Source organism: Providencia rettgeri (assembly GCF_013702265.1).
GTDB lineage: Bacteria > Pseudomonadota > Gammaproteobacteria > Enterobacterales > Enterobacteriaceae > Providencia > Providencia zhijiangensis.
On sequence record NZ_CP059348.1, the window covers coordinates 3,573,327 to 3,688,669 of the forward strand.

A 115,343-nucleotide genomic window follows, 5' to 3' on the forward strand; every position below is an offset into this window, starting at 1 on the left:
AATATGGTGATTTCGATTTTAGATCGCCTGAAAACCCCTCTGCATCTGATTGATGAGCAAAAATGCCAGCAAATCGTCCAAGAGTGGATCGCGGATTTGGATATTAAAGTGACCGACCCAAACAATGCTCTCTCCACCCTATCGGGGGGAAATCAGCAGAAAGTGGTGCTCGCCAAGTGGATCCTGACACGCCCTAAAGTGCTGATCCTCGATGCCCCTACTGTAGGGGTCGATATCGGTGCTAAAGACAGTATTTACAAGCTGATCCATCGCCTTTCTGGTGTTGGGATCGCCATTTTATTGATCACCGATGAAGCCTCTGAAGCTTTCTACAACTGCGATCGCATTTTACATATGAAACAAGGATCTATCGTCAAAGAAATTGTGACGGATTCCATGACTGAGCAACAATTGGAGGAAATCATCAATGGCTAATTGGCAAAAACTTCGTCCGCAGTCTGTTGAAGGCTGGCTTATTTGGGTGATCCTCATCATGGTGGTGTTTTTCACCCTCATGAGCCCACAATTTCTCACGATTCAAAACTTGCTCGACTTAAGCGAAAGCTATGCGGTCACCGGTATTTTTGCACTGGGGTTATTCGTGGTGCTAGTCACGGGTGGTATTGATATCTCTTTCGCCGCCGTAGCCTCGGTTGTCCAATACGTCATTGCCACTTTCTTACTGCAAGGATTACTCGAAAGCCCGACCCTCAGTATCGCCCTTGCGATTGTCATCGGGATCACCTTTGGGTTGATCAACGCGATTTTGATTTACTCCCTTAATGTGGTGTCGATCATTATCACCATTAGTATGCAATCTTTGCTGTTCGGCATGCTGATGTGGCTAACCAACGGACACAGTATCTACGACTTACCAGATTGGTGGGTAGATCCTGTCACCATCCTGCCTTTTGAAGTGGATGGTGAATATTATCAAATTGGTTTGCCATTGATCGTGATGTTAGGGATCGCGTTTTTAACGTGGATCTTAATGAACAAAACCCACATTGGTCGCCAACTGTATGCGGTGGGCGGCAGCCAAGAATCAGCTTCACGTATTGGTATTCGTGTTTGGGTTATCTACCTATTCGCTTACGGCTATCTCGGTGCCATGGCGGCAATCGGCGGTATGTTGCAGACCTACCGAATGAGTGAAGTGGTGCCTAGCGCTCTAGTTGGTGGTGAGCTCGATGTTCTCGCAGCTGCAGTCTTAGGTGGTGCCAGCTTATCCGGTGGGCGCGGTAGCGTTATCGGCACACTGATGGGCGTTTTCCTTATCGGTATCTTGAAAAACGGTCTGAACTTAATCGGGGTTTCCAACTACTTCGTCAATATCGTCATCGGTATGGTCATTCTTATCGCCATTTGTATTACTCACTACAAAAAGCGTAAAGAAACGGACGTAGGCTTTGTTTAACAGGAATATCACCATGAAAAAACAAGATTTTTTTAAAATTGATGGCTCTGTTATCGGACTGCTTTCAATCTTTTTGGTCGCCATTGCGGCTTTCAGTATCGCCATGCCAGGGCACTTTTTTACCCAAAATACCTTTTTAAGTATTACGTTTCAGTTACCAGAGCTGGGTCTTCTGACCTTCGCCATGTTTGTTCCGATGTTAAGTGGCGGGTTAAACCTCGCCATTATCAGTACCGCTAACTTAACCGGCCTATTTATGGCTTGGGTATTTATCAATTACTTACCTGTTGATGCCGGAACGGGCACGCAGCTAATGTGGTTGGTCTTTGCGTTAATCGGTGCCACTGTTATCGCCGTTATTATTGGCTGCTTAACGGGGCTGATGATTTCCCATATTGGTGCTCACCCGATTCTAGTTACCCTCGGTTCCATGACCATTATCAGCGGTATTGGCGTTTACCTAACCAAAGGCGCCGCACTCAGTGGGATGCCGCCAGTGGTTCGCGCCATTGGCTCTGACACCGTTTTCGGTATGCCAATTGCCATGATTATCTTTATTGTGACCGCAATTATTTTGGCACTATTTTTAGGTCGCACCCGCCTTGGCAAAAATATCTATATGAGCGGCAGCAACATCAATGCCACATGGTTTAGCGGCGTGCGTACCGACCGTGTGATGATCGCGATTTACACCATTTCCAGTCTGCTGTGTGTGTTAGCAGGGCTGATCATGATGGCGCGTTTTAACTCAGCCCGCATGGGATACGGAGATTCTTACTTACTACTGACCATTTTAGCCATCGTATTGGGAGGCACAAACCCATTCGGCGGTGTCGGTAAAGTCAGCCGCGTCTTCTGCGCCTTGCTAGTTCTGCAAGTCATCGCCACTGGACTTAGCCTGTTGGGCGTCAGTCTCCACTTCAATCTCGCGGTTTGGGGAATTACGTTGATCCTTGCTCTGGCCTTCAAATTCTTTAAAGAAAAATGGAGCGCTAAGCGTGCAATGACACGCAATCAACGCCTCAATAAAGCATCCGTACAAAATTAACTTACAGGGAATAAAGATGACTATTTCACGAAAAAATCCGATTGGTATCTATGAAAAAGCCCTTCCAAAGCACAGTAGCTGGAGCGAAAAATTAGCTATTGCAAAGGCGGCGGGATTTGATTTTGTCGAGATGTCGGTTGATGAAACGGACGAGCGTTTAGCCCGTTTAGATTGGAGTTTGGAGCAACGCTTAGAGTTAGTGACTGCCATCCAAAAAACGCAGGTACGCATTCCAACGATGTGCCTATCAGGTCACCGCCGTTTTCCATTTGGAAGCCATGATGAAGATACCCGTCAAAAAGCCCGTGAACTCATGACAAAAGCCATCAAATTGGCTCAAGATCTGGGTATTCGTACCATTCAATTGGCTGGCTATGATGTGTATTACGAAGAGCAAGATGAAGGTACCATTGCCCGCTTTGAAGAAGGCATGAAATGGGTCGCTGAAATTGCCGCCGCGTCTCAGGTGATGTGCGCCGTCGAAATCATGGATACGCCATTTATGAATTCGATCACTAAATGGCAGGCGCTTGCCGATAAAATTCGCTCACCGTGGTTCCAAGTTTATCCTGATGTCGGTAACTTAACCGCTTGGGGTAGTGATGTGGCTGCCGAGTTAACCAAAGGCATCGAAAATATTGTTGCTCTGCATCTGAAAGATACCTACGCCGTAACAGACAGTTGCAAAGGTCAATTCCGTGATGTGCCATTTGGCGAAGGTTGTGTGGATTTCGTGGCACTATTCAAACAGCTTAAGCAGCTCAATTATCGCGGCACCTTCTTAATTGAAATGTGGACGGAAAAAGCCGATGAACCGCTGATTGAAATCATCAAGGCGCGCCATTGGATTGAAGATAAAATGCAGCAAGCGGGTTGGGAAAACTAAGGAGCCGACAATGAGCACATTTTTCATGGGTGTCGACCTTGGGGGCACCGTGATCAAAGCGGGGATCTACAGCCCTGAAGGCCAAGAGCTGGTGGTTGCTGAGCACCCTTTTCCCACTGAAAGTCCGCAAGCTGGGTTTAGCGAACGTAATATGGAAACCCTGTGGCAAGTCACCTGTAGCGTGATCCGTGAAGCCATCGCCAAAAGCCAACTGTCCGCCGCGCAAATCGCGGGCGTCAGTTTTTCCTCTCATGGTAAAGGGCTCTATTTACTGGATAAACACGGGAAACCTGTCAGAAATGGCATTGTTTCTTCAGATTCTCGCGCACAAGCGATTGTTGATCAATGGCACCAAAATGGTACCGCAGAACAAGCCTATCCGCTGAGTTTGCAGCAACTTTGGGCATCGCATCCCGTTGCCCTGCTAAATTGGTTAAAGCAACATGAGCCAGACAGCTATCGAGATGGTCGTTATGTTTTGATGGTTCACGACTATATTCGTTATCGATTAACTGACCAGCTCACTTGCGAAGAGACCAATATTTCTGGCAGCCAACTCTATAACCCAACCACGTCCAGCTATGATCCTAAACTCTGTGAATTGTTTGGTATTGAAGAGGCTAACGACAAACTCGCACCTGTGATTAATTCTGCACAGTCAACAGGCTGCGTCACGACTCATGCCGCAAATGAGTGTGGTCTTCAAGAAGGTACGCCGGTATTTGGCGGGTTCTTCGATGTGGTGGGGGCTGCGCTTTCATCGGGTGTCAGCCAAAAAGACAAGCTAAGTGCAGTCGCTGGAACTTGGACTATCTCCACGCGAGTTTTCGATAAAATCATGCCTTCGGATTACCCATATGTGTGGGGAAAATACTGTATTCCGGGCACCTATTTTGTTCATGAAGGTAGCCCAACCTCAGCCAGTAACCTCGCTTGGTTCACTCGACACTTTTTCGACCAACGTTTGCAAGATTACAAAGTGCTCAATGCTTGCGTTGCCGAAGGGGCAACACGGCAAAACGATATTCTATTTTTCCCTTGGTTATATGGCTCTAACTATCACAGTAACCTGCATGGCGGGCTACTCGGGTTAAGCTCCCATCATACTGAAGGGGATATTGCCTACGCCATTTATCAGGGAATTGTATTTTCTCATTTGCTGCATCAAGACCGTATTGTGGGCATTGATGACTGCACTCAAGCTATCCGCTTTACCGGTGGCCCAACCAATTCAGCGTTGTGGATGCAGATGTTCTGTGATGCCAGTAATTTGCCTCTTGAAGTGGTTGATGTTCAGCAGTCAGGCTGCCAAGCCGCCGCGCTGTGCGCCGCTGTCGGTTCTGGGTATTATTCGGGGTTTGATACCGCGATTGCATCCAGCACACCAAAAATCACTGCCTATCAACCGAACCCTATTGCTCATCAACAGCTACGGGATAAGTTCGCTCGCTTTAAAGCAGTGGCAGATGCATTGAGTTGCTAACTATAAATTGCCTCCCTTAACGTTCATCGAAAGGGAGGCATAACCCATTTTCCTAACCAATTATCCCTCTCATTGTATATATATTTATCTGATAGCCAGACTTTAATATTTAATTTAACATTTCATTAACCATTCTTCATTAGCTTAAAAATACATCAAATGTTAAATACTAAAATAAATGAAATTTTTCCAAATTAATTAATTTGAACAAATTATCAGCAAGATAAAAAAATAAATTTGCTCTTAATGTGAAAAATGAAAATGCAAAAAATCAGCATAAATAAAATCATTACATTTAGTGATGTTAATAACTGCATTTAAATATGAGCAATTAACAACCGAATACTCTCAAGAAGGGTGTGGGATTTATTTAGATTAAGGGTTGGAAGCAAAAAAATCATCAAATAAATAATTAACCTATTATGTTAATAAAATCACAGTAAAAATAAAAAATCATACTTTTCATATTGATATAAACAAAAATTCGCATAGATCAGAAAATAATCATCTATAACACCCTCAATAAATATACGGTACGACTAAACGGAAATTAATTGAATGCAAATCCATCAAGTGATTATAAAATAGCTAAAAAATTTAACTTAATCTTTATTTTTTGAAGTAAAAAACAAAATCAAACTTAATCTAAATTCAGCATAATCAACTGATATTAATTATTTAGCCTTGCTTCAATTTAACCACTAAAATATTTACCTTATCTGAAATTTAGATATTTACACCTGTACACTTTTTCTGACATTAACAATTAAAATTATCAATTTCTGCTATTGATAAAATAATCCAAATTGCGACAAACCCCCAACAACACTGACCAGATCAAATAACCCACTCAAACTTTTCACTCAATTTTATTAACAAATCCTTTCGATACTTAACAATTTCAAAATATATGATAAGATCATCATCTCAATTTGAAATTATTTACTATATAAAAAACAAGATTGTTATTGAGGTTATAGATGAAAATCTCGAGAAGAAAACTATTATTAGGGGTTGGTGCTGCTGGTGTTATTGCTGGGGGCGCAGCTGTTGTCCCTATGATCCGCAGAGAAGGTCGTTTTGAAGCTACGCCATCACGCGTACCTGCAGTCGCGGGTACCGAAGGTAAATTACCAGCATCTGCTGATGCGGTCGTTATCGGTGCTGGTCTGCAAGGTATCATGACTGCGATTAACCTGAAAGAGCGCGGCTTAAACGTTGTTATCTGTGAAAAAGGCGTTGTCGGCGGCGAGCAATCTGGTCGCGCATACAGCCAGATCATCAGCTATAAAACCTCCCCAGCTATTTTCCCATTACACCACTACGGAAAAATTCAATGGCTCGGCATGAACGAAAAAATCGGTGCTGATACTAGCTACCGTGTTCAAGGCCGTGTTGAAGTTCCTTCAAGCGAAGAAGATCTGGAAGTTGCAAGAGCGTGGATCAAATCTGCGTCTGAAAACCCAGGTTTCGATACCCCGCTGAGAACCCGTATGATCGAAGGCCAAGAACTGGCTAATCGTCTGGTTGGTGCTCAATCTCCATGGAAAATTGGTGGTTTTGAAGAAGATTCTGGTAGCCTTGACCCAGAAACTGTTACCCCAGCAATGGCTAACTACGCAAAATCAATTGGTATTCCAATCTACCTGAATTGCGCAGTTCGTGGCTTAGAAACTGCAGGCGGTAAAATTTCTGACGTTGTCACTGAAAAAGGTGCAATCAAAACCTCTCAAGTCGTTCTGACTGGTGGTATTTGGTCACGTCTGTTCATGGGTAACTTAGGTGTTGATGTCCCTACTCTGAACGTTTACCTGTCTCAACAGCGTATTACTGGCGTTCCAGGCGCACCAAAAGGTAACGTCCACCTGCCAAACGGTATCCACTTCCGTGAACAAGCAGACGGTACTTACGCGGTTGCACCACGTATCTTCACCAGCTCTATCGTGAAAGATAGCTTCCTGTTAGGGCCACGCTTCCTGCACGTATTAGGCGGCGGCGAATTACCATTAGAATTCTCTATCGGTAAAGACCTGTTCAACTCATTCACTATGGCAACTTCTTGGAACTTAGACGAGAAGACTCCATTCGAAGAGTTCCGTACAGCAACTAACACGCCAAACAACGACCACTTAGATGGCGTTCTTGAGCGTCTGAGAAAAGAATTCCCAGTATTTAAAGAATCTAAAGTTGTTGAACGTTGGGGCGGTACCGTTTCTCCAACTGATGACGAGATTCCAATCATTTCTAAAGTTGAACAGTACCCAGGTCTGGTTATCAATACCGCGACTGGTTGGGGTATGACTGAAAGCCCGGCGGCTGGTCGATTAACTGCTGAATTGTTAATGGACGAGAAGACATTTATCGATCCAACGCCTTATAAACTGTCTCGTTTTAACTAATTAAAACGAAACACAATTAGATGGAACCTATCGAGCCCCTTACGGTCTTAATAGGTTCCTACTTTCATATATAAAGGAGTTATTATGCGCTACAAAACTTTACTGCTTTCCTTACCTTTAGTTTTAGGTGTAGCAACTGCAAACGCAGCAGACGATGTGAAACGTGTTCCAGTTAAAGGTTTCCCAATCGCTGAATCAGTAGAAATCAGCGCGAACAACAGCCTCATCTTCCTGAGCGGGAAAGTTCCTTCTAAAATCTCTAAAGATGCTCCAGAAGGCGTTTTAGAGTCTTACGGTAACACTGAAGTACAAACAATCAACGTTCTGAAACAAATTCAAGCGACTCTGGGTGAAATGGGTCTGACTATGAATGACGTTGTTAAAATGCAAGTTTTCTTAGTTGGTGGTGATGAAACTAAAGGAACTATGGACTTCGCTGGCTTCATGGCTGGCTACAACAAGTTCTATGAAACTGAAAAAGTAACCAATCTGCCAGCTCGTTCTACCTTCCAAGTCGCTAAACTGGCTAACCCAGCTTGGAGAGTGGAAATTGAAGTAACCGCAGTTCGCCCAGCAGCTAAAAAATAATTTTTAACTGACAACGAACGCTTAAAACGGCCGACTATTTATTTCCGCTTTGGCTTGGAAGTAAACATTAGCGGCCGTTTTTGTTTTCCTTCTCTCTGTCTCCCTTCTCTTTTATTGCCATCCACATTACTATTGTTCTTCCTTGATAAATACTTGCATCGTATTCATCCCATATTTGAATACGCTGAAACACCGGTAGGAAGGCCATGATTAAAGAATCTCTGAAAATCCACGGTAAAAAGCAGTTTGAAATCAAACAGCAAGTCTTTTTTCCTCGGAAATCAAAAGAGATCCGCTACCAAGTTGAAACCTTCTTTTTTCTTCCGGCATCGATGCAAGTTAACCCGGATCTCTACACCCCTTCAAATCTTCAGCGCAGCTTAAAAAACTATATTCGACTGCGAGCACCTACTGTGCAACTCGCTTCTATTCCTGCAGAAGGTGGGCTAGTTGATGAATTAAAAAGCTGGTTGGAACGGTTAGATCCTGAATTACCCCCAACATTAGATGAATATGAAAACCATCTAAAACGCTTTGCACTCACCTTTAAGCGCAGCGTACGGCTAACCCTGAAGATGGTCACCCAAAACGCTCAACGGCAAACTGAGGAGTATATAACGGGGATGCTGGCAGACATTGAGCATGGGCTCAAACGCTATCGAGAACTCAGCGCCTATACTGCCCCCATTGAGAGCGTGATTCAATCCAACGCTTTCGCCTATTGCGATGAGTTTATGTCCCATTACACCCTGTTTTACTTACAGGATTTATTAAAAGACAAACAGCTTCCTCTGCGCGATGAAATTCGCCATCTGTGGTATCAAGAAATGCGTTACTTGAAAAAGCTAGCACCAGATAGCTTTCCGCATGATGAAAACGATGCGGAAATGGTCACTTACCGCCGCAATTTGCTGAAAAAATATATTAATCGCTACCTCTACTTAGAGATCCGCCACAAACGAGGTCTTCCGTTACTTTTGCACTCCATTTATGGGATTGCAGCTGCAATTTCGATGATTTTCGCCACATTTATCGCCTTTATGTGGCAAGGTAAATACGGTGCGCTCAGCGCCAATTTATTCTTAGCGATGGTGATTGGTTATATCTTTAAAGATCGTTTAAAAGAGATTGGACGAGAACAGCTATACCGTCTGTTTCAACGCTGGATCCCCGACCGCCAATTGCGTATTTATCGGGAAGGAGTCAAAGAGCCGGTTGGGGTTTGTAAGGAATCATTCCGCTTTCTGAAAGAAAGCACCCTATCCCCAGATATTCATGAAATGCGACAAAAATCCCACTGGGTAAATTTGGTCAATGTGCAGCGTGTGGAAGATATTCTGTATTATCGCAAGGATGTCACCTTGCACAGCCATTCTGCGGCCTTTATGCAGACTCAATCGTCCATTGTGGATATTACGCGGGTTAATATTTCAGACTTTTTGAAATATCTCGATATTAGCTATGAAGAGTTGATGGTGAATGATGATGAACCCGTGATTATAGGCGAAAAGGTTTATCATATTTACCTGTGCCGCCGCGTCATCATGAATAAGAAAGCCTACAATGAATTAGCACGTTTAGTGGTGAATGCTGATGGTATCAAACGCCTTGAAATTCTTCAGCCGCTGGATGAGCTCGACAGCGACGAAGATATTACGATCCCGCCGCAATAATACACCGCTCCAATATCATCTATTGGAGCGGATAAAATCAGTAATACAGCGCGATCCGTTGTCCATCCAGCTCTTTAACTTCAAGCGGCGTATCGAAAATTTCCTCTAAAATCTCGGACTTCATGATCTCTTGAGGCTCGCCGTGGTAAGACAAACGTCCATTTCGCAGCGCCACGATATAGTCTGAATACACTGAAGCAAAGTTAATATCGTGGATCACCAGAATGATGGTTTTACCTAGCTCATCCGCCGCACGGCGCAGTAATTTCATCATGATCACCGCGTGCTTCATATCCAAGTTATTCAGTGGTTCATCCAGCAGCACATATTCGGTATCTTGGCATAGCACCATCGCCACATACGCACGCTGACGCTGACCGCCAGAAAGTTCATCAAGATAACGATGGCGAAACTCAGTTAAGTTCAAAAATGCCAAAGACTCGTCGATTTTCTGCTTGTCATCCAGTGTTAAGCGCCCTTTGGTATAAGGATAACGCCCGAAACCAACCAGCTCTTCCACCGTTAAACGGCTAGCAAATTGGTTTTCTTGGCGAAGTACCGATAAGCAGGTTGCGAGCTGGTCGCTTGGTGTCGTCGAGACATCCAAGTTATTCACTTTGACATAACCGTGATCCGCCGATAGTAAGCGACCAATAATCGACAACAGCGTTGATTTCCCTGCACCATTTGGACCGATGATTGAAGTGACACCGCTATTTTTAATATTGGCTGTAACGTTATCTAAGACCTTAGTATCTTGATAACTTTTCGATACCTGATGAATTTCAATCATACTAAAACCTTCTTAACACCATATAAATAAAGAATATTCCACCGACAAACTCGAGTACCACAGACAAGGTACCCGCTTTATTCAATCCATATTCAAGAACCAACTGTCCGCCCACTAATGCAATCACACCGAGTAGGAAAGAAACTGGCAATAAATAGCGATGCTGGCTGCTTCCTGCGATGTAGTAAGCCAAGTTAGCCACCATCAAGCCGAGGAACGTGAGCGGGCCCACCAGCGCCGTGGAAATTGCCACTAAGACAGAAATCAGTAATAAGATTACGGTGACTTGCTGACGGTAGTTAATCCCTAAGTTCACCGCATTAGCTTGTCCCAGTGCGAGCACGTCAAAGCAGTAACGCATACGCCAAAGCAGAATGCCCACAATCACGGTGATCACCAACGTGAATAGAATCAGCTCCGGCGTTCCTTTGGTAAAAGTCGCGAACATCCGGCTTTGCAAAATGGAAAACTCATTCGGATCCATCAATCTTTGCAATAAGGTCGCCACACTGCGAAACAAGGTTCCGAGGATAATCCCCACCATCAACACTAAGTTGATATTCATTTTGACGGAGATAAACAGCCAGCGGTACAGCAGTACAGAGAAAATCACCAGTAGAGATGATTCCAGTAAAAACTTACCAATATTCAACAGCCATGATGCGGGAAAACTATCGGTATAAAACACAAAGATAGTTTGCAGCAGGATGAACAATGCCTCTAACCCCATAATGGATGGCGTCAGAATTTTGTTATTGGCGATAGTTTGAAACAGAACCGTCGACACCCCAGAACCAAACGCCACAATGATCATTGTTAGAACGATATAACCACGATGGGGCAGGATATACGCAAGATTACTGCCCAAATTAATGGTCATGTATAAAATGATCGACAGCACTGACAGCGCAGCCAACAAACCGATGCGCTGGATTGGCGTGAACGTTCTTTTCACTGGCAAACTTAATGAATTAACTTTTTCCATAACGCTGATGCTTTAACAAGAGATAAAGGAAAATAACCGCGCCGACGACACCTAAAATCACACTCGCAGGAATTTCAAACGGATAGCGAATTAGGCGACCAATAATGTCACACAGCAGCACTAAGCCGCCACCTGCCAAACAAATCCACGGGATAGTTTTACGAATATTGTCCCCCATCATCAAGCTAATCAGGTTCGGGACAATCAATCCTAAGAATGGCAACGCACCGACAACGACCACGACCACACCGCTGATTAAGGCGATAATAGATAACCCGATGGTCATCACTTTCTGGTAATTCAAACCGACGTTAACGGAAAACTCACGCCCCATCCCTGCCACTGTAAAGCTATCGGCAATTAAACAGGCAGCCAGTGTTAAGCCACCCACCAGCCAAAGCAGCTCATAGCGACCTTGTAAAATACTGGAGAAATCGCCGCTCATCCAAGCACCTAGGGATTGAAGCAGGTCGAAATAGTAGGCAGTAAAAATGGTAAGCGCGCTGATCACGGCCCCTAGCATGATACCGACTAACGGCACTATCAGGGCGGACTTCAAAATGATCCGGCGCAAAATCAGCATAAACAGTGCGGTGCCTAGCAGTGCAAATCCGCTCGCTACCACCATTTTGGTCATGATAGAAGCTGTTGGATACAGGATCATCACGAACAGTAAACCAAGGCTCGCTGATTGCGTGGTACCCGCAAGGGAAGGTTCGATGAAACGGTTTTGGGTGAGTAGCTGCATAATCAGCCCCGCGACGCTCATGGCGCTTCCTGCGAGGATCAGGGCGGCGGTGCGAGGGATACGGCTCACGAAAAAGATATCTTGCATCTCGGGGTCGGTGAAAAGCGAAACGGGTGACACGTCACCCGCTCCAATAAACAAGCTTAATACCGCTAATACCAATAACGCGAGAATACCAAAAGAGAGATAAAGCGTTTTCATTGATTAATTCGTTTTTTTCTTCTCTAAAGCTTTGTTTACATCATCCATTAATTGGGAATAAGTTTGGATACCACCAGCGATATAAACCGCTGAAGAATCTAAATAAGCCACTTGGCCTTTTTCCCATGCAGAGGTTTTTCTAACTAATGCATTGTCTAACACGTCTGCCGCAGGTTGTGCATCTTTCGCACCAATCGCACCATCACGGTCGATAACAAATAACCAGTCTGGGTTCAGTTTTAATAACAGTTCTGAGTTCACGATATTACCGTGACGGCCAGTATCTTCAGTGAAGACATAAGCCGGTTCGAAACCTAATACATCAAAGATAAAGCCAAAACGGGAACCTGGGCCGTAAGCAGAAATTTTACCGCCGCTCACTAAGATCACCATCGCCTTGCCCGCTTCAGGGGTTTTGCCTTTGATATCATTAATTTTGTTTTTGAAGTCAGAAACGAGTTTATTCGCTTGTTCTTCTTTACCAAATAAAGAACCTAACAGCGCAGTACGCTCCATCAGGCTATCAATAAAACGTTTGTTATCAATATCCAGAGAAATCGTTGGTGCGATACCGCTTAATTTGTCATAAGCGTCGCGAGCACGGCTACCACCTAAAATCACATCAGGTTTTGCACTGCTGATAGTTTCATAAGCCGGCTCAAATAAGCTCCCGCCATTAACATATTCTGAGGTGCTATATTTCTCTAAAAACTGTGGAAAATGGGCGTTAGTTTGTGGAACACCAATCACCGGAATACCCAGCGCATCGATGATGTCTAAGGTTTCCATGTTCATCACAAACGCACGTTGTGGATGGCTAGGAATTTCAGTTTTACCTTGAGCATGTTCAACGACAATCGTTTGTTTTTCAGCTGGTTTTTCTGCTGCTGGCTGCTCGGTCGTTGGCGCTGCTGTTTGTGTTTGCTTAGCGTCATCACAACCCGCTAACGCAACAACGGATAATAGGGCAAACCCTGAAACTAATGATTTTGCGAACATCTAAATTCCTCCACCTTTCAATGTGATTATCGTTAGTCACGTCATTCATGACCCGAAGATGGCGGTCATCTTACATGAAACATAGCGCTAATGATATTAGTTTGCATTTGCATTTCGCAAAATAATGATACATCGCACAAAAACACACATTACCTATATTTAAAGCAACTTACTCACATCTTATTTTGATTAAGGAGAAAACAAATGGCTCAAGCCTGGTGGAAATCCGCGGTGGTATATCAAATCTACCCCAAAAGCTTCTATGACCATAATGGCGACGGTATTGGCGATCTTGCTGGTATCACCGCCAAGCTAGACTATATCCAATCTTTAGGCGTAAACGTGATTTGGCTATGTCCAATTTTTGAATCACCGATGAAAGATAATGGCTATGACATTGCCAACTATGACAGCGTGGATCCGGTTTTTGGCAGCAATGATGACCTTGATATTTTAATCAGCCAAGCTTCGCAGCGTGGCATTAAAATTCTGCTGGACTTGGTGCTTAATCACAGCTCAAACCAGCACCCTTGGTTCGAAGCTGCCCTTGCTGATCCCAATAGCCCTTACGCCGACTATTACCAATTTATTGAATGGGATAAACCCACTCCACCGAACAATTTACGTACCTATTTTGACTGCCCAGTCTGGACTCGAGTTCCCGATAGCAATCGCTGGTACTTCAACTCTTTCGGCCCCGAGCAACCTGATCTTAATTGGGAAAATCCACAGTTGCGCCAAGAAATTATCCAAATGATCAATCGTTGGATAGCTAAAGGGGTTGCAGGATTCCGCATTGATGCCATCGGCAATATAAAAAAATCCCCTGAAGCCCTCTCGCCTTACCAATTCCCTCCTGATCGGGAAGACGGCACGGCGTCTTTAGTTCCTTGGGTGGTTAACCAACCGGGCATCCATGAATTTTTAAAGGAGCTCGCGAGCCAAACCTTCCATCCTGCGAACTCAATGACGGTGGCTGAAATCGATGTTCCACCGCAAGATCTTGCGAATTATATTGGTGAGGACGGCTCATTCTCTATGGTGTTTGATTTCAGTATTGCGGATCTCGACATTGCCAAGCAGCCCCCGTTTTCCATTGCTCCAATCACTGGTGAACGTTTGAAACCTGTTTTTCTAAAAAGCCAGCTCACAACCCAGCAAGTTGGTTGGGGCGCGCCTTATTTAGAAAATCATGACCAACCGCGCTCACTGAACAAATTCTTACCGAAAGGCGCCATCTCCCCTGTCGCCGAAAAAATGTTGGCGATGTTCTTACTGACTCAGCGCGGCACGCCATTTATTTATCAAGGACAAGAAATTGGCATGACGAACTGCCCAATGACGCTCAACGAGCACCACGATCTGCATCTCTTTAAACTCTACCTATGGGGTCAAACGCACGGATACTCTCACACCACCATGATGAACTATTTTACCCAACGCAGCCGCGACAATGCACGAACACCATTTCAATGGAATAACCAACATCATGGCGGATTTACCACAGGCATCCCATGGTTGAAGGTTAATCCCAATTACCGCGAGATCAATGCAACGACTCAACAGCAGCACCCCGATTCACTTTTCGCGTTTTACCAGCAATTAATTACCCTACGCCGCCATTCGCCAATTAGCGATATCTTGGTTGAAGGCGAATTCTCAGAAATCAGCGCCCCTGAACCTGTTATTGCTTATCGCCGAACATTAGGCTCACGCGCCATCGATATTTACTGTAATTTCAGCGATAAACCGCAGGCTATTCACCAACATTATCGCCAAGTGCATTTAAGCAATATCGCAAGTGCCCATAATGACAATACCCATAACGACAAGCAGCAAATTATCCTACAGCCTTATCAATCAATAATTTTTGAAGTAGAGAAAAGTGAATAATTAAACAAATCACTCTGAATAGGTGTAAATAAAGATAAATAATCACCCGATATTTCGATATCAATCATAATCGGGTGATAGTTATTAAATTAAGCATTTAATTACGTTGAGTATTATTAATTGATAACTTAATAATACTATTCAAAAACAAATCAACTCATTGTTAAATAACGAATTTAATAACTTTTAAAGCTAAATATGTGAAGCCTATCAAATACAAATTAAATAATTTAAGTAAAGTTTAAATTGCTCATTTCACTTTTCTTGAGGTTATTTATTTGCCAACTAATAATCGCGAAGTTATTTCTCAAATAACTTCAGGGCGTCGTTCTGCTGAAATACCTTCCGCAGAAACCCAAGCAATTAAAAAGCACACTGATGGCTTTGGCACTCTCATTCGTGACATAGATGGCTGGCTACTGGCAGAAGGCACCCATCTACGTCCCTATGAATGTCTTGGTGCCCACCCCGTCAACTTCGACGGTGTTGATGGGGTGATTTTTTCTTTATGGGCGCCCAATGCTCAACGGGTCTCAGTTGTTGGCGAATTTAATCAGTGGGATGGGCGTATTCACCCAATGACATTGCGCCATGAGGTGGGTATTTGGGAACGGTTTATTCCTGAAGCCAAACTCGGACAGGCGTATAAATATGAATTACAAGATAACCGAGGCTATATACGGGTCAAAGCCGACCCTTACGCACTGAAAAGTGTGCTATTTCCCCATGTAGAATCAGTGATAACGGCCTTGCCAGACAAACAAACACCGCCCCACTCCACTACTGCAAGTTCGCCACTTTCCGCGCCAATCTCAATTTACGAAGTGCATTTAGGCTCTTGGCGCCGTCACCCGCACAACAATGGCTGGCTAAGCTACCGACAACTGGGGGAGCAACTTATTCCTTATGTGGCGGAAATGGGGTTTACCCATCTGGAGCTGCTGCCCATCAACGAACACCCGTTTGATGGCTCTTGGGGCTACCAACCTATCGGACTCTATTCCCCAACCTACCGTTTTGGTGGCGTTGAGGATTTTCTCTACTTGATTCAAACCGCCCACCAGCATCACCTTAAAGTGATCCTCGATTGGGTACCTGCCCATTTTCCCAATGATGAATATGGGTTAATCCAATTTGATGGTACCGCGCTGTATGAATATGCGGATCCGCGCGAAGGCGTCCACCAAAACTGGCATACCTTGATTTATAACTACAGCCGCTATGAAGTGGCTAACTTTTTGGCAGGCAATGCCCTCTATTGGCTAGAGCGTTTTGGTGTCGATGGGCTGCGTGTCGATGCGGTTAGCTCAATGATCTACCGCGATTACAGCCGCGAAGAAGGAGAATGGGTACCCAACAAATGGGGTGGCAAAGAGAACCTCGAAGCTCTCGATTTTCTACGTTATACCAACCAAATTGTTCAACAGAACTGCCCCCATGCGTTAATGATAGCCGAAGAGTCAACCGCCTTTCCCAATGTCACAGGCTCTGTTGAAAATCACGGTTTAGGTTTTGATTTCAAATGGGATTTAGGCTGGATGCACGACACTCTGCGCTATATGTCCCTTGACCCGATTTACCGCCAATATCATCACCAACAAATGACCTTTGGTATGTTTTACGCCCACAAAGAACACTTCGTTTTACCTCTTTCCCACGATGAAGTGGTACATGGCAAAGGGTCACTTCTCAGCAAAATGTCGGGCGATACATGGCAAAAATTTGCCAATTTACGAGCTTATTATGGATTTATGTGGGGTCATCCCGGTAAAAAATTGTTGTTTATGGGAGGAGAATTCGCCCAAGGGCGAGAGTGGGATCACGACACGGGGCTAGATTGGCATTTACTGAACCCTGAATATGATGGCTGGCATACCGGTGTACAGCACCTTGTACGCGATTTAAATCACTGTTATCAGCAGCATCCACCTCTGTACCAGCTCGACGATTCCCCACAAGGCTTCGAATGGTTGGTCGTTGATGACCATCAAAATTCAGTATTCGCCTTTGTACGGCGCGATGCTAACAATCATGAAATTCTGGTGGTCGCCAACTTCACCCCCGTTCCCCGCGAAAACTACCGCATTGGCGTTCACCAATCGGCTTGCTACCAAGAAATTATCAATACCGATTCTCACTATTATCGTGGCAGTAATGTGGGCAATCAGGGGGCAATATCCACCCAGCAAATAGCGGCTCACGGTAAAAATCACTCCCTAAATATTACGCTTCCCCCTTTGGCTACCCTGTATTTGAAACGGGCGGATTTGGAAACGGGAGGCACCGAATGACACATTTTAATTTTCGGCAAGGTCACGCTTCCCCCCTTGGCAGCCACATGGACGAACACGGCGTCAATTTTGCGGTCTATAGCGAACATGCAGAACACATTGACCTGTGCGTGTTGGACTCACTTGGTGATGAAACTCGTTACTCGCTCTATCGGGGGAATAACCATATTTGGCATGGTTATTTAATGGGGGCAAAAGCGGGTCTGCATTATGGTTATCGCGCCAGCGGGAAATGGGAACCGCAAGCAGGATTATTTTTTGATGAGGCCCACTTACTGATTGACCCTTACAGCCGCGAACTCAGTGGTAAACAGCATCCTTACTCCGTCATCAGCCATGACCCGTATGACTGGCAAGGGGATACGCCTCTTCATACTCCATGGTCAAAAACCGTGATTTATGAAACCCATGTTCGGGGGCTTACCATGCTACACCCTGACATTCCGCCAGCCCTGCGTGGTAGCTATGCGGCTCTCGCACACCCTTGCATAGTCCAGCATTTAACGCGACTTGGTGTAACGGCACTGGAGCTGCTCCCTGTGCAATTTCATCTGGATGAACCGCGATTACAGGCTAAAAATCTCACTAATTATTGGGGCTATAACACGCTGGCACCGTTTGCGATTGAGCCTCAGCATTGGTCTGGGCAAGCAGGCTCTACGCCACTGCGTGAGTTTCGCGATATGGTCAAAGCCCTGCATCGTGCTGGCATTGAAGTTATCCTCGATATTGTGTTTAACCACACGGCCGAATTAGACCGCTCAGGGCCTTGCTTATCGTTTAGAGGGTTAGATAACCCCACCTATTACTGGTTAAGTGAAAATGGCGAATATGCAGATTGGGCGGGCTGCGGCAATACATTGAAATTGTTCCACCCCACCGTAAGCCAATGGGTGCTGGACTGCCTGCATTTTTGGGCAATTGAATGCCATGTTGATGGCTTTCGTTTTGATTTATCCACGATATTGGGGAGAACTCCGGAATTTAATTCCCATGCTCCACTGCTTAAGGTTATCTGCCAAGACCCCATTCTTGGGCAGCTTAAGTTGATTGCCGAACCTTGGGATCTCGCCAACAACGGTTACCAACTGGGGCAATTTCCACTGCCTTTTGCCGAATGGAATGACCAATTTCGCAATGATTGCCGTCGTGCTGTTTTGTATCAAGATATTCCTATCGGTACCTTGGCAAGTCGCCTTGCAGGCTCGCGGGACTGCTTTTTACAGAATGATCGTCCTAGTTTTGTTTCAATTAACCACATCACCGCACACGATGGCTTTACCCTGCAAGATTTGGTCAGTTTTAATCACAAGCATAACCATGCTAACGGTGAAAATAACCAAGATGGTACCAACCACAACAACAGTCATAATCATGGTTTTGAAGGGTTAAATGCCCCCGAGAAAATAGCGCGGGAACGCCAAAAGAGCCAGCGTCATTTATTAAGTTTGCTGTTCTTGTCATTAGGCACTCCGATGCTACGTGCAGGAGATGAATTAGGGCATAGCCAACAAGGGAATAATAACGCTTATTGCCAAGATAACCCGATAAGCTGGCTTAACTGGCAGGAAGCCGATCACTCGCTTATGGAATTTACCGCACAACTCGCCGCATTGCGCCAGCAGATCCCTGCACTGACGTCGGGGCAATGGTGGCATTCACTGCCACCCCATAAAACCGTTGAGTGGCTAAATGCCCAAGGCTCCCCCATAACCCTTGAACAGTGGCAGCAATCATGCCCCATGCAAGTGTTACTTTCTGGTCAATGGCTATTACTGATTAATTTCACTGAGCAGCCCCATTCACTCACGCTTCCCGAGGGGAATTGGCACCCTGTCCCGCCTTTTCATTTCCACTTGCTTAGCTCTATTCCCCCAAAAACCTTCGTGGTCATGCAGCGCCACGAATTTTCGCAAAGTGCCATTAAGGAATTGATATGTTAGAGAAAATGCCTTTTTATGCCTACCCAAATTCTATTTCGAGGCAACTATTAGCCAAAGAACTTCCGAGCAATACGGTTGCGCTTATCTTGGCGGGTGGTAAAGGCTCTCGTCTCAAAGCCCTGACTCAGAAGCAGCCAAAACCTTCACTCCACTTTGGCGGGAAATTTCGAATTATTGATTTCACCTTATCTAACTGTATTAATTCCGGTATTTATCGCGTCGGTATACTGACCCAATACTATTCCCATCACTTAATCCAACATATTCAGCACAGTTGGTCATTTCTAAACGGAAAAACCAATGAATTTATTGAAATTTTCCCTGCTCAACAGAAACAGGATGCCGAAGATTGGTACCAAGGTACTGCCGATGCCATCTTTCAAAATCTCGATGTGATTAGCCAATATCAAGCCAAATACATCATTGTGTTAGCCGGGGATCATATTTACAAAATGGATTATTCACGCATGTTGCTCGACCATGTAGAAAAAGGGAGCCAATGCACGGTGGCCTGTATTGAAGTGCCCTGTAGCCAAGCGTCTGAATTTGGCATCATGGACATTAACGATGACGAAAAAATAATTAATTTTATTGAAAAGCCTCAATTTCCCCCATCGATGCCGGGGAAGCCTTATGTCGCATTAGCCAGTATGGGCGTTTATGTTTTTGATGCCCAATACCTCTACCAATTACTTTCTGAAGAGCAGCAACAGCAGAATACACAGCATGATTTTGGTAAAAACTTAATCCCTAAAGCGGTACAGCAAGGCAAAGCTTGGGCGCACCCGTTTAGCCGCTCCTGTGTCTATTCTGATTTTAATATAGGTGCATCTCCCTACTGGCGCGACGTAGGCACCATTGATGCCTACTGGAACGCCAATATTGATTTAGTTTCAGCGAAGCCCGCACTGGATATGTATGATCCCCATTGGTCGATTCGGACGGGTCACTCCCCATTAGCACCCGCTCGGTTTATTCAAGGTGAGTCACAGCAGCCCCCTCAGATTACCAACACATTGATTAATGCAGGCTCCATCGTCGAAGATGCCAAAATTGCTAACTCCGTAATTTTCCAAAATGTCCGCGTGAATGCTCACAGCCAACTCAATGCCTGTGTGATCCTCCCCGATGTCTCTATTGGATATGCCTGCCGCTTACAACGCTGCATTATCGATAGCGGCTGTGTGTTACCCAACAAACTGGTGATTGGTGAAGATCCACAATGGGATGCCCAACATTTCTACCGCTCGGAAGGTGGCGTCGTCCTTGTCACTCAAACAATGCTCGATAACCTTGCCGCTTAAAGGAGACTCAGATGCGCGTACTTCATGCTGGCTCAGAATTATTTCCACTGCTAAAAACAGGCGGCTTAGCGGATGTGCTCGGCGCATTACCTCAAGCTCAAATCGCTGAAGGGGCGGATGTCCGTATCGTATTACCCGGTTTTCCTGCGCTACTGGATGCCGTTCATCACACCTTGGTTGGCAACCATATCAATACATTTGCAGGCCCCATCACTCTGCGTTTTGGCCATTATGATGGCGTCGGCCTCTATTTAATTGACGCCCCGCATCTCTATCAGCGTACAGGTAGCCCCTACCACGACAATAATCAACAAGAATACAGGGACAACTATCTGCGCTTTGCTTTATTAGGCTGGATAAGCAGCGAACTTGCCTGCGGTTTTGATGCCGATTGGCGACCCGACATTATTCACGCCCACGACTGGCATGCGGGACTATGCGCCGCCTATCTCGCCGCCAAAAATTACCCTGTTCCTTGCGTATTTACCGTTCATAATCTGGCTTACCAAGGGCTATTTTCGGCAATCCATTTTCCTGAGTTGCAGCTGCCTAACGGATTTTATTCCCCCGAAGGCCTAGAATTTTATGGGCAAATTTCCTACCTCAAAGCGGGGCTGTTCTACGCCAATAAAATCACCTTTGTCAGTCCCACTTATGCCAAAGAAGTTACCACTCCTGAATACGGTTATGGGCTCGCCAATTTACTTAAGCTGCGCCAATCTCAAGAGGATATTTTGGGGATCTTAAACGGCGTGGATTACCAAGTTTGGGATCCACAGCTTGACCCGTTGATCCCCCATAATTACGGGCGGCAAAATATGCTCGGCAAAGCCATCAGTAAAATGACCCACCAACGAGAAAACAAACTTAATGTCACCGATAAAGTGCCATTATTCGGTGTTGTCAGCCGCCTCAGTACACAAAAGGGATTAGACCTCTTGCTGGAAGTGATCCCCGATTTGTTGCACCAAGGCGGACAATTGTCAGTCTTAGGCAGTGGCGATGCTGATTTACAGCAGGCCTTTGAGCAACTTGCCGACCAATTCCCAAAACAGGTTTCTGTCCTTATTGGCTATGACGAACCCCACGCCCATAAATTGATTGCTGCCGCTGATGTGATTGTGGTGCCTAGCCGCTACGAACCTTGTGGGCTAACCCAACTTTATGGTCTGAAATATGGCACTCTCCCACTGGTTCGCCACACAGGCGGGCTAGCCGATACTGTCACCGATTGCTCCCTCGAAAATTTGGCAGATCGCACAGCAACCGGTTTTGTCTTTCATGACTATCACGGTTATCGCTCCCACCATGGAAAAGCTACCGAACTCAATGATGCTGTACGTCGCGTTTTCGCTCTGTGGAATGAACCGACTCGCTGGAAACGCGTACGCCGCCAAGGTATGCAGATGAATTTTAGCTGGCAATCTTCCGCCCAAAAATACCTTGTGCTTTACCAGAACTTAATTGAGCCAACGCTCCATTCCCCAACGATTGAAGGTGCTAACCATGAATGATCCATTTACCATCCAAAATCGCGAGCAGCGGATCAACACCCTGATCGACTCCATTCAAACCAAACTGAAGTTTATGATTGGCAAAGACCCCATTATTGCCACCCAACATGATTGGCTCAATGCCATCTCCTACGCTATCCGCGACTTAACCGTTGACCGTTGGTTACGTGCTATTCGCCGTTCTCTATCTCAATCGGATCGTGCGGTTGCCTATCTTTCAATGGAGTTTCTGATTGGCCGCACCCTTTCCAATACTTTATTAAATTTAGGCATGTACGAAGATGTGGCTGATGCGTTGAAAAAAATGGGCTTTGAACTAAGTGCTATTTTAGAAGAAGAGGATGACCCCGGTTTAGGCAATGGCGGTTTAGGGCGTCTTGCCGCCTGCTTTCTAGATTCTCTCGCTACCTTAAAAATTCCTTCCGTTGGATTTGGAATTCGCTACGAATATGGCATGTTTCAGCAAAATATTATTGATGGTCAACAAGTTGAATCCACTGACCGCTGGTTACAATATGGTAATGCATGGGAGTTTCCGCGCTATAACCTTAGCTACAAAGTCCGCTTTGCCGGCCGCCTTCAACAAGAAGGTAAAATCGTTCGTTGGGTGGAAACTGAAGAAGTGCTTGCTCGCGCCTATGACCAAATCGTGATGGGCTATGGCTGCGACGCCACCAACACCCTACGCCTATGGTCTGCCCATGCCACGAATGAAATGAACATCAACAAATTTAACCAAGGGGAATACTCGGCCGCCGTTGAAGATAAAAATTTTTCTGAGAATGTCTCCCGTGTGCTCTACCCCAATGATTCTACGGAATCAGGGAAAATTTTGCGTCTTGGGCAAGAGTATTTTCTTGTATCAGCAACCTTGCAAAATATCCTCGATGTCCATTACCGAGTCCATGGCACGTTGAGTAATCTTGCCGATAAAGTGGCAATCCATCTAAATGATACCCACCCCGTTTTAGCCATTCCTGAACTGATGCGCTTGCTTATCGATGAGCACGAATATGAGTGGGAAGCCGCATGGCAAATGAGTGAAAGAATCTTTTCCTACACCAATCACACTCTGATGGGAGAAGCATTAGAACGATGGTCTGTGGACCTTCTCGGGCGATTGCTCCCTCGCCATCTACAAATTATCTTTGAAATAAACGACCACTTTCTCACTGAGATCAAACAGCGTTACCCCAATAACCCAGAACTTTTAACCCGCCTATCTCTGATTGATGAATCCCATGGACGCTATGTTCGCATGGCATGGCTTGCCGTCGTGGGTAGCTACCAAATAAATGGTGTGTCAAAGCTGCATTCTGAGCTCATGACTCAAGAAATTTTCGCTGATTTTGCCAAAGTATTTCCTAAGCGTTTTAGCAATATCACCAATGGCATTACCCCACGCCGCTGGCTGGCGTTGTGCAATAAACCCCTGGCAAGCTTGATTGATGAAACCATCGGTGAAAGTTGGCGGGAAGATCTCACAGAGCTTTCGCGCCTACAGCAACGCACCGATTTTCCTCTATTTATTGAGCGGTTAAAAACCTGCAAATTAGAAAACAAAGTTGCTCTCGCCGACTATATCGCTAAAAACGTCAATATCATCGTCGACCCTCACGCTATGTTCGATGTACAAATTAAACGTATTCATGAATATAAACGCCAATTACTCAATATCTTGCAAGTCATTGGACGCTACCAGCGTATCTTGCAACTTCCCGAAAAAAATTGGGTTCCGCGCGTGGTGATTTTTTCAGGAAAAGCCGCCTCATCCTACGTTAACGCCAAAATGATTATCCGACTCATCAATGATATCGCTAACGTGATTAACCATGACGCCCGAATCAAAAACCGCTTAAAAGTGATTTTTATTCCAAATTACAGCGTGAGCTTAGCGGAGTTAATTATTCCCGCCACCGACTTATCTGAGCAGATATCCCTTGCAGGAACTGAAGCTTCTGGAACAGGTAATATGAAATTTGCCCTCAATGGCGCATTGACCATCGGCACATTAGACGGTGCTAATATTGAAATTCGCGAACATGTTGGCGAAGACAATATGTTTATCTTTGGGCATACCGCCGAGCAAGTTAACGCGATTCGCACACAAGGCTATGACCCACGAAAGATTTACCAAGATCATGAAGATCTGCACAATGTCCTCAATTCCCTCGTTTCGGGCATTTTCAGCCCTGATGACCCTAACCGCTATTACCCGCTTTATGATTCTCTGATTAATTTTGGCGATCATTACCAATTGCTTGCCGATTACCACTCTTACGTTCAAGCCCAAGATGCCGTCGATAAGCTATACCAAAACCCAACGTTATGGACGCAAAAAACCCTCAATAATATTGCTAATATGGGCTATTTCTCTTCCGATAGAACCATAAATGAATATGTTGAAAAGATATGGCGAATGAAACCCACTCAGTGAAATAAAAAATATGATTAAACAGCCCAAAGATTTAACGTAAATACTCGTATCAGGTTTAAAACTTTGAAGATCAAAAAAATGCATCAATACGCTGTATATGCGTATTTTTGCAGTTTTATCATTCGATAATTTTATTTTTATATTTTTTTATATTGAAAATATACTTAATTATGTTTTTCACTTATTTAAATTTAAATAAACTTAATTAATTAAAGCTTAATTACATAAAAAAAATCAAATCAAAACCCCTGTTCATTATTTTATTAATGACATTTACTTACCATTGTGATTAGTATAATTAAAGCCTAATAACAAAAATTCAATATCTACGTAAACTTTACGCAGATTAATTAACCCTACACGCAGCAATGCTATATTTCATAGGAATTCATTATGAATAAAGTTTATAAAACTATTTGGAACGACGCGATAAAGTCGTGGGTTGCCGTACCTGAAATAATGCAATCCGGACCAAAATTAAAAAACTCAACAGACAATAAGATTAATCCAAAAAATAAATGCAATAGCAAAAAAGAGAATATTTTAAGAATATTTAATATAAAAAATATTGTAATTGTTTTATCTGGTTTATTTCCGTTAATCGCTAATGCGGTTGTTAGTGATAAATTAACAGTAATAGTCGATGATGACGAAAAAATGGTTGCGGTTTATAATATAGATATCTATAAAAAGTATTTTCCTACTGCAAAATGGAACTCAAATAGTCCAAGTAACCTTTATTTACCTGAAACAATCGTTGTGGGAAAAAACTCTAGTCTTGCTAACTCAGCGACCGACTCTAAAACGGATGCGACTGGCGGAAGTGTTATTTTTGGTCCAAATTCTGTCGCTTATGGTTTTGGTAATACTGCATTTGGCGCTGGAACTTATGTCAGCACAGGTGGTACTGCTCTAGGAGTTGCAACCATCGCAAATAACTTAAGTACCAGCGTTGGACGCAGTGCAGTTGCTGAAAATAATGGTGTCGCGATTGGGCGAGCTGCATTAGCATCCGATACCGCAGATGGAGGGGTCGCTATCGGTGTTTCCAGTAAAGCTACCGCCAATAATGCCGTCGCGATTGGTCGTTCTTCCGTGGCTTCAAATGTGAATGAAGTCTCCTTTGGTAACGATACAATAAAACGTAAACTCACCAATATCGATGCGGGTAGTGCAGATAATGATGCTGTTAACTTTAAACAGCTATCCACCACCAATGCGAATGTTGCTAAAAATACTCAAGAATTAATTGATACGAATAATGTATTAAATACAGCAAAAACAGATTTAACTAAGCAAATCAGTGATAATAAAACCGATGCTAACAATCAAATAACTACCGTAAATAATAAAATAACCCAGATTAATAATGGAGAAATAGGTCTTGTTAAAATTAACAGTGCCAATAACCTTATTAATGTGGCCAGTGATAAACTTGGAAAAATAGTTAGCTTCACCGGCTTAAATGGCAATCGTAAATTAACGGGCATTGATAAAGGCACGGAAAATAACGATGCCGTTAATGTCAGCCAATTAAATGAAACTAATGCATTAGTCGCCAAGAACACGACCGATATTGCTGATAATAAAACTGTGATTGATAAGAACACTACCGATATCGCGGGCAACAAAACCGCTATCGATAAAAACACCACCGATATCGCCGACAATAAAACCGCTATCGATAAAAACACCACTGACATTGCTGATAACAAAACCGCTATCGATAAAAACACTACCGATATCGCCGACAATAAAACCGCTATCAACAAGAACACCACTGACATTGCCGACAACAAAACCGCTATCGATAAAAACACTACCGATATCGCCGACAATAAAACCGCCATCGACAAGAACACCACTGACATTGCCGACAACAAAACCGCTATCGACAAGAATACGTCTGATATCACCAGCAATACCGCAGCCATTGATAAAAATACCCAAGACATATCCAAACAAGGTGATGCGCTGAAAGATATCTCCACCAACTTAGAATCCGGTACCTTAGGGCTCGTCCAGCTGTCTGCCAACGGCGAAGAAGTGATCCTCAGTGATAAAGCCAAAGATGCCAAAGCGTTTAATATTGGCAATAAAACCCTGAACGGTGTTTTGGCGGGTAAATTAAGTACCGACTCCACTGAAGCGGTAAACGGTAGCCAGTTGCACGCCACCAATCAAGCTGTGACAGCGAATACCACTGCGATCGCTGATAACAAAACCGCTATCGACAAGAACACCACCGATATCGCCGACAATAAAACCGCTATCGATAAGAACACCACCGATATCGCCGACAATAAAACCGCTATCGACAAGAATACGTCTGATATCACCAGCAATACCGCAGCCATTGATAAAAATACCCAAGACATCTCCAAACAAGGTGATGCGCTGAAAGATATCTCCACCAACTTAGAATCCGGTACCTTAGGGCTCGTCCAGCTGTCTGCCAACGGCGAAGAAGTGATCCTCAGTGATAAAGCCAAAGATGCCAACGCGTTTAATATTGGCAATAAAACCCTGAACGGTGTTTTGGCGGGTAAATTAAGTGCCGACTCCACTGAAGCGGTAAACGGTAGCCAGTTGCACGCCACCAATCAAGCTGTGACAGCGAATACCACTGCGATCGCTGATAACAAAACTGCTATCGATAAAAACACCAACGATATCAAGAAAAATACAGCGGACATATCCAAACAAGGCGAAACACTGAAAGATATCTCCAGCAACTTGGAGTCCGGTACTTTAGGGCTTGTTCAGTTATCGGCGAACGGTGAAGAAGTAATATTGAGCGAAAAAGCCAAAGATGCCAAAGCGTTTAATATCGGAAATAAAACCCTGAACGGCGTGAAAGCGGGTAAATTAAGTGCAGATTCCACCGAAGCGGTGAACGGCAGTCAGCTCTATGCCACCAATCAAACGGTGAAAACCAACACTGACAATATTACCAAGAATACAAACGCTATCAGCCAAAATACCCAGGATATCGTAGAAAATAAAAACGCGATTACCACGATCACCAAAAACATTGATTCTGGCTCATTAGGATTGGTGCAGCTAAGTGCGGACAACCAGAAAATTGTGTTGAATAGCAAAGCTGATAGTGCCCGAGTGTTTGAATTTAACAACCGGACATTAAGCGGCGTATCGGCAGGTCGTGTAGCGGCTGACTCTACAGAAGCTGTCAATGGCAGCCAATTGCACACGACCAACCAAAGCGTAGCTAAAAATACGCAAAAAATTCAAGAAAATAGCGACAAAATAGCGCAACACGATACGGCGATTGCGCAAAATACCAAAGATATCCAAGCCAATACCGATAAACTGACGCAGCATGACAAAATGCTTAACCAGAATAGCCAAGATATTAAGGAAAACACCAACCGGCTAAACGAGCACGATAAGGAAATTGCTCAGAGTAAACAGGATATTAAAGCGAATACGGAAAAGCTGGCTGAGCATGATAGCGCCATTAGTAAAAACACCAGCGATATTCAGAAAAATACGGCGGCATTAGATAAACAAGGTAGTGAAATTGCGCGTTTATCCTCAGAAATGGGAGATGCCGGAGCGCTGAAAATGAGCCGTGACGGTGAAAGTATCAACCTCAGTGATAAGGCAAAAAGCGTCAAATCCATCAATTTTGGCGACAAACAACTTTCCGGTATTGCCGATGCGAAAAATGACAGCGATGCCGTCAATTTAGCGCAAATGAAACGTGGTAATGCCGAAACCTTAAAATCTGCGAACACTTACACCGATGAACGAGTCAATCAGTTGGGTGAATTTACAGAAAATGGGTTAAATCGCCTGAATACCAAAATTGATGATTTAGACAAAAAAGTCGACAAAGGTTTTGCTGCGAATGCCGCACTATCCGGTTTGTTCCAACCGTATGGCGTAGGAAAAATGAACTTAACGGCGGGTGTCGGGGGTTATAAAGATGAATCCGCAGTCGCTGTCGGTATGGGGTATCGCATTAATGAAAATGTCGCTATCAAAGGGGGAGTCGCCGCATCAACGGGTACAGGTTCTTCCACTATGTACAACGCGTCAGTGAACTTTGAATGGTAGTGTGAGTTGATATATGAAGGGGAATACTGATTGTATTCCCCTTTTTGCTATTAATACTCGCTGTAATCCACTTCTTCGTCATTCAGCTCAACCATGACGTCGAAATGTTCCATGATGTCCATAAACGGTTCGAAAATACCGGAAGGAATTAAGATCTCATGGTAGGCATCATTGCCGGAAGTCAGACCCAATAAATAGTAACCAAGGGCTTGTAGTTGCTGATTAGCGCGAACAAAAATTTGGTCTGGTCTTAAATCGTTTTTAGGGTCTTTAACGGCAAAATCTAGCTGAATATCCAACCCTTCAACGTCAACAGCGTCTTCCAAGAAACTCACCGCAGATTCACTGTCTTTCCAGTCTATCCAAAAGCTGTTTCCCATATTCGACCTGACAATAAGATCTGCCATTAAATAGCCAATTTCACCCTCTTCGATACGCTCGACGAACCCCTCTTCGTCTTCACTGATCGACTCTTTTAACTCTTCCTCAAATGAAGAGATATCCGTATCCATATTCTCGATTGAATCTGGATTTAACAGCTTCGCCAGCTTGTTAACCACCTGCATAATGTCATTGAAATGGTCGAGCGCTTCTGGGTTCATGCCCTGCATCGTTATTCCTTATTTTTAGCGTAATTGGCTGTATTTTCACTAAAATAGGTGATTCGGTATATCGACTAATTCCGATATTTACAGTGAATTAGCCTTGCACTGGTGTGCAAATCTCGATCAAAAAGCCATTTAGGTCATGAACATAACCTATCGTTTGTCCCCAAGGCATCTCCTGCGCGTCTTGTACCAACTCAGCTCCGGCTTTAACTGCCTGAGCCAACGCGTTTTGTACATTATCAGTCTCAAAAGCAAGTTCAAAAACAGGGGCGTGCGGATTAGGAGCAACCGCGCCTTTACCGAGTTGATTCATTAACGCCAATGAAGAAAATGAAATTGTTGTGCTACCAGTATCCAGCTCGCCATAATCACCACTTTCATGGAGAAACGATTTTTTAAAACCAAAAGCTTGTTGGTAAAAATCGAGGGTTTTCTCTACATTCTCGACATACAAAATAGCGTATTTGAATTTCATTATTTTCTCTCACGTCATAGGAAGTATTAGATAGGGAGTATTAGGCTTTGTCGCTATCAAATTGCTTGGCGACATCCACCAGCCATTTTCGGATCACTTTTTCATCAGATTCACTCACTCCACTTAATAACCTATTTTCAGTGGACTTAACAGCCCCTTTGCATTGACGTAATAATGCTTCCCCTAATTGGGTTATTTCAATAATTTGGATCCGCCCATGCTCCGGGTGCGGCAACTTAGAGATCATTCCCGCCTTTTCGAGATTTTTCACAATCACACTCATAGTCTGCGGTGTTAATAATGATAGCCTCGCTAAATCAGCCCCTGAGGCTTTAGGATATTCTGCAACCATTAACAACACAGAAAATTGAGGAAGCGTTACTCCCACATCCTGCAAAACTTGCTCCATGCGAATACGATGAGCCGCATGAGCCTGTCGCAGTAAATAGCCAATATGACCTGATTCCCCACGTTTGCCTTCCCCTATTTCAGGGATCATCGATGTATTAACTTTTGACTTGCGCATAATGTAAGAATTCGAATATTATTATCAGAGTTCTTATATTATCCGTTTGGAGCACAGAATGAAACCTGAAATTATTGGAAGAAGTGATTGGAATCAGTTTGAAAAAATCGCCCCTGAAGTCGTTGCCGCGATGGGAGAACTGGGAAAAGCCGTTAGCAATTCAGGGCTTGAAAAACCACTTACTGAGTTACTGAAAATACGCGTATCCCAAATCAACGGTTGTGCGTTTTGCCTTCAATATCACTTAAACTTAGCCCGTAAATTGGGGATTGAAGCCGCTAAATTGGATCTCTTGCCAACTTGGCGTGATGCCGGTATTTATACTCCTCGCGAACAAGCCGCGCTCGCTTGGGCAGAATCACTAACTTTAATGGCTGCTCAGCATGTTTCTGATGATGTTTATCAAGCACTACAGAATGAATTTACTGAATCCGAAATTGCGTTTCTAACCTCAGCGATTGGGGCGATTAATGCTTGGAACCGTATTGCGGGTGCTCTGCAATTCGCGCCACCAATTCCTAAATCGAGTTTGTAAAATCATGCATCCCAAGGTGAATATCGCCCTTGGGATGGTTGATTAACGGCTATACCGCTGCTGAATAAATTGCGCGCACAGCATCAAGGTTAAGCTTATCAATACCGCCAGACAGGCCATCGCCATACCGCTGCCAATGGAACCTTGCTCAAACTGGCGCCAAACAAAAATCGACACCGTTTGCATACCTGCAGGAGCCAGTAACAGCGAGGAAACCAGCTCTCGTGATGCCACCGCAAACACCAACATCATCGCCGCCACTAAGCTCGGTAAAACCAACGGAAATAAAATCAGTCTCAGTGACGTCATTAACCCTGCGCCATGAACCCGTGCCGCATCGGATAAACTGCCGCCAATTTGCGTGAATGCCGCACTGCAATAACGCACAGGATAAGGCAGTAGTAAGCAACTATAGGCCAGCAATAATATTCCCCAAGTATGGTAGGGCGTGATGGGCCAAAACGGTTGATTCCACGCCAAAATAAGCCCCACTGCGACCACAATACCGGGAATGGCTATTGGCAGTAACGAGAGCCCATCCAGCAATGCGGCACCACGGATCCGCTGCGCGACGACCAGCCATGCACATAAAAAGCCCAATATCCCCGTCAATATCGCGGTTGCCGTTGCGAGAGACACACTCATCACTAATGCATCGAGGGCTTCTGTGTGGCTATTTAACAGTCCAGCAAAATGCCGGAGCGTTAGATTATCCCACGTCAAACCGCCAGAAACCGTATTGGAAAATGCCGTGCCAAACATAGCCAGTAATGGCATGCCAACCGCGCAAAGCGCCACGAAAGAAAACAAACACACCGCGGGAATCCGCCAAATACCCAATGAGCGAGTCACCAATGCCGCGGCTTTGCCCGTATTCGTCGCCACATTACGCCCAGACACTAACGAACGCTGTAAGGTATAAGCCAATAGCGCCAAACTGGCTAATACCAATGACAGCGATGCCGCTCCCGGTAAATCAATCGGCCAATCGGCAAGACGCTGCTCGATATCCGTTGTCAGAACCCGAATACCATTCGGAGAGCCAATCGCCGAAGGAATGCCGAATTCTTCAATCGCCAAAGTGAAGACCAGCAATAAACCTGCGGCAATCGAAGGCAAAGAGAGAGGCAATGTCACTCGCATAAATGCCTGCCATGCGGATGCCCCATGAACTTGTGCCACATCCGCCAGACGGTTGCCATTCACCGCCATACTGCGGGAGACCGCAAAATAGAGCACCGGAAACAGATTTAACGACATAATCACCACCATTCCCCCAAGGGAAAACAGGGCGCTACCGGGGCTGATACCAAATAGTTGCTGAGAATAACCATTCGGTTGCAGGGTTAACATCCATGAAAGCCCTGCGATATAAGGTGGAATTAAAAATGGAATCAAAAACAGTAAGTCCCAAACACGGGCAAAAGGCAGGTTAAATAAGCCACGTAAAGCCCCTAATGGGATGGCTATCATGGCACTCACCAGCGCCACACCTAAACCCAGTAAAAACGTATTTTGCAGTAAATTTGCCAGTGCTGGTTCATTAAATAGATGGGTAATCGGCTGGAAAATTTGGCTGAAATCCCCTTGTCCAAAATACGGAAATAGCGCTTGTAACACAATAAAACTCAAGGGAATAATCACTAAAATCGCCAAGGCGATTAAGATCGAAAATGGCAATAAACGACGTGTCATCATCAGAAAATCAGCTCCTGCTGGGTCGCTAATGCCACCCAGCGGCGAGGAAGAGAAAACCGTTAGCGGAAAATGCCGCTAAAGCGAGATAACACGCTGCTGCGTTCTGCGCTGTCGGTAGTCGGTTCTGGCAACAGTTTTAACGTCGAAAAATCAGGCCGCTTGCCAGCAACATCCGTTCTGGCTGGCATTAACCAGGCATCTGCCACGATTTTCTGACCTTCAGGAGAGAGCACGTAATCAACAAAAGCTTTAGCTTCATTTTGCTGTTTACTGCTATTTAAAATCATCATGGGACGTGGCGCGATGGCCGTTCCGCTGCTTGGGAAAATCACCTCGATGGATTCACCTTCCGCTATGCTGCCATAAGCCACATAGTCGACTGCCCCAAATACAGCCGCTTTTGCCCCTTGCAACACAGGCGTTAACGCTTGCGCATTCGGACCAGAAATCACCATCCCGTTGGCTTTTAATTCAGAGAATAGCGTCCATGCGGCTTCTGGTTTTGCATTCTGTAATCCCAACAATAAGTCTAACGATGCCCCTGACAATGCAGGGTCTGGCATGGTGACTTTGTCTTTAAAAACTGGCTGAGCTAGATCTGCCCAATCTGTTGGCTTCGGCGTGCCACTTTTACTGTTCCAAACAATCCCCAAGGCGGAGATCCCTTGTGCCACATAGTATGGTGTTTTGAATTGCGCAGGCACTTTTTCGGCATTTGGGCTTTCATACGCCAGTAACCAGCCTTTTTGCTGAAGGTCTACCGCGGTATCCCATGAGGCAGAAATCAAGACATCCGCACGCGGGTTGGCCTGTTCCGCTTCTAAGCGCGCCATCACTTTGCCAGTCGTTGCCTGAAACACATCCACTTTCACGCCTGTTTGCTTTTCATACCCCGCGGCTAGCTGTTTTGCCATCGCCCCTGGCCCTGCGGTGTAGACGGTCAAGGCATGGGAAGAAACGGAAAATAGTGCGCAGGATAATCCTAAACTCATTGCGATACCTTTCATGGAAAAATGGTTTGATAACATCAGCTTTTGCATAACAGAGTCTCTCTTCATAAGGTGGCCAAACTGTCTATTTTGCCGTTTTGCATATGAGCGATTTGATGCGCCAATGCATGGGCTTCTGCAGGATCGTGAGTGACATAAACGGCGGTAATTTCTAATGCGCGAAGTAGCTGCGCCATCTCATCACACAGAGAACGGCGTAAAGCAACATCAAGGTTAGAAAGGGGTTCATCAAACAATAAAATTTCAGGTTCCGCGATAATGGCGCGGGCTAATGCCACCCGCTGCTGCTGACCGCCAGAGAGGTCGGCAGGTTTACGCTTGGCAAAACCTGCTAATCCAACCCGCTCTAAGGCTTGGTTCACCCTATCCTCTATCGCTTGACGCGCCACTTTGCGCATACGTAAAGGAAAAGCCACGTTCTGAAATACGGTCATGTGAGGCCAAAGTGCATAATCTTGAAACACCATACCGAGATTGCGCTGTTCCGGCGGGACAAGTCGCTGGGCACTTGCAACCAGCTTTTCATTCAATAAAATCTCGCCTGAGCTTGGTTGCAATAACCCCGCTAACAGCTTCAATAAGGTGCTTTTACCGCAACCGGAGGGGCCTAATAGCGCTAAGATAGAGCCTTTTTCGACGGTCAGATCAATCCCATCCAGCACCGTTTGATGAGCAAAAACTTGAGAGAGTTTGTGAATAGAAATCATCGGATGCTGCGAGGCTAATTGCGCATTCGCTGCGTTAGCTTTTTGAAAAGCATCCTGACTCCCATTCAATGAAGAGAGTGCGTTTAACATACATTGTTATCCTCTTTGGGACTTAATCGTTATCGAGGATGCTACGAAAGGAATGGGTCAGTGAGATGACAAATTTATGATGGAATAATGACAGGGTGAATGGGCATCAATGGGATTATTAATATAATAAATAAGATAGGAAAGGATGAGTTTCCTCACCCTTCCCATCATTTTATTCAGTCGTCGATTGCGCTTGATGAACTGCGATATAACGCTGATAACGCTGTGGTTTTAAGCGGCTTAAATCCACCAAAACCAAACCGTCAATGCAGTCGTTAAACGCAGGGTCAGTACCAAAATCAATAAACTGCACGCCACCTGGTTCACACAGCTCCGTATACTGTTTATACAGCGTCGGAATAGAGCAGCCAATATTGCTGAGTAAGCTTTTTAGCTTCACTAAATCTTCTTGATAGTTATTGCCATCAAACTGGGCTAAAACCTGTGGTAGTGACGCGGGATACGGCTTACGGGATTGCGCCATTGCCAGCTCCGAGGAGAAATAAAGGCGATAAAAGGCAATCAGCAAATCACGCGCAGCAACGGGCATACTTCCTGAGATAGACACAGGGCCAAATAGATAACGATATTGCGGATACTTCGCTAAATACGCGCCAATACCTAACCAAAGATAATCTAAGCCACGTTTTCCCCAATAGGCAGGCTGAATAAAACTGCGCCCTAATTCAATTCCTTGCGCCAAAATAGGCATCATGTCTTGGTTATAGTGGAACAGGCTATTACTGTAGATCCCCTCTAACCCTTTTTTCTCTAGTTGCTGCTCCGTCGGCACAAATCGGTATGCGCCCACCACTTCTAAATCCTCTTCATCCCATAAAATAAGATGGTAATAATCGTCATCGAAACTATCGAGATCGCGGCGTCGACCGGAGCCTTCCCCCACCGCGCGAAATGCGATTTCCCGCAATCGCCCTAGCTCGCGTAGAATCGGCGTTCGCTCTTCTTGCTGACGCTGGTAGAGGTAAATAATTTTACCATCAGGAGTGACGCCTAATTGTTCGCAAGCCGCTAGCGCCTTTTTCAGTTCAATGCGATCTTCAGGTAACGCGATTGGGGCTTCACAGGTAAACAGCCCAGCCTTTCCTTTCCCTAGCAGATACACATGGCGACGAAACCGCTCTGCCAGTTCATTATCATTCGTTCGCCCGTCATACCATTGGGAAAACGGGATGCGCCCACCGATGCGTAATTTGATGCGATTATTGCGCTGCTTGAACATTTCGTTCACCAGCATCAAAGCAGATAGCGGCTTATACACCAAGGATGTTGTGTAGAACAGCAGGCTGTTATGGGCTTGCACATGCACAGGAACAATCGGTGCGCGAGATTTGGCGGCTAAACGTAAAAAACCTGTGCGCCAATGACAATCACGAACGCCTTTCGTGCTCCAGCGAGAAACTTCCCCCGCAGGGAAAACAACCAAGGCCCCTTGGTTATCAAGATGCGATTGCATACCAACGACTTGCTGGCGGTTGGTGCGATTGCCAACATTATCGACAGGAATAAATAAGCTTTGAAGTGGCTCAAGGTAACTGAGCATTTGGTTGGCGACGATTTTGACATCGGGTCTAACCGTTGCCACTGCGCGTAAAATTGCGAGCCCATCAAGGGAGCCAATCGGATGATTTGCAACAAATAAGACCGGCCCTTGGCTTGGGATATTCTCTAAATCCCCATCGCCTAATTCGCAACGGACATTCAAGTCATTCATAAACTGCTCGACAAGATCGAGCCCTTTTAAGTGCGGATAATCTTCAGCAAGCTGCTGGAAATCTCTTTCATGTAATAAACGCTTTAATAACTTCCGTTTCCAAGCGGGCAGTGTTTGCTGCGGAAAAGCACTTTCCAGTAAAGCATCAACACTAAACATAATGAAGTCCTCTCACATGCGCGTTATTGGCAAATTTAAGTCATAATAATGACGAATAAATAACCACTTTGTGACAAGATTATGAAATAAATGATGCAAGAACTATACGTCATTGTCCGAGAAATCCTCGACACTTTTGACGATTTCTTCTCCATTTAGCTTTTGTTTACTTTCCACCTAAAAATATTGTCTTTTTATTCAGTTAATTACAAATTCAGTCTTCGCTAAAAAAACTGGCACAAACCCTGCATTAGCTCTCTTGAAAGAGCGGGAAACCGCTACACAAAAATAGAGGAGCAATGTTGATGGAAAAAGTCATCACCGTCTGCCCGTATTGCGCCTCAGGCTGTAAAATCAACCTGAAGGTGGAGAACGGGAAGATCATAGGCGCTGAAGGCGCAAATGGTCACACAAATGAAGGGGAGCTTTGCCTGAAAGGTTACTATGGCTGGGACTTCATTCATGACACTAAAATTTTAACGCCGCGTTTAAAAAACCCGATGATCCGCCGTCAACGTGGTGGCAAATTAGAGGCCGTTTCTTGGGAGGAAGCCATTGAATTTGCAAGCTCCCGTTTATTAGCCATCAAAGAAAAATATGGCCCAAAAGCCATCATGACGACAGGCTCTTCCCGCGGTCCGGGTAACGAAGCTAACTTCGTGATGCAGAAATTTGTTCGTGCAGCGGTCGGTAGTAACAATATCGACTGCTGTGCTCGTGTCTGACACGGCCCTTCGGTTGCAGGTCTGCAGCGTTCGGTCGGTAATGGCGCAATGAGCAACTCAATTGTTGAAATTGAGGATACCAAATGTATTTTTGTCTTCGGTTATAACGCCGCGGACTCACATCCTATTGTCGCTCGCCGTATTTTAAAAGCGAAAGAGAAAGGGGCACAAATTATTGTCTGCGACCCGCGTTATATTGAAACCGCGCGTATTGCAGATATTCACTTACCACTGAAAAACGGTTCGAATATCGCATTATTGAATGCGTTAGCCTACGTTATCATCGAGGAAAATCTGTATGACCATGCCTTTATCGAGGCACATACCGATAAATTCGACGAATATCGTGCATTAGTCGCGCCATACACACCTGAATCAGTTGAAGAGATCACCGGCATCAAAGCCGAGGATATCCGCAGAACCGCACGGATGTACGCCAAAGCTGAAAATGCCACCATTTTATGGGGTATGGGTGTGACTCAGTTCTATCAAGGGGTGGAGACGGTTCAGTCTCTGACCAGCTTGGCATTACTGACAGGCAACCTTGGCAAGCCGCATGTGGGTGTGGGTCCTGTACGTGGTCAAAATAACGTACAAGGTGCCTGCGATATGGGCGCATTACCAAATACGCTGCCGGGCTACCAGTATGTTTCAGATAAAGCGGCACTCGAGAAATTCGCCAAATTCTGGGGCATTGACGCAATGCCGGATGAAAATGGTATTCCACTGAGTGAAGTCCCTCACTTTATCGATGAAGGCGTGCTGAAAGCACACTATGTGATGGGTGAAGATCCACTGCAAACAGAGCCGGATTTAGCAACGATCCGCCGCACGTTCGACAAACTTGAGCTGTTAATCGTGCAAGATATCTTTATGACTAAAACCGCGTCAATTGCAGACGTGATTTTCCCAGCCACTTCTTGGGGAGAACATGAAGGTGTTTATACGGCGGCTGACCGTGGTTTCCAACGCTTCTATAAAGCGGTAGAGCCTGTGGGTGATGTGAAAACTGACTGGGAAATCATCAGTTTAATGTCAACCGCAATGGGCTACCCAATGCACTACAACAACACCAAAGAAATTTGGGATGAGCTGCGTGAGCTTTGCCCGATTTATTTTGGTGCAACTTACGAAAAAATGGCGGGCTTGGCATACATTCAATGGCCATGTCGTACATTAGAAAGTGAAGGCACTGAGTACCTGTATGAAGGTGGTAATTTCGATACACCAAATGGTCGCGGTCAATTCTTCACTTGCGAATGGCGTCCACCAATCGACCAAGTCAGTGCTGAATACCCAATGGTTCTTGCCACCGTGCGTGAAGTGGGTCACTACTCTTGCCGCTCTATGACCGGTAACTGTAAAGCCCTAGCGTCTCTTGCTGACGAACCAGGTTTTGTTCAGATCAATACTGCCGATGCGAAAACGTTAGGCATTAAAGATCAGGAACTGGTCTGGGTCTGTTCACGACAAGGTAAAGTCATCACTCGCGCCAATATCAGCGACCGCCCAAATAAAGGCGCCGTATATATGACGTATCAGTGGTGGATTGGTGCTTGTAATGAACTGGTCGCCGAAAACTTAAGCCCGATAACCAAAACACCAGAATACAAATATTGTGCGGTGCGAGTTGAGCCAATCGCGGATCAACATCAAGCCGAGCATTATGTGGTTCAGGAGTATACGGGTATCAAACGTCGCTTACGTGAGGCGGCCGAAGGTTTATAGTTTGTTTTAACGCTTTGCACTGTAGGTATGCGTATATAAAGTAAACCTACAGTGCAAATTTATATTAAAAACGATATAGATTAAAATCCGTATAAAGATAATAAACATCCCCATTCAACAAACGATTAAAATAAAATATTAATCGCCATTAAAAACTATTTAATAAAAAAATAACTTTCCAACAAAATAATCAACATCCTTTATTTTTTACTTATTAACTTTCCTTTTTCCCATTTCTTTTTTCCCTTTCCTTTTTCCTTTGCCAGCTTCTACCAATCTCTAAATAATTCGCGTTGTGGCTAGGCGGCAAACGAAGATATCTCGGGGAGCATACATAAGTATGTGACCCGAGTATCACAGTGCGGCCAACAACGCCACAGCGTGAAGTATGACGAGATTAAGTATGACGAGATTAAGTATGACGAGATTACTGGAATAAATCTTGAACACTAACCCCCAATCTCTGCATCCTTGAAAGCAACGTCGTACGCTTCAACCCTAAACGAGCTGCCGCCCCTCTCGCCCCTGCAACCACCCCATTGGTGGCTTTCAGCGCTTCAATAATGCGGTTTCGCTCTTCATCATCGCTTTCTGGCGCATCCGTCTGCATTTTTCGCTCTAATGAACTGGGCTTATTCAGGGCTTCTTTAATACGAGATGGTTTTGGGATATTTAGCTCATGCAATTGAATATTCAACGTATTCCCACGGGTTAAAATGACGGCACGTTCAATCACATTTTCCAGTTCTCGCACATTGCCCGGCCATGGATACAAGGATAGCTGCGCGAGAGCATCGCGAGGAATGCAATCAATTTTACGGTTCATACGCTGCGCCATTTTCTTGGTGAAATAGGTCGCGAGCAGCGGAATATCTTCTGGTCGGTCACGTAATGGCGGGATCACAATCGGGAACACATTCAAACGATAATAGAGATCTTCACGAAACTCTCGGTCTTCCGTCATCGCCTTTAAGTTGCGATTGGTCGCCGCCACAAGGCGCACATCCACAGGGATAACTTTATTGCCACCAATGCGCTCAATCTCACGCTCTTGCAAAACACGCAATAATTTTGGTTGTAAATCCAATGGCATATCACCAATTTCATCTAAAAACAGCGTGCTTTTATCCGCCATTTCAAAGCGACCAATATGGGTGCTCGTCGCGCCGGTAAATGCGCCTTTATCATGCCCAAACAGGTCACTTTCCAGTAAACCCGTTGGGATTGCCGCACAGTTCATTTTAATCAGCGAGCGTTGGTGACGATGGCTAAGTTGATGAACGGCTCTGGCAATTAACTCTTTACCGGTGCCCGTTTCACCCAAGATGAGCACAGTGCTATCACTGCGAGCGACTAAATCCACTTGCTCCAATACTTCACGCATAGCCTGACTTTGGAAGACTATTTCGCTGAAACTATTGGTGTTTTGGATCTGTTCATTGAGCCATAAATTTTCATTTTTCAGGCTATCTTTGAGGCGAGTAATTTCACCATACGCTGCCGCATTGTCCACGGCTATCGCAAAGCGTGCCGCCACTTGTTTCAACAAAGTGCAGTTATCTTCGGTGAAAATATGGTCATCTTCATGGGATAATACCAAAACACCCAATGGCTTATGATTGAATGCCAACGGCAATAATAAGGTTTCCGTCATCCCTTCCGCGCACAGGTTTTGATACAGAGGGTCTTGAGTTTGACTATCGAGCGTTAAGCGCAGCGGTTTGTTGCTCTCCAAGACTTGAGCGAGATCCGCATGCAGTTCATTAAGATGATACTGGCTTTTTTTAACCGGTTTTGAGCGTTGATAATGGCTTGAATAACAAAGATAAACCGCTGAACTGACATTATCACAAAGAGCAACGCTAATTTGGCTAATACCAAAAAATCGGTAAATTTCTCGCGAAACTTCAGCCACTAACCCATCCATTTCAAGATGAGAAAGCACTGAGTTAGTGATGTCCACAAGGATCCTGAATTGGTCACGTTCATGACGAATTTGTTCGGTGGTTTCGGATATGCTCACAAAATCTCCAATCTCGTCCTAACCCACTGCATTGCTAAGTCATTTATTTATTTTGCTGACTAACAATAATGAGAATTAGTTAGAGTTTTAAATTTTCATTTATAAACGACTTATTTATCAATAATAAAAATAAAAAAGTTTAATAGTGTGATTAATGCGATTGCTGTTTTTGATTTAATACTAATATTGTAGTCATTATTTGAAAAAATAATATCGAAGTCTGATTTAAGTTTGATCCATTCACCTATTTTAGATATTGGTTGATTTAACCCAATATCCGCTTAATACCGATTTCATGTCTCTCGACAATAATGTCGAAAGCCGTGTCGAATATGAAAAATCTATTTTTTCGTGATTATCCAATAATAACCAACTGATTGATTTTATTGAATTAATTTATTTATCGAATTTGGCACGATCCATGCTTATCTCTGAGTATTGTCAGCATAAGACGAGGCAACCGGAATAGACCGGATCCCATGCCCGTTTACGATCATTCAGGAGAATATGATGAACCGTTTCATCATTGCAGACCCAAAGAAGTGCATTGGCTGTCACACCTGTGAAGTGGCTTGTGTGGTCTCCCACCAAGAGCAAGAAACAGGGATTGCCACTGTTGTAAAAGATGAATTTTTTCCACGGATTCATGTGCTAAAAGGCTATACCGTCAGCACAGCGGTAGTGTGTCGTCAGTGCGAAGATGCCCCCTGCGCCAATGTATGCCCTAATGGCGCCATCAGCCGTAAAGATGATTTCGTGTACGTAGACCAATCTAAGTGTATTGGCTGCAAAACCTGTGTGATCGCTTGTCCTTACGGCACCATGGAAGTCATCAGCCGCCCCGTAGCTCAGCACACCACGGCACTCAATACCATTCCACAGTATCGTGCTGAGGCGCATAAATGCGACTTATGCCATACCCGTGAAGGTGGACCAGCTTGCGTAGAAGTCTGTCCAACAGAAGCCTTAATGATCGTCGACAGAAATAAAATGGATGAAATTATCAAAGAACGCCGCCGTCGCGCTGCCTTTGAAAATCCAGCGGATATTTTGTCTTAAGGAATGACAAATGCATGAAGTTGCCTTATGCCAAAGCGCATTTGAGATTATTGAACAGCACGCTAAACGCAACCATGCTCGGCGGGTGACGGGTGTGTGGTTAGAACTCAGCGCCGTCTCTTGCGTAGAGGAATCCGCCGTGCATTTTTGTTTCGATATTATTTGCCGTAATACCCTCGCACAAGGTGCCGAATTACATATTGTGATTTCCCCTGCCCAAGCACAATGCCGAGATTGTCAGCATCAGGTACAAATAACTCAGTTTGGTGAAGGATGCCCCCACTGCGGCAGCCAAAATTTAATTGTCGACAGCACCAGCGCCATGCAAGTGAAGCAGATTGAAGTTGAATAACCCGTTTAGGAGCCAGTTATGTGTTTAGGTATTCCCGGTCAAGTGGTTGCCGTTGGTCAAACCCCTATGGATAGCGCCCAAGTGGATGTCTGTGGTGTCCAACGGGAAGTGAATATTGCCCTCGTCTGTGAAGGGGATACCGAGAGTATGGTCGGTAAATGGGTATTAGTTCACGTCGGTTTCGCCATGAGTATTCTCGATGAAAAAGAAGCTAGAGATACCTTAGAAGCATTAATGGCAATGGAAGAAGTTGAAGAAGATGTAGGGTATTTTTTGCGAGGAAATGCGTGATAGCACGTGTTTATTCACCCCACAGCTTTTTGTATTTCGCACCTTTTTATACATCAAAAAAACCTGACACACTTTTGTGTCAGGTTTCATTAATTACCGTTTTACTCAATCAAACTATCAATCACACTCTGTAATTAGATAGCTTCAACTGGCACATAAACCGGCCACCAAGATTGTGTTCTCACCATTTCGACTTCAGAATCACTGGCGTTAACCCCTGCTACGCCTTGGCTTTTCGCCATACGTAAAACAGCAAGAGCAACGATACTTGAAGTGATACGTAAATCTTCATTCGATGGTAATAACGATGCACCTTCTGAGCCTAATGTTGCTTGGCTTGCCACGGCTTGAACTGCGGCAAAAATCATTTCATCGGTAATTTTCGTGGCTTTCGACACGATAGCACCGAAACCTAGCCCCGGATAAAGCGCAGCGTTATTTGCCTGGCCGATTTTGTAGCAAACACCGTTATAAATCACATCATCAAATGGCGCGCCCGTTGCAACAAACACTTTCCCTTCAGTCCATTCAATTAAATGCTGTGGTGTTGCTTCATGCAGTAATGTTGGGTTTGATAATGGGAAAATAATTGGGCGTTCAACATGGCTTGCCATGCTGCGAACGATATCTTGAGTGAAAGCACCCGGTGTTGTTGATGTACCAATTAAAATCGTTGGTTTTACATTCTCGATAACCGTTGCTAAATCAATAATACCTTTAGCTTTATTCTGTTTCGCAAGGATATCCGCCATATCCGGCCAGCGGGTTTGTGCTTCAACAGAAACATCAACAATCTTTCTTGGATAATTGGCAACATCTTGGCTGTTTTTCGCATAATCTTTTTGGAAATACAGTAAGCTGTCTACCATGTCGGTGGTCAGTAGTCCCGGCAAGTCAATTAACCAAATGCGAGAAATGGCTTCTTCACGAGACAGACCACTGCGGATCATTTGGTCACGAATTTGGTCTGCAATACCGCAGCCCGCAGTTCCTGCACCAAAGATAACCACTTTTTGCTCAGTCCAAGGCGTTTTACTTAATTTCACCGCATTCAATAAGCCCGACAATACAATGGCACCCGTGCCTTGCACATCATCGTTAAATGTCGCGAAATTCGCTCTGTATTTATCCAAAATGCGACGCGCATTTGTTGAACCGAAATCTTCCCAGTGCATAACTGCATTTGGAAATAACTTTCTTGCCGCTTTGACATAAGCATCAACAAAATCGTCATAGACTTTGCCTTGAATGCGCTCATGACGATTACCCACATATGATGGGTCATTTAACAGTTTTTCATTGTTAGTCCCGACATCGAGAACAACAGGAATAACACTGTGAGGATCTACGCCCGCTGCAGCAGTATAAACAGCCAGCTTACCGACTGAAATATCGATACCATTAGAGCCCCAGTCTCCGATGCCTAAAATTTCTTCTGCGTCAGTGGTCACGATCAGTCGAATATCACCACCTTCAGCACCGAATGCACGCAGCTTTTCTTCGATTAATTCAGGTTCATTAATACTGAGGAAGATCCCGCGAGGACGAGTAATAATCTCGCTATAGTTTTCAATGGCATCGCCGACAACTGGGTCATAAACGACTGGCAGCATTTCCAGCATATGACGTTGTAATAATGCATAAAATAATGTCACGTTATTATCGTGTAAACGCCACATGTAAATATGTTTATCTAAATCAGAATGGCATCCACGGTAAGCGTGATAAGCACGGTTTAATTGTGTTTCCATATCCTCAGTGACAACAGGAGGAAGAATACCATTTAAGTCCAGCGCTTTTCGTTCTTCTTCAGTAAAAGCCGTTCCTTTATTTAATGATGGATCGCGTAATACTTCATATCCTCTTGCAGTGGTTTTAATTTTACGAATGTTATTTTCCACAACAACTTTAGCTTGTCGATTATACATAATTAATACCTTCTAATTTAAATATTATAATTCAGAGAAAACTACGCGCCAGATAGACCATTTCCTGTCATATCAATCGGATTGACATATTTATTAAAATCTTCTTCACTTATTTTTCCAGAAGCGATTGCAGATTCTTTTAACGTGATATTTTTCGCTATTGCATTTTCAGCAATATGTGCTGCATTTTGATAACCAATAATTGGGGATAATGCCGTCACTAACATGACACTATTGTCCACATACTCGGTTATTTTCGTATTATTTAATTCAGTACCTTCTACTGAATATTCCATAAATTTACGACAGCCATCAGAAATAATACGAATGGAATGCAGGAGATTATTAATAATTACCGGTCTCATCGCATTTAATTCAAAATTACCTTGGCTACCTGATATCGCAATCGCAGCATCATTACCCATAACCTGAATACCAATCATGACCATCGCTTCACATTGGGTTGGGTTGACCTTGCCAGGCATGATGGATGAACCAGGTTCATTCGATGGCAGTATTAACTCGCTGAAACCACAACGGGGGCCCGAAGCTAACCAGCGCATATCATTCGCAATTTTGATAAGTGCGACAGCTAATCCACGAATAGCGGCATGTGTACGAACTAACGCATCAAGGGAGCCTTGAGCGGTAAATTTATTGGGCGCAGTAATAAACGGTTTTTGGGTTAATTCCGCTATCTTATCTGCGACATCTTTTGAAAAGCCTTTTGGCGCATTTAATCCTGTACCAACAGCCGTGCCGCCAACGGCAAGTTTATAGAGATCTTGCTGACTACGTTTAATGTCATCTAGCGCATCGCGTAATTGACCCGCCCAACCGTGCCACTCTTGCCCTACAGTTAAAGGTACTGCATCTTCGAGGTGAGTACGACCTATCTTAACGACAGTCATCCACGAATCAGCTTTCTTTTCAATAAGTTGAATTAAATCTTCAATGCTCGGAATCAATTGTTCATCAAGCGCAAAAATAGCGGCGATGTGCATTGCAGTAGGGAATGTATCATTGGAAGACTGACCCATGTTGACATCATCATTGGGTCCAACGGGTAATTGAGTTCCTAATGAACCACCGAGTAATTGAATAGCTCGGTTAGAAATAACCTCATTCACATTCATATTAGATTGTGTGCCAGAGCCTGTCTGCCATACATAAAGCGGATAATGCTCATCCAATTGACCATGAATAGTTTCATCAGCAGCGATCACGATCGCCTCTTTTTTCCATTCAGCTAATCGACCTGCTTCGCAGTTAACCAATGCACAGGCTTTTTTTACATAGCCATACGCGTGGTAAACCGATTTTGGCATTAAATCATCGCCAATATTAAAGTGCTGTAATGAACGTTGAGTCTGTGCCCCCCAATAACGATTTGCAGGAACATTTACTTTTCCCATGCTATCGAATTCTTCACGGGTGCCTGTTTCATTAATACCAATAGGGATGCTCTTATTTAGAATATAATCTGTCATTACAATAACTCCATTTTAAATATAAAACATATGAGCAATTCCTATACTAAGTTAAAAGGATTAATTAAACATCAAATACCAAACATACGTTCAAATAAGACATTTAAGCTATCAAGATAACAAAAAGACAGTTTGAAATATAAAAAATAAATTACCTTTCAATTTTTTATAAAATATAATTATCGCAAACAGACTGTCTATTTCATCCAAAAATCATATAAAGACTAAAGTTTCAAAATAGCATTAAAAACAATATAATGTATTATCAATCTTATCTTTTAATGACAATTCAAATAAATTAAACAATTTAATTATATAAATAAATTATTGAAGCGCTGATATGAAAAATAAAAAACGCATGTATTGAGTAGATATATAAATTAAAGAGGTTTAAATTTTAAAATATATTAACAAAACAAAAACAACCAATGAAATATAAGTGAAATAATGTTATTTAATATAAAAAATATAATAAAAAAGAGCTAAAAACATGTTATTCATTTAAAATACAAGGTGATATATCCACTGAGTTTCTCTTTAGTTTAATACGCATTAATTTCAAAAAAATCATCCTTAATTATGCTTATGCAAAAATATAGAGCATCATAACTCAACAATACTGAAGAGAAGCTTTTGATAATAGTGATCATGCCCACCTTGGTTGGTCACTGAACCTAACTCCACTCACAAAACGAGTACCGAGTTTAATATTCATATCGATACCATATTAAACACTGGTTTTACGCAATTTTGGAGAAATAGCCGAACTTGCAGGGTGGGATGCACTGGTTTTTCAGTAAAAACCGCACTGCATCCCTGTAGCGCGGCCTATTTATTCCCTTAACATTCTATCCTTTAAATAAAGGCTTCCAGCCTATCGTTACTCACCCTCAAATAACCGGAATCCCCCTAACCCTTTCCATGCTGGTAAGGCTTGATAAACTTGCTCGACGGCGGCAACCACTTTGTCATTCATTGGCATATAAAAACCGACTAAATCGGGCTGAATGCCTAAGAAAATGATTTCTCCGACATCCTCTTTTAACTGGTCGATAAGAAAATTCAGCGGCAGGTTATGGGTGCTCATAATAAACATTTCGGCGATATCATCAGGGTCGATAACCCGAATTTCTCCCGGCGCTAAACCAATATCCGCAGCATCCACAATTAATAAACGCTGGGGTTTTAACGCTCGTACTTGGTGGGAAACACTTTCAGGACTGCTGCCACCGTTAATTGCCACCCAGCCGTCAATCGGGGTTTGCTGCATGAGGTCAAATAGCATCGGGCCTGCGCCATCATCCCCCATCATGCTATTGCCCACCGCCAGCATGAGATTTTGCACGGGTGATGGGTTATCTGAAGATAAGAGATTTTTTGCTGATACGCTTTCTGCTGAAGATTCGATTTCCATCGAAAAAGACGGTTGAGTTTGTCTCGCAACATCGCTCATCGGCTGCCTTTTCGCTATCTGTCTTTTCACGATCAAATAAATTGCCGGCTCACGCTCAATTTCACCGAGTAATCGAATCAGTGTGGCGCTCCATGCCTGATAGGGAGAATCACTGTCTTTAGCGAAACCATCTAATGCTAACGCCAGCATATTGGTGTGGGTGGAATCGATATTAATCTCGCCAAAGGTGATCAAGCCCTGTAATTTGCGACGCGCCTCCCCTTCAGGAAGGGCATTCACCCATGCTTGGTAGCCATCCAATGGACATTCCAATTCCGTTTTTAAGCAGTCAATCATCCCAACATGGTGACCAATCGCCAGTGAGTAATACATCACTTGCTGCGCGTCTTCAGGTACGTCATCGTCACTGTCGACAAATTTCTGGCGCAGTGACCAGAAAATCACTTTGCCCGTTTCAGTTGCTGGCTCACTCATCGATGCCCCCTTGTTGCAGCACGGTCACGAGGCGGTTCACAATCTCACGCAGGCGCGGGTCTTGCTCCTCGTCCATCCATGTTTGCATCGTGGCTTTCACTTGGCTTGGGGTCGCTCCATCCAGCAGGGTCAAGAAGCGGTCACTGATTTCTCGACCTTGGTAATATCCCGCTTGGCGGCGCGCTTCACGCTCGATCATCACGCGGGTCGCCAAAGGGATGGATGGCAGTAAAAGCTCCACTTTTTCCCCATCGGCTTCACGGTGATCTTGCCCAACCAATTTCTGATTCAATAACCCTAATGCCACCGCGAAACCGTAAATCGTGGCTGCTGGGGTTGGTGGGCAACCTGGGATCCACACATCGATCGGCACGATATGTTCGCTACCGCCCCAGACACAATACAGGTCGTGGAAGATCCCCCCACCACAACCACAAGCCCCATAAGAGATACAGATTTTGGGATCCGGCGCAGACTCATATGCCCTCAGGGCAGGCATGCGCATCGCACGGGTGACCGCCCCTGTGAACAGTAAAATATCCGCATGGCGCGGAGATGCCACCACTTTGATCCCAAAACGCTCTGCATCGAAAACCGGGGTGATTGCCGAGAAAATTTCAATTTCACATCCGTTGCAACCGCCACAGTCCACGCGATACACATAGGCTGAACGCTTAATATCTTTCAGCAGCGTGCTTTTCAGTTTTGCGACCTGCTCATCGAGCACAATCGGCTGGCTAACATGATGGTTTACGGGGATATTTGGCAAACTCATGATTTATCTCCCTGAATATGCAAACGGAAGTTCTGACGATCATTATTCAATAAATTGTTTTTTTGCTTACAAGATGGGCAGGTTTCATACATTGGGCGCAGAGCTTCAATGCCGCCTTCCTCAATCCCCGACGCCACCATCAGCGCCATGGCATACTCCACGGATTTTTTCGGGGCGAATGCTTCGCCACACTGGCGACAATGTTGCAGGCGGAATGTCCCTTTCATGTACAAATCCGCTTTGTTCATTACCGCGGTTTCAAACTCTTCCGTTAAATGAATGGCGCGAGTCGGACAAACTTCTTCACAGCGCGCACAATAAATACAGCGACCTAAAAACAGCTGCCAGCGGCGTTCACCACTTTCTAAGTCAGTTTCCATGGTTAACGCATTGGCAGGGCAAGCGGAAATACAAGCGCCACACGCAATACATTGCAGTGGGTCATATTCAGGTTTGCCTCTAAATCCGTGAGCCACTTCCAGCGGTTTGAACGGGTATTTCACCGTTGCAGTACCCGCATTACGAAGGGTTTTAAAAAGTTTAAACATGGTGTCCCTCCGTTATTTCATAATCGAATGTTTGCGCTCGATACTGTGCTGTTCGAGCTCTTTGTACGCGACAGTTTTCGCTTTGCGTTTTTTCACATCCACCAGCGTCACGCGGTCAGTACAGGAGTAACAAGGGTCAAGGCTACCGATAATCAATGGCGCATCGGAAACGGTGTTGCCTTGCAGCATATAGCGCAGCACTGGCCAGTTCGCGTAAGTGGCAGCACGGCAACGCCAGCGATACAGTTTTTGGTTATCGCCGAGCATGCTCCAGTGAACATCTTCACCTCGCGGCGCTTCGGTATAGCCCAGTGCAAATTTATGGGGCTGATAGGTAAAGCCTTCCGTCAGAATTGGGCCTTCTGGCATATTGTCGAGGGCATATTCAATCATCGACAGAGAGTCCAATGTCTCTTTAATGCGTACCATCACGCGGGAATAAACATCGCAACCATCTAAGGTGAATAAGGTTTTTGGTAAATTGCCGTAGTCCGCAAATGAGTGGTCGAAACGCACATCGCGCTTGAAGCCGCTGGCGCGGATCATCGGTCCCACAGGGCTGTAATCACGAGCAACTTGTGGATCGAGGCGGCCGACGCCGACGGTACGCTGCTCCATATTTGGTGTACTCAGCAACATGTCCACCAGCTGAGTTACATCTTGGCGCATCTCTTTAACCAGCTGAATGGTTTTCACGCGCTGCTCTTTCAAGAAGTCACGACGAACCCCACCAATTAAGTTGGTACCGTAAGTTTTACGGGCGCCTGTCAGTAATTCCGCCATAGTCATGGATTTTTCACGGACACGGAAAAACTGCATGAAACCGGTATCAAAACCGGTGAAGTGGCTCGCTAAGCCGATATTCAGCAAGTGGCTGTGTAGACGTTCCACTTCCAGTAATACGCTACGAATAGTGTGAGCGCGTTGAGGCACATAAATACCCAGCGCATTTTCCACAGAGGTGGTGTATGCCACGCTGTGGGTGAAGCCGCAAATGCCGCATACGCGGTCAGATAAGAAAGTGACTTCGTTGTAGCCCATGCGGGTTTCAGCCAATTTTTCCATCCCGCGGTGCACGTAGAACATACGGTAGTCCGCATCCACAATGCGCTCGCCATCCACAAACAGGCGGAAGTGTCCCGGTTCATCGGACGTGATATGCAGCGGACCAATTGGCACGATGCGGCTTTGGGTTTTGCTGTCGTTGATAAACTCGTAGGTTTCTGTGTCGGTGGTTGGCGCTGGGCGCTGACGGTAATCCATAGTGTCTTTACGCAGCGGATACAGGTCTTCCGGCCAATCATCCGGCAGCACTAAGCGGCGCTCATCCGGCAAGCCCACCGGACGTAAACCGTACATATCACGGATTTCACGCTCTCCCCACACAGCCGCAGGCACCCGTGGCGTTACAGATGGGAACTCTTGGGTGATTGGACTGACATACGCTTTCACCGTTACCCAGCATTTTTCTCCCTCTTCCATCGACAGTGCGTAATAAACTGCAAACTGCCCATTGAGAGGACGTTCATCGTTCCCCCACAACACCGGCAACCAACCGCCGCAGCCGTAATAGAGGAATTCCACCACGTCTGGCAGCATCTCAGTTTTGACGGTAATGGTGACTTGGTTAGCTGTTTGCCACTCCTCTTCCAGCATGGCATGAGGAAATTTCTCGCGCACTTTTGCCAGATAGCCCGCGCCTTTGCGAACGCCCTGAAGGGTATCTGTATAATTCTGATAGCTCACGTTATTTCTCCTGCGATGAAGGTTCGGAGGTGCTTACACCCCACGGCCATTGATAATTTAAGGTGGTAATTTGGTGGTCGACTGTCGCACTATCTTTGAGCACGATTGTCGCGGCATTTTCCAGTAAGCGGCTGACAGGCTGAGGAATATAAGTCCCCATCACCAGCATCAGTACAATCAAAATCGCCATCGGTAATGTGGTTAAAATGCCCAGCTCACCACGCGCTACGCACTCTGGTTGTTCGCCAAATAAGGTTTTGGAGATCATGCGGATCAACCCGCCCAGCACTACCGTAATCAAGATCAGCACCAGCAAGGTTAACCAGAAATGGTTAGCGACCAGCCCCGCCACCACAATCATAAATTCACTTAAAAAGACGTTGAATGGCGGCATACCACCCAGAGCTAATGCACCGCCCGCAAATACCACCGCGGTAAATGGCATAGTGCGCAGTAACCCTTTCACCACCGTAATATCGCGAGTGCCATATTTCAGTAACACGTTACCGGAACCGCAGAACAGCAAGGTTTTACCCAAACTGTGGTTTAAGGTATGCAGCAGCGCGGCCAGTACACCTAAAGGCCCACCGATACCTAATGCCACCGCGATCAGCCCCATGTTTTCCACACTGGAGTAGGCCAGCAAACGTTTCATATCTTTTTGTACCAAGATAAAAAACGCAGCCACCGCGACGGACATTAATCCGAACACCAACAATAAGGTTTGCGTAAATTCGCCACCAATTGATGAAGTGACGATGATGTAGTAACGGATGATAATCAGCAGTGCGCAGTTGAGCAGCACCGCAGACAGCAACGCCGAAGTTGGGCTTGGTGCCTCACTGTGCGCATCAGGTAACCAGGCGTGCATTGGGAAAAGACCGGTTTTGGTACCAAAACCGATTAACACAAACACAAAGGCAAGATGCATCAAGGTTGGATCGAGAAGGTCGGTATATTTCAGGACTTCCGTCCAGAAAATAGCCATTTCAGGATCCGGCATGACATTCACCGCATTGGCATACACTAAAATGGTGCCAAACAGACCAAACGCCACACCTACGCTACAGATAATGATGTATTTCCATGCCGCTTCCAGTGAAGAACGTTGACCATAAATGCCCACTAAGAACGCGGAGCTTAAGGTGGTCGCTTCGACCGCCGCCCACATTAAGATCAGGTTATTACTGGTGATCACCAGCAACATAGTGAACAGGAATAAGTGGAAGAAACCATAATAGTTACATAAGGTTCCAACACTAATTTCCCCTTCATGCACTTCATGGTTCATATAACCGATAGAGTACAAGCCAGTCAGGAAGCCGACGATCCCTAAGATAGCGAGGAATAACCCGGCAAGGCTATCAAGGTGGATCCAGTGACCTGCCATCAGCAAATCACCGACTTTATCTATCGTGCCAACCATCCAGATCGATAACACTAGCAATGCCGTGATCCCAATGGTATGGATCAGAGTGACAGGGATTTTTGCACCGTTACCCAATAAGCGGCAGGCGAACGCCAGCAGTGAAATCACCAGCGGGGTTGCCATCAATAAGGTTAATAACATTGTTTGACTCATCTCATCACCCCTTCAGCGCGGTCAGTTGATCCACGTTCAGTGTGTTGAGCGTGCGATAAATTTTACGAGCCAATACCGCCATAATGATCACCGCAAAAATGGCGTCTGTGGCGATACCAATTTCCACCAGCTCAGGGGCTTTATACGCCAGTAACGCGAGGGTCAGATGGGAGCCGTTTTCCATGAGGCAGTAACCAAAGGCTTGCTTGAGAATATTGCGTTGAGTGACGATACACAGCAGCCCCAACATAAAGTGCCCAAGAGAAACCGCTAAAGCGGGTTTTAAATCCGCTGCCAGTGGCAATTTAATTGGCTCGACCACAAACCAGCACAGCACCACAATCACCGCTGCCGCTAACATCAACCAAGCTGGGCTAATCACCCCGCCGTTAGCGGTTGGGTCGGACAATTTGCGGAAGGCGTAGCCCATAATCAGCGGCACTAACACCACTTTAGTGGCGAACGCGGTACCTGCCCACATTGCCAATTCAGGGGCGTTGAGGGTGTAAGATAACGTGCCGAAAATCGCCACTAACACCAGCGACTGCAACGCATAGAACCAACAAGAGACCACCGGCTTTTTCGCGCCGATCACCAGCAGCGACGTGATCATCATCAGCCCTGCTAAATTATTTACAATCATTGAACCAGTCATGCTTTCTCTCCCTTAACCGAGCCAGATGACGGCGATAACACTAGAACAGAAGGACATTACGATCAGTAAGCCAATAACCCACTGCATTGCCCAAGGAACTGCGCTGCCGTTTGCCACTTCTTCGCTAGGTTCACCCGGAACCACTTTGCCGAACCAGTACAGCAACCATGCAAAGCTCGCGACAGATTCAATCAGTACCAACACCATAATTGGCGTTAACACCCAGAACTGTTCAGACAGCGCGAAGCCCGCTGCAAAGATAGGAAATTTACTGAAGAAACCGTTAAGTGGTGGAACACCCGCAATGGCCAGTGCCGCCACACAGAAGCCCACACCGAGTAATGGGTAGCGCTTTGCCAAACCGCGTAAGCGTGGCAGCATACGGGTACCGCAGCTATAACTCAGCGCGCCCGCCACTAAGAAGAACAGGCTTTTCGCAAATGCGTGGTTGAAGATATACGCGATACCGCCATCGAAGGCTTCTTTGGAACCGAAAACGGATAAGGATAAAGCGAGGAAGATATACGCCAGCTGCGTGATGGTTGACCATGCCAGCAGACGTTTCATATCTTTCTGCGGCAGATACATCATAAAGCCATACACCAGTGTGATGACCGCCATCACGACACCCACCCAACCTATAATTTCTGGCACATGGGTGGAAGACATCAAGCCACGGGCAAAGATATACACACCCACTTTCACCATGGAGGCGGCGTGTAAGTAAGCACTAACTGGGGTTGGGGCTTCCATCGCATCGGGTAGCCAGGCTTGCAGTGGTAACTGGGCTGATTTACCCCATGCTGCAAACAGAATACCGCCAAACACGATCAGGCTTTGGGATTCACTCAAGCGGTCAATGGCGCTCAGAGCAAAGGTTCCGGTGCTGATAAACAGAGTTGCCGCCGCCATGTATAAGCCGAGTGAGCCAACATGGGTAATGAGCAACGCTTTCATCGCTGAACGCTGGGATTTTTCAGTTTGGTAGTAACCAATGAGCGCCCAAGAACATCCACCGGTAATTTCGAAGAACACCAATTGCCCTAAGATAGTGGAAGAGAGCACAACCCCTGCCATCGCACCGATAAAGATTAGCAAGAAAGCGTAATAACGGCGAGTTGGCCCATGAGCGTGTTCGCGGTTTCCTTCAGTGAGATACCCCGTTGAATAGAGGCAAATCAAGAAGCCAAGGAACACCACAGCAAACGCAATCAGCGTGCTGACGCCATCCACAGTAAAACCGAACAGCGCGACATCGCCTGTCTGGATTAACTCCAGTGTAGTGGCGACCTTGCCACCGTCTAAATAGAGCCAGCCTAATGCTGCCGTTCCCAAAGACGCCAGTAAGGCAACTAAGGTACTTAGCCACGGCGCTAGACGGGTGGGTAGCACACTGACCAGCAACGCCCCGATGAACGGGATTATCAAGGTTGCTAGTGCAATATTTTCTAACATGCTTCGTCGCTCCTTATAGACCGGTGAGGTAGAAGACGAATCCGAGTGCCGCAACACCGAATCCTAACCAAGTCACATGGTGCGTTAATAAGAAACGACCACGAGCCAGACTGTTTTCGACCAGCGACGCCAGCACGAAAATCACCAATAATTTCACTAGCATTAATCCCATCGCTAACAGCACACTGCCAACAGTAAAGACTCCGGCATTGCCGAATGGGAAGAAAATCGACAGGAACAGAACCGCAACGACCACTTGTTTCAGGCCAATGCCCAGTTTCACCATCGCGAATCCTGAACCGGAGTATTCGGTTAATGGACCTTCTTGCAGCTCTTGCTCCGCTTCCGCCACGTCGAATGGGATTTTGCCCATCTCAATAAATGTCGCGAATCCGCAAGCGAGTAGCGCTAATAACGTGGCAGTTGGAGACACCCAGCCTTCACTCATCGTGGCGCTGATGGTGCCAATATTGGTGGAGCCAGCGATCAGAGCTACGACTAGCAAGCCGAGGAATAACGTCGGTTCCACCAGTACGCCAAGTGTCAGTTCACGGCTGGCACCGATGCCCGCAAATGGGCTGCCCGTATCGAGGCCGGAAAGTGAGAAGAAAAAGCGGAATAACGCGAAGATATACAGCACGATAATGATGTCGGCTGCGCCACTAAACAGTGATGTGTTCGTGACCACTGGCAACGCCATCGCTAGCAGCAACATGCTGCCCAGCAGCACATACGGCATGATGCGAAAGATAATGCCAGAATCACGCGGCGCGACGGATTGACGTGTCAGTAGCTTGGTAATATCACGATAATCCTGCCAAATACCAGGGCCTTGGCGGGAATGCATTTTGGCGCGAATTTGACGGGAGATCCCTGTGAACAGCGGCGTCAGCAACAGTAAAACCACGGCTTGAACGACGGCGAAGATCCCTGTCATCAATGTGGGTGTTTCTTGAATCGACATGGTTTCTCTCCTTACGCCGCAATCACAACAAGCAACACGATCAAGGCCGCGACCACATACAGGCAGTAGAGCCTGAAGTCCCCGCCTTGCAGGCATTGCATGCGTTTTGCTATTCGGTTAATCACACGAACCAATGGGTAGATAATTTTCTCATCCCAGAACGGTTCCACCTTCCCTGCTCCCTCTTTCGTCACTTCTAAGGTTTGCGCTAAACGCGCTGAAGGGTCGAGCTGAGTACGCAGGCGATACAGCGGTGCAAACATAGAACGCAGCGGCTGAGTAAAGCCTCCCGCGGACACGGACATCTCTTTTTCCCATGCATAACCACACGCCCAAGCATCCCCTTTACGGCGCGCTTCGAGCTGTTTGCCTTTAAATACCATGTAGATAATCAGTGGAATGATAGGCAGTGCGAGCAACAGGATCAGCGTCATGGCTGGAGAGATCATCGCTTGAGACGCGCTGTTTGGAACTAGCATCGCTCCTTGTGCCACGGTGATATCGGTGGCGTGTGTCAGGGACATTGCCACGTTGGCTAAAACCGGAGCGATATAGGTCGCGCCTACCCCTAAAATCACGCAGATAGCCGCTAAAATCAGCATCGCGGCGGTCATTGTCCATGGCACTTCGCGAGCATGAGTGGCTTGCTCACTGCGAGCACCTCCACAAAAACTGACGCCGTACACTTTCACAAAACACATTGCCGCCAAGGCCCCGGTGATGGCTAACATCACAATGGCGATTGGGCCGCTGATGCGCATAATAAAAGTGCCTTCATGGCTCATGGAGAATAAAGATTGGTAGGTATACCACTCACTAACAAAGCCGTTGAGTGGTGGCAGCGCGGAAATCGCCATACAGCCGATTAAAAACGCGGTTGCGGTCAGTGGCATTAATTTGGCTAAGCCACCCATTTTTTCCATATCGCGGGTATGCACACGGTAGATCACGGCGCCCGCCCCAAGGAACAGTAAGCCTTTGAATACGGCGTGGTTAAGTAAGTGGTAAATCGCACCGAGCAGACCAATGGTTGCCAACACAGGCATATTGTTTGCCATGCCAACCATCGCCACACCGACACCCATCAGGATAATCCCGATATTTTCGACGGTGTGCCAAGCCAGTAAGCGTTTGATATCGTGCTCAGCCAGTGCATACATAACCCCAAGAACCGAGGAGACTGCACCGAATGCCAGCACCACAATGCCCCACCAGCCTTGAGTGGCGCCGAGTAAGTCGATACCTACTTTGATGATCCCAAAGATACCGATTTTTACCATGACGCCGGACATTAATGCTGATGCGTGAGATGGTGCTGCGGGGTGAGCTTGCGGTAACCAGCTGTGCAGTGGGAGCATCCCTGCTTTGGCACCAAATCCAAAAAATCCCAATAAGAAAACGATGGATGCCATCGCCGGTGAAAGCGAAAGCTGGCGGAAGGAGTCGAAATCTAAGCTGCCACTTTCACGCCACATTAAGAAGAAGGCGATCATAATTAAAATCGAACCGGCGTGGGCAATAAAGAAGTACAGCAGACCCGCGCGGATAGATTTGTCATCTTGGTCGGCAATGACTAAGAACCAAGAGGCTAGCGACATCATTTCAAACAGGATGATGAAGTAGAAGGCGTTGTCCATCACCACCAAGGCGACCATCGAGGCGATAAACAGGTTCAGGAAGAATCCCATGCTCCACGCGCCACGACCGCAATATTCCTGAACATAGTTTAAGGAATAGAGGGCACTGACAGTCACCAGTAGCGAAATCACCATCACCATAAAGGCGGCGAGGCTATCTAATCGGACGACAAAGTTGGCAAACGGGAATGGGCCTTGCGACAGGTAAGTGAGTACTTCGCCACTCATTAGCACCGGAATAGAGCTGCATAAGCCTAGAACGCCGCCGATCATGGCTGAAATTCCCGCGACATAAATGGCGAGCTTTTCTTGGCGTTTAAAGAGCAACGAGACAAAGCCACCCACCGCGTAGAAAATCACCGACCATAAAAGTAACTGAAGAGGTGTCATTATGGGTTCTCCCGATCAGCAACAAAAATGTCGAACTCTGGCGGCATGGCATCGACAGATGCGCTGCGGCGTTTGGCACTTTCGTTTTCGAGTTGGTGTTCTTCCACCAGATGGAGGGCATCGGTTGGGCAGACTTTGACACAAGCTGGCCCTTCGTCACTGAAATCACACAGGTCACACTTCACGGCGATATTGCGAATTCCCGCATTCCACGCAAGGAAAGGATTCATGGTTGGAAGGCTATCTGGCACATCTAATAGCATCTCTTTTGGAACATATTGTTCAAAGAAATCAGGCATATTGACCGGTTTGCTGCCTGATGGTGTAATCGCCCCAAATGGGCACACCAAGCCACACAGTTTGCAACCAATGCACAGGCTTTCATTCAGCACAATCATGTCATTTTCGTGGGTGATGGCATTGACCGGACACACACGCGCACACGGGGCATCGTCACATTGACGACAGAGCATCGGTGCGGTTAGCTCGCCAACTTTGACCACCTTTAGTCGCGGATATGTTTGTAATCCTTGGGCTTTATGCGTTTCTGAGCACGCCGCCATGCAAGTGTTACATCCGATACACAGTTGTGGGTCTGCAATTACAAAGCGATTCATTCGCTTTCCCCTCCAATAAAATCAGTCGGATCTTAAGTTTGTTGCAGACACCTAAGCATTTTTTGTGCCAGAAATAATATTGTTATTTATCAGTTGGTTGGAGTTTTGTGGGGTGGGAGCTCGACAGTAATGACGAAGGGGGAAATAAAAGAAAAATAAAATTTAAAGTGATGGCTAAAGCTTAAAAGTTCAAAAAAGGGTCTTATTCATTGCCGCAATCAACTCTCGCCTAACTGGGGCTCTACCTAATTGATTGTATAGATCAAAACAACTGTCCCACACGGCCCTTATCCGAGGTCCTTTGGGATAGCCATGTTTACTTAAAATCATAGATTCCTCCATTAATAACCTGAATATTATTTATTCTTAATTTGTGTAGAATTAATGAGTAACAGTAATAATGGAAAATTAAAATGAACAATAGTGAATTAATAAAAAAACTTCTACCTACGCTGGATAATACTGAATTACTTTCAATACATGCAGATATTTTGCTTGAATTATGCACAAGAAATGTTTTACGCACCCAAAATAATCCAGTAGGTGACTATGCTGAATGGTTAGTTTCTCAAGCATTTGGGATGAAGTTACTGAATAATTCCTATCCTGGGGTTGATGCAATAGATGCAGATGGCCAAAAAGTTCAAATTAAAGCACGCAGAATCACACCAAATAGCCTTTCTAAACAGTTAAGTGCTTTGAGAAATTATGATGCAACTGAATTTGATTACCTTATTGCTGTCATATTTGATGCACACTATAACGTCATTGAAGCATATCAAATTCCTCATATCGTCATTGGGGATTATGCTAAATTTAGCAAGCATACAAATGCACATCTCATCACGTTAAAGGGAGATATTCTTTTAGATGAGAGAGTTCTTGATATTAAAGAAAAAATGATATTAAGTACCACTAAATTACATAACAAGCCGCCATTATTAAACTGAAACTTTTCCACTTTTGGCTACTAATTAAGACAGAATAAAACTGCATTAAAAATCCAGTTTCTTTTCAAAATTGAATGATATAACCAACTTTCATAGCCAAATTCATTATTGTATACATATTTTAAATAACCTGACCCAATCTCATCGCTAATTGTCCTAATGGTTGCGGTGATTTTGCCCAAAAACATCATAATCGCCTTATTGAGCCACGAGCTTATCAACTCACTTAATCAGGCGGTTTTTATGAAAATTACCCAAATACGCAATGCCACACAAATCATCGACTATGCGGGCAAAAGATTTCTTATCGACCCCATGTTAGGGGAAAAAGGAAGCTACCCCGGCTTTGAAGGCACCGCCAATTCACATATTCGTATTCCTATGGTTGATCTACCCTGCGACATTAATAGCCTATTGGATGTCGATGCGATTATTGTTACGCATACCCATTTAGACCATTGGGATGAGGCCGCTGTAAAAGCCATTCCGAAAGATAAGCTCATCTTTGTTCAGAATGAACACGATAAACAGCTATTATCTTCTCAAGGATTCACTAATCTCTGCATTTTGTCTGAATCCACTGAGTTTGCAGGTATTCATTTAATTAAAACCCAATGCCAACACGGTTCTGACCTAGCTTATGAAAACCCTATTTTAAGTGAACGATTGGGAGATGCTTCCGGCGTGATATTTAAACACCCTTCGGAACAGGTGCTGTATTTAATGGGAGATTCTATTTGGTTTTCCGCTATCGAACATAACTTGGCGGTTCATTCGCCCGATGTAGTGATCATGAATACCGGCTGGGCGCATATTTTGGGATACGGCTCGATTATTTTTGGACAAGAAGATATGCTGAAAGTACGGCAGATAAGACCAAATGCAAAGATTATTGGTACCCATATGGAAGCCATTAATCACTGCTTAGTCACTCGGCAACAGTTGCTCAATTACGCGGCTGTAAATGGTTTGGCCGATGCGGTTTTTGCCCCGAAAGACGGTGAAACTGTCTCTATTTAAAATCGCTATTACCGCTGTTTTCTGTCATTTACTGCTTTTCTACTACTTACTGATTTTCTAAAAGCTTGCTGCCATAAAAGGAAACGATAAATGAAGATAACCACCGTTGCAATTGTGGTCACAGAAGGATTTAGCACCTTCCATTTGTCGGTTCCTTTGATTTTCTTTGGCAATATGATGACGGATATCCCCCTGTTTTCACGAAAATTATGCGCAGAAATAGCGGGGCTAATCTGGTCTAAAGAGGGAACAGCGGTCAATGCAGAGTACAGTTTCGATGCCCTCAAAACTGCAGATATTGTGGTGATCCCTTTTTGGGAGAAGATCCATGAGCGCCCTAGTGAGTCCTTACTTACTGCCATTAACATCGCAAAACAGAATGGCGCATTATTGGTAGGATTGTGCCTTGGTGCCTTTGTACTTGCCTATGCAGGTGTACTCGATAACCATAAAGCCGCCACCCATTGGAAATTTGAGCAGGAATTTCAGCGGTTATTTCCGAAGGTCAAATTAGATGTCAATGTGCTGTATACGGAAGATGAGGGCGTAATAACATCCGCAGGAACTGCCGCCGCCCTAGACTGTTGTTTGCATATTGTCCGACAACGTTTTGGTGCCAAGATAGCGAATGAAATGGCGCGCAGAATGGTGACACCGCCCCATCGAGACGGCGGTCAAACACAATATATTGAACAGCTTATTCCCCGTAACACCAGTGACCAACGCATTAATCAACTTCTCGATTATCTGCTAAATCACCTACAACTCCCCCACTCTATCGATGAGCTTGCCAATAAGATGTCCATGAGCCGTCGTACCCTCACTCGTCATTTTCAAAAAGCGACAGGCATTAGCATCGGCGAATGGCTAACCGTTGCCCGCTTGAATCGCAGCCAAGAACTTCTGGAAAGCTCAGCCTTCTCTATTGAACGCGTGGCTGAATTAGCAGGTTTTCAATCCTCCGTGACATTTAGGCAGGTATTTAAGGATAAGTTTGGGGTTAGCCCGATGCAATGGAGAAAAGTATTTGGTAGCAACGAAAATATTTTATAAATCATAAAAGAATTTATTTTTCATATAAAAATAATAATCAAGAAATTATTTTTCATATCTTTTTATTAATATTTAAACCTATCAAAAAATCCATTAAAAAATGAAAAATATATTTTTAATTATCGTTAAAAAATAAAACTGGTAATACCAGGACGGATAAAAACAAATTACGTAATTGAAAAATCACGCAGGTGAAATAAATCCTAATTAAGAATTATCTTAATAAAAATCAATGATAAAGAATCATTCTCACTCTTAACATTAGGATTAAAAAACCGTTTTAATTCCACTTTCAAAATTAAAAACCATTTATTTTCTCAATTTAGATAAAAGGATCATGAGTGTTATTTCTTGAATAAAACACTTGGAAAATAATAACCAGCTTGATTATAGTTCTCGAAATTATAGTTCTAATACAAAATAGGTATTCTTTATACCTATTATAGTTATTCGAATTATAAATTAGACACACAGATCCAAGCGATAACATTGTCATTAACTTTTCCACTTAATTAGTCAAATTTAGATAACTTTATTAAAGGCTAAAAAAATTCACCAATAAAATCAATGCTCATTAATTTAATAATAAGAGCTTAAAAATAATTTAAATAATCCTGTAACTGCATCAGTAGCCTAACAGCTCGCTGGGCATCATTACACTGCTAATAACTTGATTTAATTTATAAAAATTAAACGTCAAGGATGGTTTCACATGAAAAATAAAAAACGTTATTACCCCGCCAATTATCTTCTTTTACTGATAATGGCTTCAACAGGTTATGCTGCCACCATTACAAATGGTGAAGTCAAAGAGTTAGATGATAAAAATGAAATTTTAGATCTTGATAATTTATATATAAGAAATGGGAAAGTTCTTATTAAATCTGGGACATTAGAAACCAATAGCACAGTGATCACTGATTTTTTCGGAGAATCTGGAAATGTGACGGTTTCAGGAAGCGATTCTATCTGGAATAACAAAAGCACCTTGAATCTTGGTGTCATCAGCATTCATAACAGATACACAAAAACACCCTCGCAATCAGGTATTGATATTCTTAATGGCGCTCAAATTTATACCGATAAATTTTCTATGGGTAATTATTGGGGTGCCAATCTAGACGAAGAAGCGCAATATACCTTAAATGTCGATGGCAAAGGTTCCATCTTAAAGGTTAATCAAGATTTAACCGCCTCGTCATTTAACAGTAATCGATTCCCAATCGGCATTGTCACAATCAATATCGATAATGACGGTGTTATTGAAGCTGAAAATGTCGTCATGCATGATATGGGCATAAACTATGACGAAGCATCCCTAAAAACGGTTTTAAATATCAAAAATAATGGATTATTAAACGTTAAAGAAGACGTTTACTTTGCCAAAAACTTTGGAAATGCCGATCCAGATACCCCCAGTGAACTGAATATTTTGTCTGGCGGTAAAATTAAAGCTAAAAACTTCCATGCTGGCTTACATAAAGTCTGGAGTGATAATTCCCCTGTCTCCTTATTAATCTCAGGCAAAGATTCATCAATTGATGTGTCTGAAAATTTTACGACCGGTGGAAATTTACGAAGCTTATTAACTGTCGAAGATGGCGCTGAAATAAACGCTAAAAATATCATATTAGGAACGGGTGATTCCCCAACAGTTGACCCTTACGACATCAACCGACCGCATCCAACCGTCATCGTGACTGGCGAACAATCAAAAATTACCGCTCAAAATGACCTTATTTTAGGGGATAATGTCAGCCATGAAATTACCATTGCTGACGGTGGCATGGTCTCTGCAGAAGGGATAACCCTCGGTAAAACACAGCTTCTCCCAATGACTCTAGGAAAAAGCACTCTGAACCTGCTGGCTGGCGGGAACGTCACCACCCACAAAATCAATTTAAACAAAGACAGTAATTACTTTAATGCTGTTATTTATCATGGTGATGGTGGTCTAGCGGGTGAATTAAATACCGAGAGTATCGAAGGCTTCACTGGCAAAAATAGCTACTTATTTGATAGCGATAAACTCCCTATGCAGGCTGGACTCGTGTTCAATTATCAAAATGATAATGATTTTGCCCCAAACCTGATTAATACCATTAATGTAGTGAAGAACAATACCAATACCATCACGTTTGCAGGAGATAACAACCTGCACAGTGGCATTGTGGTCATCAACGATGGCGCGTTAAAGGCCGGTAATCAAAACGCCTTTGGAAGCCGTGTCGATGTTAAAAACTTCAGCCAGTTTGACCTCAATGGATTTGGGCAAACTATTTCCTCACTGGATAACCGAGGAGAAGTTCATCTTTCAAGGAACAACCAAACACAAACGCATTTAAATGTTCTTAATAATTATAAGGCTGATAATGGTTCTCTCTATTTCAATACTGAACTGGGTGGGGATGATTCAAAAACAGATAAATTAATTATCAATGGCGATAGTACCGGCAATACCACGGTTTATGTGAATAATATTCATGGAAAAGGCGCACAAACGGAAAAAGGCATTGAGCTGATTACCGTTGCAGGTCGTTCCCTTGGGGAGTTTAAGCAAAGTGGACGTATTGTTGCGGGCGCTTATGATTACACGCTGCTGCGCGGTGGCTATGTTCCAGGTACCAACTATAACAACTGGTATTTGACCAGTTTGTATGTGGAGCCGCCGGTAGACCCTGTTAAACCTGTCGACCCCGTGAAACCTGTTGACCCCGTGAAACCTGTCGACCCCGTGAAGCCTGTCGACCCTGTGAAACCTGTCGACCCAGTGAAACCTGTTGACCCTGTTAAACCTGTTGACCCTGTGAAACCTGTCGATCCTGTGAAGCCTGTCGACCCTGTGAAACCTGTCGACCCTGTTAAACCTGTCGACCCCGTGAAACCTGTCGACCCTGTGAAACCTGTCGACCCCGTGAAACCTGTCGACCCTGTGAAACCTGTCGACCCTGTGAAACCTGTCGATCCTGTTAAACCTGTCGACCCCGTGAAACCTGTCGACCCCGTGAAACCTGTCGACCCCGTGAAACCTGTCGACCCTGTGAAACCTGTCGACCCTGTTAAACCTGTCGACCCCGTGAAACCTGTCGACCCTGTTAAACCTGTCGACCCTGTGAAACCTGTCGACCCTGTGAAGCCTGTCGACCCTGTTAAACCGCCACCTAGACCAGAAGTGGGGACTTACATCAGTAATATGCAAGCGGCCAATACTCTGTTTGATCTGCGACTGCATGACCGTTTGGGCGAAACTCAGTACACCGATGCGTTAACGGGCGAAACCAAAGTGACCTCAATGTGGTTACGTAATGTGGGTGGCTTTAATCGTTCTCAAGTGGCGCAAGGATCGCTAAATACACGGGATAACCGTTACGTTGTCCAGCTCGGTGGTGATATTGCCGATTGGTCGACTGATGGGCTTAATCGTTACCATGTGGGGGTAATGGCTGGGTATGCTCACCAGAACAGCAAAACCAAAAATCACCGTAATGGCTATGATTCAAAAGGTAATACAAGTGGTTACAGCGTAGGGCTTTACGGTACTTGGTATGCAAATGAGGCGGATAAATCTGGGTTATATGTCGATACTTGGGCGCAGTATAACTGGTTTGATCATGAGGTTAATGGTTATCAGCTTGCCACTGAGAAATATAAATCTCGAGGCATGACGGCTTCTGTTGAGTCCGGTTATACCTTCAAAATGGGGGAATACACCACCAATGAGATGGTCAATACTTTCTATCTGCAACCTAAAGCACAAGTGACGTGGCAAGGCGTGAAAGCGAATGATCATACCGAAGCGAATGGTACCCTCGTCAGTAGCAGCGGGGAGAACAATATCCGTACGCGTCTGGGATTACGAGCTTACCTGCATGGTCACAATGCCATTGATGAAGGTAAAGGTCGAAACTTTGAGCCTTTTGTCGAAACCAACTGGATTTATAACACTAAACAGTATGGTGTGAGTATGGATGGCAAGCAGTTTAATGTGGCTGGAACCCGCAATATTGGGGAAGTGAAAATCGGTATTGAAGGCCAGATTAACTCGAACTTGAACCTGTGGGGGAACGTTTCTCAGCAGCTCGGTGATTCTGGCTACAGTGATACTCAAGCTGTGTTTGGCATTAAGTATATGTACTAGTTTAATTTCGTATTTTTAATTCGTATTTGTAGCATATAAAAAAGCGGCTTGTATCTTGGTGGTGCAAGTCGCTTTAGTTTGTGCGGTTGGAATGGGGGGATTTTGGGATTTGTTTGAAAGGATAAATTGAGTGATATAACAGAATGAATTGATAATATATCCATTTGATTATAATGAATATTTTTATCGCAAGGATCAGTAATCAGCATATTGATAATCATAGAATTATTTATACATTAAATTATACTAAGCAAATGATGTGACAAATAATAATCACTATGTGTACTCAAAAAATACTGCAAGATAAAGTCTCTAATATCCTGACATGGCGCAAAGGCGATCAAAGGGCTCCTCATAAACCATTATTGCTCCTATTGGCACTTTCAGAGTATCGAAAGGGACATGAGCGGCTGTTTAACTATGGAAAAGAGATCCATCAGCCGCTATTAGATTTGCTGGTGAATTTTGGCCCATCACGTCGAGAACATTCCCCTAATATGCCCTTTTGGCGATTAGCGCGGGATGGATTTTGGGATTTAGAGTCTCACGAAAAATGTCTTTTACAAAAGAAGACTAAACAGCCCTCAAAAAATGAGCTTATCAAGCAAAATGTATTGGGTGGATTTAATCCAGAAAGCTATCAACTCCTTCTGACTAAACCCAATTTAATTGATAAATTAGCGCAGCAAATTTTAAGCGAACATTTTCCTGAAAACGTTCAGGATATCATTGCAAATCGCCTCGATTTCCCATTGCAAGAAATTCGTAAAATCCGAGATCCTGCATTTAGAAAAAACATTTTACGGGCATACAATTATCAATGTGCAATATGCGGCTATAACCTGCGCTATGACAGCGCGGTTGTTGGTTTAGAGGCTGCACATATTAAATGGAAGCAGTTTGGCGGGCCATGTACGACAAATAATGGTATTGCGTTATGTTCATTGCATCATTCCGCATTTGATATGGGCGCGATTAGTATTGACGAGAATATGAAACTGCTGGTTTCTAGCGGCGTTAATGGCAGCCAGATGGTCGAGCAATTATTTTGGGCATTTTCAAATAAGTCAATTTACCTACCGAAAAACCTTGCAGAATATCCTAGTGATGAGTTTATTAATTGGCATCGGGAGCAAGTTTTTAAACAATGAGGGTTGGGTGGTTTTGTTTATGGTTTTTCCTGTGGAGGAATGCTGTAAATAATAGGGGATTTTAGTTTGTTGAGAAATTAGTGAAGTTGATGGGATTAATTTCAGTGTTTGGTTTTGGTGCGAAGGCCGGACTCGCTTTTAATAGGCAATTCATTGTTTTTATTTGATATAAATTAATATAAAAATTTTTGTATACTTAAATGTATACTTAGTGGTTTGAGGTTTGAGGTTTGAAAATTTGATAAGCAACTAACATCTAGTAACTTCAGATCAAATCTGAAGTTACATAAATTATTTTTTCCCTGCCACACTCATCTTAGCCAGCTCTGGATTATTGGCCTCAAAGATCGATAGTGGTAACTCAACCTTGCGTCCATTCTGATCTTCTACAGCTTTAACCACTTCGAATTCAGCGATATCCTCACAAGGGATTTCTAACCCAGTAAATGTGGCTCGAGATGCACTGGTATCACCAAACGGATCAACTTCTAACACCTCATCACCTAGTACTTTTCCTTGCCTATCTTTCATTCGCAGCGTGAGTTCAAGGGCACCAAATTCAGCATGGTCTAACACCATATGGTTACCGCCATTATCAAGGATAAATGAGTAACCACAATAGCCTCGATTAATAAAGTTTGAGCTGGTATGCGTAATACTCGCATAGCGTTGTTCTTCCGCCATTACTGATGTGCTCAGAGCTAAAACACCAACAGCAACCAATAAATTGATTTTATTCATAAGTAATTCCTTATTAGACGTTACCATCATTTTAATGATGTACTAAATTCAAGGGCACACGACTGTGCCCAAAACGGATAATTATTTTTTCTCTTTCTGTTTGATTTTTTGGTACTCTGCATCGGAAAGATGACCATATTTTGTTGCTCTTTCATACCGTTCTACAGCTTGTGCATCAATTTGTAATCCACCTTGCATTCTATCCTTTTCTTTCCAACGCGGGCGATTTTTACCCGAGAACTCTTTCTTCTGACTCCAATAGCCGATAGGGTACTGAGCCACAATCGTTCCTCCAACACCAATATCGACGGTAGAGTATTGACCATTATTAATGGTTCCTTTTTGGATGTAAGCGTTAGGGCTACACGTGCCAGTATCTCGCTGCTGCCAAAAGCCGTCAGTTCTTGCCACGATATAAAAATCACCGAAGGCACAACCCGAAGCGGATTTACGGTTCAGCACGGCAACATAATGTTTGGTTGAACCCACTATTTTGCAGGTGCTGTTTTGGCTGCCACACACTTGCCACAACGTTTTACCGCCGTCACCTTTGTATTCCCAAATCGTATCTTTAGGTGGCTTGCTGGCAGCAAAGGCTTGTGAAGCGATAAGACATAATGATGCAGAGGTAATAAGGGCTAAATATTTTTTCATTTAAAATTCCTTTCAATATTTTAGATATGTCAATATTGACGCAAGATAAGCACGCCTTAATGGGGGCTCAGTTTTCTCTGGTGTGGCGTATTAAGTGGTCAGCTCATGAATGACTGAATATTTCTTTTCTGTGAAATTGCTTTCTTTAATCTCATTGGGGATAGCGTCTTGATTCTGAATGGGTGTTACCCATTCAAAATTGCAATCACGGCACATCCAGCCCATACCCCATGCAATGATGTCTTGCTCAGAAGAACAGTGAGGGCAATGTGTGGGATGCGATGCTGGTGGGGTTAATAACGTCATGATCGGCTCCTTTCTTTGTGTGATGGAAGAGAGGTAAGTAATTGTGATATCAATCGAAAATGCGGTAATGCTGCAATAAAACTGTTTTGTTGTGACAGTTGCATCACTGTGTGTTTCGGTGTGAAAGGTATATTGAGCGGTTGAACCTGTTGAATATCCTCCAACAACAAGACATGCACTTGCTGATGATATTCCGCCAATAAATACCACTGGCCTTCACGGTAAATCAGTTGATAGGGTTGTAGCGGATTAAAACGACGCTCAAGCGTGAGTATGCTAATAGATTGCTTACTGGTAATGGCATACACCAATTGATAGAAATGGTCGGCATGAAAGGCCGAAATCTTATGGGCGTGATGCCAAATCAAACAAGGTGCATGGGACTGCTGGGTTAACAGTAACCCGAGTAAGCGACTATCTAACCCCGGAAACAGCCGAGTCATTCCAATCTGTTTCACAAAGGTAAGAATATCTTTGTCTCGATAAGCTTTTAGCGTATTGATGGGCAAGCGATAACAACCTTGCCGACCTTCTACACCCAGATAAGCCAAGCGTTCACGTAAATCGCGCTGTAACGTGCGCTCAGAAACGTTGAACTCTTGGGCTAAACATGAGAGCACAAGGCTTTCTCCTGCCATTAAGCGGGCAATCAGCGCAGAGAGTCGCACAGCCATGCGGTCATATTTTCGGTTGGTCTGAAACATAACGTATTGCTCTCAATAACAGACAGTTAGAAATTACAGGTGTGAGGGAGTTTAACTTAGGGGATTGACAGGTTATGTCTGTTGGGAAAAATTCTCATTAGGCATTTTAATGAAAAATCACTATAAGTAATTCATTGATAAATAACGTTATGTCTTTTATTTGAACGATAAGAAAGTAAGGCGTAGCGACACAACCTGTCAGGGCGGGAAAATTAGTTGGGCTGGCGAGGGGTAAGTTGGTTAAATAAGGTATCCGCCATCACCCACAGGGCTTTATTGAGTTTGATATCACCATCAATCCCATTTACTGAACGAGTACGAGCGCGTTTACCTTTTGCAGTCCTGCCTGATAATCCTCCCTTGATTAAATTTTCCTGTAATCGTTGGTACACTGTCCAAAGATCGTCTTTCTTATCCTCAAAACGGCGAGGTTGTAAGACTTGAGCTTCAGTTATTGGTTGATGTTCCTCACCAAAGCGATAGGTTAAAGCCGCATGCGCCAAGGCCTGCTGTGCTGGTGGCGGTAATAGTAAGGACTGCATTTGCTCACGTTTTTCAGCGATGGTATCGAAGGTGCCTAATACTTCATAAGCCCCTTCAATGACATTATCGACAACATGACCTCGGTGGGGGACTCTGACCTCCCCAAAGGTATCGCCACAAACCAGCCCATTTTGACAAACATAGCGAAAAAAGCCAGGTAACATTTGATAACTGCTTGAACCATCATGGCTATTAAGTAAGATGATTTCAGGCACTTGGCTACCCGTAATTTGGTCATGACGTCGGAGCCGTAACATATGCTTAGTATGATCACGACGGCTGTCATCTCGCACACGAGTTTGGCATGCAAAGAATGGATAAAAACCTTCTTTCTGTAAACTATCGAGTAAGGTAATCGTAGGAATATACGTGTACTTTTCGCTACGAGAATCGTGTTTCTCTTCAGAGAACACACTGGGTACGGTGCGAAATAACTCTTCGAGAGTTAACGGGCGGTCACGGCGAATGCTATTCGCTGCACCAAAGCGGGACGCTAAGCGAGTCATAATGAATTTCCTTTAAAATAAAGTAGATAGATAATACGAAGGCGTAAATAAGGACGTGGTTAATCGATTAGATGGAAAATGGCGGAACGTTCTAGGTGTTGCGCCGCATAATCACGCAATTGATAAAAACGATCGACGAGGGTGTCACTTTCCGTTTGAAATGACCATAAACTGTACATCATCAAACACACGGCAATGCCTGCCGCTTCACAGCTAACGTTCGCTTCATTGCCGTTATGCGGGTTGAATAGCGTAAGCTCCTCTTGATTTAAATCGGGATAAATAAAAGCGCCGCCATTAGATAAAGTGCAATATTCCCAATACCCCCCCCTGATAGTCATCACAAAACTGCCCCATAGTGGTAAAGATGACCACTTCAAAGGTGGTCCAGCCTTTCACGCTTCCGAAGTGATTGAGCCAAAAATCCAGGCGTTGCTCATCGGGAACGAGTGTCATTGTAATTGCACATTCAGTTGAATTATTCATCAGTTGATACTCCAAGAAAAAGAAATAAAAAAGCGCCAATCCTGTTAAGGACTGACGCTGAGAGTGATAATTAATGGGGTAATGTAAGAGGTTAAAAGAACATTCTCCACAGGGATTTAGCGACGGATACGATACTGTTTTTAACGGTGCTAACCGTACTTCTTATCAATGGCGGCAAGGGAATGATATTGATTAAGGTATCCACAATATCACTGACACATTGACCAAAATCGTTACGTGCGGCGTTCTCCACCGATTGCGTCCGGTAAGAGTTGTTCAGTTGCCTAGCTACTCCGCTACTGGCTTGCGCCGGTAACGCCTGTATTAATTGCTCAGCTAATTCAGTGAGTTGAAAACCTTCTGCCGCAGAGACTGTCATCACAGGGTGGTGCGGCTTGAATGCTGTTATCACGGCTTGCTGCTTCAATTCTAAGTTAGCCACTTGTTCAAGGGATGGCTGGTGGTTGTGTTCATCCCACTGGCGGCAGGGCTCTATTTTGTCAGCCTGATTCAATACAAACAGAAATCGTTCAGATTGGTAGCCACATTGCTCAGTAAGAAAGCGATAACACTGTTCATCAGAAGACCATGCCCTATCATCGGCTTTGAGTACCCAGATGATTAAATCCAGTTCTGGTAACAAATTACGGTAGAGGCGGTGGTACTCTTTATCCCGTTCGATACTTTCCCCCACGCCGGGTAAATCTACAAAAGTGAGAGTATGGTTGTTCATCGTCATGCTGAAGCGTTGGGCTTGGCGTGTGCAGCCTGAAACATCACTCACAGGTGATAATGACGATTGGAATAGTGCGTTGATTAAGCTGGATTTTCCTGCACCCGTTTTACCCATCAAACCGATGGCGGGGGAGTAATTGATGAGCTGACTGAGTTGGTTAAAAAATGATGTTTTAAATGAAAAGGGAAAGGCTGCGAGAGCCTTCTCCAGTTCAATATGTTGATTCATACAAACTCCTTGAAAATAAAATTATCATTACTCAAGGTGATAATATATATTTGAAATTATTTTAAATTTTTCTTTTTAACTAACAGTATGAGCTCTTCAATGGAATCCCGTGGTAGATCAATTTGATCAATCATCGCCTCGATAATTTCGTTAATATTTTTATTATGATTTTTGGCTATTTTTTTTAATTTTAACATTGATGATTTGGAAATATACGTATTCAGTACAGCCTTATCTTTTACACCATCACGATATTTTTTTTGGCTCCAAGCTTTTCTTGTTTGAGATAGAAAAAGCTTGACCGCTTCTACGCTTGAAATAATAGCCCAACAATCAAAACAGGAAATAATCAATTTCCATTTTTCATTTTGAATAAGAACATTAACATCATCATCAGCAGCAATATTTGCGCGGATCATCCTCTCGGCTATCCATTTTAATGCTTCATTTTTTCTGGGTAAAAATAAAAAAGGATCGGGGTACTCTTTAGAAACAGACGAAGCTTTATCTTTCATGCAAAAGACTGTATCATTAAAATCTTTAGGGTTTATAAACAAAACTAAAAAGTCTAAAAAACAAACAATATAATGAAAAGGGATATTCCTGCCCATGATAGGGTTCAAGTTCAAGGGAGAGTAATTATACACGCCAGTCATAATTGATGGGTAATCATTTTCTATAAGATGTTTATTATACGACTTCATGAGAAAGTTTAAGATAACAAATGATATTCTTTCATCCGTTAAAAAAGATAATTGTTCTATTGGGATAATCTTTTGCTCTATCGTTCTGAGATAATAATCAACATTTTTAAATCCACTCCCGACATGCTGATTTAACTCACTAAGTAATGTACACACATTCTTATTCTTTGCTTCGGATATCATTTTATAAAGCTCATTAGGCGACAGTGTTTTTTCTGAAAACATATAGAACAAAACAGCATAATATTGTCTGCACTCCAAATAATTATCATTGACATTTATATTTATCATTTATTCTCCACGTAGTATTTTTTGCATATATTTACATAGTATTTTACGTAGTGTTTAAGGTGTCATTATACTACATGAAACCCCCTATTTATGTGCTAAAACTCACGATAACTGCACTAATTATTATTAGAGTGAAGGCTAATCTTTAGATAAGTTAATATCAGAGTTGACTCTCCTCAAAAAGAAGCTGCTTATTGTGGTTCAAAAACGCGCTGTCACGGGCATTGATGATAAGATAAAGAAAGGCTTTATCGTGTTGGTATAGTATTATTTTAATAAAGATAACCAGCATCACAACCACACCTAAAAGATTAAACATTACCCTGTCACTGACTCACCTATCCATATATTCATATATTCATCATCTTGGTTAAATGATGAATGCCTGTTTTTAACAACATCCATTCTAGATATGAAATAAAACCAACCACAGGTATTAATCATGTCTAGTTACACCTACAATGAGCATTACATTCAAAAGATAAACCACACTATCCGTAAAGCACTTTTAATTCACAATCGTGTTACTGCTATTAGGGTTGACTTGCGTTTCCCATCTGAAAATATATTTCACTTTAACGATTCGAGGGTCATTACTCGATTCTTTGAATCGTTAAAAGCCAAAATAAATGCTGACCTAAAACGTAAGAATAAAATATGGAAACGTAACCATATATGCCCGTTGTCTTATGTCTGGGTCAGAGAGTTCGGTCAGATAAATAATAAAAAACACTATCATGTTCTTTTGCTGTTAAATAAAGATGTTTATTGGGGGCTGGGCGATTTTGTTAAAACTGAAGGGACGCTCTATGCATTAATACAGCAAGCGTGGTGTAGTGCTATTGGTGTGAACTACCCTGCGGAGCGTTATTTAATTCATATTCCAGATAACGCCATAACGTGGCTGGATAATAATAAACCCAATATTGAAAGCACGATATTCGAATTAAACCAGCACTGTCGTTACTTAGCCAAAGAACATACAAAATATTATGGTGATGGTGAGCGTTCTTTTGGGTGCAGCCGTTAATCTACCAATAAAAAACATGAGGGGGATATCTTTTGGAAGAGAGATATCCCTAAACACTTATCGATATCCCTTCTGCCTTTTAACGCTAAAGACAGGAGTTCAATAATGAGTTCTCAAGCTATTCCCTTACTAGATGACCAATTCGTTGATATGAAATTTATAACTCGCCTAACCGGTTTGACGGATAAATGGTTTTACAAATTAATCCAAGAGGGCGAATTCCCCAAACCGATAAAGTTAGGACGTAGCTCACGTTGGTTAAAGAGTGAGGTTGAACACTGGTTGAATGAACGTATCACCGCTTCTAGAGGTTAAGTATTATTAATTTAGTCAGTTACAGCGATTTTTTACAACTCAATTACAGAATTAATTACATCGTCACCAGTCAGCGTTATTTGAGTGTATTCCAAAATATTGATGATACGGACGGACTTCCATTGGTCTGATAATACCGACCGTTCCCATTGCGAAGATGAACATCAATTCAGTCGGGATATGAGTATCCTGATGTTACGTCTCTCAGAATATCCCGGAGTAATAGGTTATGCCTGGGTATTGGAAGAAAGCTCTGGTGGTAAATTACATGCTCATGCAGCCATCTACGTCAATGGTCAGCGGCATTGTAAGAAGTGGGGCTTTCAGGATGTAACAGAACGCCTGTGGAGAGCCGTGACTGACGGAGAAGGGGATATCTACCACTGTCCTGATAAAAGCGATTATCGATACGCTATATGCCGTCCGGTACACTTTGATGATTATGCTGGTCGTAAGGCAATGCGTTACGTGGTGAACTATTTAGCCAAAGCCGAGCAGAAACCCTTTGACCCGATTTACCATATCTCCCGTCTACCTGATGTGAATGATAAGCCGATAGGTCGTCCTCTTTCCCGTCATCGTTAAATCACGCTTAGCTTTGAACACTCTGCTAGTCAGGGGCTGTATGACGATCTCTATGGCCCTTATAGCCGTTTATTGTGGCGACACCGTGCAAGTTTATCCCCTGCCCGAATAAAACGCTCAGAATGGCGCTGAGCGCGTTATTCACCCCCATTACTCCTCTTCAGCCGTCACTTTGCAGTTGCTGTAGACCGTAGCGTGGTCGGTGCCGACAACATAGGCAATGACAATTGGACTGTTGTTACTGGGATCGACTTCCTGACGCAGATTAACCCGTCCATCCTCCGACGTATGGTAATACCCGATACCGTCATATTCCGCTTCGCCATAACGGGTTTCAGACCCATTATTACTGTCCTGCTCAAACGCACCGTATTTGCTGAACTCAAAGGTGCACTTTACGCTTGCTGTATGACGAGATGAGGCTATGTTTTAGGCCAAGCGGAGGGGCTCGATGAAAGATTAATCACACAGGTGATGAAGAGGGCAGCACCCGACTTGCAGCGAGAGAAGCGAACGGCAAGTCGCCATTAACGCTTAGCGCAGCTAAGCAGTGAACCAGGGGCGGTCCCGCAGGGAGCTGCCCCCCTGCCCTTTGCGCTACGTTGAAAACGTTAAAAGGCGCAGCGGTTGACCTTTCAAGCCGGTTGTCCCCATTTTCCACATTTGGCGAGCCAGTGAGCGCGCCCCAAACAGGCGCGAGAACGGGGGTGTACGGGGAACCTGCGCCAACTGTGTGTAAATGGGGTCAATCCGGCGTTCGGCTTAAGCCTGGCTCAATGCCAGTGTGAAGCCGTTGCCCCTAAACTCAAAAATGGCGTATCCACAAAAACAGTGGATAACTTGAAATAACCTTGTTAGTAATAAGGGTAATAGCTTGATTAATGGATGAATATCAAAGGTGCTTAAAAAACATCAGCTGATGATTAGCATTTGACGATAGGAATGTCCGAAAATTGCGTTGTCCAACGCGGCGAAAGAAATTGCTGTTTCATTTTCCATAAGGCAGATTGCGATTGTATTCCCTGGCCTGCAAACCAGATAGCGCCTTTTCCATGATTTATTTGGTCAATCGTCCGCATTAATTCGCCACTTTTGCGAAATACCTGACCATTCTCAAACAAATTCAGTTGCACTTCCCCTGAAGGAGAAAATTCACTGAGCAATATGCCACTTTTACTGTATTTCACATTGGGGAGCCAAAGTCGGTCAAATAAAGTCACGGCCGCCTGAATAATCTCGCGCGTATCTTGGGTGGGATAAATGAGTGCTTGGGTTTCTTGTCGATAATAATGCGGCTCATGATGAGAAAAATGGCTACTCTGTACCCACAATGTGACTAACCGACAATACTGTTTTTCTTCACGCAGTTTTTCTGCTGCACGTTCAGCAAACGCACACACCGATTGGCGAACTAACTCGTAGTCCATGACTTTATGACCAAACGAACGAGAGCAAATAATTTGTTGCTTGGCGGGTGCGATTTCTTCCAGCTGGAGACAGGACTCCCCATTCAACTCCCGCACCGTTCGCTCTAAAACCACGGAATACAGTTTACGTGCCTGGGACGTTGGCAGCCGACTTAAATCCAAGGCAGTTTCTATCCCACTTTGATTTAAACGCTTTGCCAGTTTACGGCCAATTCCCCAAACTTCCCCGACTGGCACTAATGCCATGAGTTTTTTTTTGACGACTGGGCGAACTTAAATCGACAACGCCACCTGTTTTTTTCCATGTTTTTGCGGCGTGATTGGCCAACTTAGCTAACGTTTTGGTACTGGAAATTCCCACTCCGACAGGCAAGTGAGCACACCGGAAGACATCCTCTTTTAATTTATGGCCAAGCTCATGCCAGGAATATAATGCATCCATGCCTGGTCAGGTTACAAAAACATTCATCAATACTGTAAACCTCAATTTGAGGCACAATTTGAGCGACTACCGCCATAAACCGGTTACTAAAATCGACATAAAGCGGATAATTTGAAGAAAATACAACCACTTGCTTTTGTTTGATTATCGACTTAATTTCAAAATAAGGGACTCCCATGCGAATACAGGGTTTCGCTTCAGCTGAACGCGCAATGACGCAGCCATCGTTATTCGAGAGACAAATAATCGGCTTTCCTTTTAAATCAGGCCGAAAAACGGATTCACAGGCGGTGTACATAGAATTAACATCGATAAGCGCAAACATGTCTTTCACCGACAGGTATGCACGGCATAACGAACGACACCGAAAATTTGCATGTCCGTATCGTCATTGATGGGGATAGAGGGAAATTGGCTGTTAGCGGGAATAAGCGCTTTAGTCGGTGTGATTTGCAGGTACTTACAGGTGAATTCACCATTGTATTCGGCGACTACAATTTCCCCATGACGGGCAGTAAGGTGACTTTCAACGACTAATAAGTCACCGTCAAAAATCCCCGTATCCTTCATCGAATCCCCTGAAGCACGAAGAAAATAGGTGCTTTCAGGATAGCGAATAAGTTCAGCATCGAGCGATAAGCGACGTTCGATGTGATCTTGAGCGGGACTGGGAAAACCGCAAGCAATTTGACTTTCAAAAATAGGGATTTGCATAGCGCACCAATACTGTAAAAATACACAGTAATAATATACTGTATATTTTTACACTACACAAATGTCCAAATCTTTTTTATTTAGCTCCAAGCTATTAAGCTATTAAGCTATTAAGCTATTAAGCTATTAAGCTATTAAGCTATTAAGCTATTAAGCTATTAAGCTATTAAGCTATTAAGCTATTAAGCTATTAAGCTATTAAGCTATTAAGCTATTAAGCTATTAAGCTATTAAGCTATTAAGCTATTAAGCTATTAAGCTATTAAGCTATTAAGCTATTAAGCTATTAAGCTATTAAGCTATTAAGCTATTAAGCTATTTTATAGATAAGATTGATTTTTCCTAGTTAGATTTAGGTATACCCTTACTGCACTAAGTAAATTCAAGTGTAGTAAGTATGAAAAACATATGTATAATGCACCAACATCACAACACCAATGTATAGTGCACTGATGAATACAAATACACGAATTTATGGATACCTTCGCGCATCAACACATGAACAGGATGCTTCTAGAGCAAAAAATGAACTATTGAAATTTGTTGAGGGGAGGGAGCTAAAAATTGTCTGCTGGTTTGAGGAGAATGAGTCGGGCGCGCAACTTCACCGGCCAGAACTCTTTCGCTTACTCGATGTAGCCATGCCTGGTGATATTATTTTAGTTGAACAGGTGGATAGAATCAGCCGCTTGAATACCGATGACTGGGAAAAATTAAAATACCTCATTGGACATAAAGGGTTAAAAGTTGTTTCTTTAGATCTCCCAACCAGTTACCAGTTTATGAATAGCACTGATGAATTTACAGAACGGATGCTTGCAGCCCTTAACAGTATGATGTTAGACATGCTGGCAGCGGTGGCGAGAAAGGATTACGAAGATAGGCGTCGCCGTCAAGCCCAAGGTGTGCAAAAAGCCAAACAAGCAGGAAAATATAAAGGTCGTCCGATCAACAAAATATTACACCAAAATATTAAAGGGTTGCTGATGGAAGGGAAAAGCTATAGCCAGATAGAAAATTTGATAGGGTGCTCAAGGCATACGATTTCGAAAGTGTCAAAATCGATGAAAGCATCAAAATAAATTAAACTACTTGAGTTTTTGGGCTTTCAGTTATATTACAGACCAAAAACTCTGTTCACTAGACACTGTTCTGCGCAACAAAATCAGGACACTTTTCTTAAAGAATTTTGTTCATACTCAATGGGGGATAGCTCACCGTTGGCAGTATGAAGCCTTTCTAGGTTGTAATAGCGCATATACGCGATAACATCTTCTTTCATCTGTTTCCGAGTCGGCTGTGAGATTTTCAGTACCCAATCGTGTTTTAAACTGCCAAAAAATCGTTCTACAACGGCGTTATCCCAACAAGCTCCAACATCGCCCATACTTGCTCGAATACCATAACTTGTCAGTAAGTGACGATAGTACTGACTCGTATATTGTGCTCCTCTATCACTATGAAAGACTAAGCCTTTTTCGGGCTGGCGTAAGTTATACGCTTTCATCAAGGCTTTAATGACTAAATCTGCCGTCATTCGTTTATCGATGTGCCAACCCACAATACGGCGTGAGTATAAGCCCATCACGATGGCTAAATACATCCAGCCTTCCCCTGTTTTTATATAGATCACATCACCCGCCCACACTTCGTTAGGTGCGTGAGGATTAAAATTTTGATTGAGCAAATTATCGGCTACGGCATCACTGTGTTTGCGTTTTGTGGTGACTTTGTAAGCAACGCGCTGAGTGACAACTAGGACAAGCTGAGCCATTAGCTTCTGAACGCCATAAGCTCTTACGCTAAAGCCATCTTTGCATAACCGTTTACGTAACGTTCTGTAACCTAAGCTATTTCGACTATGTTCAAAGATGGATTTGGCTCTACGGTACAGACTAAGTTGTTCTGCGGTAATCAATTTTGCTGGGCGTTTAAGCCACGCATAGTAGGCAGAACGACTTATTTTCATTAACTTGCAGAGCTTCAGCACAGGAAACTGTGAAGATAATTGCTTAATCGTTTTAAACGCTACTTGGTTTCCTTTAGCAGGAGAGCGCCGGCTTTTTTTAAGATCTCTTTCTCAATCCTAAGTTCTTTATCTTCCTTTCGAAGTCTTAATAACTCAGCTCTCTCATCGGAATTCATGCTGCTACCAGATTGCTCAGCGTCGAATTTTGCTTTCCAGTTATAAAGTAATTTATCGGTAATTCCTAAAGAAGCTGCCGCTTTTGGCAAGCTATAACCTTGCTCGGTGACTAATGCGATCGCCTCTTGCTTAAACTCAGCGGTATAAAATCTATTTGTTCGTTTTTTCATTTAACACCTCAATAATTGGATTATATTCCATTATTAAAGTATCCTGTTTGATTAAAGCAGATCAGAACATCGTGTGTGATAAGTGTCCTAGTACCAATGATTGCACCATCACCGATATGTACACCCAGCATTATCATCGATTCCGTAACTATCCAAACATCCTTGCCGATGACAGTATCTCCAGAGGGGATGTAAACATTATTCGCAGATTCAAACTCAGGATAACCCTCTAGCCAGTTAAAAGGGAATGTGCTTACCCAATCATGCCGATGACCTTGGTTTCCCGCCATGATAAAAGAAGCCCACGATCCAATAGAGCAAAAACTGACTATGATTAATTTATCCACTTCGGTATCAGGCATCAGATAGCGAACACAATCATTGAAGTCATGGGCGTGGTAGTAACCGGAGTAATAACTGTATCGACCAACGATGATATTTTTATTGGTTATTGTTTGTCTAAAGGGATCCCCTTAAAATGGCTTTCAAAAAAATTATTTGTTTTGTTAGAGATCATTGCGGGTTGCCATTTTTAAGCGGTTATTGGGTTGGAATAGTCCGAGTTGATACACCTTATTTGCAATTAATGGTACACCTAAAATGTGTACTATGCTATCATACAGACTGAAAGTCACAACCAAAAATAACCTTGGTAATTTAAAATATACATAAAACATTTAATGTCATATAGATAGGTTTAAATGATATGAAAAATATTAATGCTGTATTAGGTGAGTTTTTTAGGAGTAAACGTATTTCTAAATCATTGACGGGAATAGAAGTTGCGAAAAAAATGAGCGTCAGCCAACAACAAATATCCCGATATGAAAGAGGGAGATGCTGTCTTTCAATTGAAACAATACTTCGTTATTGCGAGGTGTTTGATATATCGCCAAAAGAGTTAATGGTTACTCTATTTCCGTCAGAAAAAGATCATCTTTGAATATTGGTTCGGCTGATATTTGTTTTCAGATTATCAGCGGGATGTTCACTCGATTTAATATTTTCTATTCAGGTAGAGCAGAGAAAATGAGATACACAATAGGCGCTAAGTTTTTGATGATAATAATATTATTATTTATATTCCCGATCGGTTACTTTTTCATCTCGGAGTTAGTTGCATGAATAACAGCAATGACGAAATAGATTTTTTGGAAATACTGTTAATCTTAAAAAGCAAATTGGTTCTCATCATAACAATTACAGTTGTTGTTGGGTTGTTATCAGCCTTATTTGTGTGGGTGATGAGAGATAAAGTCAAAATAGATTACTCCCTATCCATCAACAAAGAATCACCGGGTTTAATTGTTGACTGTAATAATAGTTTCTCTTGTAAGGCAAAATTGATTTTCTCAGAAATTAACAGTGATATTTCTGGGTTAAGCATGAAAGTGAATGACAAAGAAAATATTGTCACCTTTTCATGGGGTGGCGATATTCAAGATAGTCAACTTTCTAGGGATAAAATAAACACGTTATCTAAGAATGTCTCTGATTGGATAGTTAACGATTACAAAAGATACAATCAACTATTGGTTGAAGAATCAAAAGGGGCGAGCATAAACTCGGATTTGTATTCGCGTATCTTGCTAATGACCAAAAACGGGCTGTCTAAAAATGACAAGCTGGTAACAGTTACCGAAAGCGTCAATCAAAAATATAAGTCGTTGATTATCGTTCTTTCATTGATATTGTCGTTTATCACTGCTTCGACTTACTTTCTTGTGAGAGAAAGATTCAACTTCGGTATTTTTCCCTCATCGAATAAAGCTTAGTAATTGCCAACCCAAAAGGCATCAATGTGCTTGCTTAATGATAAGTATTATGAAGTCCTGAATTTCAGGGCTTTTTTTGTGGGTTATTCTGACTTATCATCCCACCAAGTTTTTTTATCATAGTCAGAATCAGCTGCAATTTTTTTATATATCGCCTCTATATCTTCGTTTTTTTCACCTTTGATTCTACGGCTGTTTTTTTACTGTTGTAGTACATTAAATACAAAATATCTAAAAAATTCGGTCATGTATTCAATTCGGTGAATAACCTGTAATATAGGGTAATTTATTGGAGAAGATTCATAGCCAAAGTCGATGTGAATTGCTCATTTTGTCAACAAACTCCCGCAGTGAAAAAAACATGGGTTAGGGAGTACAGCTCATCAACGTTACCGTTGCCAAGACTGCTGTAGAAGCCTCCAACTCGATTATGAATATCATGCCTGCCAACCCGGTACCAAAGATAAAATTATCGACCTTACGATGAATAATGCCGGTATTCGTGATACTGCAATAGACCTTCATATCAGCATTAATGCCGTTGTTCGTACTTTAAAAAACTCTCGCCGAGGCAGGTAACGTCTTTACCACTTGATAATTTGCACATTGAACTCCTTTGTGAGGTTGAAGTGGTCAACTAATATTGGCCACGTCATTAGACTGTATGTAGAACAGCCGCTCTGATTCATTTGGGGTCAACCCTCCGTTATACCAGTGAGGCCTGACGTTGCTGTAATAGACTGTAATGTAACGAATAATTCCGTGTTCTGCTTCTTTCAGGCTTTTTATTATGAATCGAAAATACTGATGTAACTATCCCGTAAAAATAATACAGCTCACTCGTAGAATTTCTTTTAAACTAAAACAAAGGGGTTTTACGATGAGCAAACGCATGACTGAAAGCCAGATTGTGGCGATTTTAAAAGAAGCCGAAGCGGGTATGCCGGTGAAAGATATTTGTCGTAAGTACGGCATCAGTAATTCAACGTTTTATAAATGGCGCGAAAAATACGGCGGTATGGAAGCGTCTGATATGCGCCGCTTGAAAGAGCTTGAAGAAGAGAACCGTCGAATTAAGCAGATGTATGCTGAGTTGAGCCTCAAGTCACAGATGCAGCAGACATCATAAAAAAGCTCTAGCGCCTGTGGCAGAACGGAAAGTCTGGGCACACGAGTTACAGGTGCAGTATAACGCAAGCGTAGTGAAGTGCTGTCATGTGGTTGGTATCAGTCGTACCGCTTACTATTCCTGATTAACACTCGTCCATTCTACTTACGCCAAGGAGTATGATGCACAGGATGTTATGTTGAAAGCCAACATGTGGCTATCTTGCTTCTAGCTTCTACTAGTGCATTTGTCATCACAGGAAAATAAGTATCCATTTAATGGTTTGAATTAAATAAAAAAAGAATACCATAATAGCCATCTTTACGGATATCCGTAAAGATGGCTTAAAATAGAGTTTAGTTTGATTGGTACTCTAGCTTATGGATGTTATTGGGGTACCACGACATTCTTTATTTTCCGCCTTAAGGGATGAAAGCGGATTGACTCTCATATTGTTATCCTATCTACCCACTCGTATGATAAACATAGCCTCCACTGTGAAAAATTCCGCCTTGTTCAAGGCAAACATCACGTCCATAGCGTTCATAGTCAAAGTAATGGGATAAATGACCCAGTTGGGCTAAATCATAACAACCACTTTCTTCTATCCAGTAATAACCTAAATCATATTCATTATTGACCCCCGATAATTGCTGGAAAGAATCTAAATTATCCGCTAAATGAATTAAATCATGGATTGAACTCGTTGAAGAACCGATTTCAATTGCCGCCTGATAAAGGTCAATTTCATCTGGCGATAACATGGCTAATCGCGAGGCTAACTCGTTCAACTCATCTAAAAGGCTATATTCTGAAATGTAAGAAGAAAGGCCATCAATGGAGGATTCATAGTCGGTCAAAAAATACTCTTCATAGTGAATGCCATCAATGCCAATCCGCATTAAACAGTGTTCGATCTCTTTTGAGGTTGCCGGAAGCTCAAGCCACTCACCAACCAGCTCTCCTTCGTTATATTTACCTAAATTCGTAATAAAAACAGAAATCATCCCCGATTTTCGGCATGGGGAAGCCGTCGCAGTTATACGCATATTCGTGTCCTATTATTGATGTATTGTGATCTAATTAATGGCGATATTTTGATAAAGGGAGCTATTTCCCTTTAGAAGATGATATTGATATAAAAAGCCAATCAGCTGAAAAACAGGCAACTCGCTTTAAAAATGATTAATGACGGTTTAGAGCAGGATAATGAGTTGCCTTACAATCCCGATAACATGTTATGCTTTCTATCATGATCTCAATTTGCGCGGGTTAAAACGAAAAAGCCCCTGTCCAATAAACTAGGGTCAGTTCAGACTCACAGACTCCTAAGAGATGAAACCCCATCAGGGGTTTCCGTTAACTTATGGCTATCAATCAAACGTGTATTCACACTCGATACATTCATAACGATCAAATACCACGCCATCTAAAGCTGAACCACTCACAGCCCCAGCAGTAGCTCCAGCGACTAAACGTCCAAATAGAGCGCCTACCGCAGCACCAGCAATCGTCCCTACAACAGGAACAGCAGAGCCGATAGACGCTCCAGCTAGTGCGCCTGATACGCCACCAGCAACAGCTCCTGTCTTTTTCCCGATATGACGTTCACGAATGCGAGTTGAATCGCAGGCCGGGCAACGAATGTAATTTTCCATGATAATTTCCTTTTAGGTTGATTTAAAAGCAAAAAAGCCCCTGTCCGTGAGGACAGAGGCTTTCAGTGATAAAGCTTCTTTATTGAATGAGATGTATTACGATAAATCGTGGTTAGTTATCATGCGTTTTGACGATGAAAATTCCCATGAACAATATTGCCACCATTTCTCAATGAATCGATATAGTCGGCATACTACCGTAGTATTCGACTCCTCGTATTGAAAATGGATCTCCTATATGACATGGCTAAAGTTTTAGTGATTCATTGGATTATTCAACTTTGCAAAGTCGAATGGCGAAATCGTTTGTTCCCGATTAGCATCCAAATAATCCGCCCACCATTGCACCATTAATCGGCGTTGATCTATATGTTCTGCCTTATGAATATAAGCAGCCCTCACTGAGTTACGTTCTTGGTGGCTCATTTGCCTTTCTACTGCATCCTTCGACCATAAACCTGATTCAACTAATGAACTACACGCCATCGTTCTAAAACCGTGTCCACAAATTTCAGTCTTCGTATCATAGCCCATCACACGTAATGCATTATTCACTGTGTTTTCACTCATTGGTTTTCTTGGATTATGATCGCCAATAAAGATCAGTTCGTGATTACCGCTAAATTGATAGATCTGTTTTAAGATCTCAATGGCTTGTCGGCTTAAAGGTACTAAGTGAGTAGTACGCATTTTTGATCCGCGATGTGAGTGTTTAACCCCTTCTATCGCTTCACGTTCAGCGGGGATCGTCCACATAGCATTTTCAAAATCGATTTCATCCCAACGAGCAAAGCGCAGTTCACTGGAACGAATGAAGACTAATAAGGTAAGTTTGACGGCAAGTTTAGTTAAAGGTCTTCCTTTATAATCGTCAATGCGTTGTAAGAACTCAGGTAGGCGTTTAAGCTCTAATGCCGCTCTATGCACTCGTTTACCTGTAGCAACAGCACCTGCCATATCTTGCGCTGGGTTATAGTCAATTAAACCGCTTTGTATGGCATAGCGCATGATGCCTGTTACACGTTGTTGTAAACGCGCCGCCACCTCAAGACGTCCAGACATCTCTACGGCTTTAATTGGTTCAAGTAGATCGCGGGTTTTCAGTTCAGCAATATTACGTTTACCAATAGCAGCAAAGATATTATCTTCAAGGCTTTTCAGAACCCGATGGCTATGTCCTTCAGACCACTTTTTATTCGTCGCATGCCAATCTCGAGCAACCTTCTCAAAGGTATTGAACTCTTTTTGCTGCTCTTCCTTTAATTCTTTCTTGAGCTCACGAGGATCGATACCTAAAGCAACTTGCTTTCTGGCAGCGTCCCTTCTTTCTCTTGCATCCGCTAAAGAGATTTCAGGGTATACACCGAAAGCCATCAAATGTTGTTTACCACCAAAGCGAAAACGGAAGCGCCAATATTTAGAGCCATTGGGGTGAATATAAAGAAACAAGCCATCACTGTCTGTCAGTGTATAAGCTTTCTCGTCTGGTTTAGCTGCTCGAACTTTCGTATCGGTTAATGCCATATTATTTGTCCTCTTCACCCCATAGTGAGTATATAAACGAGATATCTCAGATTACTGTCGATGATTTCGAGCTGCATAACCAACTATGTGCCTACGCCACAGGCTGCGCCTGCATTGCTCTAACATCAGTAATTTGAGACAAAATGAGTATACATTCATTATCGAAGCCGTGTATATACTCAGATGTATACTCACTCGGAGGTTGATGTGGGTTGAGTTAAGTTGACATGCATTGACTGAAAACGCGGGGAAAGCCTTGCAAACACTGGATTCCAGATACAAAAAAAGACGTCGGTTGACGTCTCTTGATGTTCTTATGGTGCCGAAGGCCGGACTCGAACCGGCACACCCGAAGGCGGTTGATTTTGAATCAACTGCGTCTACCAATTCCGCCACTCCGGCACGAAGTGATGTGTTTCTTGGAAAACGGTGCCATTATACTTGCCTGATGCCGACTGGCAACATTTATCTTGAACAATCAGATTGTTCGATTAAAAAAAAAGCACCTGAAAAAATCTTTCCATAAAAAGCCTAATATCCCCTGTTATGTTCAACAACATTTGAATATCTATGCTAATTTTCCTAAGAGTATTTTCATTGTCTTAACCCTTGGGTGACTGGCGACAAAGCATAATTTTTGTTAGTTTATCCGCACTCTTATGTAAAATTATAAAGGCATATTTTATGGGCTTTGTTGGATGGATAGCCACTGGTCTGGTTATTGGCATCTTAATTGGTGTCGTCATGAAAATTTTCTCAAAGAAAAAATAAATATTGGCTGAAAAGCCTTTTATAAACAATCATATCGGCTGGCTTCAAACATGAAGAAAACATTTCTTAAAATTTTGTCGGTATCCGCACTCTCTGCGGCATTGATGGCCTGTTCCTCAACGACAGAAAAAACCTCGCAAAGCTCACAAAGTGGCATGCTTGCAGGTAACTCCGAGTGGCAAATATTCGAAGGCGATAGAAGAACTTACGAGCGTGTCACCAAAATCGTCGATATGTATGCGAATCGAATTTATAACGAAAGCGATGCCCGAGGCATGGCCATTATCGTTATTGATAACAACCAAACCCTCGCTCGCTATTATGGTGAAACCGCGCCGGGTAATGGACAAAAACCGGGCCCTAACTCCCTGATCCGCATTGCTTCTGTTAGCAAATTAATGACCAGCGAAATCTTAATTAAGCTGGAGCAAGATAAAAAATTAGCGATCACCGACCCGCTACAGCAATACAGCTACAACGGCGTCACAGTTCCAGATAACAACAGCGGGCAACCTATCCGACTGTATCATTTAGCGAGCCATACCAGTGGGTTACCTCGCGAACAACCGGGTGGAAAATGGGGTCGCCCTGTCTTTATCTGGCCAACCCAAGAGAACCGTTGGACATGGCTGAAAACCGGTAAACTCGACTTTACACCGGGCACTGAAGCGGCTTATTCCAACCTCGCCTATGATTTACTCGCCGATGCGATGGTCAAAGCTACAGGGCAGTCATACCCGCAATTGTTCAGCAAATACGTGACATCTCCGGCAAAAATGACGGATACCACCTATACCCCAAGCAAAGGTCAATGCGCCCGATTAATGGAAGGCACCAAGCCAAGTCCTTGCCATAACACCCTTGCGGCAGCAGGAAGCGGTGGTGTGTATTCCACACCGGCAGATATGCAAAAGTGGATGCAGCAATTTTTATCCACGGATAATAACCTACGTAAAGCGACCGCAGCCCGCGAGCAAGGCATTTTCTTCCCGCGTGAAAAGCTGTTAGATGCCAAAGGGATGGACGTGGCAGGTTATGCTGATGGTCTAGGTCTTGGCTGGGTTTATATGAAGCCTAAAAACGGCATTCCGGGGATCTACCAGAAAACCGGAGGCGGCGGCGGATTTAATACCTATATGGCGATGATCCCACAGCAAAATATTGCGGTATTCGTGGTGATGACCCGTAAAGATGGCAGTAAGTTCAGTAAGTTAACCGCCGGTGTGAATGATATGGTTGCTTCGTTATCATCTAACCATGCGTATGGGAAAAATTGAAAGGGTACCGCCGACGCAATTAATGCACTGGCGAGTTATACCCCTACCCTAAAACGCGGATTTGTGCGCTTGGTGACATTTATCGTGACAACTGCCTGAGCCCTTCAGGCAGTTTTTTATTCTGCCGCTCTTTCTGATAGACGGCTGCTTTTTATGCAATATTTTAGTGTGACCTTTAGCTACTCTTAGGCCTTCTTACTCATAATTAGCGAAGGAACTAAGATGAAAATTATCCCATTTTCCATCCACAACATATTACGCCCCAGCTCCGTAAAATCAGGAACGGCCACAGCTTCTGAATTAGTAAAGCAACTCAGAAATGTATTTAATCATCAAGCTGCCTTTCCACAACCTAAAAAACCAGACTATGTCGAAATCGATCTTTTAAGGCTGGTTAATGAGAAAGCGGATGATCCGAACATTGAAGCAACCGCTGAGTATAAAAAACTATTCGCAGATACCATGAACGAAGCAAAGCAATCATTCATTCAAGCGACCTGGAAAAATGCTTATAGGATTGAAAAATCATACAGTGCAAATGGCGGTTCGTTCTCTTATGCCCAGCAGATTGCTAACAAAAGTGGAAAAAACGTGATTGGCATTATCGGTGAATATACCTCTCAGACGGAACAAAAAAGTATCCAGCATGTATTATTTAAGCCACAAGGAAAAATTCAATCGATGCTGAGTAATTTCGGTAATTTTATCCTCAGCATAAAGTGAGTATGGTCTTGGTATGGAGACTTGCCGTCGACAATAAAAAAGGCTGTAAAATCATTCGATTCTACAGCCTTTTTTCAATTTAAAGGGAATGGACTATTTTCGTTTAACCAACAAGAAGATACTCACGCCCAAGAACAGTACGCTCGGCAGCGCTGCCGCCAGCACTGGCGGAATGGAATAGACCAAACTCCAGTTACCAAAGCCTTGGTTTAAGATGTAGAACAAGAAGCCGCCCACAATCCCTGAAATCACACGCACGCCCATTGGAACCGTACGCAGAGGCCCGAAGATAAAGGAAACCGCCATCAACATCATGACTGCCGCAGAAAGTGGCGCTAAGATTTTTTGCCACATACTCAGCTGATAAACCGAAGCAACTTGCCCGCTCTCTTTCAAATAGGTGATGTACTGATACAGGCCACGAATTGAAAGTGAATCCGCATTCAGGGAAACGATACCTAATTTCTCTGGGGTTAAATTGGTTTTCCAATCATAGGTTAAACGCTGTGAGCCCGTAATTTTTTGCTGGCTACCCAAGATAGATTCTTGAACTTGGGATAACACCCACAGCTTTTTATCTGCATCATAAGTTCCGCGAGCGGCAAACATCACAGACTGTAATTTGCGATGGTCATCGAAGCGATAAATAGAAACATCTTGGATGGTGCTCGCATCTTTAATGCGCTGGATATAGATAAAATCATGGGCATCTTTTGCCCACATACCTGAATCCGTAACCACCAAAGAACTACCGACAATTTTCTCTGCACGGTAGTTACGCGCCCACTGCTCGCCCGCAGGTGCAATCCACTCCCCCATGATCATCGTAACGATAACCAATGGGATCGCTGTTTTCATCACAGACATCGCAATTTGCAAACGGGTAAAACCCGACGCTTGCATTACCACCAGTTCACTGCGGGAAGCTAACGCGCCTAATCCCAACAATGCGCCCAATAATGCCGCCATTGGGAAGAAAACATCGATATCTTTGGGAACGGTTAATAAGGTGAAAACCCCTGCGCTCATCGCCGTGTAATCACCGTCACCCACTTTGCGAAGCTGCTCGACAAATTTGATGATCCCTGAAAGGGAAACCAACAAAAACAGCGTCATCAAAATCGAATTGAGGATGGTTCGACCGATATACCTATCTAAAACACCAAACATCAGGCAACCCCTCTGGTCAACTTAGCACGCATTTTGCGCATTGGTACGGTATCCCATAAGTTCAGTATCACTGCTAACAGCAAGTAACCGAAGTTAACCGCCCACATTGCATATTTAGGGTCGACATCCCCCTTGTCTGCGCTATTACGTAACGTACTTTGTAATAAGAAGAAAATCAGGTACAGCAGCATAGCTGGGATCATACTGAGTACGCGCCCTTGACGTGGGTTCACTTCACTCAGCGGCACGACCATCAACGCCATCACGACCACAGAGAACACAATGGTTAGACGCCAGTGGAATTCAGCATTGACCTCAGGATTACTTTCATTCCACAGCTGCATCATGGTTTTTTGTTCCACTTTATCCGTACTGACATCCGTGGCTTTATGGTCAACAACGGCTTGGTAATTCACGAAGTCAGTGATGCGGAAATCTCTCAGCATTGCGGTGCCTTCGTAGCGAGTACCTTGGTCTAGCACCACCATCTGGCGGCCATATTCGTCTTCTTTCATATAACCGCTATCTGCAACCACAACGGAAGGACGTTGTTCGTTGGCAGTACGCAGCTGAGCTAAGAAAACATTTTTAAAATCATTGCCTTTAACTTCACCGATGTACAAAACAAAGTTGCCATCTTTGGTGGTTTTAAACTGCCCTTCCACCATCGCCGCTAGGCCGGGGTTGGCTTTTGCATCCGCCAAAACTTGCTCTTGATACTGAGATGACCAAGGCAACATCCACGTAATATTGGCAACGGCGACTAAGGCGGTTAATGCGGCAAGCACCAGTGCCGCTTTCACAAGCACACTTTTACCCAGACCGCAGGCATGCATCACAGTAATTTCGCTTTCTGTGTACAATTTGCTGTAAGTCATCAATAGCCCAAGAAATAGGCTTAAAGGTAAGATAAGTTGCGCCATCTCCGGCACACCTAATCCTAATAATGGAAGAACTAAATTCGAAGGAATATTCCCCTGAACAGCGGCACCTAAGATGTCGATGGACTTTTGACTAAAAAAGATAAGCAGCAAGACAAAAAGTATCGCCAGCTGACTTTTCAGGGTTTCCCGAACCAAATATCGAATAATGATCACGCTTATTACGCCTGTGAAAACTTGTCTTTTGGGATGAAAATGGCTAAGTTCGTTCTATGACAGCCATTTACTAAAATATACTCTGGTTTATTGTTTGGCTAGAATGATATAAAAGCATTATCTATACTAAGTGCTATATCGGAATATGCTTAATATAAGCGAAACTAGGTATTTGCTCAATTTAACACAAAGAGTTCATTCTCTATAAGCCAGATCATGCGAAAGGCTAATTTTAACTGGAGCATCGACCTTTGTCTTTAAGATTCAGGAGAACGCATGGAGTTTAGTGTAAAAAGTGGTAGCCCGGAAAAACAACGTAGTGCTTGTATCGTTGTCGGAGTCTTTGAACCACGCCGTCTGTCCCCTATCGCTGAACAGCTGGACAAAATTAGTGACGGATATATCAGCGCCCTGCTGCGCCGCGGTGAGCTTGAAGGTAAAGTAGGTCAATCCTTGCTGCTGCATCATGTGCCTAACGTTCTATCTGAGCGTATTTTACTGATCGGTTGCGGTAAAGAACGTGAACTCGATGAGCGTCAATTTAAACAAATCATTCAGAAAACGATCAGCACTCTGAATGAAACTGGCTCAATGGAAGCCGTTTGTTTCTTGACTGAGTTACATGTAAAAGGTCGCAATAACTACTGGAAAGTTCGCCAAGCAGTTGAAACAGCGAAAGAGTCCCTGTATGTCTTCGATCAACTGAAAAGCAACAAAACCGAACACCGCCGTCCACTGCGTAAACTGGTCTTCAATGTACCAACACGCCGTGAACTGACTAGCGGTGAACGTGCTATCGCCCACGGTTTAGCTATCGCCTCTGGCGTTAAAGCGGCTAAAGACTTGGGTAACATGCCGCCAAATATCTGTAACGCTGGCTATTTAGCGTCACAAGCTCGTCAACTGGCAGACATTTCTGACAGCAAACTGACCACTCGCGTGATCGGTGAAGAGCAAATGAAAGAGCTGGGCATGAATGCGTACTTAGCAGTGGGTCAAGGTTCTCAAAATGAATCTCTGATGTCCATCATGGAGTACAAAGGCAATCCAGATCCAGAGTGCAAACCAATTGTCCTCGTCGGTAAAGGTTTAACCTTCGACTCAGGCGGTATTTCTATCAAGCCCGCTGATGGCATGGATGAGATGAAATACGACATGTGCGGTGCAGCGACCGTTTACGGTGTTATGCGCTTTATCACTGATCTGCAACTGCCAATTAACGTCGTCGGTGTACTGGCTGGCTGTGAAAACATGCCGGGTGGACACGCATACCGTCCAGGTGACGTCCTAACCACGATGTCTGGTCAAACTGTTGAAGTGTTAAACACGGATGCGGAAGGTCGTTTAGTCCTGTGTGATACCCTGACTTACGTTGAGCGTTTCGATCCAGAACTGGTTATCGATATCGCCACATTAACAGGCGCATGTGTGATTGCTTTAGGTAGCCACTACACTGGTTTAATGTCCAACCACAACCCACTAGCTCACGAGCTATTAAATGCTTCAGAGCAAGCTGGCGACCGTGCTTGGCGCTTACCGTTAGCTGACGAATACTATGAGCAAATCAGCTCTAACTTTGCTGATTTAGCGAACACGGGTGGTCGTCCGGGTGGTGCTATTACCGCAGGCTGCTTCTTAGCACGCTTTACGGGTAAATATAACTGGGCTCACTTGGATATCGCTGGTACTGCATGGCGTTCAGGCAAAGCTAAAGGAGCAACCGGTCGTCCGGTTTCTATGTTAGCTCAGTTCTTACTGAACCGCGCTGGCTTAAATGGTGACGAGTAATTTCGATTACGATTAAAAATCGCCATTGATTAAGTTGTAATTATAATATCCCGATGAGCAGGTTCTGCGATTCGGGATATTGTTTTTTCAATAGGTATCAGCAAGTTATACGCCTCAGAACACACGTCCATTAAGCCATTTTGAGGCAGCTATAAAAAAGTATATAATTCAACACAGATTTAATCTTGCTGCGATCTTGGGAACATGCATAAGCATGCGACCGACGCGAGAGTCCGTAGCCAACACCCCTACAAATTGAAGTATGACGGGTATATGAAAAAAGGTACGTTTTACCAACTACAACAGCCCTCCCCACAAGCGGAATATGAAGCCCACGAATGGCTCGCTTGTGAACTTGCTGCACAAGCGTGGCGCAACGGAAAACGCATTCTGATTGCCTGCGAGGATCAGCTGCAAGCTGAAAAAATGGATGAGGCGCTTTGGCAACGGGATCCTCACCAGTTTGTACCCCACAATTTGGCGGGGGAAGGCCCTCGTTATGGTTCGCCGATCGAAATTTGCTGGCCAAATAAACGCGGCAATACACCTCGCGATATCCTGATTAATTTACAAAGCCAATTCGCAGATTTTGCAACGGCTTTCCATGAAGTGATAGACTTCGTGCCTATCGATGAAACTTTAAAACAGTTGGCGCGTGACCGGTATAAAACTTACCGGAGCGTCGGCTTCAATTTGACCATGGCGACGCCGCCAACTTACTGAACACAAAGATAAAAATGGAAAAGAAACCAGACAACGCAATGATCGAGCCATCCCTCGACAAAACTTATAACCCAGCGGAAATCGAACAGTCCCTGTATACCCACTGGGAAAAAAGCGGTTACTTCCGTCCGAACGGTGATACCTCAAAAGACAGTTTCTGCGTCGTGATCCCACCGCCGAACGTCACAGGTAGCCTGCACATGGGTCACGCCTTCCAACAAACCATTATGGATACCATGATCCGTTACCAGCGTATGCAAGGGAAAAACACCCTATGGCAGACGGGTACTGACCACGCGGGTATCGCAACTCAAATGGTGGTTGAGCGTAAAATTGCGGCTGAAGAAGGTAAAAACCGCCATGACTACGGTCGTGATGCGTTCATCGACAAAATCTGGGAATGGAAAGCGGAATCTGGCGGCACTATCTCTCAACAAATGCGCCGTTTAGGTGACTCTGTTGACTGGGATCGCGAACGCTTCACCATGGACGAAGGCTTATCTAAAGCCGTTAAAGAAGCTTTCGTTCGTATGTACAAAGAAAACTTAATCTATCGCGGCAAGCGTCTGGTTAACTGGGATCCGAAACTGCACACCGCAATTTCTGATCTAGAAGTTGAAAACCGCGAAGTTAAAGGTTCTATGTGGCACCTGCGTTATCCGCTGGCTGACGGCGCGAAAACCGCTGAAGGGAAAGACTATTTAGTGGTTGCGACCACGCGTCCAGAAACCATGCTGGGTGATACCGGTGTGGCAGTTAACCCTGAAGATCCACGCTATAAAGATTTAATTGGCAAAGAAATTATCCTGCCAATCGTCAATCGCCGCATTCCAATCGTAGGTGATGAACACGCCGATATGGAAAAAGGCACCGGCTGCGTGAAAATCACCCCAGCCCATGACTTCAACGACTACGAAGTCGGTAAACGTCACCAACTGACCATGATCAACATGATGGACTTAGATGGTAACGTTCGTAACGAAGCGGAAGTGTTCGACACCAACGGCAACCCGTGCACCGATTACAGCAGCGAAATTCCAGCAGCCTACCGTGGCATGGAGCGTTTCGCAGCACGTAAAGCTATCGTCGCTGAATTTGAACAATTAGGTTTACTGGTCGAAGTCAAACCTCACGATTTAACCGTACCTTACGGTGACCGTGGTGGCGTGGTTATCGAGCCAATGCTGACTGACCAATGGTACGTGCGCACCGCGCCTTTAGCGAAAGACGCTATCAAAGCCGTTGAAGATGGTCGCATTCAATTCGTTCCGCGCCAATACGAAAACATGTATTTCTCTTGGATGCGTGATATCCAAGACTGGTGTATTTCTCGTCAATTATGGTGGGGTCACCGTATTCCTGCTTGGTATGACGACAAAGGCAATGTTTACGTGGGTCGTGATGAAGACGAAGTTCGCCGCGAAAATAACTTAGGTGCCGATGTAGCACTGCGCCAAGATGACGACGTATTAGATACATGGTTCTCTTCCGGTCTGTGGACATTCTCAACCTTAGGCTGGCCAGAAAATACCGATGCGCTGAAAACTTTCCATCCAACGGATGTATTAGTTAGTGGCTTCGATATTATTTTCTTCTGGATTGCCCGTATGATCATGATGACCATGCATTTCATCAAAGATGAAAATGGCGAACCTCAAGTTCCGTTTAAAACCGTGTATATGACAGGTCTGATCCGCGATGAAGAAGGTCAGAAAATGTCTAAATCCAAAGGGAACGTTATCGACCCACTGGATATGATCGACGGTATTTCCTTAGAAGCCTTACTGGAAAAACGTACTGGCAACATGATGCAGCCACAACTGGCTGAGAAAATTGCTAAGCGTACTCGTAAAGAGTATCCAGACGGCATTGAAGCACACGGTACTGATGCCCTGCGCTTTACCTTAGCGGCGCTGGCATCAACGGGTCGCGATATCAACTGGGATATGAAACGTCTGTCCGGTTACCGTAACTTCTGTAATAAATTATGGAATGCGAGTCGCTTCGTTCTGATGAACACCGAAGGCCAAGATTGCGGTCAAAACGGTGGCGAAATGAGCTTCTCCTTGGCTGATCGCTGGATCATGGCGCAGTTCAACCAAACCGTGAAAGCGTACCGTGAAGCGTTAGATACTCACCGTTACGATATCGCAGCAGGTATTCTGTATGATTTCACCTGGAATGAATTCTGTGACTGGTACTTAGAGCTGTCTAAACCTGCGGTTCATAAAGGTAATGAAGCCCAAGTTCGTGCGGCGCGTTTCACCCTGATTGAAGTACTGGAAGGCTTACTGCGTCTGGCTCACCCAATCATTCCATTTATCACCGAAACCATCTGGCAGCGCGTGAAAGTGGTGAAAGGGATTGAAGCTGACACCATCATGCTGCAAGCGTTCCCAGAGTTCGATGCCGCGAAAGTGGATGAGCTGGCACTGAGCGATTTAGAGTGGATCAAAGAGACCATTGTTGCTGTCCGTAATATTCGTGCAGAAATGAATATCGCTCCGGGTAAACCATTGGATGTCATGCTGCGTAGCACCTCTGCGGATGTGGCTCGCCGTGTCACTGAGAACGAAAACTTCCTTCGTTCAATGGCGCGTTTAGCAAGCATTCGCGTGCTGGCTGAAGGCGAAGAAGCCCCAGTTTCTGTGACTAAATTAGTTGCAGGTGCTGAAGTGCTGATCCCAATGGCAGGACTGGTCGATAAAGACGCTGAGCTGGCTCGTTTAGATAAAGAGCTGGAAAAAGTGGTAAAAGAAATTGATACCATCGAAAGCAAGCTGGCAAACGAAGGCTTTGTAAGCCGTGCCCCTGCTGCCGTGGTTGAGAAAGAGCGCGCGCGTTTAGCGGAAAATATCGAAGCGAAAGCGAAGATTGAAGCGCAAAAAGTGACTATCGCCTCTTTATAATCATTAAGCTTTAAATCTCTAGCCCTGACTCGTCGCCGATGAGTTAGGGCTTTTTTGTATTCTGAGTATTGAAAAGCCTAGGAAGATACTCAATATCATAATTATTGCACCAGTAAATAGTGCAATTAAAAATATAAATAATACAAATAGAAAGAGATATTCTTATGACAACAAGCACAACCTCAACTGTTCAAGTTCGTTTAATTCAACCTCAAGATAACCCAGGGATCGCCGCTGTTATTCGTGAAGTTTCCGCTGAACATGGGCTAACAGCAGATAAAGGTTTCGCAGTTGCGGATCCTATTTTAGACACGCTGTATGAAGTGTATAGCAAGCCACGCAGCGCATATTGGGTGGTGGAAATGGACGGTAAAGTGGTTGGCGGTGGCGGCATTTCACAAGTCGCCGGTGGAGATGAACACACCGCTGAATTACAGAAAATGTATCTCTCTTCTGTGCTGCGCGGAAAAGGTTTAGCCAAGAAAATCGTCTTAATGTCTTTGGAATTTGCTAAGCAGCAAGGCTACACCCGCTGTTACTTAGAAACCACCAAAGAGCTACAAGCCGCCATTAAACTGTATGAAAAACTGGGCTTCGATTTTATCGACGAGCCATTAGGCAATACTGGCCATAGTGACTGCGAAATTCGCATGCTAAAAGCGCTATAGCCCCGCTACCCAATGAAAGGATACCGTAGCCAATGATCTCACAGTATGAAGACGCCCTTTATGAAGATCCCAAGCTCGCTCGCTTCTATGATTTAGATAACAGCTTGCAGCGGGCAGACTACGCGGCATATCTTCAACTAGCCTCTTCAGCGGCTCATATTTTGGATTTAGGCTGCGGTACTGGCACGTTACTCACTGCCATTGCGGAGCAATATCCACACACCACGTTGGTCGGCGTCGATCCCGCTCAAGCGATGTTGGATATTGCCCAACAAAAAACCAATCGCGTTCGTTGGGTGAACAGCACAGCTGAAGCGCTCTGTCTGGACATGAAATTTGATTTGATCATTTTATCTGGTCACGCCTTTCAGGTTTTTTTGACTCAAGAACAGCGCATTGCCGCGCTACAAACCATGCAGCAACACCTCACTGCCGATGGCACTATTGTATTTGATAGCCGCAACCCAGCAGTTGAAGAGTGGAGAGAGTGGACACCTGAATTATCTCGTGAATCACTCTCGACCCAAGAATTTGGCGAAGTCATTCTTTGGAATGATGTTGCCGAACAGAACGGCATTGTTCGCTATCAAACGTTCTACCAGCAAGGTGAGAATGGCCCCATATACCGAGCCGAATCGGATATTGCTTTTCCGACACTTAGCGACATTACCCAAGCCGCTGAATTTTGTGGTTTACGTGTTCGCTATCTTTACGGTGATTGGCAGTTTAATGCTTTTCAGGAGAACTCCCCTGAAATGGTGTTTACGCTTGAGCACACAGGCTCTTTATCGGTGAAATCATGATGATAAACTCAATGTTCAATAACGATTCACTCGTCATTGAACCGTTAGAGGAAACAAGCATTGATGGTGCCAACATACTATTTTATGAGGCTTTTTCCTCTAAATTTAAAACCATTCACGATATGCCTGAAGCCCAGCGTCAGGCGGTATTATCTTTATTCTGGCAGCGCGGTCTCAGTGACCCTTATGATAGGCACTTTCAGGTTAAATTGAATGGCAGGTTGGTTGCGGTTTATGGCATCACTTACGGCGTAAGACACGTTCAAGAACAAGCACCTATCCCCGTCTCATTAATGCAAATCCTGCGTAAAGCGGGCTTCTTCCGCTTTATGAAGATCAGCCGCATTTTTCAGTTATTTGTACACAGACCAAGAGCCGACACCGTTTACCTCTCTTACTTGTGTGTCAATAATGAGTTACGAGGTATGGGAATTGGTAATCGCGTGTTAGACCATATTGAATCCCAAGCAGCCGCTGATCCCAAGCTCACCCGAGTTTCTTTGTATGTGTCTGATTTAAATACCAAGGCAAGAGAGCTTTATTTGCGCCGTGGTTACACCGATGAAAAATATGAAACATCTCGCACCACATTACGCTATATGGATATTTATGGCTGGCACTATATGGTGAAAGAGTTAGCATCTTGATATAGAAAACAAAAAAGCACTGACGATATTCTCAATCAGTGCTTTCTTATCTTTCAATCCAGCGGTATTACCGCTTATTGAAATTTGAAGGATCAATTAGTGAACGCGATTTTCGGACTCATCGTCCCCTTCGTCGTCACCGTCTTCATCATCGTATTCTGCGTCTGGATCTTCAAAATAGGTGCCCCAACCATCGTAGTTCACACCGATTTTTTCTGCTAATTTCATTAACTGCTCAACTTGCGCGTCGATCAGTTCCGCATTTAACGCACTTTCGCTGATCACATCGCAACACATCAGGGTTTCACCGGTTTCAATTTCCAGTTCTTCCGCATCAGTCACTTCATAACCCAGTTTGAATGCTTCAACAGCCGCTTTTTCTAACAATTCAAAATTGTCCGCAGAGAAGTGATGCTCAATCGCGTACAGCGCATCAGGATCACTTCCATCTTCCAGTAACTCTTCAATGATCAGGCGAGTTTCTTCGTACTGCGCATCAAATTCAGCTTTATCTACCATCTCCACACCCCTTGTTCCGTGGTATTAGTCTCCGGCTCATTCTCCCATAGGGTCGAGGGTGAAACCATACCTAATGAAATAATTTCTTTTGCTTGAGGGGTTGATTTTGAATTTTTATGAATATAAATTGAATATTAATTCAATTGTAAAAGGCTGTAATTTATGAACCCCCTACATGGAAAGCATTTTTTAAGATTATTGGATTTTACCTCTAACGATATTCATGCATTATTAAAACTCTCCACTTGGTTAAAATCAGCCAAAAAATCTGGCACTGAGCCACCTTTATTAGCTGGTAAGAATTTTGCGCTGATCTTCGAGAAAGATTCCACACGGACGCGCTGCGCATTTGAAGTCGGCGCTTTCGATCAAGGGGCAAGAGTGACCTATCTTGGACCATCCGGTAGCCAAATCGGGCATAAAGAGACGATGAAAGATACCGCCAGAGTGCTGGGTAGAATGTACGATGGCGTGCAATATCGGGGTTACGCACAAAGCACCGTCGAAACATTAGCACAACATGCGGGAGTGCCTGTCTGGAATGGATTAACTAACGAATTCCATCCCACACAGTTATTAGCCGATTTGCTCACCATTCAAGAACATAAACCCAATACCCCGCTTTCTGACATCAAATTCGCCTACCTCGGGGATGCGCGGAACAATATGGGAAATTCCATGTTAGAAGCTGCTGCGTTAACGGGCATGGAGCTGCGTTTAGTGGCACCGAAAAGCTGCTGGCCAGAGGCTGAATTAGTTGCAGAGTGCCAGAAAATCGCTAAAACCACTGGCGGAAAAATCATTCTGACGGAAAACGTGGCTGAAGGCGTTAAAGACGCCGATTTTCTGTATACCGATGTGTGGGTTTCGATGGGGGAACCTAAAGAAGTGTGGGCACAGCGCATTGCCTTAATGAAACCGTATCAAGTGAATATGGATGTCATCAAACAGACAGGTAACCCAGACGTGAAATTCTTGCACTGCCTACCTGCGTTTCATAATGAAGACACCACATTAGGCGCTCAGCTCGCCAAAGAGTTTAATCTTTATGGTGGGCTGGAAGTGACGGAAGAGGTATTTGAATCCCCTTACAGCATCGTATTTGATCAAGCGGAAAACCGTCTGCATACTATTAAAGCGGTGATGGTAGCGACAATTGCGCCTGAATTACCGATAAATATATTCTAAATCTACCGACCAAGTAGGCAGGCGCCCCTACTTGGTCAGTTTGAATGGAGACTTAAATCTCACTACGGTCTTTCACCTTTTGCCAATCTCACGTTGATTTCGTCAATCACACGAGGAAGATCCGACAAGGTATCAATCACATAATGGGCGCCCGCCGCATACAGTTTGTCCGCTGCCTGCTGGCGTAATGGGGAAATATCCCCTTGGCTCATGCCTTGATATTCATCCCATGTTTTACCGAACTCATTACCCGAAATAGCTAACCCAATGCTCCACATTCCCGCATTGCACCCTTCTTCAATTCCCGGCACCGCATCATCCACCTTCACACAATGGAAGACGGAATTGACCGCCAATTCAATCACATTTTGCAGCGCCATCCACGGCCCTGGACGTCCGCCAGCTGCTAAATCATCACTGGCAATCCAGTAATCGGGCTGATACCCCAATTTCGCGGCTGCTGGAACCAACTTTTCCATTACCGCCCTTGGGTAACCTGAACAAGAACCTATTTTGATCCCCTGCTCACGCAGCGTGGCAATCGCGCTGACAACTCCGTCGATTGGCGCAGCAAAATCGACAACTTTGGCAATCTGTAACGGCATAAACGTTTGGTAGATAGCATCAATATCTTCGCTAGTCATTGAGCGCCCAAACTTTGCCTGCCACATGGCATCAATCTCTGGTAATTTTCCTAACGCTTCAATATGTTGCCATTTTCCTAACCCCATCGGGATACGGGCTTGCGCCAGTGTAATATCCATATCAAACGCGACTTTAAACGCTTCGATAAAAATCTGAGTCGGTGCAAACGAGCCAAAATCCACCGTCGTTCCCGCCCAATCCAAAATAACAGCTTCAATACGATTCATGATTAATCCTTATTTTCCAATACGTTATTTTGCTAATACCTTGCTTTTCCAATACATGGCATTCTTAATTGCCACCAACAGCGCATCAATATTGTGTGGATACACTTCCCCAATATTGCCAATGCGGAAACAGTCACTCTTTGAAACCTTACCCGGATAGATCACAAACCCTTGAGCCTTGAGCTGCTGATAAAATTGGTTAAATTGATAATCGTCGGCATCTGGCGAATAAAATGCAGTGATAATCGGCGATTGTTGGCTATCATCTAATAATGTGCGAAACCCTAACTGACGCATGCCATCCACCAACTTGCGTTGATTTTGCTGATAACGCTGGAAACGGGCGCTCACACCACCTTCCTGAGCCAGCTCTTTCAGCGCTTGAGCGAAAGCCAGCACGGTGTGTGTTGGGGAAGTAAAGCGCCATTTCCCGTGATATTGTTCCATACAGCGCCATTGTGCATACAGATCAAGGGACAACGAACGCGAGCGACCCACACATTTTTCCAGTTCGCTGGTACGAGCTATCACAAACCCAAACCCCGGCACTCCTTGGATACATTTGTTGGCCGAGCTGATCAGAAAATCAATATTCAGCGCCCCCACATCCAGAGGAATGCCCCCAAAACTGCTCATGGCATCCACGATATAGCGTTTTTGATAGCGTTTAGCTAATACCGCAACGTCCTCGATGGGGTTCAAAATGCCGGTGGTGGTTTCACAGTGCACCATCGCAATATGGCTGATTTGGCTATCTTGCTGTAGAAGCTGCTCAATCACCGCCACATCGGGCTTAGCCACTTCACCGCAATCATAAACATGGTATGAAATGCCCATTAACTGCGCCATTTCTGCCATTCGGGCGCCATAAGCGCCATTGCTGACAATCAGGATTTTATCTTGCGGTGCGAGTACCGAGCCCAGCACCGCTTCTACGGCGTAGCTCCCACTCCCTTGGAGTAACACACTGGTATACCCCGCTTGGGTTGTCGCCAGTTCCACCAGCTGTTGGCGAATACGTTGCACTACCCCTAAGTTGTAATCATCGTCCCATGTACAGCTATCAAACAGCATGGCCTCTTTCACGGTTTGTGACGTGGTCAAAGGTCCCGGTGTTAACAGCAGATATTGATTCATTGTCATTTAAATTCACCATTGGTCTATACCAGATTGATATTATAATGACGGCAGATGAACAAGAAGGTCAAAGGAAAAGACGCCCTGCAACAAAAAATTCATATTGGCGTGTATAATGGATAAAAAATTTTGCGACGAAAAACGGATACATTATCGATGGATGAACAGCCACAGTACCTTCTTATCAAAGCGCAATTACAAGCAAGAATTCAGAGCGGCGCGCTGAAAAGTGGTGATAAACTGCCCTCTGAACGCGAACTGTGTGCCATCTTCAATACCACGCGCGTCACTATTCGAGAAAGCTTGGCACAGCTAGAATCTAGCGGCGCAATTTACCGTTCTGAGCGCCGAGGCTGGTTTGTGACGCCCGAGCGTTTATGGCTCGACCCAACGCAAAATACCAACTTCCATAAGCTGTGTTTAGAGCAAGGTCGTCAACCCAAAACCAAGCTGTTAGAGGGGAAAGTCGTCACCGTGCCTGTCGAAGCCATGACGCCGCTGCAATTGCAGCCTTTCGAACAAATTTATCTACTCACCCGCCTGCGTTATGCGGACGACCGCGCCGTTTGCTACAGCGAAAACCACTGTCTTCCCGCTCGCGTACCTGAGCTATTAAGCCATGATTTGAATGGCAGCCTCACCGAAGTGTATGAGCAGCACTACGGGTTGATTTATACCAGTATGCACTTATCGTTTTATCCCACTGCCATGCCACCGCAGGCCGCCAGCGCATTAGGGGTTGCAGTCGGTCGTCCAGCCCTGCTATTACAACGTTTAAACTACGATCAGCACGGGCGAATTTTGGACTATGATGTGGAATATTGGCGTCATGACAGCCTGCGTATTGAGGTCGATACCCTCTAACTTTCACTTCAAAAATAAATTTTTGCTTTCTCGGTAGATTTCATTTTTCTGTCATATAAACCCGTTAGCGTAAAAAACACTGGTATATACCAGATAACTTTAACGACTAACTGGAGATCTGGAGATGAAACGTAAAATGAAACCTACCCCTCTTGCCGTATTGCTCCTTGCCGCCCTAGGTTCGACCTCGGTTTTTGCCGCCCCTGTCGTCACGGTTTACTCCGCAGATGGTCTTCATGATGGCAATAACAGCTGGTATCAGGCTCAATTTGATGCTTTTACTCAGCAAACAGGGATTAAAGTACAGTACGTCGAAGGCGGCTCCGGTGCCATCGTTGAGCGTTTAGCCAAAGAGCGCACTAACCCACAAGCGGATGTGCTCGTCACCGTTCCCCCGTTTATCCAACGTGCCGCTAAAACCGAATTACTGGCAAAATTCACACCGGATGCCGCGGTAAGTATTCCTAACTCAACGGAGTACTACACCCCCATCGTCAATAACTACCTGACCTTTATCTATAACGACAAACTGCTAAAAGCCCCTCCAGCAACGTGGAATGAACTCCTCGACACCCGTTTTAAAAATAAACTGCAATACTCCACACCAGGGCAAGCGGGAGATGGCACTGCCGTCATGCTTCAAGTGTTCCATAGCTTTGGTGGCAAAGAGGCCGGTTTTGATTACCTCGGAAAATTACAAGCCAACAACGTCGGTCCATCCGCCTCAACAGGGAAATTAACTGCGTTAGTGAACAAAGGTGAACTGTACGTCGCAAACGGCGATTTGCAGATGAACCTTTCCCAAATGGAGCGCAATCCGAACGTGAAAATCTTTTGGCCTGCCGATGAAAAAGGCGAACGCAGCGCGCTGGTTCTGCCTTATGTGGTTGGCTTAGTGAATAACGGCCCTGAAACTGAAAATGGCAAAAAGCTGATTAACTTCCTGTTAGACAAACAAGCCCAAAGCCACGTTAGCGAACTGTCATGGGGGCTGCCTGTGCGCTCAGATTTGACGCCAAACGATCCGCAATTCCACAAAGCCACTGAAACCCTCAAAGGCGTCAAAACATGGCAACCGAATTGGGACGAGGTTGAAGTGTCTCTTTCGAACGATATTACCCGTTGGCACAAAGTGACTGAAAGCGAGTAAGTGAGTTATGTTGATGAAAAGAAAGATAGAAACACCAAGCCAGCGCACTGATCATTCAGGCATTGTGCTGGAATCTTTGCGGGTTTCTTACCATAACAATGTGGTGCTTAAGCCGTTATCCCTGACCATTGAGCCCGGTGAAATACTGGTGTTGATTGGCCCTTCAGGCTCCGGTAAAACCACCGTATTACGGTCAATTGCGGGCTTTGCACAACCGGATAGTGGACGCATTTTAATGGGTGATACTGATATCACCCACCTCCCCCCGTATCAGCGGGGGCTGGGCATGGTCGTACAGAATTACGCCCTCTTCCCCCATATGAAAGTGGAAGATAATGTCGCCTTTGGCTTACGCGCCCAAAAACAGCCTAAAGCGCTGATCAAAGAGCGCGTGGCAGAGGCATTAAACATTGTCGGTATGAGCGACTATGCCGCCCGTTACCCGCATCAATTATCCGGCGGTCAACAGCAGCGCGTCGCCATCGCCCGTGCCATAGCCGTTCGCCCTCGAGTACTTTTGCTCGATGAGCCGCTATCAGCCCTCGATGCGCAAATTCGCCATAATATGGTGGAAGAGATTGCAAGGCTGCACCGCGAATTACCTGAGCTAACCATTTTGTACGTTACCCATGACCAAACCGAAGCTCTCGCTTTAGGGGATAAAATTGGCATCATGAAGGATGGCTATTTGGTGGCACACGGGGAGAAAAATGCCCTATACCATCGCCCGCCTAACCGCTTTGCCGCCGAGTTTTTAGGTCGTGCCAATATTCTGTCGGCAACCGCTTTGGGCTTTTCTTCCGTGCCAGCCCAAGTCAGTGTGAGCTGTGGCGGAACGCTAATTGAAGCGCAAACCCAAGGAATGCAGCACAACAGCCACAAATTAATCTGTATTCGCCCGCAGCATATTAGCCTCACCCCACGAGCAGATACCTCAAACCAGTTATACGCTACCTTACAGTCCATCCGTTGGCAGGGGGATATTACCCACTTACTGTGTGATGTTGCTGGGGAAAAGGTGACGGTCGCTGTTACCCATTTATCCCCGTTACCGCAAGCTGGCGATAAACTCACGCTGTGGTTCTCTCCCTCTGATACTGTGTTGATTGAGGAATAATATGTCGGCTATCAACCTGTCTAAGCCATCATCCATAAACCTAAAACCGTTTTATTGGATAACGCCACCGCTGCTTGTTTTAGCGACGCTATTTTTCTACCCGCTGATGCTGATTGGCGAGCAAGCTATTCAAAGCCCCACAGGCGGCGTAAGCTTAGATACATTCTGGCAAGTAGTTGAGTCAAAAAGGTTTATTAGTGGTTTATTCAATACACTACAAATCGCCTTTTTTGCCACCCTAGGTTGCTTGGTGCTTGGCTCGGTTCTATCCCTGATTTTGGTATTTATTCCTTTTCCTGGAAGCCGTTTTATTACTCAAGTCATTGATACCTTTATCGCACTGCCGACGTTTCTGATCACTCTCGCGTTTACCTTTATTTATGGTTCGGCGGGGTTACTCAATGGCTCCTTAATGGCGCTATTTGATTTTGAACTGCCCCCCGTGGACTTTTTATACTCGATTAATGGCGTGATTTTGGCGGAGATCACCGTCTTTACTCCGCTGGTGATGCGCCCTCTTATGGCGGCACTTCGCCAAATCGATAAAAGCCAGTTAGAAGCCGCCAGCATTTTAGGGGCACACCCTGCCCGCGTGATCAGCCAAGTGATTTTCCCGGCGGCGCTTCCTGCATTACTCGCAGGTGGCAGCTTGTGTTTGCTGTTGACCACCAACGAATTTGGCATCGTGCTGTTTATCGGGGCAAAAGGGGTCAATACCTTGCCGATGATGGTCTACAGCAAAGCGATTCTAGAATCTGATTACAGCGTTGCGTGCATGATAGCGCTGATTAATATTCTGCTGTCTGTGGGGCTATTTAGCCTATATCGCATGGCAACAACCCGTTTCGGAGTGAAAAAATAACCATGTTAATCTGGTCTAAAACTGGGCGAGCCATTTCAACCGCTATCGCCATCACGCTATTTTCTTGCTTGTTTTTGCTGCCATTAGTGATGATTTTAATGTCCAGCTTTAGCCGACAATGGAACGGTATTTTGCCCTCTGGCTTTACCTTCGAACATTTTGTGAATGCGTTTCAAGGGCCTGCATGGGAAGCAATTCTATCCAGCCTGATTATCGGCTTTTGCGCCAGTCTGTTTGCGCTGTTTTGCGGTCTGTGGGCAGCCCTTGCTTTACGTCGCCATAGTGCCAGAGTACAAAAATATCTGGGTATCGCGTTCTATTTACCGAGTGCTATTCCATCGGTATCGATTGGATTGGGGATCTTAGTGGCATTTAGCCAAGGCTATTTGCAGATGAACGGCACTTTCTGGATTGTGTTTTCCGCTCATTTTGTTCTGATTTCCGCATTCACCTTTAGCAATGTCTCCACTGGGTTAACTCGAATTTCCGCGGACATTGAGAATGTGGCATTCAGTTTAGGTGCTTCCCCATGGTATCGCTTGTGCCATGTCACCCTACCGTTGTTGATGCCGTGGATGATCTCCGCTGTGGCCTTGAGCCTGTCTTTGTCCCTCGGCGAGTTGGGCGCCACAATGATGCTGTATCCCCCAGGTTGGGCAACGTTACCAGTGTCAATTTTCAGCCTTACCGACCGCGGAAATATCGCCGACGGCTCTGCACTGACTATTGTCCTCGTCGCTATCACACTGTTGTTGATGATGAAGTTGGAGAGAGTGGCAAAGAGATTAGGGCAGTCTGGATACTAATGTGATAGCAAGAAGTTAAGCCTTTATATCAAAAAATAAATATGAGCCTAAAACAAGGATTGGGCCTACACCTGTTGACCCAATCCGATCATGCCTTTTTTATTTTCCAATCGTCATTACGCGATCTCCGCTCTGTTTTAAATACTCCATGAGGTTTTTCTGGGCTTCTTCTCTTCGTGCCTGCTGATATTTCACTAAATTATCGCGTATGACAGACATGATGTGATTAGTTTTTGGTGTCTCTGATGTACCATCAAGGCTAAAGGTTTCTCCCGTTTGCTGATTTACCAGTCGCAACCCATACGTAGGAAGGTAATACAACGCGAGTTGGGCTGCCGGTGTTGCAGGAAAATGAACGGGCTTATTATTCTCAATCACCAACGTCATGGCTTTATTCCAATGATCCCCAAAATAAATCATCCGCGACAGAAAATAACTGCTAAACGGCTCACGAATTCCACTTTCGGAGTGCATGAACCACGCCCTTGAATCATGAATATGGTCATCAAACAACGCGATAAGGTTATCCATCGCCGAGTTTTTGGGTGTCACCCCCCAAAGATAAGGAGAGAACACTTTTCGGAATAATTCACTACTGACCTTTTTTAAATGCTCATACTCACCCCGTTCATCTTGGTAAGTGATAGCGTGCGCAATTTGCTCTACCGTTCCGTCTAAGTTTTTCAGCAACGCGGCTTGTCCTGACACGGCTATCGAAGGGAAACTGTAATTAGGGAGGGTGGCACATTGGCTGTCTAATGCCGTACCGACCCAGCGCTGGGTATTTTTTTGGCATTCAGCTCGAGTGGTTGACGATATGTTAATTTGAGGTGCTGGTCGTGGGATATCTTCGTAGTCGGCTTTAAATTCTAACGCCCCTTCCCAGAGTTGCCCTCGGGCATTGGTGGCATCAAAAAGCGGTGTTCCGATATTTTTTGCCACCCAATTTTTCACATCTGAGTGGTGTAGGGCTTTTTCTTTTCTCCTTTCCTCTCTGATTTTATTTATTTCGTTCTCATTGTCGGTGTACTCGGTGATGATGGCTTTGGTTGCTTGATCACTAAAATTGGGGTCATAAGGCTGGACATGGATATCGGCACGTTGGGGGGCAGCCTGAAAAAAAGGTTGTTGTGTCAGGTTGATGCGATCGGTTTGTGCAGAGCCGTAACGACCAATTCGCCACGCAGTCATTAACACCAATTGCGCTTCCATTACGCGTTCAAGGTCATGAGTGGCAAATCGGGTGGGTGTGTAGGCGTTTTTAGACGATTCGGTTGTTGGTGTGGTTTTAGGTAACGTGTGTTTGACCCACGAGTTGAATTTAGTCACTAAATTGGGCGTAAAGCTAAATTCAGCTTCACTTTCATCTGTCATTTTTCTAAAGGAATACCGTTGTTGAAGTTCAGAGTGTAATGACGAGAAAGCTAGCCCTAGAATAGCTAAGGGCGCCCCCGCATCGAACGCAGCGGCGTACATGTCGTGTAAAGCGATTTGGGACAACAACTCACCAGCACTGTCTCGCGCTTTGCCTTGGTCACCTTGGGGGTAACCGCCTCCAACGTCGGAGTGCATCCCGGGGTAAATCACTTCCACGGTATTGGGTGGATAAATGCCTTCAGGGGTACGTACAGAGTCAACGGCAAAGGCTTGGCGTTGTTCATGCGCCGCCACAAAATGGCAGGCATTTTTTACCAGTGTGGATTTGGGGAGTTGCTGAGTGCCACCGGCCCAACTGTTGTGCCCACTAAACATCGGCATGACGTTGGCAAATCCCACCGCCGGAACGGTATCAAAAACACCTAAAAACTCGACAGAAACAGGCAGTCCATAAAGGGTTTTTTCGGCCTCTGGGATATCTGAAAACGCCGGAAGTTTTTCCAATAATTGATTGACCCAATACACAAAGGTGCGTGCTTCAGCAGCACCACGAGAAAATCCGTACACATACAATTTCAATGCCGTCAATTTAGGGACGTGGCGGGCGATTTTATCTTTTATCGGCGTTAATAGTTTTAGGAGCCCAGGAAGCGGGTTGTAATCACTTAAGGCGAACATGGTGGTGCTTTCATAGTTAGTGTTCGAACTCATGCTCTCCAAGGCGGCGCGACGCTCAGCCGTCGTGAGCCTGATTTTTGTGATTTCAAAAAACAACGTGTCACAGAGGTTGATTAACCCCCAACTGACGCGGGCTTCCCCGCCGGCAGCATAGGTTAACCCGGGGTTGTAGTATTCATCAGTACCAATTTCGGGGAATGGCGTGCCTACACCCGGCATGTAGTAGGTATAAAAACCTTGGTATTCGGCTTTGTCATCGTTAGGGGCACTGGCGTGGTACAATTTCGCTACGTTGGAGGGATGCGGTGGTTTGGCTTTTTTGGTGTCGTAAGGCTCGTTATTGTTGGTGCCATCAAAAAACAGACTGACATGCACATTTTTGACACACGCCATGCAATTTTTAATGTCCAAGTCTTGGTATCGGCGTTCTTCTTTTTGTGCGTTGCCTAGATTATTGGTAATTTGAGACATGGATAACGGCAAGCGCCCTTGCTCGGGAAACAACGGTGGTGCCCAACACGGGTCACCTTGCGTCACTTGCTTGCTGTCTCTTATATCACGAACAACATCGCTCAGGTTTAACGGTATTAAGAGTGGGGCGGTGCTGGACATTCGGCTGGCTCCTCCATGTCATTCGGTTCTTTAATAGGGTAATTAGGGTGCCTTGTGGAATAACAAGACAAGGTGATTTTGACCTCTTGGCAGGGTAAAAAATGCACTTGTAATCCACAAGGGTCGTCATACTGTGGGATTTCAACTCGTTTACTGTAATGGCGATAGTTGGCTCTGTGTGCTTTTATGAAATTGTCATAATCTTTACTGCCTAATTGAGGTCTATTTATTGTATATGGTTCAGGGTCTACCTCCCATTCGACTAGCACCGATTTACCCGGTGACCATTTAGAGGGGATCATGATGCAGCAGGTGCCGGCAGCGCCTCGTCCGTAGTAACCGTTAACAGAAAACCAGTTAACGGATGTGTCTTTGACGTGATTGAAACCATAGAGATTTCCCGCAAGTTGCTCCTCTTTTTTGTCGGGTGAGCATCCGCTGAGAATAAGTAATAACGGAAAGAGTAAGGTGATTTTTGTTAACCATGCCATTGTCGTGACCTGTCCGTGGGTGATAATTAAACAGTATTCATTGCTTAAGGTAAATTAACAAGGCTTATCGGAATTGAAATCGAACCTCAATTTTATTTACTGCCACCATCCACTCAACAATTCCGCCAAAAATTTTTCATTTTTCTGTTAGCAAACGCTTGCGTCATTGCGCCACACGCGTATAATGCGCCACAATTTGCCGGGAGAAACCATGAACACTGCTGCTCTATTTTTGAAAGAGAACACCGACACCGCACTGCCATCACGCGGTCAGGACAGCCTGTTTTTCCCCGCCGTATTGATAAAAAAGCCCCTCATTGAGGGGCTTTTTTTTGGCCTACTAGATAGCAAGTCTTGCTGATACAGGAGAATCACGATGCCGAATCCGTTATATCACCGCGACATAATCTCAATTAACGATTTAGATAAAACCGACCTTGAATTAGTTCTTAAAGTGGCCGCTTCATTAAAACAGCAACCGCAACCTGAGTTTCTGAAACATAAAGTTATCGCCAGCTGTTTCTTCGAAGCATCGACGCGTACCCGCCTGTCATTCGAAACTGCCATTCATCGTTTAGGGGCATCTGTCGTCGGTTTCTCCGATAGCGCCAACACCTCATTAGGTAAGAAAGGCGAAACGCTTGCAGACACCATTTCCGTTATCAGCCAGTACGTGGATGCGATTGTGATGCGCCACCCACAAGAAGGTGCCGCGCGTTTAGCTAGCCAGTTCTCCGGTTCTGTCCCAATTATCAACGCAGGGGATGGCTCTAACCAGCACCCAACCCAAACCCTGTTAGACCTGTTTACTATCCAAGAAACTCAAGGTCGCTTAGATAACCTGAAAATCGCGATGGTCGGTGACCTGAAATATGGCAGAACGGTGCATTCACTGACTCAAGCGCTCTCGAAGTTTGAAGGTAATCACTTCTACTTTATATCCCCTGAAGTGTTGTCGATGCCGGCTCATATCCTGAATATCCTGGATGAAAAAGGCGCGACTTACAGCCTGCATAACAATGTTGATGAAGTGATCCCTGAAGTGGATATTCTGTATATGACTCGCGTTCAAAAAGAGCGATTAGACCCATCAGAATATGCCAACGTTAAAGCGCAATTTATTCTGCGCGCTCAAGACCTGCACAGCGCCAAAGACAATTTAAAAGTGCTGCATCCGCTGCCACGTATTGATGAAATTACCGTGGATGTCGATAGCACCCCTTACGCTTACTACTTCCAGCAAGCAGGGAATGGGATCTACGCGCGCCAAGCGCTGCTGTCTCTGGTATTAAATAAAGAACTGGCAATCTGAGGAGAAGACCATGACACACGACCATAAATTACAAGTTGAAGCCATCCGTTGCGGCACTGTCATCGACCATATTCCTGCTCAAATTGGGTTCAAATTACTGAAGCTGTTTAAGCTCACCAAAACCGATGAGCGCATCACTATCGGGCTGAATTTACCCTCCAGCAATATGGGTAAAAAAGACATTATCAAAATCGAAAATACCTTTTTAACCCCGGAACAAGCTAACCAGTTAGCGATGTATGCACCGGAAGCGACCGTTAATCGTATTGAAGATTATCAAGTAGTCGAGAAATTAGACCTGAAATTACCGGAACAAATCGACAGCGTGCTGGTGTGCCCAAACAGTAACTGTATTAGCCATAATGAGCCCGTTTCCAGCAGTTTCCGCATTAAAAAACGCGCGAAACATGTGGCATTAACCTGCAAATTCTGTGAAAAAGAGTTCGATAGAGACGCCGTGATCAATAATCAGTAAGGTATTTAGGCGTAGACTGCGTCTTTGTGTGGATGCCGTTCCATGTCTATAATAGCGTCCAAACCCTTTTTTACGTGATAAACGGAGAAATTATGTCATACGAAATCAGCACCGAAAATGCACCAGCCGCTATTGGTCCTTACGTTCAAGGCGTCGATTTAGGCAGTATGGTTATGACTTCAGGTCAAATTCCTGTTGATCCAAAAACCGGTAATGTCCCTGAAGATATCGCAGCACAAACTCGTCAATCACTGGCGAACGTAAAAGCGATTTTAGAAAAAGCAGGTTTGGGCGTTGCCAATATCGTAAAAACCACCGTTTTTGTGAAAGATTTAAATGATTTCGGTACCGTTAACGCCACTTACGAAGAGTTTTTTAAACAACATAATGCGCCATTCCCTGCGCGTTCTTGCGTTGAAGTTGCGCGTCTGCCAAAAGATGTGAAAATCGAAATCGAAGCTATCGCAGTACGTAAATAGTTTTATTCAGTTTCAGATTGTCAGTCTGATAGCCTGCTAACCCATTGTCAGCAGGCTTTTTTATTTATATAAAAATCAAAATCAGCTGCCCACCTAAAAATAGCAACCCGCTTTTAGGCTATTCTCTGTATCCCAAAGTGCCCTTCTCTTTTTCTCGTTGTTTTGTCACGATAACCCTCGGGATATATCCGCAACATCACTTTATGACTTATTCAATTCAGGACTACGTTTAGCCCCTGCGGATACCTATATGCAAAATAAAATACGTTTATTACTGCTCAGCCTGTCACTGGCTGTGTTTGGCGTGATCACCACCGAAGTGGCGGTGATTGGTTTATTGCCACAATTAACTCAGCAGCTTCATGTCTCAGCGCCACAAGTTGGTTTTCTCGTTAGTATCTACGCAGTGGTCGTTGCCATTTCAGGGCCCTTTATCACGTTATTGCTCGGGCGCTTTAATCGCAAAACCGTTCTATTGGTCATTATGATGCTATTTATTATTTCCAATAGCATTTATGCCCTCACCGAAAACTATCACATGATTTTGGTGTTTAGAGTTTTACCCGCACTGACCCACGCGGTCTTTTTTGCCATCGCTCTAAACCTTGCTGCCAATGCCATGCCACCCGAAAAATCCGCCAAGGGCGTGGCCATTGTGTTTTCCGGTGTCGCGGTGGGGATGGTATTGGGGCTACCGCTCAGTGCCTTTATTGCAGAAGCGTTTTCCCTGACAGCCGCCTTTTGGTTCGGCGCTTTAACCAGTTTGCTGGCGTTTATGGGGATCGCCATTCATGTGCCGTCTACTCCTGTAACCGCGCCGCTGAAAGTCCGTGAACAAGTGGCGATTTTAAAGCGTTTACCCGTTTGGTTGTGCATATTGACGGTGACACTGATTTTCAGCGCGATGTTCGCAAGTTTCAGCTATATCGCCGATTATCTGATTAAAATCACTGGGTTTTCAAACAATGCGACCAGCACGTTATTGGTGGTGTTCGGCGTCAGTGGGTATATCGGCAACTTTATTTTTAGCCACTTTCTACAACGTAGCCAAATTGCGACCACCTTGCGTTATCCCGTATTATTCGGGGTGATTTATTTCGCAGTTTGGCTCTTTGGTCATCAACCTATAGTGATGGTGGCGTTGGTCATTTTATGGGGTGCTTTCCATACATCCGGTTTAATTATCAGCCAAAGTTGGTTAATGAAAGAAGCCAATTCAGCCCCTGAGTTTGCCAATAGCCTGTATATTTCATTCTCAAATTTAGGTATTACCATTGGCACTATGATCGGTGGCTGGGCGATTCTGTATGCAGGAGTGGCTGCCATTATTTGGGTGGGAATTGCGTTTTCTGTCCTGGCATTAATCAGCATTTGGGTAAAAGTGAAGCTAACCCATTCGGCACCAGCACTCGCTTGCCATTCCCTTAATTAAATTGCCCTTCTTTTGCCGCCTTAAGCAACATATCAATCACATAGCGTGTTTTTGGCGGCATACTACGCCCTTTCGGCCACAGCAGATTAATCGGCGTTTCATAGCCTTCAGACTCTGGCAAAATACGCTGTAATTGCTGATTTTTAAGATAACTATCGACCAACCACAATGGTAACTGAGCAATCCCTTTTCCTTGAAGCACCGCTTGGAGCATCGCATCGCCATCAGCAAGTTCATAAAAAGGGCGTGGAGCATACTGGATGACGGATCCTTCTTCACATAAGCGCCAATAAAAAGGCGACCCTTGGCGAATACCCACAATACAGCGGTGATTTTCCAGCTCTTGAATATTTTCAGGTTCCCCATATTTTTCAAGATACTCTGGCGATGCACACAAGATTTGATTCTGTTTTGCTAGCTGTCGCGCCACAAGATGGGCGCTATCCGGTAAAGGACCAATGCGCACCATCAAATCCAGGCCTTCTTCAAGCGCATCCACAAATTGCTCATTAAACGAAATGCTCAGCATCAATTGAGGTTGCTCATCCATCAGTTGCAACAAAATAGGCATAACGCATTTGCGCCCAAAAGCAGCGGGAAGATCCAGACGCAGCTTACCCATCAACGTGTTGGTATTGGCTTGGAGTTGTTGACCCGCCTTATCTAATAAATCCAGCGCTTCCGAGCACTCTTGGAAATAGCACTCTCCTTCCGTGGTCAACGAAATTCCCCGTGTGGTGCGGATTAATAGGCTAACACCCAAATGTTCTTCGAGCTTAGTGACGCGCTTGCCAACGGCGGATTTGGTGATCCCTAAGCGCTCTGCCGCTTCCGTGAAACTCCCTGATTGAACCGTCGCCACAAATGCAGTAATACCGGTGAGTGAATGGATGGGGATCATAATGCGCTTTTTAACCTCATCAACTGCTAGCCTGCTGCTTTTTTTCGATTGAATCATTCTAGAGCAAATCTCAATACCCTTAAATCAATCTCTAAATTTAATTAATTCCTGCCCTTTTGATATTCATATAAATTATTTTTTTCTTTGTTTTAAATCAAATTACCGTCAGCTAAAAAAAGGCAATATCCTACATATTGTGCTTTAATTAATTCACTAGACACTATATATAGTAAAAATTCACATTTCTTTCACAGGGATGCCCCATACTGATAAAGGATCATGGACGCTATCGCCAGTCCTGTGAGGGATTAAATAAGGAGTATGACAGTGAAAACGGTGGTTATAAAACGAGATGGTTGTCAGGTCAATTTTGATCTCCCACGCATTCAAGAAGCGGTGCGACGTGCAGCCGCTGCGGTGGACGTCAAAGATGATGATTATTGTCTGCAAGTTGCCACGGTTGTCTCTGAGCAGTTGTGCAATCGCGAAAAAGTAGATATCGCTGAGATCCAAGATGCTGTCGAAGACCAGCTCATGTCGGGGCCTTACAAGGATCTGGCTCGAGCCTATATTGAATACCGCCATGACAGAGACAGCGAACGCGAAAAACGCAGCCAACTTACTCACGAGATCCGCGGCCTAATTGAGCAAAGCAACTTATCCTTACTCAATGAAAATGCGAACAAAGACAGTAAGGTGATCCCAACCCAGCGTGATTTACTCGCAGGGATCGTTGCTAAGCATTATGCAAAACAGCATATTTTGCCGCGCGATGTTGTACTTGCTCATGAAAAGGGTGAAATTCACTATCATGACCTCGATTATGCCCCATTCTTCCCGATGTTTAACTGTATGCTTATCGACCTTGATGGCATGTTAACCAACGGCTTTAAGATGGGAAATGCAGAAATCGAACCACCAAAATCCATTTCGACTGCCACTGCCGTTACTGCACAAATTATTGCCCAAGTGGCTAGCCATATTTATGGCGGCACCACGATTAACCGTATTGATGAAATTTTGGCGCCTTACGTGGCTATCAGCCATGAAAAGCACTTAAAAGTGGCCAAAGAATGGGGAATTGCTGACGCTGAAGCTTACGCCCAAAGTCGCACTGAAAAAGAGTGTTACGATGCGTTCCAATCCTTAGAGTATGAAGTGAATACTCTGCATACCGCGAACGGGCAAACCCCCTTCGTCACCTTTGGCTTTGGATTAGGCACCTCCCAAGAAGCGCGACTGATCCAGCAATCGATTCTCAAAAACCGCATCGCGGGACTGGGCAAAAACCGCAAAACAGCCGTTTTCCCAAAAC

At 44.4% G+C, this 115,343-nt stretch carries 95 protein-coding genes, 1 tRNA gene and 8 pseudogenes (2 of these 104 cut by a window edge); 54 read left to right on the forward strand and 50 right to left on the reverse strand.

What is annotated here, in order from left to right; genetic code table 11:
- The 8 genes from H0913_RS16405 to H0913_RS16440 form a co-directional block, all read left to right on the forward strand.
- Window positions 1-435, forward strand: the final stretch of a protein-coding gene (locus H0913_RS16405; RefSeq protein WP_154603179.1) for a sugar ABC transporter ATP-binding protein. It extends 1,071 nt beyond the left edge of the window; 435 of the gene's 1,506 nt are visible here — the last part of the coding sequence; its start codon lies beyond the left edge, outside the window; its stop codon occupies window positions 433-435.
- A complete protein-coding gene (locus H0913_RS16410) occupies window positions 428-1,417 on the forward strand; it encodes an ABC transporter permease (RefSeq protein ID WP_036949223.1) in 990 nt (329 codons plus the stop codon). Before H0913_RS16405 ends, H0913_RS16410 begins: the two co-directional genes overlap by 8 nt.
- 13 nt (window positions 1,418-1,430) lie before the next feature.
- Complete coding sequence (locus tag H0913_RS16415; protein WP_036949222.1) at window positions 1,431-2,465, forward strand: ABC transporter permease; 1,035 nt, start codon at window positions 1,431-1,433, stop codon at window positions 2,463-2,465.
- 16 nt (window positions 2,466-2,481) lie between these two features.
- A complete protein-coding gene (locus tag H0913_RS16420) occupies window positions 2,482-3,351 on the forward strand; it encodes an L-ribulose-5-phosphate 3-epimerase (RefSeq protein WP_154603180.1) in 870 nt (289 codons plus the stop codon).
- A 10-nt stretch (window positions 3,352-3,361) separates the two neighbouring features.
- Window positions 3,362-4,834, forward strand: coding sequence for an FGGY-family carbohydrate kinase (locus tag H0913_RS16425; protein WP_154603181.1), 1,473 nt, complete (start codon window positions 3,362-3,364; stop codon window positions 4,832-4,834).
- A gap of 980 nt (window positions 4,835-5,814) precedes the next feature.
- Complete coding sequence (locus H0913_RS16430; RefSeq protein WP_154603182.1) at window positions 5,815-7,233, forward strand: NAD(P)/FAD-dependent oxidoreductase; 1,419 nt, start codon at window positions 5,815-5,817, stop codon at window positions 7,231-7,233.
- Between the two features lie 84 nt (window positions 7,234-7,317).
- Complete coding sequence (locus H0913_RS16435) at window positions 7,318-7,821, forward strand: RidA family protein (RefSeq protein WP_036949217.1); 504 nt, start codon at window positions 7,318-7,320, stop codon at window positions 7,819-7,821.
- A gap of 206 nt (window positions 7,822-8,027) precedes the next feature.
- On the forward strand, window positions 8,028-9,494 hold the full coding sequence (locus H0913_RS16440) for a hypothetical protein (protein WP_181477615.1): 1,467 nt from the start codon (window positions 8,028-8,030) through the stop codon (window positions 9,492-9,494).
- Window positions 9,495-9,531: 37 nt separating this feature from the next.
- Here the strand turns inward: H0913_RS16440 and H0913_RS16445 are convergent, their stop codons facing one another.
- The 4 genes from H0913_RS16445 to H0913_RS16460 are packed head-to-tail and all read right to left on the reverse strand — an operon-like array spanning window position 9,532 to window position 13,220.
- A complete protein-coding gene (locus H0913_RS16445; RefSeq protein ID WP_036949215.1) occupies window positions 9,532-10,287 on the reverse strand; it encodes an ABC transporter ATP-binding protein in 756 nt (251 codons plus the stop codon).
- Between the two features lies 1 nt (window position 10,288).
- Complete coding sequence (locus H0913_RS16450; RefSeq protein WP_154603184.1) at window positions 10,289-11,272, reverse strand: iron chelate uptake ABC transporter family permease subunit; 984 nt, start codon at window positions 11,270-11,272, stop codon at window positions 10,289-10,291.
- A complete protein-coding gene (locus H0913_RS16455; protein ID WP_036949213.1) occupies window positions 11,259-12,221 on the reverse strand; it encodes an ABC transporter permease in 963 nt (320 codons plus the stop codon). The genes H0913_RS16450 and H0913_RS16455 overlap by 14 nt, the downstream gene beginning before the upstream one ends.
- A gap of 3 nt (window positions 12,222-12,224) precedes the next feature.
- On the reverse strand, window positions 12,225-13,220 hold the full coding sequence (locus H0913_RS16460; RefSeq protein WP_154603185.1) for a siderophore ABC transporter substrate-binding protein: 996 nt from the start codon (window positions 13,218-13,220) through the stop codon (window positions 12,225-12,227).
- Window positions 13,221-13,424: 204 nt separating this feature from the next.
- Between H0913_RS16460 and H0913_RS16465 the strand changes: the two genes are divergently transcribed.
- The 7 genes and pseudogenes from H0913_RS16465 to H0913_RS16495 all read left to right on the forward strand — a co-directional run bounded on the left by H0913_RS16465 (window position 13,425) and on the right by H0913_RS16495 (window position 28,682).
- A complete protein-coding gene (locus H0913_RS16465) occupies window positions 13,425-15,113 on the forward strand; it encodes a glycoside hydrolase family 13 protein (RefSeq protein ID WP_181477616.1) in 1,689 nt (562 codons plus the stop codon).
- A gap of 302 nt (window positions 15,114-15,415) precedes the next feature.
- A pseudogene (gene glgB, locus H0913_RS16470) lies at window positions 15,416-17,404 on the forward strand (1,4-alpha-glucan branching protein GlgB); the annotation flags it as partial.
- Window positions 17,401-19,347, forward strand: coding sequence for a glycogen debranching protein GlgX (glgX, locus tag H0913_RS16475; protein ID WP_181477618.1), 1,947 nt, complete (start codon window positions 17,401-17,403; stop codon window positions 19,345-19,347). The pseudogene glgB and the gene glgX, both read left to right, overlap by 4 nt.
- Window positions 19,341-20,651, forward strand: coding sequence for a glucose-1-phosphate adenylyltransferase (glgC, locus tag H0913_RS16480; protein WP_181477619.1), 1,311 nt, complete (start codon window positions 19,341-19,343; stop codon window positions 20,649-20,651). Before glgX ends, glgC begins: the two co-directional genes overlap by 7 nt.
- Before the next feature lie 11 nt (window positions 20,652-20,662).
- A complete protein-coding gene (gene glgA / locus H0913_RS16485) occupies window positions 20,663-22,165 on the forward strand; it encodes a glycogen synthase GlgA (protein WP_154639389.1) in 1,503 nt (500 codons plus the stop codon).
- Entirely contained in the window at window positions 22,158-24,602 is a 2,445-nt protein-coding gene (gene glgP, locus H0913_RS16490; RefSeq protein ID WP_181477620.1) for a glycogen/starch/alpha-glucan family phosphorylase, read from the forward strand. Before glgA ends, glgP begins: the two co-directional genes overlap by 8 nt.
- A 759-nt stretch (window positions 24,603-25,361) precedes the next feature.
- Window positions 25,362-28,682 carry a YadA-like family protein gene (locus H0913_RS16495; protein ID WP_232368800.1) on the forward strand — a complete coding sequence of 1,107 codons (3,321 nt, stop codon included), beginning with the start codon at window positions 25,362-25,364 and terminating at the stop codon, window positions 28,680-28,682.
- A 50-nt stretch (window positions 28,683-28,732) separates the two neighbouring features.
- On the opposite strand, the gene H0913_RS16500 is transcribed toward H0913_RS16495, so the two are convergent.
- The 3 genes from H0913_RS16500 to H0913_RS16510 form a co-directional block, all read right to left on the reverse strand.
- Window positions 28,733-29,293, reverse strand: a complete 561-nt coding sequence (locus H0913_RS16500; RefSeq protein WP_181477622.1) for a DUF6630 family protein — start codon at window positions 29,291-29,293, stop codon at window positions 28,733-28,735.
- 88 nt (window positions 29,294-29,381) lie between these two features.
- Window positions 29,382-29,765, reverse strand: a complete 384-nt coding sequence (locus H0913_RS16505) for a VOC family protein (RefSeq protein ID WP_154602949.1) — start codon at window positions 29,763-29,765, stop codon at window positions 29,382-29,384.
- Window positions 29,766-29,805: 40 nt separating this feature from the next.
- Window positions 29,806-30,291, reverse strand: a complete 486-nt coding sequence (locus tag H0913_RS16510; RefSeq protein ID WP_154638055.1) for a MarR family winged helix-turn-helix transcriptional regulator — start codon at window positions 30,289-30,291, stop codon at window positions 29,806-29,808.
- A 58-nt stretch (window positions 30,292-30,349) separates the two neighbouring features.
- On the opposite strand from H0913_RS16510, the gene H0913_RS16515 reads away from it, so the two are divergent.
- Window positions 30,350-30,826, forward strand: a complete 477-nt coding sequence (locus H0913_RS16515) for a carboxymuconolactone decarboxylase family protein (protein WP_154638054.1) — start codon at window positions 30,350-30,352, stop codon at window positions 30,824-30,826.
- A 42-nt stretch (window positions 30,827-30,868) separates the two neighbouring features.
- On the opposite strand, the gene H0913_RS16520 is transcribed toward H0913_RS16515, so the two are convergent.
- From H0913_RS16520 to H0913_RS16535, 4 genes are all read right to left on the reverse strand, one after another.
- The gene (locus H0913_RS16520; protein ID WP_181478827.1) at window positions 30,869-32,521 is read right to left on the reverse strand and encodes an ABC transporter permease; all 1,653 of its coding nucleotides are present in this window, start codon (window positions 32,519-32,521) and stop codon (window positions 30,869-30,871) included.
- Window positions 32,522-32,583: 62 nt separating this feature from the next.
- A complete protein-coding gene (locus H0913_RS16525; protein WP_420720232.1) occupies window positions 32,584-33,564 on the reverse strand; it encodes an ABC transporter substrate-binding protein in 981 nt (326 codons plus the stop codon).
- Between the two features lie 14 nt (window positions 33,565-33,578).
- Complete coding sequence (locus tag H0913_RS16530; RefSeq protein WP_181477623.1) at window positions 33,579-34,331, reverse strand: ABC transporter ATP-binding protein; 753 nt, start codon at window positions 34,329-34,331, stop codon at window positions 33,579-33,581.
- A 172-nt stretch (window positions 34,332-34,503) separates the two neighbouring features.
- Window positions 34,504-36,222 carry a lysophospholipid acyltransferase family protein gene (locus tag H0913_RS16535; RefSeq protein ID WP_181477624.1) on the reverse strand — a complete coding sequence of 573 codons (1,719 nt, stop codon included), beginning with the start codon at window positions 36,220-36,222 and terminating at the stop codon, window positions 34,504-34,506.
- A 305-nt stretch (window positions 36,223-36,527) separates the two neighbouring features.
- Here H0913_RS16535 and fdhF point away from each other — a divergent pair, with 305 nt between their 5' ends.
- The gene (gene fdhF / locus H0913_RS16540; protein ID WP_181477625.1) at window positions 36,528-38,675 is read left to right on the forward strand and encodes a formate dehydrogenase subunit alpha; all 2,148 of its coding nucleotides are present in this window, start codon (window positions 36,528-36,530) and stop codon (window positions 38,673-38,675) included.
- A gap of 427 nt (window positions 38,676-39,102) precedes the next feature.
- Here the strand turns inward: fdhF and H0913_RS16545 are convergent, their stop codons facing one another.
- Window positions 39,103-40,698, reverse strand: coding sequence for a sigma 54-interacting transcriptional regulator (locus H0913_RS16545; RefSeq protein ID WP_181477626.1), 1,596 nt, complete (start codon window positions 40,696-40,698; stop codon window positions 39,103-39,105).
- A 510-nt stretch (window positions 40,699-41,208) separates the two neighbouring features.
- Between H0913_RS16545 and hydN the strand changes: the two genes are divergently transcribed.
- Genes hydN through hybG form a run of 3 tightly spaced genes read left to right on the forward strand, consistent with a single transcriptional unit; the run spans window position 41,209 to window position 42,400 of the window.
- Window positions 41,209-41,757, forward strand: a complete 549-nt coding sequence (gene hydN, locus H0913_RS16550; protein WP_132496486.1) for an electron transport protein HydN — start codon at window positions 41,209-41,211, stop codon at window positions 41,755-41,757.
- A gap of 10 nt (window positions 41,758-41,767) precedes the next feature.
- Complete coding sequence (gene hypA / locus H0913_RS16555; protein ID WP_181477627.1) at window positions 41,768-42,109, forward strand: hydrogenase maturation nickel metallochaperone HypA; 342 nt, start codon at window positions 41,768-41,770, stop codon at window positions 42,107-42,109.
- 18 nt (window positions 42,110-42,127) lie between these two features.
- Window positions 42,128-42,400, forward strand: coding sequence for a hydrogenase maturation factor HybG (hybG, locus tag H0913_RS16560; RefSeq protein ID WP_036949187.1), 273 nt, complete (start codon window positions 42,128-42,130; stop codon window positions 42,398-42,400).
- A 134-nt stretch (window positions 42,401-42,534) separates the two neighbouring features.
- On the opposite strand, the gene H0913_RS16565 is transcribed toward hybG, so the two are convergent.
- The 13 genes and pseudogenes from H0913_RS16565 to H0913_RS16620 all read right to left on the reverse strand — a co-directional run bounded on the left by H0913_RS16565 (window position 42,535) and on the right by H0913_RS16620 (window position 58,075).
- A complete protein-coding gene (locus H0913_RS16565) occupies window positions 42,535-44,328 on the reverse strand; it encodes an NAD-dependent malic enzyme (RefSeq protein WP_181477628.1) in 1,794 nt (597 codons plus the stop codon).
- A 41-nt stretch (window positions 44,329-44,369) separates the two neighbouring features.
- Entirely contained in the window at window positions 44,370-45,818 is a 1,449-nt protein-coding gene (gene fumC, locus H0913_RS16570; protein WP_036949184.1) for a class II fumarate hydratase, read from the reverse strand.
- A gap of 880 nt (window positions 45,819-46,698) precedes the next feature.
- Complete coding sequence (gene hycI / locus H0913_RS18690; protein WP_232368852.1) at window positions 46,699-47,151, reverse strand: hydrogenase maturation peptidase HycI; 453 nt, start codon at window positions 47,149-47,151, stop codon at window positions 46,699-46,701.
- A 198-nt stretch (window positions 47,152-47,349) separates the two neighbouring features.
- Window positions 47,350-47,706 (reverse strand): annotated as a pseudogene (locus tag H0913_RS18695) (formate hydrogenlyase maturation HycH family protein); the annotation flags it as partial.
- Complete coding sequence (locus tag H0913_RS16580) at window positions 47,699-48,481, reverse strand: NADH-quinone oxidoreductase subunit B family protein (RefSeq protein ID WP_154602960.1); 783 nt, start codon at window positions 48,479-48,481, stop codon at window positions 47,699-47,701. The gene H0913_RS16580 and the pseudogene H0913_RS18695, both read right to left, overlap by 8 nt.
- Window positions 48,478-49,029: a hydrogenase 4 subunit H gene (hyfH, locus tag H0913_RS16585; RefSeq protein ID WP_181477630.1), complete on the reverse strand. Its 552-nt coding sequence runs from the start codon at window positions 49,027-49,029 to the stop codon at window positions 48,478-48,480. Before hyfH ends, H0913_RS16580 begins: the two co-directional genes overlap by 4 nt.
- Before the next feature lie 12 nt (window positions 49,030-49,041).
- Window positions 49,042-50,775, reverse strand: coding sequence for an NADH-quinone oxidoreductase subunit C (locus H0913_RS16590; protein ID WP_181477631.1), 1,734 nt, complete (start codon window positions 50,773-50,775; stop codon window positions 49,042-49,044).
- Between the two features lies 1 nt (window position 50,776).
- On the reverse strand, window positions 50,777-52,357 hold the full coding sequence (locus tag H0913_RS16595; RefSeq protein WP_181477632.1) for a hydrogenase 4 subunit F: 1,581 nt from the start codon (window positions 52,355-52,357) through the stop codon (window positions 50,777-50,779).
- A 4-nt stretch (window positions 52,358-52,361) separates the two neighbouring features.
- Window positions 52,362-53,012 carry a hydrogenase 4 membrane subunit gene (gene hyfE / locus H0913_RS16600; protein WP_006658444.1) on the reverse strand — a complete coding sequence of 217 codons (651 nt, stop codon included), beginning with the start codon at window positions 53,010-53,012 and terminating at the stop codon, window positions 52,362-52,364.
- Window positions 53,013-53,024: 12 nt separating this feature from the next.
- Window positions 53,025-54,467, reverse strand: a complete 1,443-nt coding sequence (locus H0913_RS16605; RefSeq protein ID WP_036949173.1) for a hydrogenase 4 subunit D — start codon at window positions 54,465-54,467, stop codon at window positions 53,025-53,027.
- Window positions 54,468-54,480: 13 nt separating this feature from the next.
- The gene (locus H0913_RS16610) at window positions 54,481-55,431 is read right to left on the reverse strand and encodes a respiratory chain complex I subunit 1 family protein (RefSeq protein WP_154602962.1); all 951 of its coding nucleotides are present in this window, start codon (window positions 55,429-55,431) and stop codon (window positions 54,481-54,483) included.
- Between the two features lie 11 nt (window positions 55,432-55,442).
- Window positions 55,443-57,458 carry a hydrogenase 4 subunit B gene (gene hyfB / locus H0913_RS16615; RefSeq protein WP_181477633.1) on the reverse strand — a complete coding sequence of 672 codons (2,016 nt, stop codon included), beginning with the start codon at window positions 57,456-57,458 and terminating at the stop codon, window positions 55,443-55,445.
- Entirely contained in the window at window positions 57,458-58,075 is a 618-nt protein-coding gene (locus H0913_RS16620) for a 4Fe-4S dicluster domain-containing protein (protein WP_181477634.1), read from the reverse strand. The genes hyfB and H0913_RS16620 overlap by 1 nt, the downstream gene beginning before the upstream one ends.
- Before the next feature lie 413 nt (window positions 58,076-58,488).
- Here H0913_RS16620 and H0913_RS16625 point away from each other — a divergent pair, with 413 nt between their 5' ends.
- The 5 genes from H0913_RS16625 (at window position 58,489) to H0913_RS16645 (ending at window position 66,387) form a co-directional block, all read left to right on the forward strand.
- Window positions 58,489-59,025: a DUF6998 domain-containing protein gene (locus H0913_RS16625; RefSeq protein WP_154638044.1), complete on the forward strand. Its 537-nt coding sequence runs from the start codon at window positions 58,489-58,491 to the stop codon at window positions 59,023-59,025.
- Window positions 59,026-59,268: 243 nt separating this feature from the next.
- Window positions 59,269-60,045, forward strand: a complete 777-nt coding sequence (locus tag H0913_RS16630) for an MBL fold metallo-hydrolase (protein ID WP_181477635.1) — start codon at window positions 59,269-59,271, stop codon at window positions 60,043-60,045.
- Window positions 60,046-60,135: 90 nt separating this feature from the next.
- Complete coding sequence (locus H0913_RS16635) at window positions 60,136-61,098, forward strand: GlxA family transcriptional regulator (protein ID WP_181477636.1); 963 nt, start codon at window positions 60,136-60,138, stop codon at window positions 61,096-61,098.
- Between the two features lie 712 nt (window positions 61,099-61,810).
- Window positions 61,811-65,236 carry an autotransporter outer membrane beta-barrel domain-containing protein gene (locus tag H0913_RS16640; RefSeq protein ID WP_232368801.1) on the forward strand — a complete coding sequence of 1,142 codons (3,426 nt, stop codon included), beginning with the start codon at window positions 61,811-61,813 and terminating at the stop codon, window positions 65,234-65,236.
- 278 nt (window positions 65,237-65,514) lie between these two features.
- Window positions 65,515-66,387, forward strand: a complete 873-nt coding sequence (locus H0913_RS16645) for a phosphorothioated DNA-binding restriction endonuclease (RefSeq protein WP_181477637.1) — start codon at window positions 65,515-65,517, stop codon at window positions 66,385-66,387.
- Window positions 66,388-66,678: 291 nt separating this feature from the next.
- On the opposite strand, the gene H0913_RS16650 is transcribed toward H0913_RS16645, so the two are convergent.
- From H0913_RS16650 to H0913_RS16685, 8 genes and pseudogenes are all read right to left on the reverse strand, one after another.
- Complete coding sequence (locus H0913_RS16650; RefSeq protein ID WP_181477638.1) at window positions 66,679-67,128, reverse strand: IrmA family protein; 450 nt, start codon at window positions 67,126-67,128, stop codon at window positions 66,679-66,681.
- Between the two features lie 81 nt (window positions 67,129-67,209).
- Window positions 67,210-67,782: a hypothetical protein gene (locus H0913_RS16655; protein ID WP_181477639.1), complete on the reverse strand. Its 573-nt coding sequence runs from the start codon at window positions 67,780-67,782 to the stop codon at window positions 67,210-67,212.
- Between the two features lie 90 nt (window positions 67,783-67,872).
- On the reverse strand, window positions 67,873-68,088 hold the full coding sequence (locus H0913_RS16660) for a hypothetical protein (protein ID WP_232368802.1): 216 nt from the start codon (window positions 68,086-68,088) through the stop codon (window positions 67,873-67,875).
- Window positions 68,085-68,792: a helix-turn-helix transcriptional regulator gene (locus H0913_RS18940; RefSeq protein ID WP_181477640.1), complete on the reverse strand. Its 708-nt coding sequence runs from the start codon at window positions 68,790-68,792 to the stop codon at window positions 68,085-68,087. The genes H0913_RS16660 and H0913_RS18940 overlap by 4 nt, the downstream gene beginning before the upstream one ends.
- A gap of 212 nt (window positions 68,793-69,004) precedes the next feature.
- The gene (locus H0913_RS16670; protein ID WP_181477641.1) at window positions 69,005-69,841 is read right to left on the reverse strand and encodes a DUF932 domain-containing protein; all 837 of its coding nucleotides are present in this window, start codon (window positions 69,839-69,841) and stop codon (window positions 69,005-69,007) included.
- 59 nt (window positions 69,842-69,900) lie between these two features.
- Window positions 69,901-70,327 (reverse strand): annotated as a pseudogene (locus H0913_RS16675) (antirestriction protein).
- A gap of 91 nt (window positions 70,328-70,418) precedes the next feature.
- Window positions 70,419-71,291 (reverse strand): GTPase family protein, encoded by an 873-nt coding sequence (locus H0913_RS16680; RefSeq protein ID WP_181477642.1) that lies wholly within the window; start codon window positions 71,289-71,291, stop codon window positions 70,419-70,421.
- Between the two features lie 56 nt (window positions 71,292-71,347).
- Window positions 71,348-72,286, reverse strand: coding sequence for a hypothetical protein (locus tag H0913_RS16685; RefSeq protein ID WP_181477643.1), 939 nt, complete (start codon window positions 72,284-72,286; stop codon window positions 71,348-71,350).
- Window positions 72,287-72,728: 442 nt separating this feature from the next.
- Between H0913_RS16685 and H0913_RS16690 the strand changes: the two genes are divergently transcribed.
- The 4 genes from H0913_RS16690 to H0913_RS18945 all read left to right on the forward strand — a co-directional run bounded on the left by H0913_RS16690 (window position 72,729) and on the right by H0913_RS18945 (window position 75,004).
- Entirely contained in the window at window positions 72,729-73,316 is a 588-nt protein-coding gene (locus H0913_RS16690) for an inovirus Gp2 family protein (RefSeq protein WP_181477644.1), read from the forward strand.
- A 105-nt stretch (window positions 73,317-73,421) separates the two neighbouring features.
- Window positions 73,422-73,631: a helix-turn-helix transcriptional regulator gene (locus tag H0913_RS16695; RefSeq protein WP_166185675.1), complete on the forward strand. Its 210-nt coding sequence runs from the start codon at window positions 73,422-73,424 to the stop codon at window positions 73,629-73,631.
- 192 nt (window positions 73,632-73,823) lie between these two features.
- Window positions 73,824-74,216 (forward strand): hypothetical protein, encoded by a 393-nt coding sequence (locus H0913_RS16700; protein ID WP_336431452.1) that lies wholly within the window; start codon window positions 73,824-73,826, stop codon window positions 74,214-74,216.
- A gap of 602 nt (window positions 74,217-74,818) precedes the next feature.
- Complete coding sequence (locus tag H0913_RS18945; RefSeq protein ID WP_181477646.1) at window positions 74,819-75,004, forward strand: hypothetical protein; 186 nt, start codon at window positions 74,819-74,821, stop codon at window positions 75,002-75,004.
- A 135-nt stretch (window positions 75,005-75,139) separates the two neighbouring features.
- On the opposite strand, the pseudogene umuC reads toward H0913_RS18945, so the two are convergent.
- A pseudogene (gene umuC / locus H0913_RS16710) lies at window positions 75,140-76,410 on the reverse strand (translesion error-prone DNA polymerase V subunit UmuC).
- A gap of 5 nt (window positions 76,411-76,415) precedes the next feature.
- A complete protein-coding gene (gene umuD / locus H0913_RS16715) occupies window positions 76,416-76,799 on the reverse strand; it encodes a translesion error-prone DNA polymerase V autoproteolytic subunit (RefSeq protein WP_181477647.1) in 384 nt (127 codons plus the stop codon).
- Window positions 76,800-77,251: 452 nt separating this feature from the next.
- Between umuD and H0913_RS16720 the strand changes: the two genes are divergently transcribed.
- On the forward strand, window positions 77,252-77,881 hold the full coding sequence (locus H0913_RS16720; RefSeq protein WP_181477648.1) for a recombinase family protein: 630 nt from the start codon (window positions 77,252-77,254) through the stop codon (window positions 77,879-77,881).
- Between the two features lie 83 nt (window positions 77,882-77,964).
- On the opposite strand, the gene H0913_RS16725 is transcribed toward H0913_RS16720, so the two are convergent.
- Both H0913_RS16725 and H0913_RS16730 read right to left on the reverse strand, forming a co-directional pair.
- Window positions 77,965-79,115, reverse strand: a protein-coding gene (locus H0913_RS16725; protein WP_181477649.1) for an IS3 family transposase whose coding sequence is annotated in 2 segments (ribosomal slippage) — window positions 77,965-78,839 and window positions 78,839-79,115 — 1,152 coding nt in all. Because the reading frame shifts where the segments join, the coding sequence is not laid out codon by codon here.
- Between the two features lie 65 nt (window positions 79,116-79,180).
- Window positions 79,181-79,632: pseudogene (locus tag H0913_RS16730) on the reverse strand (type B chloramphenicol O-acetyltransferase); the annotation flags it as partial.
- Window positions 79,633-79,821: 189 nt separating this feature from the next.
- On the opposite strand from H0913_RS16730, the gene H0913_RS16735 reads away from it, so the two are divergent.
- The 3 genes and pseudogenes from H0913_RS16735 to H0913_RS16745 form a co-directional block, all read left to right on the forward strand.
- Complete coding sequence (locus H0913_RS16735) at window positions 79,822-80,058, forward strand: helix-turn-helix domain-containing protein (protein WP_181477651.1); 237 nt, start codon at window positions 79,822-79,824, stop codon at window positions 80,056-80,058.
- A 178-nt stretch (window positions 80,059-80,236) separates the two neighbouring features.
- Window positions 80,237-80,890 carry a hypothetical protein gene (locus H0913_RS16740; protein ID WP_181477652.1) on the forward strand — a complete coding sequence of 218 codons (654 nt, stop codon included), beginning with the start codon at window positions 80,237-80,239 and terminating at the stop codon, window positions 80,888-80,890.
- A gap of 302 nt (window positions 80,891-81,192) precedes the next feature.
- Window positions 81,193-81,519: pseudogene (locus H0913_RS16745) on the forward strand (IS1-like element transposase); the annotation flags it as partial.
- A gap of 4 nt (window positions 81,520-81,523) precedes the next feature.
- On the opposite strand, the pseudogene H0913_RS18700 reads toward H0913_RS16745, so the two are convergent.
- Window positions 81,524-81,676, reverse strand: a pseudogene (locus H0913_RS18700) (IS3 family transposase); the annotation flags it as partial.
- A 94-nt stretch (window positions 81,677-81,770) separates the two neighbouring features.
- Here H0913_RS18700 and H0913_RS16750 point away from each other — a divergent pair.
- A pseudogene (locus H0913_RS16750) lies at window positions 81,771-81,996 on the forward strand (transposase); the annotation flags it as partial.
- Between the two features lie 466 nt (window positions 81,997-82,462).
- On the opposite strand, the gene H0913_RS16755 reads toward H0913_RS16750, so the two are convergent.
- From H0913_RS16755 to H0913_RS16770, 4 genes are all read right to left on the reverse strand, one after another.
- On the reverse strand, window positions 82,463-83,047 hold the full coding sequence (locus H0913_RS16755; protein WP_181477653.1) for an antirestriction protein ArdA: 585 nt from the start codon (window positions 83,045-83,047) through the stop codon (window positions 82,463-82,465).
- 324 nt (window positions 83,048-83,371) lie between these two features.
- Window positions 83,372-83,656: a hypothetical protein gene (locus tag H0913_RS16760; RefSeq protein ID WP_008913927.1), complete on the reverse strand. Its 285-nt coding sequence runs from the start codon at window positions 83,654-83,656 to the stop codon at window positions 83,372-83,374.
- A gap of 255 nt (window positions 83,657-83,911) precedes the next feature.
- Window positions 83,912-85,180 carry a tyrosine-type recombinase/integrase gene (locus H0913_RS16765; RefSeq protein WP_181477654.1) on the reverse strand — a complete coding sequence of 423 codons (1,269 nt, stop codon included), beginning with the start codon at window positions 85,178-85,180 and terminating at the stop codon, window positions 83,912-83,914.
- A gap of 317 nt (window positions 85,181-85,497) precedes the next feature.
- Window positions 85,498-85,582: transfer RNA gene (locus tag H0913_RS16770), tRNA-Leu, on the reverse strand.
- Between the two features lie 419 nt (window positions 85,583-86,001).
- Between H0913_RS16770 and ampH the strand changes: the two genes are divergently transcribed.
- Together ampH and H0913_RS16780 are read left to right on the forward strand one after the other, a co-directional pair.
- Window positions 86,002-87,228 (forward strand): D-alanyl-D-alanine-carboxypeptidase/endopeptidase AmpH, encoded by a 1,227-nt coding sequence (ampH, locus tag H0913_RS16775; RefSeq protein ID WP_036949160.1) that lies wholly within the window; start codon window positions 86,002-86,004, stop codon window positions 87,226-87,228.
- 222 nt (window positions 87,229-87,450) lie between these two features.
- The gene (locus H0913_RS16780) at window positions 87,451-87,951 is read left to right on the forward strand and encodes a hypothetical protein (RefSeq protein WP_181477655.1); all 501 of its coding nucleotides are present in this window, start codon (window positions 87,451-87,453) and stop codon (window positions 87,949-87,951) included.
- Window positions 87,952-88,044: 93 nt separating this feature from the next.
- On the opposite strand, the gene lptG is transcribed toward H0913_RS16780, so the two are convergent.
- Window positions 88,045-89,121, reverse strand: coding sequence for an LPS export ABC transporter permease LptG (lptG, locus tag H0913_RS16785; RefSeq protein WP_154602994.1), 1,077 nt, complete (start codon window positions 89,119-89,121; stop codon window positions 88,045-88,047).
- Window positions 89,121-90,218 (reverse strand): LPS export ABC transporter permease LptF, encoded by a 1,098-nt coding sequence (lptF, locus tag H0913_RS16790; RefSeq protein ID WP_181477656.1) that lies wholly within the window; start codon window positions 90,216-90,218, stop codon window positions 89,121-89,123. Before lptF ends, lptG begins: the two co-directional genes overlap by 1 nt.
- A 276-nt stretch (window positions 90,219-90,494) precedes the next feature.
- On the opposite strand from lptF, the gene pepA reads away from it, so the two are divergent.
- The 6 genes from pepA (at window position 90,495) to H0913_RS18950 (ending at window position 97,756) form a co-directional block, all read left to right on the forward strand.
- Window positions 90,495-92,006, forward strand: a complete 1,512-nt coding sequence (gene pepA / locus H0913_RS16795) for a leucyl aminopeptidase (protein WP_036949149.1) — start codon at window positions 90,495-90,497, stop codon at window positions 92,004-92,006.
- A gap of 273 nt (window positions 92,007-92,279) precedes the next feature.
- A complete protein-coding gene (locus H0913_RS16800) occupies window positions 92,280-92,729 on the forward strand; it encodes a DNA polymerase III subunit chi (RefSeq protein WP_154628793.1) in 450 nt (149 codons plus the stop codon).
- 38 nt (window positions 92,730-92,767) lie between these two features.
- On the forward strand, window positions 92,768-95,638 hold the full coding sequence (locus H0913_RS16805) for a valine--tRNA ligase (protein WP_181478835.1): 2,871 nt from the start codon (window positions 92,768-92,770) through the stop codon (window positions 95,636-95,638).
- A 164-nt stretch (window positions 95,639-95,802) separates the two neighbouring features.
- Window positions 95,803-96,306, forward strand: coding sequence for a GNAT family N-acetyltransferase (locus H0913_RS16810; protein ID WP_181477657.1), 504 nt, complete (start codon window positions 95,803-95,805; stop codon window positions 96,304-96,306).
- A 32-nt stretch (window positions 96,307-96,338) separates the two neighbouring features.
- The gene (locus H0913_RS16815; protein WP_154638019.1) at window positions 96,339-97,109 is read left to right on the forward strand and encodes a class I SAM-dependent methyltransferase; all 771 of its coding nucleotides are present in this window, start codon (window positions 96,339-96,341) and stop codon (window positions 97,107-97,109) included.
- Complete coding sequence (locus H0913_RS18950; protein WP_230086595.1) at window positions 97,106-97,756, forward strand: GNAT family N-acetyltransferase; 651 nt, start codon at window positions 97,106-97,108, stop codon at window positions 97,754-97,756. The genes H0913_RS16815 and H0913_RS18950 overlap by 4 nt, the downstream gene beginning before the upstream one ends.
- A 96-nt stretch (window positions 97,757-97,852) precedes the next feature.
- On the opposite strand, the gene rraB is transcribed toward H0913_RS18950, so the two are convergent.
- Window positions 97,853-98,275: a ribonuclease E inhibitor RraB gene (rraB, locus tag H0913_RS16825; RefSeq protein ID WP_036949139.1), complete on the reverse strand. Its 423-nt coding sequence runs from the start codon at window positions 98,273-98,275 to the stop codon at window positions 97,853-97,855.
- A gap of 162 nt (window positions 98,276-98,437) precedes the next feature.
- Between rraB and argF the strand changes: the two genes are divergently transcribed.
- Window positions 98,438-99,463, forward strand: a complete 1,026-nt coding sequence (gene argF, locus H0913_RS16830; RefSeq protein WP_154638018.1) for an ornithine carbamoyltransferase — start codon at window positions 98,438-98,440, stop codon at window positions 99,461-99,463.
- Window positions 99,464-99,525: 62 nt separating this feature from the next.
- Here the strand turns inward: argF and phnX are convergent, their stop codons facing one another.
- A complete protein-coding gene (gene phnX, locus H0913_RS16835) occupies window positions 99,526-100,335 on the reverse strand; it encodes a phosphonoacetaldehyde hydrolase (protein WP_181477658.1) in 810 nt (269 codons plus the stop codon).
- Window positions 100,336-100,359: 24 nt separating this feature from the next.
- Window positions 100,360-101,478 carry a 2-aminoethylphosphonate--pyruvate transaminase gene (gene phnW / locus H0913_RS16840; protein WP_181477659.1) on the reverse strand — a complete coding sequence of 373 codons (1,119 nt, stop codon included), beginning with the start codon at window positions 101,476-101,478 and terminating at the stop codon, window positions 100,360-100,362.
- Window positions 101,479-101,628: 150 nt separating this feature from the next.
- On the opposite strand from phnW, the gene phnR reads away from it, so the two are divergent.
- From phnR to phnV, 5 genes are all read left to right on the forward strand, one after another.
- Window positions 101,629-102,336 (forward strand): phosphonate utilization transcriptional regulator PhnR, encoded by a 708-nt coding sequence (gene phnR, locus H0913_RS16845; protein ID WP_154603110.1) that lies wholly within the window; start codon window positions 101,629-101,631, stop codon window positions 102,334-102,336.
- A 136-nt stretch (window positions 102,337-102,472) separates the two neighbouring features.
- Window positions 102,473-103,486, forward strand: a complete 1,014-nt coding sequence (locus H0913_RS16850) for a 2-aminoethylphosphonate ABC transporter substrate-binding protein (RefSeq protein WP_181478837.1) — start codon at window positions 102,473-102,475, stop codon at window positions 103,484-103,486.
- A gap of 7 nt (window positions 103,487-103,493) precedes the next feature.
- Window positions 103,494-104,603 (forward strand): 2-aminoethylphosphonate ABC transport system ATP-binding subunit PhnT, encoded by a 1,110-nt coding sequence (gene phnT, locus H0913_RS16855; RefSeq protein WP_181477660.1) that lies wholly within the window; start codon window positions 103,494-103,496, stop codon window positions 104,601-104,603.
- Window position 104,604: 1 nt separating this feature from the next.
- A complete protein-coding gene (phnU, locus tag H0913_RS16860) occupies window positions 104,605-105,465 on the forward strand; it encodes a 2-aminoethylphosphonate ABC transporter permease subunit (protein WP_181477661.1) in 861 nt (286 codons plus the stop codon).
- A 2-nt stretch (window positions 105,466-105,467) separates the two neighbouring features.
- Window positions 105,468-106,271, forward strand: a complete 804-nt coding sequence (gene phnV, locus H0913_RS16865) for a 2-aminoethylphosphonate ABC transport system, membrane component PhnV (protein ID WP_181477662.1) — start codon at window positions 105,468-105,470, stop codon at window positions 106,269-106,271.
- 99 nt (window positions 106,272-106,370) lie between these two features.
- Here phnV and H0913_RS16870 read toward each other — a convergent pair whose 3' ends face one another.
- Together H0913_RS16870 and H0913_RS16875 are read right to left on the reverse strand one after the other, a co-directional pair.
- Window positions 106,371-108,938 carry a T6SS phospholipase effector Tle1-like catalytic domain-containing protein gene (locus H0913_RS16870; protein ID WP_181477663.1) on the reverse strand — a complete coding sequence of 856 codons (2,568 nt, stop codon included), beginning with the start codon at window positions 108,936-108,938 and terminating at the stop codon, window positions 106,371-106,373.
- Window positions 108,914-109,429 carry a DUF3304 domain-containing protein gene (locus H0913_RS16875; RefSeq protein WP_181477664.1) on the reverse strand — a complete coding sequence of 172 codons (516 nt, stop codon included), beginning with the start codon at window positions 109,427-109,429 and terminating at the stop codon, window positions 108,914-108,916. Before H0913_RS16875 ends, H0913_RS16870 begins: the two co-directional genes overlap by 25 nt.
- Before the next feature lie 211 nt (window positions 109,430-109,640).
- Between H0913_RS16875 and H0913_RS18955 the strand changes: the two genes are divergently transcribed.
- The 5 genes from H0913_RS18955 (at window position 109,641) to H0913_RS16900 (ending at window position 113,127) form a co-directional block, all read left to right on the forward strand.
- A complete protein-coding gene (locus H0913_RS18955; RefSeq protein WP_165480219.1) occupies window positions 109,641-109,790 on the forward strand; it encodes a hypothetical protein in 150 nt (49 codons plus the stop codon).
- 15 nt (window positions 109,791-109,805) lie between these two features.
- Entirely contained in the window at window positions 109,806-110,741 is a 936-nt protein-coding gene (gene pyrB / locus H0913_RS16885; protein ID WP_154603006.1) for an aspartate carbamoyltransferase, read from the forward strand.
- A 10-nt stretch (window positions 110,742-110,751) separates the two neighbouring features.
- On the forward strand, window positions 110,752-111,216 hold the full coding sequence (gene pyrI, locus H0913_RS16890; RefSeq protein ID WP_036949112.1) for an aspartate carbamoyltransferase regulatory subunit: 465 nt from the start codon (window positions 110,752-110,754) through the stop codon (window positions 111,214-111,216).
- A gap of 92 nt (window positions 111,217-111,308) precedes the next feature.
- A complete protein-coding gene (gene ridA / locus H0913_RS16895; protein WP_036949109.1) occupies window positions 111,309-111,695 on the forward strand; it encodes a 2-iminobutanoate/2-iminopropanoate deaminase in 387 nt (128 codons plus the stop codon).
- Between the two features lie 250 nt (window positions 111,696-111,945).
- Window positions 111,946-113,127 carry an MFS transporter gene (locus H0913_RS16900; RefSeq protein ID WP_154603007.1) on the forward strand — a complete coding sequence of 394 codons (1,182 nt, stop codon included), beginning with the start codon at window positions 111,946-111,948 and terminating at the stop codon, window positions 113,125-113,127.
- Here the strand turns inward: H0913_RS16900 and H0913_RS16905 are convergent.
- Window positions 113,120-114,028 carry a LysR family transcriptional regulator gene (locus tag H0913_RS16905; RefSeq protein ID WP_181477665.1) on the reverse strand — a complete coding sequence of 303 codons (909 nt, stop codon included), beginning with the start codon at window positions 114,026-114,028 and terminating at the stop codon, window positions 113,120-113,122. The genes H0913_RS16900 and H0913_RS16905 overlap by 8 nt on opposite strands.
- A gap of 327 nt (window positions 114,029-114,355) precedes the next feature.
- Between H0913_RS16905 and nrdD the strand changes: the two genes are divergently transcribed.
- On the forward strand, window positions 114,356-115,343 hold the start of the coding sequence (nrdD, locus tag H0913_RS16910) for an anaerobic ribonucleoside-triphosphate reductase (protein ID WP_181477666.1). Its footprint extends 1,151 nt past the window's final position; only the first 988 of its 2,139 coding nucleotides appear in the window; its start codon is at window positions 114,356-114,358; the stop codon falls past the right edge of the window.

Bases quoted from the DNA above. Each gene is read 5' to 3' on its own strand.
- H0913_RS16640 (WP_232368801.1), top strand. From the start codon at position 61,811: ATGAAAAATAAAAAACGTTATTACCCCGCCAATTATCTTCTTTTACTG.
- glgP (WP_181477620.1), top strand. From the start codon at position 22,158: ATGAATGATCCATTTACCATCCAAAATCGCGAGCAGCGGATCAACACC.
- H0913_RS16530 (WP_181477623.1), bottom strand. From the start codon at position 34,331: ATGTTAAACGCACTCTCTTCATTGAATGGGAGTCAGGATGCTTTTCAA.
- umuD (WP_181477647.1), bottom strand. From the start codon at position 76,799: ATGCAAATCCCTATTTTTGAAAGTCAAATTGCTTGCGGTTTTCCCAGT.
- H0913_RS16420 (WP_154603180.1), top strand. From the start codon at position 2,482: ATGACTATTTCACGAAAAAATCCGATTGGTATCTATGAAAAAGCCCTT.
- fumC (WP_036949184.1), bottom strand. From the start codon at position 45,818: ATGACAGATTATATTCTAAATAAGAGCATCCCTATTGGTATTAATGAA.
- H0913_RS16625 (WP_154638044.1), top strand. From the start codon at position 58,489: ATGAACAATAGTGAATTAATAAAAAAACTTCTACCTACGCTGGATAAT.
- H0913_RS16850 (WP_181478837.1), top strand. From the start codon at position 102,473: ATGAAACCTACCCCTCTTGCCGTATTGCTCCTTGCCGCCCTAGGTTCG.
- H0913_RS16435 (WP_036949217.1), top strand. From the start codon at position 7,318: ATGCGCTACAAAACTTTACTGCTTTCCTTACCTTTAGTTTTAGGTGTA.
- H0913_RS16815 (WP_154638019.1), top strand. From the start codon at position 96,339: ATGATCTCACAGTATGAAGACGCCCTTTATGAAGATCCCAAGCTCGCT.
- H0913_RS16780 (WP_181477655.1), top strand. From the start codon at position 87,451: ATGAAAATTATCCCATTTTCCATCCACAACATATTACGCCCCAGCTCC.
- H0913_RS18940 (WP_181477640.1), bottom strand. From the start codon at position 68,792: ATGTTTCAGACCAACCGAAAATATGACCGCATGGCTGTGCGACTCTCT.
- ridA (WP_036949109.1), top strand. From the start codon at position 111,309: ATGTCATACGAAATCAGCACCGAAAATGCACCAGCCGCTATTGGTCCT.
- glgC (WP_181477619.1), top strand. From the start codon at position 19,341: ATGTTAGAGAAAATGCCTTTTTATGCCTACCCAAATTCTATTTCGAGG.
- glgX (WP_181477618.1), top strand. From the start codon at position 17,401: ATGACACATTTTAATTTTCGGCAAGGTCACGCTTCCCCCCTTGGCAGC.
- H0913_RS16645 (WP_181477637.1), top strand. From the start codon at position 65,515: ATGTGTACTCAAAAAATACTGCAAGATAAAGTCTCTAATATCCTGACA.
- H0913_RS16525 (WP_420720232.1), bottom strand. From the start codon at position 33,564: ATGCAAAAGCTGATGTTATCAAACCATTTTTCCATGAAAGGTATCGCA.
- hypA (WP_181477627.1), top strand. From the start codon at position 41,768: ATGCATGAAGTTGCCTTATGCCAAAGCGCATTTGAGATTATTGAACAG.
- phnV (WP_181477662.1), top strand. From the start codon at position 105,468: ATGTTAATCTGGTCTAAAACTGGGCGAGCCATTTCAACCGCTATCGCC.
- pyrB (WP_154603006.1), top strand. From the start codon at position 109,806: ATGCCGAATCCGTTATATCACCGCGACATAATCTCAATTAACGATTTA.
- H0913_RS16425 (WP_154603181.1), top strand. From the start codon at position 3,362: ATGAGCACATTTTTCATGGGTGTCGACCTTGGGGGCACCGTGATCAAA.
- H0913_RS16460 (WP_154603185.1), bottom strand. From the start codon at position 13,220: ATGTTCGCAAAATCATTAGTTTCAGGGTTTGCCCTATTATCCGTTGTT.
- H0913_RS16735 (WP_181477651.1), top strand. From the start codon at position 79,822: ATGAAAAATATTAATGCTGTATTAGGTGAGTTTTTTAGGAGTAAACGT.
- H0913_RS16565 (WP_181477628.1), bottom strand. From the start codon at position 44,328: ATGTATAATCGACAAGCTAAAGTTGTTGTGGAAAATAACATTCGTAAA.
- H0913_RS16655 (WP_181477639.1), bottom strand. From the start codon at position 67,782: ATGAAAAAATATTTAGCCCTTATTACCTCTGCATCATTATGTCTTATC.
- phnW (WP_181477659.1), bottom strand. From the start codon at position 101,478: ATGACAATGAATCAATATCTGCTGTTAACACCGGGACCTTTGACCACG.
- ampH (WP_036949160.1), top strand. From the start codon at position 86,002: ATGAAGAAAACATTTCTTAAAATTTTGTCGGTATCCGCACTCTCTGCG.
- H0913_RS16660 (WP_232368802.1), bottom strand. From the start codon at position 68,088: ATGACGTTATTAACCCCACCAGCATCGCATCCCACACATTGCCCTCAC.
- H0913_RS16535 (WP_181477624.1), bottom strand. From the start codon at position 36,222: ATGTTTAGTGTTGATGCTTTACTGGAAAGTGCTTTTCCGCAGCAAACA.
- H0913_RS16810 (WP_181477657.1), top strand. From the start codon at position 95,803: ATGACAACAAGCACAACCTCAACTGTTCAAGTTCGTTTAATTCAACCT.
- H0913_RS16755 (WP_181477653.1), bottom strand. From the start codon at position 83,047: ATGCGTATAACTGCGACGGCTTCCCCATGCCGAAAATCGGGGATGATT.
- H0913_RS16700 (WP_336431452.1), top strand. From the start codon at position 73,824: ATGTTACGTCTCTCAGAATATCCCGGAGTAATAGGTTATGCCTGGGTA.
- H0913_RS16595 (WP_181477632.1), bottom strand. From the start codon at position 52,357: ATGAGTCAAACAATGTTATTAACCTTATTGATGGCAACCCCGCTGGTG.
- H0913_RS16500 (WP_181477622.1), bottom strand. From the start codon at position 29,293: ATGCAGGGCATGAACCCAGAAGCGCTCGACCATTTCAATGACATTATG.
- hyfH (WP_181477630.1), bottom strand. From the start codon at position 49,029: ATGTTTAAACTTTTTAAAACCCTTCGTAATGCGGGTACTGCAACGGTG.
- H0913_RS16455 (WP_036949213.1), bottom strand. From the start codon at position 12,221: ATGAAAACGCTTTATCTCTCTTTTGGTATTCTCGCGTTATTGGTATTA.
- H0913_RS16900 (WP_154603007.1), top strand. From the start codon at position 111,946: ATGCAAAATAAAATACGTTTATTACTGCTCAGCCTGTCACTGGCTGTG.
- phnR (WP_154603110.1), top strand. From the start codon at position 101,629: ATGGATGAACAGCCACAGTACCTTCTTATCAAAGCGCAATTACAAGCA.
- H0913_RS16670 (WP_181477641.1), bottom strand. From the start codon at position 69,841: ATGACTCGCTTAGCGTCCCGCTTTGGTGCAGCGAATAGCATTCGCCGT.
- H0913_RS16465 (WP_181477616.1), top strand. From the start codon at position 13,425: ATGGCTCAAGCCTGGTGGAAATCCGCGGTGGTATATCAAATCTACCCC.
- H0913_RS16430 (WP_154603182.1), top strand. From the start codon at position 5,815: ATGAAAATCTCGAGAAGAAAACTATTATTAGGGGTTGGTGCTGCTGGT.
- H0913_RS16440 (WP_181477615.1), top strand. From the start codon at position 8,028: ATGATTAAAGAATCTCTGAAAATCCACGGTAAAAAGCAGTTTGAAATC.
- argF (WP_154638018.1), top strand. From the start codon at position 98,438: ATGAACCCCCTACATGGAAAGCATTTTTTAAGATTATTGGATTTTACC.
- glgA (WP_154639389.1), top strand. From the start codon at position 20,663: ATGCGCGTACTTCATGCTGGCTCAGAATTATTTCCACTGCTAAAAACA.
- H0913_RS16510 (WP_154638055.1), bottom strand. From the start codon at position 30,291: ATGCGCAAGTCAAAAGTTAATACATCGATGATCCCTGAAATAGGGGAA.
- H0913_RS16410 (WP_036949223.1), top strand. From the start codon at position 428: ATGGCTAATTGGCAAAAACTTCGTCCGCAGTCTGTTGAAGGCTGGCTT.
- H0913_RS16875 (WP_181477664.1), bottom strand. From the start codon at position 109,429: ATGGCATGGTTAACAAAAATCACCTTACTCTTTCCGTTATTACTTATT.
- hydN (WP_132496486.1), top strand. From the start codon at position 41,209: ATGAACCGTTTCATCATTGCAGACCCAAAGAAGTGCATTGGCTGTCAC.
- hycI (WP_232368852.1), bottom strand. From the start codon at position 47,151: ATGCTGGCGGTGGGCAATAGCATGATGGGGGATGATGGCGCAGGCCCG.
- H0913_RS16635 (WP_181477636.1), top strand. From the start codon at position 60,136: ATGAAGATAACCACCGTTGCAATTGTGGTCACAGAAGGATTTAGCACC.
- phnU (WP_181477661.1), top strand. From the start codon at position 104,605: ATGTCGGCTATCAACCTGTCTAAGCCATCATCCATAAACCTAAAACCG.
- phnX (WP_181477658.1), bottom strand. From the start codon at position 100,335: ATGAATCGTATTGAAGCTGTTATTTTGGATTGGGCGGGAACGACGGTG.
- H0913_RS16760 (WP_008913927.1), bottom strand. From the start codon at position 83,656: ATGGAAAATTACATTCGTTGCCCGGCCTGCGATTCAACTCGCATTCGT.
- rraB (WP_036949139.1), bottom strand. From the start codon at position 98,275: ATGGTAGATAAAGCTGAATTTGATGCGCAGTACGAAGAAACTCGCCTG.
- H0913_RS16630 (WP_181477635.1), top strand. From the start codon at position 59,269: ATGAAAATTACCCAAATACGCAATGCCACACAAATCATCGACTATGCG.
- H0913_RS16520 (WP_181478827.1), bottom strand. From the start codon at position 32,521: ATGACACGTCGTTTATTGCCATTTTCGATCTTAATCGCCTTGGCGATT.
- H0913_RS16415 (WP_036949222.1), top strand. From the start codon at position 1,431: ATGAAAAAACAAGATTTTTTTAAAATTGATGGCTCTGTTATCGGACTG.
- H0913_RS16515 (WP_154638054.1), top strand. From the start codon at position 30,350: ATGAAACCTGAAATTATTGGAAGAAGTGATTGGAATCAGTTTGAAAAA.
- H0913_RS16695 (WP_166185675.1), top strand. From the start codon at position 73,422: ATGAGTTCTCAAGCTATTCCCTTACTAGATGACCAATTCGTTGATATG.
- H0913_RS16765 (WP_181477654.1), bottom strand. From the start codon at position 85,180: ATGGCATTAACCGATACGAAAGTTCGAGCAGCTAAACCAGACGAGAAA.
- H0913_RS16650 (WP_181477638.1), bottom strand. From the start codon at position 67,128: ATGAATAAAATCAATTTATTGGTTGCTGTTGGTGTTTTAGCTCTGAGC.
- pepA (WP_036949149.1), top strand. From the start codon at position 90,495: ATGGAGTTTAGTGTAAAAAGTGGTAGCCCGGAAAAACAACGTAGTGCT.
- H0913_RS16445 (WP_036949215.1), bottom strand. From the start codon at position 10,287: ATGATTGAAATTCATCAGGTATCGAAAAGTTATCAAGATACTAAGGTC.
- H0913_RS18950 (WP_230086595.1), top strand. From the start codon at position 97,106: ATGATGATAAACTCAATGTTCAATAACGATTCACTCGTCATTGAACCG.
- H0913_RS16720 (WP_181477648.1), top strand. From the start codon at position 77,252: ATGAATACAAATACACGAATTTATGGATACCTTCGCGCATCAACACAT.
- H0913_RS16905 (WP_181477665.1), bottom strand. From the start codon at position 114,028: ATGATCCCCATCCATTCACTCACCGGTATTACTGCATTTGTGGCGACG.
- lptG (WP_154602994.1), bottom strand. From the start codon at position 89,121: ATGTTTGGTGTTTTAGATAGGTATATCGGTCGAACCATCCTCAATTCG.
- H0913_RS16800 (WP_154628793.1), top strand. From the start codon at position 92,280: ATGAAAAAAGGTACGTTTTACCAACTACAACAGCCCTCCCCACAAGCG.
- H0913_RS16450 (WP_154603184.1), bottom strand. From the start codon at position 11,272: ATGGAAAAAGTTAATTCATTAAGTTTGCCAGTGAAAAGAACGTTCACG.
- H0913_RS16680 (WP_181477642.1), bottom strand. From the start codon at position 71,291: ATGAATCAACATATTGAACTGGAGAAGGCTCTCGCAGCCTTTCCCTTT.
- phnT (WP_181477660.1), top strand. From the start codon at position 103,494: ATGTTGATGAAAAGAAAGATAGAAACACCAAGCCAGCGCACTGATCAT.
- H0913_RS16870 (WP_181477663.1), bottom strand. From the start codon at position 108,938: ATGTCCAGCACCGCCCCACTCTTAATACCGTTAAACCTGAGCGATGTT.
- hyfB (WP_181477633.1), bottom strand. From the start codon at position 57,458: ATGACACCTCTTCAGTTACTTTTATGGTCGGTGATTTTCTACGCGGTG.
- H0913_RS16580 (WP_154602960.1), bottom strand. From the start codon at position 48,481: ATGAGTTTGCCAAATATCCCCGTAAACCATCATGTTAGCCAGCCGATT.
- H0913_RS16805 (WP_181478835.1), top strand. From the start codon at position 92,768: ATGATCGAGCCATCCCTCGACAAAACTTATAACCCAGCGGAAATCGAA.
- H0913_RS18955 (WP_165480219.1), top strand. From the start codon at position 109,641: ATGAACACTGCTGCTCTATTTTTGAAAGAGAACACCGACACCGCACTG.
- H0913_RS16740 (WP_181477652.1), top strand. From the start codon at position 80,237: ATGAATAACAGCAATGACGAAATAGATTTTTTGGAAATACTGTTAATC.
- hyfE (WP_006658444.1), bottom strand. From the start codon at position 53,012: ATGACTGGTTCAATGATTGTAAATAATTTAGCAGGGCTGATGATGATC.
- hybG (WP_036949187.1), top strand. From the start codon at position 42,128: ATGTGTTTAGGTATTCCCGGTCAAGTGGTTGCCGTTGGTCAAACCCCT.
- H0913_RS16505 (WP_154602949.1), bottom strand. From the start codon at position 29,765: ATGAAATTCAAATACGCTATTTTGTATGTCGAGAATGTAGAGAAAACC.
- H0913_RS16690 (WP_181477644.1), top strand. From the start codon at position 72,729: ATGTCTAGTTACACCTACAATGAGCATTACATTCAAAAGATAAACCAC.
- H0913_RS16610 (WP_154602962.1), bottom strand. From the start codon at position 55,431: ATGTCGATTCAAGAAACACCCACATTGATGACAGGGATCTTCGCCGTC.
- H0913_RS16605 (WP_036949173.1), bottom strand. From the start codon at position 54,467: ATGTTAGAAAATATTGCACTAGCAACCTTGATAATCCCGTTCATCGGG.
- H0913_RS16620 (WP_181477634.1), bottom strand. From the start codon at position 58,075: ATGAATCGCTTTGTAATTGCAGACCCACAACTGTGTATCGGATGTAAC.
- pyrI (WP_036949112.1), top strand. From the start codon at position 110,752: ATGACACACGACCATAAATTACAAGTTGAAGCCATCCGTTGCGGCACT.
- H0913_RS16685 (WP_181477643.1), bottom strand. From the start codon at position 72,286: ATGATAAATATAAATGTCAATGATAATTATTTGGAGTGCAGACAATAT.